Annotated in this window: 103 protein-coding genes, 3 tRNA genes and 1 riboswitch (2 of these 107 running past the window's edge); of the genes, 25 read left to right on the plus strand and 81 right to left on the minus strand. The window is 67.5% G+C overall.

The genetic code is table 11. From position 1 onward, the window contains the following. From pilW to M3149_RS10965, 6 genes are all read right to left on the minus strand, one after another. A protein-coding gene (gene pilW, locus M3149_RS10940) for a type IV pilus biogenesis/stability protein PilW (RefSeq protein ID WP_251709361.1) crosses the window boundary here: on the minus strand, window positions 1-330 show its 5' portion. 513 nt of this gene lie to the left of the window's left edge; only the first 330 of its 843 coding nucleotides appear in the window; it begins with the start codon at window positions 328-330; its stop codon lies off the left edge, out of view. Further along, window positions 327-1,478 (minus strand): 23S rRNA (adenine(2503)-C(2))-methyltransferase RlmN, encoded by a 1,152-nt coding sequence (rlmN, locus tag M3149_RS10945; RefSeq protein ID WP_251709363.1) that lies wholly within the window; start codon window positions 1,476-1,478, stop codon window positions 327-329. Before rlmN ends, pilW begins: the two co-directional genes overlap by 4 nt. 7 nt (window positions 1,479-1,485) lie before the next feature. Next, window positions 1,486-1,911, minus strand: coding sequence for a nucleoside-diphosphate kinase (gene ndk / locus M3149_RS10950; protein WP_251709365.1), 426 nt, complete (start codon window positions 1,909-1,911; stop codon window positions 1,486-1,488). 78 nt (window positions 1,912-1,989) lie between these two features. Further along, window positions 1,990-3,225 (minus strand): 23S rRNA pseudouridine(2605) synthase RluB, encoded by a 1,236-nt coding sequence (rluB, locus tag M3149_RS10955; RefSeq protein ID WP_251709367.1) that lies wholly within the window; start codon window positions 3,223-3,225, stop codon window positions 1,990-1,992. After that, on the minus strand, window positions 3,191-3,913 hold the full coding sequence (scpB, locus tag M3149_RS10960; RefSeq protein WP_251709369.1) for an SMC-Scp complex subunit ScpB: 723 nt from the start codon (window positions 3,911-3,913) through the stop codon (window positions 3,191-3,193). Before scpB ends, rluB begins: the two co-directional genes overlap by 35 nt. A gap of 107 nt (window positions 3,914-4,020) precedes the next feature. Next, complete coding sequence (locus tag M3149_RS10965; protein WP_435370741.1) at window positions 4,021-5,019, minus strand: RluA family pseudouridine synthase; 999 nt, start codon at window positions 5,017-5,019, stop codon at window positions 4,021-4,023. 43 nt (window positions 5,020-5,062) lie between these two features. On the opposite strand from M3149_RS10965, the gene M3149_RS10970 reads away from it, so the two are divergent. Next, window positions 5,063-5,869 (plus strand): outer membrane protein assembly factor BamD, encoded by an 807-nt coding sequence (locus tag M3149_RS10970; RefSeq protein WP_435370739.1) that lies wholly within the window; start codon window positions 5,063-5,065, stop codon window positions 5,867-5,869. On the opposite strand, the gene M3149_RS10975 is transcribed toward M3149_RS10970, so the two are convergent. Next, complete coding sequence (locus tag M3149_RS10975) at window positions 5,832-7,826, minus strand: ATP-dependent DNA helicase (protein ID WP_251709370.1); 1,995 nt, start codon at window positions 7,824-7,826, stop codon at window positions 5,832-5,834. The two genes, M3149_RS10970 and M3149_RS10975, sit on opposite strands and share 38 nt — an antisense overlap. An 84-nt stretch (window positions 7,827-7,910) precedes the next feature. On the opposite strand from M3149_RS10975, the gene M3149_RS10980 reads away from it, so the two are divergent. Next, the gene (locus M3149_RS10980) at window positions 7,911-8,669 is read left to right on the plus strand and encodes a PP2C family protein-serine/threonine phosphatase (protein ID WP_251709372.1); all 759 of its coding nucleotides are present in this window, start codon (window positions 7,911-7,913) and stop codon (window positions 8,667-8,669) included. A gap of 12 nt (window positions 8,670-8,681) precedes the next feature. Here M3149_RS10980 and zapE read toward each other — a convergent pair whose 3' ends face one another. The 8 genes from zapE to M3149_RS11020 form a co-directional block, all read right to left on the minus strand. Beyond that, entirely contained in the window at window positions 8,682-9,779 is a 1,098-nt protein-coding gene (gene zapE, locus M3149_RS10985; RefSeq protein WP_251709374.1) for a cell division protein ZapE, read from the minus strand. Between the two features lie 2 nt (window positions 9,780-9,781). Further along, on the minus strand, window positions 9,782-11,209 hold the full coding sequence (gene lpdA / locus M3149_RS10990; RefSeq protein ID WP_251709375.1) for a dihydrolipoyl dehydrogenase: 1,428 nt from the start codon (window positions 11,207-11,209) through the stop codon (window positions 9,782-9,784). A gap of 10 nt (window positions 11,210-11,219) precedes the next feature. Next, window positions 11,220-12,476 carry a 2-oxoglutarate dehydrogenase complex dihydrolipoyllysine-residue succinyltransferase gene (gene odhB, locus M3149_RS10995; protein WP_251709377.1) on the minus strand — a complete coding sequence of 419 codons (1,257 nt, stop codon included), beginning with the start codon at window positions 12,474-12,476 and terminating at the stop codon, window positions 11,220-11,222. 91 nt (window positions 12,477-12,567) lie between these two features. Then, the gene (locus tag M3149_RS11000; RefSeq protein ID WP_251709379.1) at window positions 12,568-15,459 is read right to left on the minus strand and encodes a 2-oxoglutarate dehydrogenase E1 component; all 2,892 of its coding nucleotides are present in this window, start codon (window positions 15,457-15,459) and stop codon (window positions 12,568-12,570) included. A gap of 203 nt (window positions 15,460-15,662) precedes the next feature. Further along, window positions 15,663-16,037 carry an ArsR/SmtB family transcription factor gene (locus tag M3149_RS11005; RefSeq protein ID WP_251709381.1) on the minus strand — a complete coding sequence of 125 codons (375 nt, stop codon included), beginning with the start codon at window positions 16,035-16,037 and terminating at the stop codon, window positions 15,663-15,665. 87 nt (window positions 16,038-16,124) lie between these two features. Further along, window positions 16,125-18,014, minus strand: a complete 1,890-nt coding sequence (locus M3149_RS11010; RefSeq protein WP_251709383.1) for a propionate--CoA ligase — start codon at window positions 18,012-18,014, stop codon at window positions 16,125-16,127. A gap of 168 nt (window positions 18,015-18,182) precedes the next feature. Beyond that, entirely contained in the window at window positions 18,183-18,788 is a 606-nt protein-coding gene (locus tag M3149_RS11015; protein WP_251709385.1) for an isochorismatase family protein, read from the minus strand. Window positions 18,789-18,834: 46 nt separating this feature from the next. Further along, window positions 18,835-19,563 carry a TetR/AcrR family transcriptional regulator gene (locus M3149_RS11020; protein WP_251709387.1) on the minus strand — a complete coding sequence of 243 codons (729 nt, stop codon included), beginning with the start codon at window positions 19,561-19,563 and terminating at the stop codon, window positions 18,835-18,837. 134 nt (window positions 19,564-19,697) lie between these two features. Between M3149_RS11020 and M3149_RS11025 the strand changes: the two genes are divergently transcribed. Further along, window positions 19,698-21,305, plus strand: a complete 1,608-nt coding sequence (locus tag M3149_RS11025; RefSeq protein ID WP_251709388.1) for a 4-hydroxyphenylacetate 3-hydroxylase family protein — start codon at window positions 19,698-19,700, stop codon at window positions 21,303-21,305. 64 nt (window positions 21,306-21,369) lie between these two features. Next, on the plus strand, window positions 21,370-21,912 hold the full coding sequence (locus tag M3149_RS11030; protein WP_251709390.1) for a C40 family peptidase: 543 nt from the start codon (window positions 21,370-21,372) through the stop codon (window positions 21,910-21,912). 62 nt (window positions 21,913-21,974) lie between these two features. Here the strand turns inward: M3149_RS11030 and lpdA (M3149_RS11035) are convergent, their stop codons facing one another. From lpdA (M3149_RS11035) to aceE, 3 genes are read right to left on the minus strand one after another with little or no spacing between them, the layout of a single operon-like run. Next, window positions 21,975-23,795, minus strand: a complete 1,821-nt coding sequence (lpdA, locus tag M3149_RS11035; RefSeq protein WP_285886924.1) for a dihydrolipoyl dehydrogenase — start codon at window positions 23,793-23,795, stop codon at window positions 21,975-21,977. 10 nt (window positions 23,796-23,805) lie between these two features. After that, a complete protein-coding gene (gene aceF / locus M3149_RS11050; RefSeq protein WP_251709392.1) occupies window positions 23,806-25,503 on the minus strand; it encodes a dihydrolipoyllysine-residue acetyltransferase in 1,698 nt (565 codons plus the stop codon). 15 nt (window positions 25,504-25,518) lie between these two features. Further along, window positions 25,519-28,233, minus strand: a complete 2,715-nt coding sequence (aceE, locus tag M3149_RS11055; protein ID WP_251709394.1) for a pyruvate dehydrogenase (acetyl-transferring), homodimeric type — start codon at window positions 28,231-28,233, stop codon at window positions 25,519-25,521. 172 nt (window positions 28,234-28,405) lie between these two features. Between aceE and M3149_RS11060 the strand changes: the two genes are divergently transcribed. The 4 genes from M3149_RS11060 (at window position 28,406) to M3149_RS11075 (ending at window position 33,497) form a co-directional block, all read left to right on the plus strand. Then, on the plus strand, window positions 28,406-30,955 hold the full coding sequence (locus M3149_RS11060) for a PAS domain-containing sensor histidine kinase (protein WP_251709396.1): 2,550 nt from the start codon (window positions 28,406-28,408) through the stop codon (window positions 30,953-30,955). Continuing rightward, a complete protein-coding gene (locus M3149_RS11065; protein ID WP_251709398.1) occupies window positions 30,952-31,578 on the plus strand; it encodes a response regulator transcription factor in 627 nt (208 codons plus the stop codon). The genes M3149_RS11060 and M3149_RS11065 overlap by 4 nt, the downstream gene beginning before the upstream one ends. Before the next feature lie 61 nt (window positions 31,579-31,639). Next, window positions 31,640-32,494, plus strand: coding sequence for a bifunctional methylenetetrahydrofolate dehydrogenase/methenyltetrahydrofolate cyclohydrolase FolD (gene folD, locus M3149_RS11070; protein ID WP_251709400.1), 855 nt, complete (start codon window positions 31,640-31,642; stop codon window positions 32,492-32,494). Window positions 32,495-33,272: 778 nt separating this feature from the next. Further along, the gene (locus M3149_RS11075) at window positions 33,273-33,497 is read left to right on the plus strand and encodes a hypothetical protein (protein WP_251709401.1); all 225 of its coding nucleotides are present in this window, start codon (window positions 33,273-33,275) and stop codon (window positions 33,495-33,497) included. Between the two features lie 107 nt (window positions 33,498-33,604). On the opposite strand, the gene M3149_RS11080 is transcribed toward M3149_RS11075, so the two are convergent. The 21 genes from M3149_RS11080 to rpsB form a co-directional block, all read right to left on the minus strand. Beyond that, window positions 33,605-34,060, minus strand: a complete 456-nt coding sequence (locus M3149_RS11080; RefSeq protein ID WP_251709403.1) for a DUF4149 domain-containing protein — start codon at window positions 34,058-34,060, stop codon at window positions 33,605-33,607. A gap of 20 nt (window positions 34,061-34,080) precedes the next feature. Next, window positions 34,081-34,557: a transcription elongation factor GreA gene (gene greA, locus M3149_RS11085; RefSeq protein WP_251709405.1), complete on the minus strand. Its 477-nt coding sequence runs from the start codon at window positions 34,555-34,557 to the stop codon at window positions 34,081-34,083. A gap of 102 nt (window positions 34,558-34,659) precedes the next feature. Continuing rightward, window positions 34,660-37,932, minus strand: a complete 3,273-nt coding sequence (gene carB, locus M3149_RS11090) for a carbamoyl-phosphate synthase large subunit (RefSeq protein ID WP_251709406.1) — start codon at window positions 37,930-37,932, stop codon at window positions 34,660-34,662. A 19-nt stretch (window positions 37,933-37,951) separates the two neighbouring features. Then, entirely contained in the window at window positions 37,952-38,311 is a 360-nt protein-coding gene (locus tag M3149_RS11095) for a hypothetical protein (protein ID WP_251709408.1), read from the minus strand. Window positions 38,312-38,322: 11 nt separating this feature from the next. Next, complete coding sequence (gene carA, locus M3149_RS11100; protein WP_251709410.1) at window positions 38,323-39,489, minus strand: glutamine-hydrolyzing carbamoyl-phosphate synthase small subunit; 1,167 nt, start codon at window positions 39,487-39,489, stop codon at window positions 38,323-38,325. A 162-nt stretch (window positions 39,490-39,651) separates the two neighbouring features. After that, window positions 39,652-40,419 carry a TrmH family RNA methyltransferase gene (locus M3149_RS11105; protein WP_251709412.1) on the minus strand — a complete coding sequence of 256 codons (768 nt, stop codon included), beginning with the start codon at window positions 40,417-40,419 and terminating at the stop codon, window positions 39,652-39,654. Continuing rightward, window positions 40,416-41,042, minus strand: a complete 627-nt coding sequence (rnhB, locus tag M3149_RS11110; RefSeq protein ID WP_251709414.1) for a ribonuclease HII — start codon at window positions 41,040-41,042, stop codon at window positions 40,416-40,418. Before rnhB ends, M3149_RS11105 begins: the two co-directional genes overlap by 4 nt. Next, entirely contained in the window at window positions 41,014-42,159 is a 1,146-nt protein-coding gene (gene lpxB / locus M3149_RS11115; RefSeq protein WP_251709416.1) for a lipid-A-disaccharide synthase, read from the minus strand. Before lpxB ends, rnhB begins: the two co-directional genes overlap by 29 nt. An 8-nt stretch (window positions 42,160-42,167) precedes the next feature. Further along, complete coding sequence (gene lpxA, locus M3149_RS11120; RefSeq protein ID WP_251709418.1) at window positions 42,168-42,962, minus strand: acyl-ACP--UDP-N-acetylglucosamine O-acyltransferase; 795 nt, start codon at window positions 42,960-42,962, stop codon at window positions 42,168-42,170. Between the two features lie 17 nt (window positions 42,963-42,979). Next, window positions 42,980-43,420 (minus strand): 3-hydroxyacyl-ACP dehydratase FabZ, encoded by a 441-nt coding sequence (gene fabZ / locus M3149_RS11125; RefSeq protein WP_251709573.1) that lies wholly within the window; start codon window positions 43,418-43,420, stop codon window positions 42,980-42,982. After that, on the minus strand, window positions 43,417-44,469 hold the full coding sequence (gene lpxD / locus M3149_RS11130) for a UDP-3-O-(3-hydroxymyristoyl)glucosamine N-acyltransferase (protein ID WP_251709420.1): 1,053 nt from the start codon (window positions 44,467-44,469) through the stop codon (window positions 43,417-43,419). Before lpxD ends, fabZ begins: the two co-directional genes overlap by 4 nt. Before the next feature lie 8 nt (window positions 44,470-44,477). Continuing rightward, on the minus strand, window positions 44,478-44,996 hold the full coding sequence (locus M3149_RS11135) for an OmpH family outer membrane protein (protein WP_251709422.1): 519 nt from the start codon (window positions 44,994-44,996) through the stop codon (window positions 44,478-44,480). Beyond that, window positions 44,996-47,320 carry an outer membrane protein assembly factor BamA gene (gene bamA, locus M3149_RS11140; protein ID WP_435370740.1) on the minus strand — a complete coding sequence of 775 codons (2,325 nt, stop codon included), beginning with the start codon at window positions 47,318-47,320 and terminating at the stop codon, window positions 44,996-44,998. The genes M3149_RS11135 and bamA overlap by 1 nt, the downstream gene beginning before the upstream one ends. A gap of 13 nt (window positions 47,321-47,333) precedes the next feature. Next, window positions 47,334-48,716 carry an RIP metalloprotease RseP gene (rseP, locus tag M3149_RS11145; protein ID WP_251709424.1) on the minus strand — a complete coding sequence of 461 codons (1,383 nt, stop codon included), beginning with the start codon at window positions 48,714-48,716 and terminating at the stop codon, window positions 47,334-47,336. Window positions 48,717-48,754: 38 nt separating this feature from the next. Then, entirely contained in the window at window positions 48,755-49,942 is a 1,188-nt protein-coding gene (gene ispC / locus M3149_RS11150; RefSeq protein WP_251709426.1) for a 1-deoxy-D-xylulose-5-phosphate reductoisomerase, read from the minus strand. 3 nt (window positions 49,943-49,945) lie between these two features. Further along, a complete protein-coding gene (locus M3149_RS11155; protein ID WP_251709577.1) occupies window positions 49,946-50,779 on the minus strand; it encodes a phosphatidate cytidylyltransferase in 834 nt (277 codons plus the stop codon). Beyond that, window positions 50,772-51,524: a polyprenyl diphosphate synthase gene (uppS, locus tag M3149_RS11160; RefSeq protein WP_251709428.1), complete on the minus strand. Its 753-nt coding sequence runs from the start codon at window positions 51,522-51,524 to the stop codon at window positions 50,772-50,774. Before uppS ends, M3149_RS11155 begins: the two co-directional genes overlap by 8 nt. A 30-nt stretch (window positions 51,525-51,554) precedes the next feature. Continuing rightward, window positions 51,555-52,115 carry a ribosome recycling factor gene (gene frr / locus M3149_RS11165; protein ID WP_251709429.1) on the minus strand — a complete coding sequence of 187 codons (561 nt, stop codon included), beginning with the start codon at window positions 52,113-52,115 and terminating at the stop codon, window positions 51,555-51,557. A 24-nt stretch (window positions 52,116-52,139) separates the two neighbouring features. Then, window positions 52,140-52,850, minus strand: coding sequence for a UMP kinase (pyrH, locus tag M3149_RS11170; RefSeq protein WP_251709431.1), 711 nt, complete (start codon window positions 52,848-52,850; stop codon window positions 52,140-52,142). Window positions 52,851-52,997: 147 nt separating this feature from the next. Next, a complete protein-coding gene (gene tsf, locus M3149_RS11175; protein ID WP_251709433.1) occupies window positions 52,998-53,918 on the minus strand; it encodes a translation elongation factor Ts in 921 nt (306 codons plus the stop codon). Between the two features lie 108 nt (window positions 53,919-54,026). Further along, complete coding sequence (gene rpsB / locus M3149_RS11180; protein WP_251709435.1) at window positions 54,027-54,779, minus strand: 30S ribosomal protein S2; 753 nt, start codon at window positions 54,777-54,779, stop codon at window positions 54,027-54,029. Window positions 54,780-54,974: 195 nt separating this feature from the next. Here rpsB and M3149_RS11185 point away from each other — a divergent pair, with 195 nt between their 5' ends. Then, a complete protein-coding gene (locus M3149_RS11185) occupies window positions 54,975-56,225 on the plus strand; it encodes an NAD(P)/FAD-dependent oxidoreductase (protein WP_251709437.1) in 1,251 nt (416 codons plus the stop codon). A gap of 25 nt (window positions 56,226-56,250) precedes the next feature. Next, window positions 56,251-57,774 (plus strand): NAD(P)H-hydrate dehydratase, encoded by a 1,524-nt coding sequence (locus M3149_RS11190; protein ID WP_251709439.1) that lies wholly within the window; start codon window positions 56,251-56,253, stop codon window positions 57,772-57,774. Between the two features lie 30 nt (window positions 57,775-57,804). On the opposite strand, the gene M3149_RS11195 is transcribed toward M3149_RS11190, so the two are convergent. From M3149_RS11195 to rnr, 3 genes are read right to left on the minus strand one after another with little or no spacing between them, the layout of a single operon-like run. Beyond that, on the minus strand, window positions 57,805-58,335 hold the full coding sequence (locus M3149_RS11195; protein ID WP_251709441.1) for a YggT family protein: 531 nt from the start codon (window positions 58,333-58,335) through the stop codon (window positions 57,805-57,807). A gap of 11 nt (window positions 58,336-58,346) precedes the next feature. Continuing rightward, complete coding sequence (locus M3149_RS11200; protein ID WP_251709443.1) at window positions 58,347-59,240, minus strand: gamma-glutamyl-gamma-aminobutyrate hydrolase family protein; 894 nt, start codon at window positions 59,238-59,240, stop codon at window positions 58,347-58,349. Further along, a complete protein-coding gene (rnr, locus tag M3149_RS11205) occupies window positions 59,237-61,501 on the minus strand; it encodes a ribonuclease R (protein WP_251709444.1) in 2,265 nt (754 codons plus the stop codon). The genes M3149_RS11200 and rnr overlap by 4 nt, the downstream gene beginning before the upstream one ends. 33 nt (window positions 61,502-61,534) lie before the next feature. Between rnr and M3149_RS11210 the strand changes: the two genes are divergently transcribed. Beyond that, window positions 61,535-61,619: transfer RNA gene (locus M3149_RS11210), tRNA-Leu, on the plus strand. A gap of 83 nt (window positions 61,620-61,702) precedes the next feature. On the opposite strand, the gene rimO is transcribed toward M3149_RS11210, so the two are convergent. The 5 genes from rimO to M3149_RS11235 all read right to left on the minus strand — a co-directional run bounded on the left by rimO (window position 61,703) and on the right by M3149_RS11235 (window position 67,313). Next, the gene (gene rimO, locus M3149_RS11215; protein ID WP_251709446.1) at window positions 61,703-63,097 is read right to left on the minus strand and encodes a 30S ribosomal protein S12 methylthiotransferase RimO; all 1,395 of its coding nucleotides are present in this window, start codon (window positions 63,095-63,097) and stop codon (window positions 61,703-61,705) included. 43 nt (window positions 63,098-63,140) lie between these two features. Next, window positions 63,141-63,683 (minus strand): polyhydroxyalkanoate synthesis repressor PhaR, encoded by a 543-nt coding sequence (gene phaR / locus M3149_RS11220; RefSeq protein ID WP_251709448.1) that lies wholly within the window; start codon window positions 63,681-63,683, stop codon window positions 63,141-63,143. 301 nt (window positions 63,684-63,984) lie between these two features. Further along, window positions 63,985-64,061, minus strand: a tRNA-Val gene (locus tag M3149_RS11225). Between the two features lie 43 nt (window positions 64,062-64,104). Beyond that, window positions 64,105-66,396 carry a RelA/SpoT family protein gene (locus tag M3149_RS11230; RefSeq protein WP_251709449.1) on the minus strand — a complete coding sequence of 764 codons (2,292 nt, stop codon included), beginning with the start codon at window positions 66,394-66,396 and terminating at the stop codon, window positions 64,105-64,107. Next, window positions 66,393-67,313 carry an alpha/beta fold hydrolase gene (locus tag M3149_RS11235; protein WP_251709451.1) on the minus strand — a complete coding sequence of 307 codons (921 nt, stop codon included), beginning with the start codon at window positions 67,311-67,313 and terminating at the stop codon, window positions 66,393-66,395. Before M3149_RS11235 ends, M3149_RS11230 begins: the two co-directional genes overlap by 4 nt. Before the next feature lie 77 nt (window positions 67,314-67,390). Between M3149_RS11235 and M3149_RS11240 the strand changes: the two genes are divergently transcribed. Then, complete coding sequence (locus M3149_RS11240) at window positions 67,391-68,161, plus strand: 3-hydroxybutyrate dehydrogenase (RefSeq protein WP_251709453.1); 771 nt, start codon at window positions 67,391-67,393, stop codon at window positions 68,159-68,161. A gap of 24 nt (window positions 68,162-68,185) precedes the next feature. On the opposite strand, the gene M3149_RS11245 is transcribed toward M3149_RS11240, so the two are convergent. Next, a complete protein-coding gene (locus M3149_RS11245; protein WP_251709455.1) occupies window positions 68,186-68,923 on the minus strand; it encodes an SIMPL domain-containing protein in 738 nt (245 codons plus the stop codon). 17 nt (window positions 68,924-68,940) lie between these two features. Next, on the minus strand, window positions 68,941-69,240 hold the full coding sequence (locus M3149_RS11250; protein ID WP_251709457.1) for a hypothetical protein: 300 nt from the start codon (window positions 69,238-69,240) through the stop codon (window positions 68,941-68,943). Window positions 69,241-69,410: 170 nt separating this feature from the next. Between M3149_RS11250 and ompR the strand changes: the two genes are divergently transcribed. Both ompR and M3149_RS11260 read left to right on the plus strand, forming a co-directional pair. After that, a complete protein-coding gene (gene ompR / locus M3149_RS11255) occupies window positions 69,411-70,142 on the plus strand; it encodes an osmolarity response regulator transcription factor OmpR (protein WP_251709458.1) in 732 nt (243 codons plus the stop codon). A 15-nt stretch (window positions 70,143-70,157) separates the two neighbouring features. Next, window positions 70,158-71,558: a sensor histidine kinase gene (locus M3149_RS11260; protein WP_251709579.1), complete on the plus strand. Its 1,401-nt coding sequence runs from the start codon at window positions 70,158-70,160 to the stop codon at window positions 71,556-71,558. Window positions 71,559-71,588: 30 nt separating this feature from the next. Here the strand turns inward: M3149_RS11260 and ispF are convergent, their stop codons facing one another. Both ispF and ispD read right to left on the minus strand, forming a co-directional pair. Continuing rightward, window positions 71,589-72,071 carry a 2-C-methyl-D-erythritol 2,4-cyclodiphosphate synthase gene (ispF, locus tag M3149_RS11265; RefSeq protein WP_251709460.1) on the minus strand — a complete coding sequence of 161 codons (483 nt, stop codon included), beginning with the start codon at window positions 72,069-72,071 and terminating at the stop codon, window positions 71,589-71,591. Continuing rightward, entirely contained in the window at window positions 72,068-72,763 is a 696-nt protein-coding gene (gene ispD / locus M3149_RS11270) for a 2-C-methyl-D-erythritol 4-phosphate cytidylyltransferase (protein ID WP_251709462.1), read from the minus strand. The genes ispF and ispD overlap by 4 nt, the downstream gene beginning before the upstream one ends. 132 nt (window positions 72,764-72,895) lie before the next feature. Between ispD and mfd the strand changes: the two genes are divergently transcribed. Beyond that, window positions 72,896-76,384, plus strand: coding sequence for a transcription-repair coupling factor (gene mfd, locus M3149_RS11275; protein ID WP_251709464.1), 3,489 nt, complete (start codon window positions 72,896-72,898; stop codon window positions 76,382-76,384). Then, on the plus strand, window positions 76,381-77,118 hold the full coding sequence (serB, locus tag M3149_RS11280) for a phosphoserine phosphatase SerB (protein WP_251709466.1): 738 nt from the start codon (window positions 76,381-76,383) through the stop codon (window positions 77,116-77,118). Before mfd ends, serB begins: the two co-directional genes overlap by 4 nt. 55 nt (window positions 77,119-77,173) lie before the next feature. Here serB and M3149_RS11285 read toward each other — a convergent pair. From M3149_RS11285 to uvrB, 10 genes are all read right to left on the minus strand, one after another. Then, a tRNA-Val gene (locus M3149_RS11285) sits at window positions 77,174-77,248 on the minus strand. A 50-nt stretch (window positions 77,249-77,298) separates the two neighbouring features. After that, on the minus strand, window positions 77,299-78,009 hold the full coding sequence (gene dnaQ, locus M3149_RS11290) for a DNA polymerase III subunit epsilon (protein ID WP_251709468.1): 711 nt from the start codon (window positions 78,007-78,009) through the stop codon (window positions 77,299-77,301). Beyond that, window positions 78,009-78,347, minus strand: a complete 339-nt coding sequence (fdx, locus tag M3149_RS11295) for an ISC system 2Fe-2S type ferredoxin (RefSeq protein WP_251709470.1) — start codon at window positions 78,345-78,347, stop codon at window positions 78,009-78,011. The genes dnaQ and fdx overlap by 1 nt, the downstream gene beginning before the upstream one ends. Window positions 78,348-78,352: 5 nt before the next feature. Next, complete coding sequence (hscA, locus tag M3149_RS11300) at window positions 78,353-80,224, minus strand: Fe-S protein assembly chaperone HscA (RefSeq protein ID WP_251709471.1); 1,872 nt, start codon at window positions 80,222-80,224, stop codon at window positions 78,353-78,355. Between the two features lie 36 nt (window positions 80,225-80,260). Further along, the gene (gene hscB / locus M3149_RS11305) at window positions 80,261-80,779 is read right to left on the minus strand and encodes a Fe-S protein assembly co-chaperone HscB (RefSeq protein WP_251709473.1); all 519 of its coding nucleotides are present in this window, start codon (window positions 80,777-80,779) and stop codon (window positions 80,261-80,263) included. 57 nt (window positions 80,780-80,836) lie between these two features. After that, entirely contained in the window at window positions 80,837-81,160 is a 324-nt protein-coding gene (gene iscA / locus M3149_RS11310; protein WP_251709475.1) for an iron-sulfur cluster assembly protein IscA, read from the minus strand. A 4-nt stretch (window positions 81,161-81,164) separates the two neighbouring features. Then, on the minus strand, window positions 81,165-81,551 hold the full coding sequence (iscU, locus tag M3149_RS11315; protein WP_251709477.1) for a Fe-S cluster assembly scaffold IscU: 387 nt from the start codon (window positions 81,549-81,551) through the stop codon (window positions 81,165-81,167). A gap of 17 nt (window positions 81,552-81,568) precedes the next feature. Continuing rightward, window positions 81,569-82,786, minus strand: coding sequence for an IscS subfamily cysteine desulfurase (locus M3149_RS11320; RefSeq protein ID WP_251709478.1), 1,218 nt, complete (start codon window positions 82,784-82,786; stop codon window positions 81,569-81,571). A gap of 112 nt (window positions 82,787-82,898) precedes the next feature. After that, the gene (iscR, locus tag M3149_RS11325; RefSeq protein ID WP_251709480.1) at window positions 82,899-83,432 is read right to left on the minus strand and encodes a Fe-S cluster assembly transcriptional regulator IscR; all 534 of its coding nucleotides are present in this window, start codon (window positions 83,430-83,432) and stop codon (window positions 82,899-82,901) included. Window positions 83,433-83,682: 250 nt separating this feature from the next. After that, complete coding sequence (gene uvrB, locus M3149_RS11330; RefSeq protein WP_251709482.1) at window positions 83,683-85,779, minus strand: excinuclease ABC subunit UvrB; 2,097 nt, start codon at window positions 85,777-85,779, stop codon at window positions 83,683-83,685. Between the two features lie 51 nt (window positions 85,780-85,830). On the opposite strand from uvrB, the gene M3149_RS11335 reads away from it, so the two are divergent. Beyond that, a complete protein-coding gene (locus tag M3149_RS11335) occupies window positions 85,831-86,433 on the plus strand; it encodes a 3'-5' exonuclease (protein ID WP_251709484.1) in 603 nt (200 codons plus the stop codon). Here the strand turns inward: M3149_RS11335 and M3149_RS11340 are convergent. After that, window positions 86,412-87,296 carry an alpha/beta fold hydrolase gene (locus tag M3149_RS11340; RefSeq protein WP_251709486.1) on the minus strand — a complete coding sequence of 295 codons (885 nt, stop codon included), beginning with the start codon at window positions 87,294-87,296 and terminating at the stop codon, window positions 86,412-86,414. The two genes, M3149_RS11335 and M3149_RS11340, sit on opposite strands and share 22 nt — an antisense overlap. Next, window positions 87,293-88,495, minus strand: coding sequence for a PLP-dependent aminotransferase family protein (locus M3149_RS11345; RefSeq protein WP_251709488.1), 1,203 nt, complete (start codon window positions 88,493-88,495; stop codon window positions 87,293-87,295). Before M3149_RS11345 ends, M3149_RS11340 begins: the two co-directional genes overlap by 4 nt. 116 nt (window positions 88,496-88,611) lie before the next feature. Between M3149_RS11345 and nth the strand changes: the two genes are divergently transcribed. Further along, the gene (nth, locus tag M3149_RS11350; RefSeq protein ID WP_251709490.1) at window positions 88,612-89,247 is read left to right on the plus strand and encodes an endonuclease III; all 636 of its coding nucleotides are present in this window, start codon (window positions 88,612-88,614) and stop codon (window positions 89,245-89,247) included. A 12-nt stretch (window positions 89,248-89,259) separates the two neighbouring features. Here nth and M3149_RS11355 read toward each other — a convergent pair whose 3' ends face one another. The 15 genes from M3149_RS11355 to M3149_RS11425 are packed head-to-tail and all read right to left on the minus strand — an operon-like array spanning window position 89,260 to window position 103,288. Next, window positions 89,260-89,814, minus strand: coding sequence for a histidine phosphatase family protein (locus tag M3149_RS11355; protein WP_251709491.1), 555 nt, complete (start codon window positions 89,812-89,814; stop codon window positions 89,260-89,262). Window positions 89,815-89,832: 18 nt separating this feature from the next. Further along, window positions 89,833-90,465, minus strand: a complete 633-nt coding sequence (gene yfcF / locus M3149_RS11360; protein ID WP_251709493.1) for a glutathione transferase — start codon at window positions 90,463-90,465, stop codon at window positions 89,833-89,835. Between the two features lie 31 nt (window positions 90,466-90,496). Then, entirely contained in the window at window positions 90,497-91,306 is an 810-nt protein-coding gene (locus M3149_RS11365) for an adenosylcobinamide-GDP ribazoletransferase (protein WP_251709494.1), read from the minus strand. After that, window positions 91,303-92,355, minus strand: coding sequence for a nicotinate-nucleotide--dimethylbenzimidazole phosphoribosyltransferase (gene cobT / locus M3149_RS11370; RefSeq protein ID WP_251709496.1), 1,053 nt, complete (start codon window positions 92,353-92,355; stop codon window positions 91,303-91,305). Before cobT ends, M3149_RS11365 begins: the two co-directional genes overlap by 4 nt. Next, window positions 92,352-93,800 (minus strand): cobyric acid synthase, encoded by a 1,449-nt coding sequence (locus tag M3149_RS11375; protein WP_251709498.1) that lies wholly within the window; start codon window positions 93,798-93,800, stop codon window positions 92,352-92,354. Before M3149_RS11375 ends, cobT begins: the two co-directional genes overlap by 4 nt. Window positions 93,801-93,805: 5 nt before the next feature. Next, entirely contained in the window at window positions 93,806-94,831 is a 1,026-nt protein-coding gene (gene bioB, locus M3149_RS11380) for a biotin synthase BioB (protein WP_251709499.1), read from the minus strand. Window positions 94,832-94,838: 7 nt separating this feature from the next. Beyond that, window positions 94,839-95,897 (minus strand): aminotransferase class I/II-fold pyridoxal phosphate-dependent enzyme, encoded by a 1,059-nt coding sequence (locus M3149_RS11385; RefSeq protein ID WP_251709501.1) that lies wholly within the window; start codon window positions 95,895-95,897, stop codon window positions 94,839-94,841. Then, window positions 95,894-96,856, minus strand: a complete 963-nt coding sequence (gene cbiB, locus M3149_RS11390; RefSeq protein WP_251709503.1) for an adenosylcobinamide-phosphate synthase CbiB — start codon at window positions 96,854-96,856, stop codon at window positions 95,894-95,896. Before cbiB ends, M3149_RS11385 begins: the two co-directional genes overlap by 4 nt. Then, complete coding sequence (gene cobO / locus M3149_RS11395; RefSeq protein ID WP_251709505.1) at window positions 96,856-97,425, minus strand: cob(I)yrinic acid a,c-diamide adenosyltransferase; 570 nt, start codon at window positions 97,423-97,425, stop codon at window positions 96,856-96,858. Before cobO ends, cbiB begins: the two co-directional genes overlap by 1 nt. 15 nt (window positions 97,426-97,440) lie before the next feature. Next, complete coding sequence (locus tag M3149_RS11400; protein ID WP_251709506.1) at window positions 97,441-98,202, minus strand: ABC transporter ATP-binding protein; 762 nt, start codon at window positions 98,200-98,202, stop codon at window positions 97,441-97,443. Next, window positions 98,199-99,203 carry a FecCD family ABC transporter permease gene (locus tag M3149_RS11405; protein ID WP_251709508.1) on the minus strand — a complete coding sequence of 335 codons (1,005 nt, stop codon included), beginning with the start codon at window positions 99,201-99,203 and terminating at the stop codon, window positions 98,199-98,201. Before M3149_RS11405 ends, M3149_RS11400 begins: the two co-directional genes overlap by 4 nt. Then, the gene (locus M3149_RS11410) at window positions 99,200-100,084 is read right to left on the minus strand and encodes an ABC transporter substrate-binding protein (RefSeq protein WP_251709510.1); all 885 of its coding nucleotides are present in this window, start codon (window positions 100,082-100,084) and stop codon (window positions 99,200-99,202) included. Before M3149_RS11410 ends, M3149_RS11405 begins: the two co-directional genes overlap by 4 nt. Beyond that, window positions 100,081-100,647, minus strand: a complete 567-nt coding sequence (gene cobU / locus M3149_RS11415; protein ID WP_251709511.1) for a bifunctional adenosylcobinamide kinase/adenosylcobinamide-phosphate guanylyltransferase — start codon at window positions 100,645-100,647, stop codon at window positions 100,081-100,083. Before cobU ends, M3149_RS11410 begins: the two co-directional genes overlap by 4 nt. After that, a complete protein-coding gene (locus M3149_RS11420; RefSeq protein ID WP_251709513.1) occupies window positions 100,640-101,434 on the minus strand; it encodes an ABC transporter substrate-binding protein in 795 nt (264 codons plus the stop codon). The genes cobU and M3149_RS11420 overlap by 8 nt, the downstream gene beginning before the upstream one ends. A 36-nt stretch (window positions 101,435-101,470) precedes the next feature. Beyond that, window positions 101,471-103,288, minus strand: coding sequence for a TonB-dependent receptor domain-containing protein (locus M3149_RS11425; protein ID WP_251709515.1), 1,818 nt, complete (start codon window positions 103,286-103,288; stop codon window positions 101,471-101,473). 74 nt (window positions 103,289-103,362) lie between these two features. Then, window positions 103,363-103,632: riboswitch (cobalamin riboswitch) on the minus strand. Window positions 103,633-103,687: 55 nt separating this feature from the next. On the opposite strand from M3149_RS11425, the gene M3149_RS11430 reads away from it, so the two are divergent. The 7 genes from M3149_RS11430 (at window position 103,688) to M3149_RS11460 (ending at window position 111,197) form a co-directional block, all read left to right on the plus strand. Next, a complete protein-coding gene (locus M3149_RS11430) occupies window positions 103,688-103,909 on the plus strand; it encodes a DUF904 domain-containing protein (protein WP_251709517.1) in 222 nt (73 codons plus the stop codon). Window positions 103,910-103,967: 58 nt separating this feature from the next. Further along, a complete protein-coding gene (locus M3149_RS11435; protein WP_251709519.1) occupies window positions 103,968-104,375 on the plus strand; it encodes a cell division protein ZapA in 408 nt (135 codons plus the stop codon). 263 nt (window positions 104,376-104,638) lie between these two features. Next, window positions 104,639-105,454: a sulfite exporter TauE/SafE family protein gene (locus tag M3149_RS11440; protein WP_251709521.1), complete on the plus strand. Its 816-nt coding sequence runs from the start codon at window positions 104,639-104,641 to the stop codon at window positions 105,452-105,454. A gap of 242 nt (window positions 105,455-105,696) precedes the next feature. Further along, window positions 105,697-106,149, plus strand: coding sequence for an SWIB/MDM2 domain-containing protein (locus M3149_RS11445; protein WP_070397840.1), 453 nt, complete (start codon window positions 105,697-105,699; stop codon window positions 106,147-106,149). Between the two features lie 142 nt (window positions 106,150-106,291). Further along, complete coding sequence (locus M3149_RS11450) at window positions 106,292-108,115, plus strand: adenylate/guanylate cyclase domain-containing protein (protein WP_251709523.1); 1,824 nt, start codon at window positions 106,292-106,294, stop codon at window positions 108,113-108,115. Window positions 108,116-108,138: 23 nt separating this feature from the next. Next, window positions 108,139-109,245: a phosphatase PAP2 family protein gene (locus M3149_RS11455; protein WP_251709525.1), complete on the plus strand. Its 1,107-nt coding sequence runs from the start codon at window positions 108,139-108,141 to the stop codon at window positions 109,243-109,245. Next, window positions 109,242-111,197: a hypothetical protein gene (locus tag M3149_RS11460; protein ID WP_251709527.1), complete on the plus strand. Its 1,956-nt coding sequence runs from the start codon at window positions 109,242-109,244 to the stop codon at window positions 111,195-111,197. Before M3149_RS11455 ends, M3149_RS11460 begins: the two co-directional genes overlap by 4 nt. A gap of 21 nt (window positions 111,198-111,218) precedes the next feature. Here the strand turns inward: M3149_RS11460 and M3149_RS11465 are convergent, their stop codons facing one another. The 3 genes from M3149_RS11465 to M3149_RS11475 form a co-directional block, all read right to left on the minus strand. Then, window positions 111,219-111,869, minus strand: a complete 651-nt coding sequence (locus M3149_RS11465) for a Crp/Fnr family transcriptional regulator (RefSeq protein WP_251709529.1) — start codon at window positions 111,867-111,869, stop codon at window positions 111,219-111,221. Window positions 111,870-111,878: 9 nt separating this feature from the next. Beyond that, window positions 111,879-112,565 carry a helix-turn-helix transcriptional regulator gene (locus M3149_RS11470; RefSeq protein WP_251709531.1) on the minus strand — a complete coding sequence of 229 codons (687 nt, stop codon included), beginning with the start codon at window positions 112,563-112,565 and terminating at the stop codon, window positions 111,879-111,881. A gap of 123 nt (window positions 112,566-112,688) precedes the next feature. Then, window positions 112,689-113,289, minus strand: partial view of a thiamine pyrophosphate-binding protein gene (locus M3149_RS11475; RefSeq protein WP_251709533.1) — the 3' portion only. It continues 1,103 nt past the right edge of the window; only the last 601 of its 1,704 coding nucleotides appear in the window; its start codon lies beyond the right edge, outside the window; the stop codon is at window positions 112,689-112,691.

Raw genomic sequence — 113,289 nt, forward strand, 5'->3', positions numbered from 1 at the left:
GTTCAGGCGCATGTAGACCAGACCGCGCAGGATGTAGGCCGGTCCGTAGTTGGGATCAGCCGCCAGGGCGAGCTTGATCTCGTCGAGCGCGACGGTCGTCTGGCCCTGGTCGAAATAGTTGGCGGCCAGCTCGTAGCGCAGGCGCGCGCGGCGCACCGAGGCCGGCTCATCGGAAGCCGTGAGCGGCTCGACACCCGGCGTGGGTGTGGACGACACGCGCGGGGCCTGCGACGCACAACCGGCCAGCAGCACCATCGCCATGGCCGCGGACAGCAGCCACAACGTGGGGCGGGATGAGGACGGGAGTGGTCGGGTCTCGGGCTGTGTCATGCCTGCCTTTCGGGATGGGGGGTCACGAAACGGATGGGTTGCTCGATCGCGCGGCGTTGCGCCAGGCGGCGCGCGGCATCGGTGCGATCAAGCACGTCGCCTGCGAGCTGGCCGCAGGCAGCGTCGATGTCGTCACCCCGGGTTTTGCGGATGGTGGTGACGATGCCCCCTTCGTTGAGGATCTGGCCGAAGCGCTGCACCACGGCGCGCGGCGAGCACCGCAGGCCGGAGTCGGGGAAGGGGTTGAAGGGAATCAGGTTGACCTTGCAGGGCACGCCGCGGCCACCGTGTTCGCGCAACAACTTGAGCAGCTCACGCGCGTGCTCGGGCGTGTCGTTCACGCCGTCGAGCATGCAGTACTCGAAGGTGATGAAGTCGCGCGGCGCGGCCGGCAGGTAGCGCAGGCAGGCGTCGAGCAGTTCGGCGATCGGGTACTTGCGGTTGAGCGGCACGAGGTCGTCGCGCAAGGCGTCGTTCGGCGCGTGCAGCGAGACGGCCAGCGCCACCGGGCACTCCTCGGCCAGGCGGTCGATCATCGGCACCACGCCCGAGGTGGAGACGGTCACGCGCCGGCGCGACAGGCCGTAGGCGTGGTCGTCCAACATGACCTTGAGCGCGGGAATCAGCGCATGGATGTTCTGCAGCGGCTCGCCCATGCCCATCATGACCACGTTGGTGATCACGCGTTCCCCGGGCCGGTTCAGGTGCTGGCGCAGGAAGAACTCGGCTTGCCAGAGCTGGGCCAGGATCTCACCCGTGGTGAGGTTGCGCGAAAAGCCCTGGTGCCCGGTCGAGCAAAAGCGGCAACCCACGGCACAACCAGCCTGGGAGGACACGCACAGCGTGCCGCGGTCGTCCTCGGGAATGAACACGGTTTCGACGGCGTTGCCGTCACCGACGTCGAACAGCCACTTGATGGTGCCGTCGGCCGAGTCTTGCCGCGAGAGCACGGGCAGACCGGTGATGCGTGCCGCCGCAGGCAGCTTCTCGCGCAGGCTGCGCGCGAGGTCGGTCATCTGGGCGAAATCGGATGCACCCTTGTGGTGGATCCAGCGGAACAGCTGGGTGGCGCGGAAACGCTTTTCGCCCAGCTGTTCGCAGAAGGCGGCCAGCCCCTCGAGATCGAAGTCGAGCAGGTTGACCGTCATGACATGATCAACGCGAATAGACGTTCATGCCCGGGAAGAAGAAAGCCACTTCCACGGCAGCCGTCTCGGGGGCGTCGGAGCCGTGCACCGCGTTGGCGTCGATGCTGTCGGCAAAGTCGGCGCGGATGGTGCCGGGGGCGGCCTTCTTCGGGTCGGTGGCGCCCATCAGGTCGCGGTTCTTGAGGATCGCGCCCTCGCCTTCCAGCACCTGGATCATCACCGGGCCGCTGATCATGAACTCGACCAGGTCCTCGAAGAAGGGGCGCGCGGCGTGCACGGCGTAGAACTGCTCGGCTTCGCGGCGCGAGAGGTGGGCCATCTTCGCTGCCACGACCTTCAGGCCGGCGGCCTCGAAACGGGCGTAGATCTGGCCGATGACGTTCTTGGCAACGGCGTCGGGTTTGATGATCGAGAGGGTGCGTTCGATGGCCATGGGAGTCCTGAAGTTATGAGGGAAATCGGGGCGTTGCGCAAGCAATCGCAAAGCCCACGATTCTACATGGCGGGAGCGTCAGCCCCGTGGCCCGCTGCGCCCACGGCCCTTGGGTGCGCCGGGGCCTGCACTGCCCTGGCGGCGCTTGCGCTGGCGCTCCAGCGCGTCGCCGCCGATGGGGCCCTGTGCGGCGGGCCGGCTGGCCTTGGCCGGGTCGACCAGGCCGCGCGGGGCGCTGGGCCGGCGCGTGCGCGAGGGCGACGGCGGCGGCGTGCTGGGGCCGGGGCCGTACTTGCGGCGCGCGGTGGCGGGCGGACCCGCCGGTGCGCGGCGCACCGGGCGCGGGGTTTCCACGCCGGCGGCCAGGCCCAGGCGTTGCACGTCATGCGCGTCGAGTTCGACCCAGTCGCCGCGGCGCAGGCCGCGCGGCAGCATCACCGCGCCGTAGCGGATGCGGATGAGGCGGCTGACCGCGTGGCCCACCGCTTCGAACATGCGGCGCACCTCGCGGTTGCGGCCTTCACCAATGGTGACGCGGTACCAGCAGTTGGCGCCTTCGCCGCCGCCGTCGTCGATGGTCTGGAACTGCGCCATACCGTCCTCGAGCTGCACGCCATCGAGCAGGCGCTGCTTCTCCTCGTTCGACAGCGCCCCGAGCACGCGCACCGCGTACTCGCGCTGCAGACCGAAGCGCGGATGCATGAGTTTGTTGGCGAGTTCACCAGCGTTGGTGAACAGCAGCAGGCCTTCGGTGTTGAGGTCGAGCCGCCCCACCGATTGCCACTTGCCGTCGTGCAGGCGTGGCAGACGCCGGAACACGGTTGGGCGGTTCTGGGGGTCGTCGTGCGTGACTACCTCGCCCGCAGGCTTGTGGTACGCCAGCACGCGAGGCGGTGGCGCCTGCAGGCGCAGGCGCACCGGCTTGCCGTTGACCTTGATCACATCGCTCTGGCGGATGCGCTGGCCCACGTGGGCGGGCTCGCCGTTGACGGACACGCGGCCCTGCTCGATCAGTGCCTCCATCTCGAGGCGCGAGCCCATGCCGGCTTGCGCCAGCACCTTGTGCAGCTTGGGAGAATCGGCCTCGGGCTGGAGCACGCGGCGCGACGGCGCCGCAGCCTCGGACGCGGGCTCGGTGGCCAGCGCTTCGTCAAAGGCCCCGCTGACAACCTCGTCGAAACTCAGCGCGTGCGCAGCGTCCTCGCTGGCGCCGGTATCGGCATCGACGGCAGCCTCGGCACGGGGCTGCGCCCGGGGCTTGGCGTCGGGTTCGCGGCGGTCACGCCGGGGCTTGGGTGGTGCCGCCTTGGTCATGCGTGTCCTCCGTGGGGGTGTTGGTGTCCGGTGCCGTGATGACGGCAGCCGGGGTGTCAGCCGAGACTTCAGCCGAGGGGTCGCCAGCGGACTCCTCCACCGCCGCATCGGCCGGTGGCGGCAGCTGGGCGGCCAGTTGCTCGAAATCGAACGAACCCAGCGAGGACTCCTGGACCTCGCTGGCTTCCAGGGGGGGAAGCTGGTCGAGCGAACTCAAGCCGAGATCGTCCAGAAACTGGCGGGTGGTGGCGAACAGCGCAGGCCGGCCCACCGTCTCGCGGTGGCCGATGACCTCGATCCAGCCGCGGTCCTCGAGCTGCTTGAGGATCAGCGAGTTGATGGTGACGCCCCGGATGTCTTCCATGTCGCCACGGGTGACGGGCTGCCGGTAGGCGATGATGGCCAATGTTTCGAGCGTCGCACGCGAGTACTTCGGCGGCTTCTCGGGGTGCAGCCGGTCGAGGTAGTGCCGCATTTCGGGCCGGCTCTGGAAGCGCCAGCCGGTGGCCACCTGCACCAGCTCCACGCCGCGGCCCGTCCACTCGAGCTGCAGGTCGGCCAGCAAGGTCTTGATCGTGTCGGCCGTGAGCTCGCCATCGAACAGCACCGCCAGCTCACGCAGCGTCATGGGCTGCGTGGCGCATATCAGGGCCGTTTCGAGGACGCGCCGGGCATCCGTGGTGTTCATGGTCGCTGTTTGCGCGGCGGGGCCGCTCGGGTGGGCTGGGGGTGAGGGGCGCGGGGCCCGCAGGGCGTCGGCGGGAGAGCCCGCCGGGGGCGCCACGCAGGGGATCGTCAGGCGATCAGACCCCTGCCGGCAGGGGGAGGATTGTACCGGAGCCCCCCTTGTGCAAGGGCATGCTGCATGTCGGCCGGGGGGTCGCTCCAGAAGCTCAGGGCAACGCCCGAGACGGGGTGCGTGAACTGCAGGAAGCTGGCGTGCAAGCCCTGGCGCTGCAAGCCCCAGGCGGCGCGACCGCCGTAGATCACATCCCCCACCAGCGGGTGGCCGATGGAGGCCAGATGCACCCGGATCTGGTGCGTGCGCCCGGTGTGCAGCTTGCAGGCCACGAGCGTGGCGAGGTCGTGTCCGTCCAGGCGCAGCAGATCGGTTTGCGCCGGCTTTCCACTGCCCTCGCCCACCAGCGCCATGCGCAGGCGGTTGTGCGGGTCGCGGCCGATGAAACCCTGCAGGTTGCGCGTGTCGGCGCCGCGCCAGGCGCCGTGGGCCAGGGCGAGGTACTGGCGGTTCACCTCGCGCGCGGCGATGGCCCGCACCAGGGCATCCATGGCCGTGCGCGATTTGGCCACCACCATCAGGCCCGAGGTGTCCTTGTCGAGCCGGTGCACGATGCCCGCGCGGGGCAGCAGCCCCGCGCCCTCATGATGCGCGAGCAGGCCGTTGAGCAAGGTACCGGACCAATGCCCGGCAGCCGGGTGCACCACCAGGCCGGCGGGCTTGTCGAGGACCAGCAGGTGGGCGTCTTCGAACACCACCGCCAGCGCCATGGGTTGTGGCACGAAGGCACGGGCTTGTGCCGTGGGTCGCAGGACGACATCGATCAGGTCGCCCACCGCCACCTTGACCGAGGCCTTGTGGCAGGGTTGGCCGCGCCAGCGCACGCCGCCTTCGGCCAGCACCTGCTGCAGGTACGAGCGCGAGAATTCGGGAACCAGTTGCGCGAGCGCGCGGTCGATGCGCCAGCCGTGCAGCGGCGCCGGCACGCTGCAGTGCCGCTGCTCGGCCTGTTCGTCCAGGACATCGGCCTCGGTCGGCTCGACCCCCGCCGATATACTGTCCGCTTCCGAAAACGAGTCCTGTTCCAGAGGTGTGCCCTTGAAGTTGAGCCGTCGATTATCGGCCCCTGCCCTCGCCACCCTGGTGTTGGTGGCCGCGCTGCAAGGCTGCAGCACCACGCCGGTGGACGAAACCGCGAACTGGAGCCCGAACCGCCTCTACAGCGAGGCCATCGACGAGCGCGATGCCGGCAACTTCGAACGTGCCTTCACGCTGTTCGAACGGCTGGAAGGCCGGGCCGCCGGCACGCCACTGGCGCAACAGGCTCAGCTCGACAAGGCGTTCACCCATTACCGGGCCGACGAACCTGCCAAGGCCCAGGCTGCGCTGGAGCGCTTCATGCGCCTGCACCCAGCCAGCCCCGCGCTCGATTACGCGCTGTACCTCAAGGGTCTCGTCAACTTCAACGACGAACTCGGTCTCTTCGGCTCGCTCGCGCAGCAGGACCTCTCCGAACGCGACCAGAAGGCGGCCAAGGAATCGTTCGAGGCCTTCCGCGAGCTGGTGACGCGCTTTCCCGATTCGCGCTATGCCCCCGATGCGCGCGCACGCATGACCTACGTGGTCAACTCGCTCGCCCAGTACGAAGTGCACGTGGCACGCTACTACCACAGCCGGGGCGCGCACCTCGCTGCCATCGGCCGCGCGCAAACCGCGCTGAAGGATTACGTGGACGCGCCGGCGCTCGAAGAAGCGCTGTACATCATGGTCCAGTCGTACGACGCGCTGGGCCTGACCCAGTTGCGCGACGACACGATGCGCGTGATGCGCGCAAGCTACCCGAACAGCGAATTCATCGCCCAGGGCTTCAAGCGCAAGAGCGGCCCGTGGTGGAAGCTGTGGTGAGCGCCTGAGCGCTCAGCCATTCGTTCACCGCGACCTCGTCCTCCAGCCATCGCCACTGGGCCAAGGCGGCTGCCAGGCGCGGTCCGTAGGCGCGTGATCGCAGGCGCACGTCGCCCACCACAAACAAACCCCGACCCTGCGGCCCACGGATCAGCCGGCCCGCGGCCTGGCGCAAGGCCATGGCAGCGTCCACCAACTGCACCGAGGCGAACGGGTCTTGCCCCTGTGCGCGCGCATGCTCCAGCCGACGCTGCAGCCAGGGGTCGTCCGGCGGCGCAAAAGGCAGCTTGTCCACCACCACCAGGCGAAGCGCGTTGTCGGGCACGTCCAGCCCGCGCCAGAAGGCGCCGCTGGCCACCACCACCGTGGGTGAACGCCGCGGGTCTTCGCTGCGAAGCGCGGCCCAGGCGCGGCGATGTCCCTCCTCGCTGGCGTGCAGCACGCGCCATTGGGTCGGCATGGTCTGCGCAAGCACCAGTGCCATGCGCTGCGCAGCGCGCCGGGTGGTGGTGAGCACCAGGGCGTGGCCGTCCAGCTGCGGCGCCCAGGCCGCGATGCACCGTGCCAGCGCCTCGCCGTGCCCGGGCTCGGCAGGTTCGGGCAACCCGCGCGGCACGTGCCAGGCCGCACCAGGCCATGGCGCGGCCTCCTCGGCCGCCAGCACGCGCACGGGCGCTGCGGCGTGCAGGCCAAGCGCATCGCGATGCCAGCGCAACCCGGGCTCATCACCCAAGGTGGCCGAGGTATGCACCACGCTGCGTGCGCCCCAGGCGGCACCGGTGGCAAGTTCGTGGGCGGCGGCCGGGCCCGCGTCGGCGCCTGGCCGCACCAGGGCCCAGTGAGCTGCGTCGCGCCAGTCCAGCCATGCGCTGTCATCGCCTGCGGGTGCCAGCACGCCTTGCAGCACACTGGCGAAGCGGACGGCACGCTCACCCAGCGCGGCCACTCGCACATCGCTGCCTTGCGCTGCGCGCAATGCCTGGTGAACCCCTTGCAAGGCAAACCCCAGGTCGCGGGCCAACGCCGCGTTCATGGGTGGCCAGGGCTGCAGTCCCTCGCGCGCGAGGTCTGTCTGCAGCGCCAGGGCCAAAGACCGCAGCGCACGCCGGCCCTGCAGCGCCAGAGCGGCCCAGGGCGCGGCACCACGCGCCGGCCCCTGGGCAAGTTCTTCCACATCGCGCCAGAAGCGCGCCAGCGCCGGCGCTTCCGCGCGCGTGGTGTGCCATTGCTGCACCTGATCGCGCAGGGCATGGGCCTCGTCGAACACCACAGCCGAAGCGCCAGGTACCCCGGCCGAGCGACCTTGGCGCTTCGCCCGCAGCTCACCGAGCCACAGTGCGTGGTTGATGACCACCACGTCGGCCTCGCCGGCGCGGCGCCTGGCACGTTCAACGTGGCAATCGCTCCAGCGCGGGCAGGCCTGGCGCAGGCAGCTTTCGCTGGTTGACACCACCACGGCACGCAGGGCCGGATCATCGGCCACGGCGGGGAGCTCATCCAGATCGCCTTCGCGCGAACGTTGCGCCCATTCAAGCAGCTCGCGCAGGCGGGCATGCTGCGCCAACGCCCCCGGCCGCGGGCCACGCTGCACTGCTTCTTGCACGCGATGCAGGCAGACATAGCGGCCGCGTCCCTTCAGGACGGCCGCGCGCACCGGCAACCCGAGTGCCTGGGCCAGCCGCGGGATCTCGCCGGCTGCCAGCTGGTGCTGCAGCACGTGTGTGCTCGTGGCCACGATCGCGCGCACCCCGGACAGCAACACGGGCAACAGGTAGGCGATCGTCTTGCCGCTCCCCGTGGCCTGCTGCGCCAGCAGCACGCCGCCTTCCTCGAGCGTGGCGGCCACGGCCAGCGCCATGCGCCGTTGCGGCTCGCGCGCGTGCCAACCGGGCCAGGCGCGCGCCAGCGGCCCGTCACCGGCCAGGGCATGCTGCAAGCGCGTGATCAGCTCGGACAAAGCAAAGATTCCTCACAGGGCAGGCGACGAGAAAGGGATACCATTGCGCCCACCGCTGCCAGCCCTTTCAACGAACGCCATCCCATGACCAAAGGCTATCGCATCCAGGCATCGACCGGCATCCACAAGGGCGACCGCGATTACCAGCAGGATCAGGTCAATCTGCTGCAGCACATGCGCGTGGCCAACTGCCTGCTGGCGGTGCTGGCCGACGGCATGGGTGGCCGAAGCGGTGGGCGCAAGGCTTCCGACCAGGTCATGCTCACGGCCAAGCAGCTGTTCGACCGATTCGATCCCGAAACCGACGACCCGCGCGCGCTGCTCAAGCAGATCGTCAACGAATCGCACATGGTGATCAAGCTCACCGCGGTGTCGGCCGAGCAGGAGCCGCACAGCACGATCGCGGCGTTCATGCTGCTGCCCAATGGCGAGAGCCACTGGATCCACGCCGGCGATTCACGCGTTTACCACTTTCGTCAGGGCAAGCTGCTGCACCGTACGCTGGACCATTCGTACGTGCAGACGCTGGTGAACCAGGGCGAGATCTCCGAGCAGGAGGCGCTCGACCATCCGCACGCCAACATCCTGATGGGCTGTCTGGGCACCGAGAACGAGCCGCCGCTGGACCTGCACGCCGTCAACAAGCTCAACGCGGGCGATGCGCTGATGGCCTGCAGCGACGGCATCTGGCACTACTTCTCGCCCGAGGAACTGGCCAGCACCATCGCCATGCTCTCGCCCCGCGAGGCCTGCGAGTTCCTGATCCAGAAGGCGCGTACGCGCGCCCGCGGCACGGGCGACAACATGTCGCTCGTGATCGTGAAGCTCGATCCGTTGATCTGAGCCGGCGCGGGATCAGGTGAGCGCCGTGTCCACGACACGGTGCGGCAGCGCCAGGTATTCCTGCGACTGCATCTCCGTCAACCGCGACACCGTGCGCGGAAACTCGTGCGAGAGCGGGCCTTCCTGGTAAAGCTGCTCGGGCGGCACGGCCGCCGACATCACGAGCTTGCAGCCGCGGTCGTAGAGCACGTCCACCAGCCAGGTGAATCGCCGCGCCTCGGACGCCATGCGCACCGACATCTGCGGCACGTTGGACAGCAGCACAGTGTGGAACTGGGTCGCGATCTCGAGGTAGTCGTTCTGCGAGCGTGGGCCACCGCACAGGGTGCGGAAATCGAACCAGATCACGCCCCCGGCGCGGCGCACCGCGCGGATCTGGCGCGATTCGATGCCCATCACCGGGTCCAGATCGCCGGCCTCGGCCAGCTCGTTGAAGGTCGCCTCCATCGCGGCGTCGGCCTCGGGCCCGAGCGGCGTGTGGTACAGGGCAATGTGCGTCAGCGTGCGCTGGCGGTAGTCGGTGCCGTTGTCCACGTTCACCACCTCGAGGTGCTGCTTGAGCAGCGCGATCGCGGGCAGGATGCGGTCGCGGTGCAGGCCGTCGGGGTAGAGCTGGTCGGGGTGGAAATTGGACGTGGTGACAAAGCCCACGCCGTTGCGGAACAGCGCGTCCAGCAACCGATGCAGGATCATCGCGTCCGTCACGTCGGCCACGTGGAACTCGTCGAAGCAGATCAGCTTGTAGCGCTTGGCGATGCGCTCACCGAGCACGTCCAGCGGGTTGACCGTGCCCTGCAGGTCGCGCAATTCGCGGTGCACCTCGCGCATGAACTCGTGAAAGTGCAGCCGGGTCTTGCGCTTGAGCGGCACGGCGTTGAAGAAGCATTCCATCAGGAAGCTCTTGCCGCGCCCCACGCCCCCGTACATGTACACGCCGCGCGGGATGTCGGGCCGGTTGATGAGCTTCTTGAGCGCGTTGGAGCGCTTCTGCTTGTAGTGCGCCCACTCACCGGCGCACCGCTCCAGCGCGGCCACGGCACGCTGCTGGGCGGGGTCGGTCTTGTAGTCGCGCTCGGCGAGCGCGGCCTCGTAGGCACTGCGGACGCTCAAGATCAGAAGTTCAGCGTGCGCTTATCCACCGCGAGCGCGGCTTCCTTGGTCGCCTCGGACAGCGAGGGATGCGCGTGGCAGATGCGCGCGATGTCCTCGGCGCTGGCTTTGAACTCCATGGCCACCACCGCCTCGGCGATCAGCTCGCTGGCCATCGGGCCCACGATGTGCACGCCCAGGATCTCGTCGGTGGCGGCGTCGGCCAGGAACTTGACCATGCCGGTGGTGTCGCCCAGCGCCCGCGCGCGGCCGTTGGCCAGGAACGGGAAGGTGCCGGCCTTGTAGGCCGCGCCACGCGCCTTGAGCTGTTGCTCTGTCTCGCCCACCCAGGCGATCTCGGGGCTGGTGTAGATCACCCAGGGGATGGTGTTGAAGTTGACGTGCCCGTGCTGGCCCGCGATGCGCTCGGCCACCGCCACGCCCTCTTCCTCGGCCTTGTGCGCGAGCATGGGGCCGCGCACCACGTCGCCCACGGCCCACACGCCGGGCAGGTTGGTGCGGCAGTCGCCGTCGACCACGATGGCGCCACGCTCGTCCAGTTGCAGACCCACGCCCTCGGCGTTGAGGCCGATCGTGTTCGGCACCCGGCCAATCGAGACGATGAGCTTGTCGGCGTCCAGCGTCTGGGCTTCGCCCTTGGCGTTGGTGTAGGCCACGCTGACACCCTTCTTGGCGTTCTTGATCTCGCCGACCTTCACGCCGAGCTCGATCTTCAGGCCCTGCTTGTCGAAAGCCTTCTTCGCTTCCTTGGCGATCTGCTCGTCCACCGCGCCCAGGAAGGTGGGCAGCGCTTCCAGCACCGTCACCTCGGCGCCGAGGCGGCGCCACACCGAACCCATCTCGAGGCCGATCACGCCGGAACCGATCAGCACCAGCTTCTTCGGCACGGCGCCCAGGCGCAGCGCGCCATCGTTCGAGAGGATGTTCTCCTCGTCGAAGGCCACGCCCGGCAGCGCGCGCGCGTTCGAGCCCGTGGCGACAATGACCTGCTTGCCGGTCAAGGTGTCGTCTTTGGCGCCCTTGACGGCGATCTCATAGCCGCCATCGACGGCCTTCACGAACGAACCACGGCCATGGAAAAAGCTGACCTTGTTCTTCTTGAACAGGTACAGGATGCCGTCGTTGTTCTGCTTCACCACGGCGTCCTTGCGGGCAATCATCTTCGCGGTGTCAAGCTTGACGCTGCCCACGTTGATGCCGTGGTCGGCGAAATGCAGGTTGGCGTGCTCGAAATGCTCGCTGGACTGCAGCAGTGCCTTGGAAGGAATGCAGCCCACGTTGGTGCAGGTGCCGCCGGGCGCGGGGCCACCGGCGGCGTTCTTCCACTCGTCGATGCAGGCGACCTTGAAGCCCAGTTGCGCGGCGCGGATGGCCGCGATGTAGCCCCCGGGGCCGCCGCCGATGACGATGACGTCGAATTGCTGGCTCATCGTGGCGTCCTCAGATGTCGAACAGCAGGCGCGCCGGGTCTTCCAGCGCTTCCTTCATGGCCACCAGGCCCAGCACGGCCTCGCGGCCGTCGATGATGCGGTGGTCGTACGACATCGCGAGGTAGTTGATCGGGCGGATCACGATCTGGCCGTTTTCCACCACAGGGCGGTCCTTGGTGGCGTGCACGCCCAGGATGGCCGATTGCGGCGGGTTGATGATGGGGGTGGACAGCATGGAGCCGAACACGCCGCCGTTGCTGATGGAGAAGGTGCCACCGGTCATCTCTTCGATGCCCAGCTTGCCGTCCTTGGCCTTCTGGCCGAATTCGGCGATCTTCTTCTCGACGTCGGCGAAGCTCATCTGGTCGGCGTTGCGCAGGATGGGCACCACCAGGCCGCGCGGCGACCCCACTGCGATGCCGATGTCGAAATAGCCGTGGTAGACGATGTCGTTGCCGTCGACCGAGGCGTTGAGGATCGGGTACTTCTTGAGCGCGTGCACCGCGGCTTTCACAAAGAAGCTCATGAAGCCGAGCTTGACGCCGTGCTCCTTCTCGAACTTCTCCTGGAACTTCTTGCGCATCTCCATCACCGGGGCCATGTTGACCTCGTTGAAGGTGGTGAGGATGGCGTTGGTGGATTGCGATTGCAGCAGGCGCTCGGCGACGCGCGCACGCAGACGCGTCATCGGCACGCGCTCTTCAGGGCGCTGGCCGAGGTTGGGGCCGGCCACCTGCACCTGCGGCAGGGCCTTGGTGGGTGCGCCGGTGGGAATGGCCACGGGGGCAGCCACCGCCTTGGGCGAAGCGACGGCGGCGAGCACGTCGCCTTTGGTGACGCGGCCGTCCTTGCCGGTGCCGGGCACGGAGCCGGCGGCGAGGTTGTTGTCGGCCATGAGCTTGGCGGCGGCGGGCATCGCCACGCCGGCCTTGCTGGTGGATGCTGCGGCAGCGGCAGGCGCTGCAGCGGGCGCGGCCGCGGGTGCGGCGGCAGGCGCTGCTGCCGGGGCTGCGGCACCGGCCACGGCCGCGGTGTCGATGCGCGCGATCAGCTGGTCGGCGGTCACGGTTGCACCGTCGCCCTGCAGGATTTCGACCAGCACGCCAGCGGCGGGCGCCGGGCATTCCAGCACGACCTTGTCGGTCTCGATCTCGATCAGGATTTCATCGACGGCGACGGCCTCGCCGGCCTTCTTCTTCCACTGCAGCAGCGTGGCTTCGGCCACGGACTCCGACAGCTGGGGGACTTTCACTTCAACGATTGCCATGTTCTTTTCCAATGGTGCGTTCGGGGTCGGGCCTCGAGCGGAGCCGGGCGCAGCGCACAACGCACTGCGGGGCACTCAAGGCCGAACGGGATTACTTGGTGAGGATGAAGCCCTTGAGCTTGGCGAAAGCAGCCTCGATGAGGTGCTTCTGCTGTTCCTGGTGCAGGTGCGCGTAGCCCACCGCCGGCGAGGCAGAGGCTGCACGCCCGGCGTAACCGAGCTTCTGGCCGTCGAGCATGTTTTCGTGGATGTAGTGCTGCACGAAGAACCAGGCGCCCTGGTTCTGCGGCTCGTCCTGACACCACACGACGTCCACCGCGTTCGGGAAACGCTTGAGCTCGGCGCCGAAGGCCTTGTGCGGGAACGGGTACAGCTGCTCGACGCGGATGATGGCCACGTCGTCCTGGCCCTTTTCCTCGCGCTTCTTCACCAGGTCGTAGTAGACCTTGCCCGAACACGCGATGACGCGCTTGACCTTCTCGGCGCGCTTCACCACATCGGGGTTGTTCTCGGGGATCACGGTCTGGAAACCGCCCTTGGTGAACTCCGACAGCGGCGAGGTGGCGTCCTTGTTGCGCAGCAGGCTCTTGGGCGTGAACAGCACCAAAGGCTTGCGCAGCGGGCGCACCATCTGGCGGCGCAGCACGTGGAAGATCTGGCTGGCCGTGGTGGGCTGCACGATCTGCATGTTGGTGTCGGCCGCAAGCTGCATGAAGCGCTCCAGGCGGGCCGAGCTGTGTTCCGGGCCCTGGCCTTCGTAGCCGTGCGGCAGCATCAGCGTGATGCCGTTGACACGGCCCCACTTCACCTCGCCGGAGGCGATGAACTGGTCGATCACCACCTGCGCACCGTTGGCGAAGTCACCGAACTGCGCTTCCCAGATCACCAGGGTGTTCGGGTCGTTCGAGGCGTAGCCGTACTCGAAGCCCAGCACCGCCTCTTCAGACAGGATGGAGTCGATCACCACGAACGGGGCCTGGTTGTCGGCCACGTTCTGCAGCGGCACGTAGGTGCCCTCGTCGAACTTCTCGCGGTTCTGGTCGTGGATGACGGCGTGGCGGTGCGTGAAGGTGCCGCGGCCGCAATCCTCGCCGGACAAGCGCACCGGGAAGCCGCTGGCCACCAGCGAGGCAAAGGCCATGTGCTCGCCCATGCCCCAGTCCACCGGGATTTCGCCGCGGCCCATGGCGGCGCGATCGGCGTACACCTTCTTCACCAGCTGGTGGGGCGTGACGCTGTCGGGAATGGTGGTGAGCCGCTCGGACAGGCGCTTCCACTCGGTCAGCGGAATCGCGGTGTCGGCGCTGTCGCTCCACTTCTTGCCCAGGTAGGGGCTCCAGTCGACCGCATACTTGCTCTTGAAGTTGGTCAGCACCGGGTCCACGGTGTGACGGCCTTCGTCCAGCGCGGCGCGGTAGGCCTTGACCATGTCGTCGCCCAGCGTTTCGCCCAGGCCCTGTGCCGCCAGCTTGTCGGCGTACAGCTTGCGCGTGCCGGGGTGCGCCGCGATCTTCTTGTACATCAGCGGCTGGGTGAGCGAGGGCGTGTCCTGCTCGTTGTGGCCCAGCTTGCGGAAGCACACGATGTCGAGCACCACGTCCTTCTGGAAGGCGAGGCGGAACTCCAGCGCAAGCTGGGTGGCGAACACCACCGCTTCCGGATCGTCCCCGTTCACGTGCAGCACCGGCGACTCGATCATCTTCACCACGTCCGAGCAATACAGCGTGGAGCGGCTGTCGCGCGGATCAGAGGTGGTGAAACCGATCTGGTTGTTGATGACCACATGCACCGTGCCACCGGTGGTGTAGCCACGGGTTTCGGCCAGTGCCAGGGTCTCCATCACCACGCCCTGGCCGGCAAAGGCCGCATCGCCGTGCACCAGAACCGGCAGCACCTGCCGGCCTTCGGGGTCCCCTCGGCGGTCCATGCGCGCGCGCACCGAGCCCTCGACCACCGGGTTCACGATCTCCAGGTGCGACGGGTTGAAGGCCAGCGAGAGGTGAACCGGGCCACCGATGGTGGACACGTCGGAGCTGAAGCCCTGGTGGTACTTCACGTCACCAGCGGGCAGGTCTTCTGGGGCGGTGTGTTCGAACTCGGCAAACAGGTCCTTGGGCATCTTGCCCAGGGTGTTGACCAGCACGTTCAGGCGACCGCGGTGGGCCATGCCGATGACGATTTCCTGAATGCCGGCCTTGCCGGCCTGCTGGATGAGTTCGTCCATGGCAGCGATGAAGCTCTCGCCACCTTCGAGCGAGAAACGCTTCTGGCCGACGTACTTGGTGTGCAGGAAGCGCTCCAGGCCTTCGGCGGCGGTCAGGCGCTCGAGGATGTGCTTCTTTTTCTCGGCGTTGTAGGCCGGCTTGGCGCGGGTGGACTCAAGGCGCTCCTGCCACCAGCGCTTCTGGTTCTGATCGGTGATGTAGTTGTACTCGGCACCGATGGAGCCGCAATACGTTTCGCGCAACGCGTTGATCAGCTCGCGCAGGGACATCGTCTCGCGGCCGAAGAAGGTGTTGCTGGTGTTGAACACGGTCTCGTGGTCGGCGTCGGTGAAGCCGTAGAACGAGGGCTCGAGTTCGGGAATGTTGGGGCGGCCGGCGCGCTTGAGCGGGTCGAGGTCGGCCCAGCGGGCACCGACGTTGCGGTACGCGGCGATGAGCTGCTGCACGGCCACGCGTTTGCGGCCGAGGTCGGAATCGGCCCCCGAGGCCACGACGACGGTGGTGCCACCCTGCTTGGCGCGCTCGGCGAAGGCGTTGATCACCGGCAGGTGCGGCACGTCCTTGGCGTTGCTGCCGTCGACGGCGGGCACGTTCTGCAGCGCGTCGAAGTACTCGCGCCAGTTGTCGGGCACGCTGGTGGGGTTGGCGAGGTAGTTCTCGTACATCTCTTCCACATACGGCGCGTTGCCGCCGAAGAGATACGAGTTGCCCTGGTAAGCAACGTAGACGTTGCCCGAGCCCGATGAAGAATCGCTCATGGATCCGCTGACCTCCGCTTCCCTGAGGGAAACATTAGCTGGTTGAAAAACCTTCCGCGACACGGCTTGACCGGTTGGCGGATGCGACAGTGGCTTTGGAAGGAACTGACTGCAAGGTCGGATTGTGCCACCGCAGGGCGTTCAACGGGGGCGCAATGGTCACCAGGCCATGTTTGCGCCGCGACCGGCGGCGCGCAGCGTCGTCAGGGTGCGACGCGCGGGGACAACCGCTGGGAGGCCGGCACGGCCGAAGGCTCGTCCATCTCGATCGCGATCTGCGTGCACACCGTCCGGCACAAGGTCACGGCCTGCTCGCTCTGCACGCGGTAGAAGACCTGGGTGCCGTCCTTGCGTTTGGCCAGCACACCGGCCCGGTAGAGCAGGTTCAGGTGTTGCGAGAGGTTGGGCTGAGTGGTGTCGATTTCCTTGAGCAGCTGCGAAACCGACTTCTCCTGGTCGCACAGCGCGCTCAGGATGCGCAGGCGCATGGGCGTGGCGAGCACGCCGAAGAGTTCGGCGGCCAGTTCGAAGACGCGCCCTTTTTCGACCTGGGCTTCGCTGTCGATGATGTCGGCCATGTGTGGCACCCACGCTGCTTGGAAATATAAGCATGGATCATAGACCGACCACCCCCGATGGCGCATCGGGGGCCGCCGGGCGGGCCTTCAGCCCACGAGGTCGCGGATCTGCTGCAGCGCGCCCGGGTCGTCCATGGTGGTCAGGTCGCCGGGGTCGCGCCCCTCGCAGACGGCCTGAATGGCACGGCGCAGCAGTTTGCCGCTGCGCGTCTTGGGCAGCAGGCTCACGAAACGCACGCGCGCCGGGCGCGCCACGGCACCCAGCTGGCTGTCCACCAGCTTCATGATCTCGCCCTCCAGCTTGAGCTGGGCGTTGGCGTCGCCCAGCGCCGAGGCGTCCTTGGCCACCACGAAGGCCATGGCCACCTGGCCCTTGAGGTTGTCGGCCACGCCCACCACGGCCACCTCGGCCACGTTGGGGTGGCTGGCGATGCTCTCCTCGATCTCGCGCGTGCCCAGGCGGTGCCCGGCGACGTTGATCACGTCGTCGGTGCGACCCAGGATGTAGTAGTAGCCGTCCTCGTCGCGGATGCCCCAATCGAAGGTGCTGTAGACCAGCTTGCCCGGAATGCTCTTCCAGTAGGTGTTGACAAAGCGCGCATCGTCGCGCCAGACGGTCTGCATGAAGCCAGGTGGCGTCGGGCCCTCGATGACCACGACGCCCTTTTCGTTGGCGCCGGTCAGCTCCTCGCCGGTGCTTTCGTGCAGCAGCTTGACGCTGTAGCCGTACATGGGAATGCCGGGGCTGCCGAACTTGCTGGCCTTTTTCTCGACCCCGTTGGCGATCGTGAGGATGGGCCAGCCCGATTCGGTCTGCCAGTAGTTGTCGATGATGGGCACGCCCAGGCCATCGGCGATCCAGCGCGCGGTGGGCTCGTCGAGCGGCTCGCCGGCCAGGAACAGCGCCTTCAGGCTGGAGAGGTCGTACTGCTTGAGGTAGGCCGGGTCCTGCTTCTTGAGCACGCGCACCGCGGTGGGTGCGCTGAACATGGCCGCGACCTTGTACTTCTCGACCAGCTTCCACCAGATGCCGCCATCGGGGCGGATCGGCAAACCTTCGTACATGATGGTCGCCATGCCGGCGATCAGCGGCCCGTAGACGATGTAACTGTGGCCCACGACCCAGCCGATGTCGCTGGTGGAGAAGTAGGTTTCACCGGGCTCGCACAGGAAGATGTGCTTCATGCTGGCGGCCAGGGCCACCGCGTAGCCCCCCACGTCGCGCTGCACGCCCTTGGGCTTGCCGGTGGTACCGCTGGTGTAGATGGTGTAGCTGATGTCGGTGGCGTCGAGCCAGGTGCAGGGCACCTGCGCGCTCAAGTGCTGTTCGCGCAGCGCCGCATAGTCGTGGTCGCGCCCGGGCACCAGGCTCATGGGCGCCAGACCGCGGTTGACCAGCACCACAGACCTGGGCTTGTGCGCCGCAAGCGAGATGGCCTCGTCCAGCAGTGGCTTGTAGGCCACCACCTTGCCACCGCGCGAGCCGGCATCGGCGCTGACGATGGCGACCGGCTCGGCGTCATCGATGCGGCTGGCCAACGAGTGGCTGGCAAAGCCGCCGAACACCACCGAGTGGACGGCACCGATGCGCGCGCAGGCCAGCATGGCGAACGCGGCCTCGGGGATCATGGGCATGTAGATGAGCACCCGGTCGCCTCGCTTGACGCCCCGGGCCAGCAGCACCGCGGCCATGCGCTGCACTTCGGCGTGCAGTTCGGCAAAGCTGTAGACGCGCTCCTGATCGGTCTCGGTCGAGACGAAGATCAGCGCGTTCTGTTGCGCGCGGTCCTTCAGGTGCCGATCGACCGCGTTGTGGCACAGGTTGGTCTGCCCGCCCTCGAACCAGCGCGTGAACGGCGGGTTGTCGTGGTTGCAGACGCGCGAGTACGGGCGGTGCCAGTCGATCAGCTTCGCTTGTTCGGCCCAGAAACCGTCGCGGTCTTCGAGCGAGCGGCGGTGGAAGTCGGCATAGCCCATGCGGCGGTCTCCTCGGGTGGGGCTGGGGACAGGATGCTCGGCGTTTCTGAATTCTTAATTATGGAAAGCGGGCTTGCGTGGGCCTGACAGGGCTTACCCGGGGCTGCGCCCTTCGTCGGAGGGCGGCGCGCGACGCCCCGCCGGACAGGCTGCGCCCGCGCGCCGCGCTTATTTGATGAGCGCCTGTACCGGCTTGAAGGCCGGGTGCTCGGCCGTGCGCAGCCACTCAAAGGCCACCATCTCGGTGGTCACCAGTTCGGCGCCCGCGCCGGCCAGGCGGTCGAAGGCGGCGTCGCGGTTGCGTTCGCTGCGCGAGCCACAGGCGTCCGTCACCACCCACACCTCCAGCTCCTGCTCCAGCAGTTCGAGCGCCGTCTGCAGCAGGCACACGTGGGCCTCACAACCGGCGATCACGATGCTCGGTCGCTCCGGCTCGCGCGCGGCGGGCGGTTTCTGCAAGTGCTTGGGCAGGCTGCGCACGTTGCCGCCCTGCGGCCTGGCGGGCGGGCGCAACCAGTCCGCCAGGCCATCGGCCACGGCGCTGAAGTGCATCTTGGCCAGCGTCTTGCGGCACAGGGCGCGCAACTCGGGCGGGTTGGGCCCGAGCTTGTCGGGGTTCTGTTCGGTGCCCCAGGTGGGCACGTCGAGCGCCTGCGCCATCTGCGCCAGGCGCAGCGCATTGGCGAGCACCCGCGGGCCCTCGTGGATCGCGGGCATCAGGCGGGCCTGGTAGTCCACCAGCACCAGTTGGGATTCGTCGGCATCGAGCAGCATGGCGGTCCTGCGTGCAAAGGGGTCGGATTGTGTCAGGCCACGGGGCTCATTCGGCAAACAGGTCGCGCTGCTTCGTCGAGCCCGCGGCGGTGGCGGGGTCGAAGCGCTCGACCAGGCGTTCCACGTACTGCACGAACAGCGCCTCCGCCCCCTGGCCGAAGAGCTTGATGCGCCCGGTGTGCTGCAACAGCAGCAGGCCCATGCCGTGCGCGAACAGCGCGGCGTTCTCGCGCGCGGCTGCATCCGGTGGCAGGCCCATCTCCTCCAGCGCCACTTCACAAGGGCGCAGGGCGTCCATCAGGCGCTCGTTGAGCGCGCGGTCGAGCGCGTGTGTGAGCCCCCGAGGCGCCAGGCCATTGACGAGATAGAAGCCGAGATCGAGATCGCGCGGGTTGCGGGCGTAGAAGCCGAACCAGGCCTGCGCCTTGGCAGCCAGCGCACGCGCGGCCTGGCCCCTGGGCGCGCGGGCGGCCGCCACGTCGGCCTGCAGGCGGTCCAGCGACTCGGCAAGCAGTGCCGCGTAGATCGCCTCCTTGCTGTCGAAGTAGCTGTACAGCGCACCGGCCGTGTAGCCCGCCGCGCGCGCAATTTCGCGAATGCTCGCGCCCTCCACCCCACGCTCGGCGAACACCCGTCGCGCGGCATCCAGCACGTGGGCGCGCCGCGTGTCCGACATGGCGAGCTGGCGTTGCTGGCGCAGTTCGAGCTGGCGCTGTGCTTCGGCCTGTTCCGCTGCGCTGGGCACGGGCCGCAGTTCGTCGAGCTGTACGTTCATGTGGGCAGTGTACCGATGGAATCAACGCAGTTCGTGTAAATGAACTACTAGCAATTTATTGAACAGCGTTTAATATTTTGATGTCGCGATGACTTGATAAGCATCATTCAAAACCACGAACTGGAGACAAGAACATGAACTCCCTGAGCACGCCCGCCAGCCTGATGACCGGCGACGACTACCGCGAGTCACTGCGACGCTACCGACCCCGGGTGTTCGTGGACGGGCAGGCGGTGGCCAGCGTGGTCGATGAACCCGCGCTGCGACCGGGCATCAACGCCGTCGCCCTGACTTACGACTTCGCCCACCGGCCCGAGTACGCCCCGCTGATGCGGGCCGTGCAGCACACCAGCGGGCGCGAGGTGAACCGCATGACCCACCTCTCCACCAGCGCGGGCGACCTGCTCAACAAGCTCGAGGCGGTGCGCCTGATCTGCCAGGAGACCGGCTGCGCCCAGCGCTATCTCACGCATGACGCGCTCAACGCGATCGCCCAGTTGGCCGCACGGCTGGACGACGCGCAGGGCAAGACCGAGCACACCGCGCGCTTCCAGGCCTACCTGCACCGCGTGCAGGATCAGGACCTCACCCTGGGCGTGGCCATGACGGACGCCAAGGGCGACCGCAGCCGCCGCCCGCACCAGCAGGCCAACCCCGACAGCTACCTGCATATCGTGGAGCGCAACGCGCGCGGCATCGTGATCAGCGGCACCAAGGCCATCGTCACGGGCGCACCCTACATGCATGAGCTGCTGGTCATGCCCTGCCGCAACATGGGCCAGGCCGACGCCGACTTTGCCGTGTGCTGCGCGGTGCCGGTCGATGCCGAGGGCCTGACCATCGTGGCCCGCCCGGCGGGCCGTCCGGGCGAGAAGCTCGAGCACGGCGATGCACTCTTCTCGCGCAAGTACGGGCAGAGCACGGGGGTGTGCCTGTTCGATCGCGTGTTCGTTCCCTGGGAACACGTCTTCCTGGCCGGCGAGTGGGAACACGCCGGCCACCTCACCTACAGCTACGCCACCCACCACCGGCAGACCTGTATCGGCGCACGCGCCGGCTTCGGCGACCTGCTGATCGGCGCCGCCGCGCTGATGTGCGAGGCCAACGGCTTCGACCCCGGTGCCGAGAGCCAGCTGCGCGAGCAGATGGTCGAGCTCATCACCATCGTGGAAGGCTTCTACGCCTGCGGCGTGGCGGCCAGCGTGTACGGGCGCCGGGATGAACACACCGACGTGTTCATGCCCGATCCGGTGTTCGCCAACATCGGCAAGCTGCTGCTGGCCACGAAGATCTACGACATGCACCGCATCGCCCACACCGTGAGCGGCGGGCTCATCGTCACCCTGCCGGGCCCCGACGAAGACCACAACCCCGAGACCGCCGCCCGCCTGTCGGACGTGCTGCGCGCCAACCCCGACGTGCCCTACGAGCAGCGCATCCAGGCCGCGCGCTTCGTCGAAGATCTGACCGCTGGCTACCAGGGCGGCTGGTACAGCGTGATCAGCCTTCACGGTGGCGGCTCGCCCGCCGCCATGAAGCAGGAAATCTGGCGCCACTACCCGGTGGGCAACAAGGTCGATCTGGTCGAGCGGTTGCTGGAGCGTGGCGTGAGCAACGACCCGGATCGCGCCATCACCCGCAACCGCCAGCCCGGGCGCTGCTGCGACAGCGGCTGCAGCACACCGGGCCAGCCTGTGATGGTGGACCTGCCGGTGAGCACCAAAGCAACAAATTCCCGTTGAATCAAGTGCTTACACTGAATTTCTCGCTTGACTTGGCGGATTGCGCCCCCTACCCTCGCGCTCCATGAAGCGTTGCCTGTCCCTCCTCCTGCTGGCCGGTGCGGCCGCGGCCCACGCCGCGCCCGGCAACAGCTGGGAGGACATGGACAGCCTGCTCAACGACAAGGGCCTCATGACGCGGCTGGGCGAACAGGTGCAACAGGCCGGCGCCACCGCTGGCGACCAGGCCTCCAGCCTCGTCATCAACGCCCTGGCCTTCCTGGGCGTGCCTTACAAGTGGGGCGGCAACAGCCACGAGACAGGGTTCGACTGCAGCGGCTTCGTGCGCGCCGTCTACGAGCAGTCCGTCGGCAAGCTGTTGCCGCGCCGATCCGACGAGCAGGCCGCGGCCACACAGCCCATCGAACGCAGCGAGCTCAAGCCCGGTGATCTGGTGTTCTTCAACACCATGCGCCGCGCCTTCAGCCACGTCGGCATTTACGTGGGCGACGGCAAGTTCGTCCACTCGCCGCGCGCAGGCGCCGAGGTGCGCGTCGAGGACATGCGCGTGGCTTACTGGAACAAGCGCTTCAACGGCGCACGCCGCGTGATCGCGCAGGCCGAATAGCCTTGCCCGAACGACCATGAAAAAACCCGGCCGAGGCCGGGTTTCGTTCTTCCGGGCGCCTCTCAGCGCCGCTGCGGTGGCACGTCGGTGCAGCTGCCGTGCGCCACCTCGGCCGCCATGCCGATGCTCTCGCCCAGCGTGGGGTGCGGGTGGATGGTCTTGCCGATGTCCACCGCGTCGGCGCCCATCTCGATGGCCAGACCGATCTCGCCGATCATGTCGCCCGCGTGCGTGCCCACCATGCCGCCGCCCAGGATGCGGCCGTGGCCGTGAGCCTCGGGCGAATCGTCGAACAGCAGCTTGGTGACGCCTTCGTCGCGACCATTGGCAATGGCGCGGCCGGAGGCGCTCCAGGGGAACAGGCCCTTCTTCACCTTGATGCCCTGGGCCTTGGCCTGGTCCTCGGTGAGGCCCACCCAGGCCACCTCGGGATCGGTGTAGGCCACGCTGGGGATCACGCGTGCGTTGAAGGCGGCGGCCGCGAGATCGGGCTTGCCCTGCAGTTCGCCCGCGATGACCTCGGCCGCCACGTGGCCCTCATGCACCGCCTTGTGGGCCAGCATGGGCTGGCCCACGATGTCACCGATGGCGAAGATGTGCGGCACGTTGGTGCGCATCTGGATGTCGACCTCGATGAAGCCGCGCTCGGTGACGGCCACCCCGGCAGCGGGCGCGCCGATCTTCTTGCCGTTGGGGCTGCGGCCCACGGCCTGCAGCACCAGGTCGTAGGTTTGTGGCGGTGGTGCGTTTTCGCCCTCGAACGTCACCTCGATGCCCGCGCCCGTGGCCTTGGCCGCCACGGTCTTGGTCTTGAGCATGATGTTGTCGAAGCGCGGCGCATTCATCTTCTGCCAGATCTTCACCAGATCGCGGTCGGCGCCCTGCATCAGGCCATCCAGCATCTCCACGACGTCCAGGCGCGCGCCAAGGCTGCTGTAGACGGTCCCCATCTCCAGGCCGATGATGCCGCCACCCAGGATGAGCATGCGCTTGGGCACGCTGGCCAGGCCCAGCGCGCCGGTGCTGTCCACCACGCGCGGGTCCTCGGGCATGAAGGGCAGGCGCACCGCCTGCGAGCCAGCGGCGATGATGGCTTTCTTGAACGCCACCACCTGCTTGCTGCCAGTCTTCTCCTGCCCGCTGCCCTGCGTGAGCTCCACGCCCAGGTGGTTGGGGCCGACGAAGCTGCCGTAGCCGCGCACGATGGTGACCTTGCGCATCTTGGCCATGGCCGCCAGGCCACCGGTGAGCTTGCCGATCACCTTTTCCTTGTGGCCGCGCAGTTTCTCGATGTTGACGACCGGGCGGCCGAACTCCACACCGAGATCGGCCATGTGGCTCACCTCGTCCATCACCGCGGCCACGTGCAGCAGCGCCTTCGATGGGATGCAGCCGACGTTGAGGCAAACGCCACCGAGCGTGGCGTAGCGCTCCACCAGCACCACCTTGAGGCCGAGGTCGGCCGCGCGGAAGGCGGCCGAATAGCCGCCGGGGCCGCCGCCGAGCACCAGCACGTCGCAGTCGAGATCGGCTGCGCCAGCGTATGCGGTGGCTGCGGGCGCGGTGGCTGCGCGCGGTGCCGCCGGGGCTGGTGCAGCGGCCGCCGGGGCTGGTGTCGGCGCAGGAGCCGGTGCACCGGCTGCGCCGGTGGCGTCGAGCACCAGCACCACCGAACCTTGCTTCACCTTGTCGCCCAGTTTGACCTTGAGTTCTTTCACCACGCCAGCGGCCGAGGAAGGTATCTCCATCGAAGCCTTGTCGGATTCGACCGTGATGAGCGACTGCTCGGCTTTCACCGTGTCGCCGGGCTTGACCAGCAGTTCAATGACGGCGACCTCGTCGAAGTCGCCGATGTCCGGAACCAGGATGTCCATGAGTGCCATCGGGGTCCCCTTACAGCAAGACGCGACGGAAGTCGCTCAGCACCTGGCCCAGGTACGCATTGAAACGCGCGGCGGCAGCGCCATCGATCACCCGGTGATCCCAGGTGAGCGAGAGCGGCAGCATCAGGCGCGGCACGAAAGCCTTGCCGTCCCACACCGGCTCCATCTGGCTCTTGCACACGCCCAGGATCGCCACCTCGGGCGCGTTGATGATGGGCGTGAAGTAACGCCCGCCGATACCGCCCAGGCTGGAGATGGTGAAGGTGGCGCCGCTCATGTCGGCCGGCGAGAGCTTGCCTTCGCGCGCCTTGGCCGCGAGCTCACCCATCTCCTTGCTGATCTGCAGGATGCCTTTCTTGTCTGCGTCTTTCAGCACCGGCACCACCAGGCCGTTGGGTGTGTCGGCCGCAAAGCCGATGTGCCAGTACTGCTTGAGCACCAGCGCATCGCCGTCAAGCGAGCTGTTGAACTCGGGGAACTTCTTGAGCGCAGCCACGCAGGCCTTGATCAGGAAGGCCAGCATGGTGACCTTGATGCCGCTCTTCTCGTTTTCCTTGTTGGTGGCCACCCGGAAGGCTTCGAGCTCGGTGATGTCGGCGTCGTCATAATTGGTGACGGCCGGGATCACCACCGCATTGCGCGTGAGGTTCGCACCGCTGATCTTCTTGATGCGGCTGAGCTCCTTGCGCTCGATGGGGCCGAACTTGCTGAAGTCGATCTTCGGCCAGGGCAGCAGGTCCAGGCCGACACCCGAGCCGCCGCCGGCCGGGGCCTTGGCGGCCTGGGCCTGGGTCTGCACCGCACCGGCCATGACGGCCTTGGTGAAGTTCTGCACGTCGTCGAGCGTGATGCGGCCCTTGGGCCCGCTGCCTTTGACTTCCGCGAGCGGCACGCCGAGTTCGCGCGCGAACTTGCGCACCGAGGGCGAGGCATGCGGCAGGCCGAGCGGGGCCGCGGTGGGGTTGTGCGGCGCCGGGGCCGGCGCGCTGGAGGTGGCAGCCACCGGGGCTGCAGCGGCCGCGGCTGGGGCGGGTGCCGCTGCAGCGGGTGCGGCGGCTGCGGCGGCTGCGGCGGGTGCGGCGGCTGCGGCGGGTGCGGCTGCGGCGGGTGCGGCTGCGGCGCTGCCTTCCAGGATGGCCAGCAGGTCACCGATGTTGACCTTGTCACCCACCTTGACCTTGAGTTCCTTGAGCACGCCCGCGGCCGACGACGGGATCTCCATCGACGCCTTGTCGCTTTCCACGGTGATGAGCGATTGCTCGAGCTTGATGCTGTCGCCGGGCTTGACGAAGACCTCGATCACCGCGACGTCCTTGAAGTCGCCGATGTCGGGCACGCGCACCTCGACCGGGCCGCTGGCAGCGGGCGCAACCGACGGCGCAACCGACGGCGCGGAAACCGGCACCGGGGCCGCCGCAGCGGCAGGTGCCGGGCTGGGTGCCGCAGCAGACGCGGGTGCCGCTGCGGCGCCTTCGGCCTCCAGCACCACCACCACCGAGCCCTGCTTCACCTTGTCGCCGAGCTTGACCTTGAGCTCTTTCACCACGCCGGCGTGCGACGAGGGAATCTCCATCGAGGCCTTGTCGCTCTCGACCGTGATCAGGCTTTGTTCGGCCTTGACCGCGTCACCCGGCTTCACGAGCAACTCGATCACCGCCACTTCGTCGAAATCCCCGATGTCCGGGACTTGAACTTCAATGCTTGCCATGTCTGTCTCCGGCGCTCAGGCGTACAGCGGGTTGATCTTGTCGGTCTTGATGCCGTATTTCTTGATGGCCTCGGCCACCTTGGCCACCGGCACCGCCCCCTCCTCGCTGAGCGCCTTGAGCGCGGCGACCACGATGTAGTGGCGGTTGATCTCGAAGTGCTCGCGCAGCTTGCTGCGGAAGTCGCTGCGGCCAAAGCCGTCGGTGCCGAGCACCTTGTACGTGCGACCCTTCGGAAGGAACGGGCGGATCTGCTCCGCGTAGTTCTTCATGTAGTCGGTGCTGGCGACAACGGGGCCGGCGTGTTTTTCGAGTTGCTGCGCCACGAAGGGAACGCGCGGCGTCTCGGTGGGGTGCAGCAGGTTCCAGCGCTCGCACTCCTGGCCGTCGCGCGTGAGTTCGTTGAAGCTCGGGCAGCTGAACACGTTGGCGGCAACGCCCCAGTCCTTTTCGAGCAGTTCTTGCGCGAACAGGCTCTCGCGCAGGATGGTGCCGCTGCCCAGCAGGTTCACGCGCGGCGTCTTCTTGGCGCCTTCCTTGAGCAGGTACATGCCCTTGATGATCTGCTCTTCGGTGCCGGGCACGAGGCCGGGCATGGCGTAGTTCTCGTTGAGCAGCGTGATGTAGAAGAACACGTTCTCCTGCTTCTCCACCATGCGCTTCAAGCCGTGGTGCAGGATCACGCCGACCTCGTGTGCGAAGGTCGGGTCGTAGCTCACGCAGTTGGGGATGGTGCCTGCCAGGATGTGGCTGTGGCCGTCCTCGTGCTGCAGGCCTTCGCCGTTGAGCGTGGTGCGCCCACTGGTGCCGCCGAGCAGGAAGCCGCGCGCCTGCATGTCGCCTGCCGCCCAGGCCAGGTCGCCGATGCGCTGGAAGCCGAACATCGAGTAGTACACGTAGAACGGCACCATGATGCGGTTGTTCGTCGAGTACGACGTGGCCGCGGCGATCCAGCTGGCCATGCCGCCGGCCTCGTTAATGCCTTCTTGCAGGATCTGGCCGGCCTTGTCTTCCTTGTAGTACATCACCTGGTCTTTATCGACCGGCGTGTAGAGCTGCCCCAGCGGGTTGTAGATGCCGATCTGGCGGAACAGGCCTTCCATGCCGAACGTACGCGCCTCGTCCACCAGGATGGGCACGACGCGCGGACCCATGGCCTGGTCGCGCAGCAACTGGGTGAGGAAACGCACGTAGGCCTGGGTGGTGCTGATCTCGCGGCCTTCGGCCGTGGGGTCGAGCACGGCCTTGAAGGTCTCGAGCGAGGGCACGGTGAAGCTCTCGGTGCTCTTGGCGCGGCGCTTGGGCAGGTAGCCGCCCAGGGCCTTGCGGCGCTCGTGCAGGTACTTCATCTCCGGCGTGTCGTCGGCCGGCTTGTAGAACGGGATCTTCGGCAGTTCGCTGTCGGGGATCGGCACGTTGAAGCGATCGCGCATGTAGCGGATGTCGTCGTCCGAGAGCTTCTTGGTCTGGTGGGCGGTGTTCTTGCCCTCGCCGGCCTTGCCCATGCCGTAGCCCTTGACCGTCTTGACCAGCAGCACCGTGGGCTGGCCCTCGTGGTGGTAAGCGCGGTGGAACGCGGCGTAGACCTTCTGCGCGTCGTGACCGCCGCGGCGCAGTGCCCAGATGTCGTCATCGCTCATCTTGGCCACCAGCTCCAGCGTGCGCGGATCGCGGCCGAAGAAGTTCTTGCGCACAAAGGCGCCGTCGTTGGCCTTCATGGCCTGATAGTCGCCATCGAGCGTGTCCATCATGACCTTGCGCAGCGCGCCGTCCTTGTCGCGCGCCAGCAGAGCGTCCCACTCGCGGCCCCACAGGAGCTTGATGACGTTCCAGCCCGAGCCGCGGAACTCGCCTTCGAGCTCCTGGATGATCTTGCCGTTGCCGCGCACCGGGCCGTCCAGGCGCTGCAGGTTGCAGTTGACGACGAAGACCAGGTTGTCGAGCTTCTCGCGCGCCGCCAGGCCGATGGCACCCAGGCTCTCGGGCTCGTCCATCTCGCCGTCACCGCAGAACACCCACACCTTGCGCTGGCTGGTGTCGGCAATGCCGCGCGCGTGCAGGTATTTCAGGAAGCGCGCCTGGTAGATCGCCATCAGCGGGCCCAGACCCATGGACACGGTGGGAAACTGCCAGAACTCGGGCATCAGCTTGGGGTGCGGGTAGCTGGAGATGCCTTTGCCGTCGACCTCCTGGCGGAAGTTGAGCAACTGCTCTTCGCTCAGACGGCCTTCCATGAAGGCGCGGGCGTAGATGCCTGGCGCGCTGTGGCCCTGGATGTAGAGCAGGTCGCCCCCGTGGGTGCCACCGGCGTCGGTGTTGTCGGCGTGCCAGAAATGGTTGAAGCCGACCGCGAACATGTGCGCGAGCGACTGGAAGGAGCTGATGTGGCCGCCAAGGTCGCCGCCGTCGGCCGGGTCGAGGCGGTTGGCCTTGACCACCATGGCCATGGCGTTCCAGCGCATGTAGGCGCGCAGGCGGCCTTCGATTTCGAGGTTGCCGGGGTTGTGCGCCTCTTCCGACGGCTCGATGGTGTTCACGTAGCCGGTGTTTGCCGAGAACGGCATGTCCACGCTGTGCTGGCGGGCTTCTTCGAGGAGTTGTTCCAGCAGGAAGTGCGCGCGCTCGGGGCCTTCCTTTTCGATGACGGCGGCCAGCGCCTCCATCCACTCACGCGTTTCCTGGGCGTCCATGTCCCCGACCGCGCGGCCGTTGTTCGTGTCGTTTGCTGACATCGCTGTCTCCTGTGTTCGTGAATGCCGAGCTTACGAAGGCTGCCCGGTGCTGTCGCGGATTCTTTCACAGAGCGTCGGCGATTTCAATATGCGCTTCTACGTTTCATATCGTGAACTACAAGAGGGGCGCGACCGGCACCAGAGACCGCCGTCACGTAGACTCCTCCCCCTCATGGTTGCGCCGTCCACCCCGCCCCGCCCCGCCGCTGCCGCCCCCTGGTGGAAGCGCTGGTGGCGCCGGCTGCCGCCGTCGCGCCAGGACCGCTTTGCCACCCTGGGCCCACTGCTCGCGGTGCTGCTGTTCCTCTCCGCCATCGTGGTGGCCATCGCCTATCTGCGCTTTGAGGAGATCGACCGCGAGCGCGAGGCGGTAACGCGCGATGTGGAGTACGCCCAGCAGCGCCTGCGCCTTCGCCTGCTGGAGCGCCAGGAGCAGCTCATGCGCCTGGCGCGCGAGATCGACAACCAGGCCATCGACACCGAGGAGTTCGCGTTCCAGGCCGAGACGCTGGTCAGCCAGTTCCCCGAGCTGATGGCGATCACCTGGGTCGACGCCCGCCGCCGCGTGCTGGCCACCTACGCCTCGCCGAGCGCGCCGGTTGCCCTCATGCGCGGCATTGGCAGCGCCTTGTCGCCGGCAGAGACCGATGGCAGCTTCGACCTCGCGCGCGATCTGCGCCAGCCCATCTATTCGCGCCCGCTGAACAACGAGAACGCGCGCAGCGCCACGCTGATGCTGCAGGTGCCGCTGACCGAGCAGGGGCGCTTCGCCGGCACCGTGATGGGCGAATACTCGGTCGACGGGCTCATGCGCTTCGGCATGCCGCCGGAGATCATGGCGCGCTACGCGGTGGCGCTGCTGGACGACGGCGGCAACGTGCTCGCCGGCAGCCTGCAAAGCGCCGAACCGGTGCTGTCCTTCCTGCCCTGGTCCAACCCGTCGCTGGAGCACGAGGTACCGGTCTCGCCGGTTGGCAACGGCCTGATCCTCAAGGCGCAGGGTTACCGTACCTCGCAGGACATCGTGGGCTCGGGCTTCTTCTGGGTCATTGGCGCGCTGTCGGCGCTCACGGTGTGGATGCTGATCGGCACCTGGCGCCACACGCGCCGCCGGGTGCAGGCGCAGCAGGCGCTGATGGCCGAGACCAACTTCCGCCGCGCCATGGAGAACTCCATGCTCACCGGCATGCGTGCGCTGGACATGCAAGGCCGCATCACCTACGTGAACCCGGCGTTCTGCTCCATGACGGGCTGGACCGAGGCCGAGCTGGTGGGCCGCACCGCGCCCTTCCCCTACTGGCCCGAGGAAGACCACGAGCAGCTCCATGCGCGGCTCGAGGACGAACTGCAGGGCCGCTCCACGCCGGGCGGCTTCGAGGTGCGCGTGCGCCGACGCAACGGTACCATCTTCGACGCCCGCATGTACGTCTCGCCGCTGATCGACCCACGTGGACACCAGACCGGCTGGATGACCTCGATGACCGACATCACCGAGCCCAAGCGCATCCGCGAGGAACTCTCGGCCTCCTACGAGCGCTTCACCACCGTGCTCGAATCACTCGACTCGGCGGTGTCCGTGGCGCCGTTGGGCAGCGACGAACTGCTGTTCGCCAACAAGATGTACCGGCTGTGGTTCGGCACCCGTGGGCAGGGTCACCGCCACCTGGTCGACCTTGCGGGCAACCAGCCGCAACCGAGCCCGGACGACGGCGACGCCGTGGACGCTTTTGCCGGCATGCCGACAGGCACCCTGCCCGACGCCGGGGTGGAGAACGCCGAGGTGTTCGTGGAGGAACTCGACCGCTGGCTCGAGGTGCGCACGCGCTACCTCACCTGGGTGGACGGGCGCCTGGCCCAGATGGTGATCGCCAGCGACATCACACCGCGGCGCAACGCCGAGGAGCAGGCTGCCCGCCAGACCGAGCGCGCCCAGACCGCCAGCCGCCTGATCACCATGGGCGAGATGGCTTCCAGCGTGGCGCACGAGCTCAATCAGCCGCTTACCGCCATCAGCAACTATTGCAACGGCATGATCTCGCGCCTGAACGAGCAGCGCATCTCGCCCGAGGAGCTGCTCGCCGCGCTCGACAAGACCGCGCGCCAGGCCCAACGCGCCGGCCAGATCATCCAGCGCATCCGCGCCTTCGTGAAGCGCAGCGAGCCCAACCCCACCCTGTCCGACGTGCCGCAGATGGTGAACAACGCCATCGAGCTGGCCGACATCGAGCTGCGCCGCCAGCAGGTGCGCTTGACGCCCTACGTGGCGGCGCGCATGCCCATGCTGATGGTCGACCCGATCCTCATCGAGCAGGTGCTCATCAACCTGCTCAAGAACGCTGGCGAGGCCATCGCCCAGGCCAACCGGCCGCTGGGCGAGCGCAACGTGGAACTGCGCGTGGCGCCCCGCCGCATCGACGACCAGGACGTGGTCGAGTTCGAGGTTCGCGACTCGGGCAATGGCGTGCCTGATGAGCTGATCGAGCGCATCTACGAGGCCTTCTACAGCACCAAGAGCGAAGGCATGGGCATCGGTCTGAAGCTGTGCCGCAGCATCGTCGAGTCGCACCACGGCCGGATGCGGGTTGAGAATCTCTACAATGGCGCTGATGTGACCGGGTGCTGCTTCAGCTTCTGGATCCCCGTCACGTCGCGTCTGCAACCCCAGGGCTCGCCGGACATTGCCGCCAACGAGCCACTGAAGGACACCGAGAGAGCGAGATGAGCCTGATTCCCAAGAAGGGCACCGTGTACGTCGTCGACGACGACGAGGCCGTGCGAGATTCCCTCCAGTGGCTGCTCGAGGGCAAGGACTTTCGGGTCCGCTGCTTCGAATCGGCAGAAGCCTTCCTCTCACGCTATGACGCGCGCGAAGTGGCCTGCCTGATTGCCGATATCCGCATGGGCGGCATGACCGGCATGGAACTGCAGGACCGGCTGATCGAGCGCCAGTCGCCACTGCCCATCGTCTTCATCACCGGCCACGGTGACGTGCCCATGGCGGTGGACTCCATGAAAAAGGGCGCGCTGGACTTCATTCAGAAGCCCTTCAAGGAAGACCAGCTGCTGGCCCTGGTGGAGCGCATGCTGGAGCACGCGCGCGAGGCCTTTGCCACCCACCAGCAGGCAGCCAGCCGCGACGCGCTGCTGGCCAAGCTAACCGGGCGCGAATCGCAGGTGCTCGAACGCATCGTCGCCGGCAGGCTTAACAAGCAGATCGCCGACGACCTGGGCATCAGCATCAAGACCGTCGAGGCGCACCGCGCAAACATCATGGAAAAGCTCGGCGCCAACACCGTCGCCGACCTGCTCAAGATCGCACTGGGCCAGTCGCCCGCCAAGGTCTGACCCACCCACCCCACCCAGCGCCCGCCACTTCGGCGGGCGTTTCGTTTTCCGAGACCCCGACATGACCGCACAACTCATCGACGGCAATGCCCTCTCCCGCCAACTCCGCGCCGACGTTGCCGCGCGCGTGCAGGCCCTCAAGGCGCGCGGCGTCACGCCCGGGCTGGCGGTCATCCTGGTGGGCGACAACCAGGCCTCGCAGGTCTACGTGCGAAACAAGGTCAAGGCCTGCGAAGACACCGGCATGCACTCGGTGCTGGAGACCTGGCCGGCCAGCATGAGCGAGCCCGAGTTGCTGGCCCGCGTGGACGCCCTCAACAACGACCCCACCATCCACGGCATCCTCGTGCAGTTGCCACTGCCCGCGCACATCGACGCGCAAAAAGTCATCGAAGCCATCTCCCCCGCCAAGGACGTGGACGGCTTCCACGTGGCCAGCGCCGGCGCCCTCATGACCGGCCTGCCCGGCTTCTGGCCCTGCACGCCACACGGCTGCATGAAGATGCTGGAGCACATCGGCTACGACCTTCGCGGCAAACACGCCGTCGTCATCGGCCGCAGCAACATCGTGGGCAAACCCATGGCCCTCATGCTGCTGCAGGCCAACGCCACCGTCACCATCTGCCACAGCGGCACGAAGGATCTCGCCGCCCACACACGCCAGGCTGACGTTATCGTGGCCGCCGTGGGCAAGCGCAACGTGCTCACCGCCGACATGGTCAAACCCGGTGCCGTGGTCATCGACGTCGGCATGAACCGCAACGAAGCCGGCAAGCTCTGCGGCGATGTGGACTTCGACGGTGTGAAGGAAGTGGCCAGCTGGATCACGCCCGTGCCCGGCGGCGTCGGGCCCATGACCATCACGATGCTGATGGCGAATACGCTGGAATCGGCGGAGCGCGGCGCAGGCGCATGACTTTGCTCACGATCTGTCGAGCCGCCCGTTTATTGCGGGAGGATCAGGCAGATTTGAGAGCCGAGGAATCAAGCGCAAGGTTGGATGAAACCCGCCAATCCGGGTGTGGAACAGCGCTGACCTGGTATGGCACTTTTCTCGGCGACGAACTCCCATGACAATGCCTTCGCGCATTTGCGCGTACGCCTATGGCCGCGACCTTCCCCCTCGAGGCAGGTCACCAGCCCACTCTCGGTAACGGAAATACTTCCTCGTCAACACGGCCTCTACGAAATCCGGACAGGTTCATCTTGTGAGAACGACCAGGGATCAAGACGCCGAGAATCGGCTCGTATCCAAGCTCAATATGCTTTCGGCTGAGCAGTTGACCGAAGTAATTGACTTTGTGGACTTCTTGGCAAACAAGGCCCGCAAGCGCGATGCGATCGATCGCTTGCTGGCACCAGCACCTCCTTTGAAGCCTGACCGTGGCACGCCTCAAATGAAGAGAAAGCCAAAACCGAGGCAAGAGTCGCGATAGCAGAAAGCGACGCGCACCCACGACGAGAAGCAGGAGCACTGTTCGTAGCAGCCCATTCGTGGCGGATGAGGTGTTTCCAAACCAACCAAATCGAAGCACGACACCCGGCGTTTTTGCAGGTGCTAGAGGCTAAGCCCGTAGCATGCTTATCAAGCCTTACAACACGCGGCGCCAGCGTGTGTCCATGAGATCACAATCTGTGATCTCATGCGCAATCTGCTGCGTGGGTAGGTCTACAGTTACCGAGTGCCGACACGCATGGAGCACGTGATTCAACTGCAAATCGAGAAACTTCCTGGTGACCTGTACCTGGCGACAAGCAGGGACGTACAGGGGCTGTTAGCTATGGGCCACTCTGTTCTAGAGACATTGGAAATCGCGCGGGATGTGGCCAGAAAATTGCTGGAAGTGCAATCGATCGATGCCACCGAGCTACAGCCCATACCCGAGAGGTTCGACTACCCCTTGATCGTGGCAATTTGAGGTTGACACCCATCGGGCTTTCAAACTTCAACCCCATCCAACAGGTCAACCCGTTAAGACCGAAGATCCATGACCGCCAACCCGGAGACAGAATTGGCAGTTCCCACCTAGTGAGCGGTGGTACTGCCCCCCGTCGGGGCGGAGACAGCCGCGGGTCTGCTCAACCACCACAGCAGAGCCCCGCTGCAAAGCCACTGCCCCAACACCAGCGCGCTGCCCACGCCGTGCCAGAGCTTCAGGTTGCCGCCACTGGCGCGGGCGGTGACGATCTTCTGCGCGACGGCGAATTCCTGCAGCAGCGCCATGGCCATGGCGGCGCAGATGAGGCCGATCAAAGGGTAGGACGAAGGGCTCGGCCCGCCCTGGCGCACCAGCGCCAGCAGCACAACGCCGATCACAAGGCCGGCCTGGCACTGCAGGGAAAACAGCTTGGCGGCCACGGGGCCGGCAACGGCGGGGTTGCCCAGCGTGGCGAACAGCGTGGGCACGGCCAGGAAGCTCAGGGCCGTGATGCCGCCCCACCACAGGGCGGCGAGCAGCAGGGCCTGGCGCTGGAACCGCATGGTGCTACGCCAAGGGTTCGTCAGGCGTAGCGCACGGCCACGATCTCGTAGCGGCGCGTGCCGCCCGGGGCCTGCACCTCGGCAGTGTCGCCCTCTTCCTTGCCGATGAGCGCTCGCGCAATCGGGCTGCTGATGTTGATGAGGCCCTGCTTCAGATCGGCCTCGTCTTCGCCGACGATCTGGTAGGTCACAGCGGCGCCGCTGTCTTCGTCCTCCAGCTCCACGGTGGCGCCGAACACCACCTTGCCACCCGCGTCCAGCACCGACGGGTCGATGATCTGGGCGGCCGAGAGCTTGCCTTCGATCTCGGCGATGCGGCCCTCGATGAAGCCCTGCCGGTCCTTGGCGGCGTCGTACTCGGCGTTCTCGCTCAGGTCGCCCTGCGCACGCGCTTCGGCAATGGCGTTGATCACCGCCGGGCGGTCCACGGTCTTCAAGCGGTGCAGCTCTTCCTTGAGCTTTTCGGCACCGCGCTTGGTGATGGGAATGGTGGCCATGGCTTGACTCCTTGATTGCCGCACCGCTGGCGGCAGCACAAAAGCAAACCGCCGGGCGTTGCCGCGCGGCGGTGTCTGGGGGCATTATGCCCCGATCGGGTTTCAGGCGGCGAGCTGGGCGTGCATCTCCTGCACCGAGATCACGTCCAGGGTGTTGACGTGCTTCATGCCCTCCACAGCCGCTTCCGCGCCCGCGATGGTGGTGAAGGTGGTCACGCGCGCGAGCAGGGCCGAGGTGCGGATGGCGCGCGAGTCGGCGATGGCGTTGCGGCGCTCTTCCACCGTGTTGATGACCAGGGAGATGTCGCCGTTCTTGATCATGTCCACGATGTGGGGGCGGCCTTCGGTGACCTTGTTGACCTGCTGCACCGCCAGGCCTGCGGCCTCGATGGCCGCTGCCGTGCCGCGCGTGGCGATGAGCTCGAAGCCCTGCGCGATGAGTTGGCGCGCCACCTCGACGGCACGCGGCTTGTCGCTGTTCTTCACCGTGAGGAACACCTTGCCGGCGCTGGGCAGTTTGGTCCCGGCGCCGATCTGGCTCTTCACGAAGGCCTCGCCGAAGGTCTTGCCCACGCCCATCACCTCGCCGGTGGATTTCATCTCGGGGCCGAGGATGGTATCCACACCGGGGAACTTGACGAACGGGAACACGGCTTCCTTGACGCTGAAGTAAGGCGGCTCCACCTCGGCGCCGATGCCTTGCGCGTCCAGCGAGCGCCCGGCCATGCAGCGCGCGGCCACCTTGGCCAGCTGGATGCCCGTGGCCTTGGACACGAAGGGCACCGTGCGCGAGGCGCGCGGGTTCACTTCGAGCACGTAGATCACGTCCTGGCCATCGACCTCCTGGATCGCGAACTGCACGTTCATGAGACCAACGACGTTCAGGCCCTGGGCCATGGCGGCGGTCTGGCGCTTGAGTTCATCGACCGTGGCCTTGCTCAGGTAGTACGGCGGCAGCGAGCAGGCCGAATCGCCGCTGTGCACGCCCGCTTGTTCGATGTGCTCCATCACGCCGCCGATGAACACGCGGCCGGTGGCGTCGCGCACGGCGTCGACGTCGCACTCGATGGCGTCGTTGAGGAAGCGGTCGAGCAGCACGGGCGAATCGTTGCTGACCTTCACAGCCTCGCGCATGTAGCGCTCCAGGTCGCGCTGCTCGTGCACGATCTCCATGGCGCGGCCGCCCAGCACGTAGCTCGGGCGCACCACCAGCGGGTAGCCCAGGGCGGCGGCTTTCTCCAGCGCCTCGGTCTCGGTGCGCGCGGTGGCGTTGGGCGGCTGGCGCAGATTCAGATCGTTCAGCAGCTTCTGGAAGCGCTCGCGGTCTTCCGCGGCGTCGATCATGTCGGGGCTGGTGCCGATGATGGGCACGCCCGCGGCCTCCAGGCCCAGTGCGAGCTTGAGCGGCGTCTGGCCGCCGTACTGCACGATCACGCCCTCGGGTTTTTCCTTGTCGACGATCTCGAGCACGTCTTCCAGCGTGAGCGGCTCGAAGTACAGGCGGTCGCTGGTGTCGTAGTCGGTCGAGACGGTCTCGGGGTTGCAGTTGACCATGATGGTCTCGTACCCGTCCTCGCGCATGGCGAGTGCCGCGTGCACGCAGCAGTAGTCGAACTCGATGCCCTGTCCGATGCGGTTGGGGCCGCCACCCAGCACCATGATCTTGCGCTTGCCGCTGGGCTCAGCCTCGCATTCGGCGCTGCCGTGCCCTTCGTACGTGGAGTACATGTAGGCCGTGTTGGTGGCGAACTCGGCGGCGCAGGTGTCCACGCGTTTGTAGACCGGGCGCACGCCGAGCTCCTTGCGACGCGCGCGCACGGTGAGCTCGTTGGTCTTGAGCAGCTTGGCCAGGCGACGGTCGGAGAAGCCCTTCTTCTTCAGGCCACGCAGCGTGGTGGCGTCCAGCGAGGCGAGAGCGCCGTCGCCCTTTTGCGCGGTCAGCGCGTCCATCGCGAGTTCGAGCTTCACGATCTCTTCGATCTGCACCAGGAACCACTTGTCGATCTTGGTGAATTGGTGCACCTCGTCGAGCGTCCAGCCGGCCGCGAACGCGTCGCCCACGTACCAGATGCGCTCGGGGCCGGGCTCGCCGAGTTCCTTCTCGAGCGTTTCGCGGTCCTGCGTCTTCTCGTTCATGCCATCAACACCGACCTCCAGGCCGCGCAAGGCCTTCTGGAAGCTTTCCTGGAAGGTGCGGCCCATGGCCATCACCTCGCCCACGCTCTTCATCTGCGTGGTCAGGCGGTCGTTGGCGTCCTTGAACTTCTCGAACGCGAAGCGCGGAATCTTGGTGACCACGTAGTCGATCGAGGGCTCGAAGCTCGCGGGCGTGGCGCCGCCCGTGATCTCGTTGCGCAGTTCGTCGAGCGTGTAGCCCACGGCCAGCTTGGCTGCGACCTTGGCGATCGGGAAACCCGTGGCCTTGGAGGCCAGCGCCGAGGAACGCGACACGCGCGGGTTCATCTCGATGACGATCATGCGACCGTCTTTCGGGTTGATGGAGAACTGCACGTTGGAGCCGCCGGTGTCGACGCCGATCTCGCGCAGCACGGCCAGCGAGGCGTTGCGCAGGATCTGGTATTCCTTGTCGGTCAGCGTCTGCGCGGGGGCCACGGTGATCGAATCGCCGGTGTGCACGCCCATGGGGTCGAGGTTCTCGATGGAGCAGACAATGATGCAGTTGTCGGCTTTGTCGCGCACGACCTCCATCTCGTATTCCTTCCAGCCGAGCAGCGATTCTTCGATCAACAGCTCGTTGGTGGGCGAGGCCTCGATGCCGCGCTTGCAGATGGTTTCGAACTCCTCGGGGTTGTAGGCGATGCCGCCCCCGGTGCCGCCCAGCGTGAAGCTCGGGCGGATCACGACCGGAAAGCCGACGGTCTTCTGCACCGCCCAGGCTTCCTCCAGCGTGTGGGCGATGCCCGAGCGCGCCGAGCCCAGGCCGATGCGGGTCATCGCGTCCTTGAACTTCAGTCGGTCCTCGGCCTTGTCGATGGCCTCGGGCGTGGCGCCGATGAGTTCGACGCCGTACTTGGCCAGCACGCCGTGGCGCCAGAGATCCAGCGCGCAGTTGAGCGCCGTCTGGCCGCCCATGGTGGGCAGGATGGCGAAGCCGCCGGCCGTCTTGGGGCGTTCCTTGGCGATGATCTTCTCGACCGTCTGCCAGGTGATGGGCTCGATGTAGGTGACGTCGGCGGTGGCCGGGTCGGTCATGATCGTCGCGGGGTTGCTGTTGATCAGCACCACGCGGTAGCCCTCTTCGCGCAGGGCCTTGCAGGCCTGCACGCCGGAGTAATCGAACTCGCAGGCCTGGCCGATGATGATGGGGCCCGCGCCGATGATCAGCACGGTCTGGATGTCTGTTCTCTTGGGCATCTTGTGTCGCTCGCCGGGTTCAGTCGGCGCGTTGATTCAATTTGTTGAGCAGTGCTTCGGCGCGCTCGGGGGGAATGGCCTTCTGCACCAGTTGCAGCAGCCCGTCTCCCTGGATCAGGGGGCGCAGCACCTCAGCCTCGGTTTCGTGAAAACGCGCGTCCCACGCGGCCAGCTCGGTGTTGAAGGTTTCTTCGTCCCAGGTCTTGCACTTGGCCAGCAGCGTTACCAGCGGCACGGCCTTCTGGTCGAGAAAGGCCTTGCGGTAGGGCTTTTGCGTCCAGCGCTGCGCAAACCATTCCTTGTGCGGCGAGGCCAGCGTGAGCTGGCGCTTGGCTATCGCCTTCTCGATGGCTGCGACCGGGAAACTGAAGAGCTTCATGCGTGCGCCTTTCAGGCCGCGACGGCGTTGCGCGCTTTCATGAGCGCAACGAAGCGGTCGAACAGGTAGCCGATGTCGTGCGGGCCAGGCGAGGCCTCCGGGTGGCCCTGGAAGCAGAACGCGGGCTTGTCGGTGCGGGCCAGGCCCTGCAGCGTGCCGTCGAACAGGCTCACGTGCGTGGCGCGCAAGTTCGCCGGCAGGTTCTTTTCGTCCACCGCGAAGCCATGGTTCTGGCTGGTGATGGACACGCGGCCGTTGTCGAGATCCTTCACCGGGTGGTTGGCGCCGTGGTGGCCAAACTTCATCTTGAAGGTCTTCGCACCGCTGGCCAGCGCCATGATCTGGTGGCCCAGGCAGATGCCGAACGTGGGCAGGCCCGATTCGATGAGTTCGCGCGTGGCGGCGATGGCGTAGTCGCAGGGCTCCGGGTCACCGGGGCCGTTGGAGAGGAAAACGCCGTCGGGCTGCAGCTTGAACACCTCGGCCGCGGGCGTCTGCGCCGGCACCACGGTGATGCGGCAACCGCGCGAGGCCAACATGCGCAGGATGTTGCGCTTGACGCCGAAGTCGTAGGCCACCACGTGGAACTGCGGCGATTCCTGGCGGCCATAGCCATGCCCCAGCACCCATTCGGTCTCGGACCATTCGTACGGCTGATCGACCGACACCACCTTGGCCAGATCAAGCCCGGCCATGCTGGGCGCGGCCTTGGCGGCGGCCAGCGCCTGCTGGCGGTGGGCGTCGGTGATGCCCTGGCCGGCGGGCAGCGCCACGATGCAGCCGTTCTGTGCGCCGTGGGTGCGCAGGCGGCGCGTGAGCGCGCGGGTGTCGAGATCGGCGATGGCAACGGTGTTCTCGCGCTGCAGGTTCTGCGAAAGCGTTTCCTCGCTGCGGAAATTGGACGCCAGCAGGGGCAGGTCCTTGATGACGAGACCGGCGGCGTGGATGCGCGTGGCTTCCACGTCTTCGCGGTTGGCGCCGGTGTTGCCGATGTGCGGATACGTCAGCGTGACGATCTGGCGGCAGTAGCTCGGGTCGGTGAGGATTTCCTGGTAGCCGGTGAGGGAGGTGTTGAACACCACCTCGCCAGTGGTCTGGCCCACGGCTCCAATGGAGACACCTTCAAACACCGTACCGTCAGCGAGCGCGAGAAGGGCTTTCGGGTGGACGGGCAGCACGGGGATCTCCAGAAATGGGGGCGGCTGGCCTTCGCGCGCCGGCGGCGGGTGCCGCGCAGGCTTGCCGTGCACTCCGCCGTGAAGGGGCCTGAGTGCGGGGAAAACCTGGGGTGTGGAGCCGGGGCGCGCGGGGCTTGCGCCGATTGCAGATAAACCGCGGAATTATAGCCGCGAGATGGCGCTTGCATGCAGGCAGATCGCCGCGGCGGCCGCCACGTTGAGCGACTCCTCGCCACCGGGCTGCGCAATGCGCACGAAGGTGCTTGCGCGCTGCATCAGTTCCTCGCTCGCGCCCTGCCCTTCGTGCCCCATCACCCAGGCACAGGGCCAGGGGAGCACCGCCCTATGCAGCCACTCGCCCTGGTGCGAGCTGGTCACCAGCAGCGGCATCTGCAGGGCCTGCAGCGCGGACACGTCCAGACCCTCCACGAGATGCAGACCGAAGTGCGCCCCCATGCCGGCCCGCAGCACCTTGGGCGACCACAGTGCGGCCGTGCCCCTGAGGGCCAGCACCTGCGCAAAACCCAGCGCCGCAGCGCTGCGCAGGATGGAGCCGACATTGCCGGCATCCTGCAGCCGGTCGAGGATCACTGTGGCCGTCTCGGTCTGCAGCGCCGGTGCGGCGGGCAAGGCCCACACGAAGCCCATGCGCGGCGGCGATTCAAGCGCGCTGATGCCCGCCATGATCGCGTCAGGCACGCGCACGTTGCGCTCGGCTGCGCCTTGCAATGCATCGTCGGCCTCTGCCCACCCCCGGTGCGTGAACACACCGAGCGCGGGGCGGCCACCGCGTGCCAGCAGCGCTCGCACCAGGTGGTCGCCATCGAGCCAGACCCTGCCCTGTTCGCGATAGGCCGTGTTGCCGTGTGCCAGCGCGCGGAGTTGCTTGACCAGCGGGTTGTCGCGCGAGGCGATGTCCTGCGGCGTCATGCGTGCTCCCGCACCGCCTCGGCCACGGGCGCGAAGGAGCGCCGGTGTACTGGCAGCGGGCCGTGCTCGCGCAGCGCGGCCAGGTGCTGCGCGGTGCCGTAGCCCTTGTGGCGGTCGAAGCCGTATTGCGGGTGCTGCGCATGCAGGGCCTCGAGCATGCGATCACGCGTGACCTTGGCAAGGATCGACGCGGCGGAGATCGCCTGCACCTTGGCGTCGCCTTGCACGATGGCCTCGGCCAGCACATCCAGCGGCGGCAGGCGATTGCCATCCACCAGCACCTTGGTCGGCTTGAGCCGCAGGCCCTGCACCGCACGGCGCATGGCCAGCATCGTGGCCTGCAGGATGTTGAGCGTGTCGATCTCCTGCACGCTCGCCTCGGCCACGCTGCAGCACAACGCCTTGGCGCGGATTTCGTCGTACAGCGCGGCACGGCGGGCAGCGCTCAGTTGCTTGGAATCGGCCAGCCCCTTGATCGGGTTGAGCTCGTCGAGGATGACCGCCGCCGCCACCACCGGCCCGGCCAACGGACCACGGCCAGCCTCGTCCACGCCAGCCACCAGGCCGGGCGCGTCCCACACCAGCGTGGCCTGCTCAGCGCGCAAGAAGCGTTTCGATCGCATCGGTGGCCAGCTGCGCGGTGTCGCGCCGCAAGGTGTGGTGCAGTTGTGTGAAGCGCTCCTGCAGGGCCTGCACCCGCGCGGGTGCGTCCAGCCATTCCAGCACGGCACGCGCCAGTGCCTGGGGGTTGGCCTCGCCCTGCAGCAACTCGGGGACCACGAACTCGCCACACAGGATGTTGGGCAAGCCCACCCAGGGCTGCAGGCGTTTGCGCCGCATGATCTGCCAGGAGATCCAGTTCATGTTGTAGGCAATCACCATCGGGCGCTTGAACAGCGCCGCCTCCAGCGTGGCGGTGCCACTGGCGATGAGGGTGACGTCGCAGGCCGCCAGCACGGTATGCGACTGGCCGTGCACGATCTGCACGGCGTCGGCCACACCGGCCTCTCGGGCAAGCGCCTCGATGCGCTCGCGCAGGGCGGGCACCGCAGGCAATACAAACCGGAGGGAAGGACGCTCACGGTGCAGCACGGCCACGGCGTCGAGGAATCGCCGCCCGAGGTACTGCACCTCGGACGCGCGGCTGCCGGGCAGCACGGCCACCACCGTGGCGCTGTCGTCCAGGCCCAGCGCGCGGCGTGCGGCCGCGCGATCCGGCGCCAGGGGGATGACATTGGCCAGCGGATGCCCGACGTAGGTGGCGGCGATGCCGTGTTCGGCCAGCATGGCTGGCTCGAAGGGGAAGATGCACAGCACGTGATCGGCACTGGCGCGGATCTTGTCGATGCGCTCGGGCCGCCAGGCCCAGATGGAGGGACAGACGAAGTGCACGGTGCGCACGCCCGCGGCCTTGAGCGCAGCCTCCAGGTCGAGGTTGAAGTCGGGTGCATCCACGCCGATGAAAGCCGCCGGACGCTCGCCATGCAGCAAGCGCTGCTGCAACTGCGTGCGAATGCCCACGATCTCGCGGTAGTGGCGCAGCACCTCGATGTAGCCACGCACGGCCAGCTTGTCGCTGGGCCACCAGGCCTCAAAGCCCTGTGCCGCCATGTGCGAGCCACCGATGCCGACCGATTGAAGGTCGGGCCAGCGCTGGCGCAGGCCGCCGAGCAGCAGGCCCGCGAGCAGATCGCCCGACGCTTCACCCGCCACCAGGCCCAGGCGCAACGGCTGTGCCATGCGCGGCCTCAGCGAACGATGCCGCGCTGCGCCGACACGCCGCGCAGGAAACCAAGCATCATGTCCACGTCCTCGGCGGCCTCGGGCTTGTCCAGCCGGAGCCGGTCGATGCGGCCCATGGCTTGCTCGAGCGTGAGGTCTTCGCGGTACAGCGACTTGTGCATGGCCTTCACGGCCGAGATGCGCTCGGGCGAATAGCCACGGCGGCGCAGGCCTTCGAAGTTCATGGAGCGTGCTGCGGCCGGCTGACCCTGCGTCATCACGAAGGGCGGCACGTCGGCAAACAGCAGCGAGCACATGGCTGTCATGGCGTGTGCGCCGATGCGCACGAACTGGTGCACCACGGTGAATCCACCGAGGATGACCCAGTCACCCACTTCGACGTGGCCCGCGAGTTGCGAGTTGTTCGCGAAGATGGTCTTGTTGCCCACCTGCACGTCGTGCGCGAGGTGCACGTAGGCCATGATCCAGTTGTCGTCACCGACCTTCGTGACACCCTTGTCACCGGGCGAGCCGATGTTGAAGGTGCAGAACTCGCGGATGGTATTGCGATCGCCAATGACCAGCTCGCAGGGTTCGCCCGCGTACTTCTTGTCCTGGGGAATGGCGCCCAGCGAGTTGAACTGGAAGATGCGGTTGTCACGCCCGATGGTGGTGTGGCCCTCGATCACGCAGTGCGCACCGATGGTCGTGCCGGCACCGATCTTCACGTGCGGGCCGATCACCGAATACGGACCCACCTCGACCGTGCTGTCGAGCTGGGCCGCGGGATCGACGATCGCGGTGGGGTGGATACGCGTCATGCCCGCACCCCCGGGCATCAAGCGATGGTGCGCATGGTGCACATGAGCTCGGCCTCGCAGGCCACCTCATCGCCCACGCGCGTGGTGCCCTTGAACTTGTAGATGCCGGCCTTGGCGCGCTCCAGCGTCACGTCCATCACGAGCTGGTCGCCCGGCTCCACCGGTCGCTTGAAGCGCGCCCCGTCGATGCCTGCAAAGTAGTAGACCGTCTTGTCGTCGGGTGCGACGCCCAGCGTGTCGAAGGTGAGCAGTGCCGCGGCCTGGGCCATGGCTTCGAGCATCAGCACACCCGGCATCACCGGGCGGTGCGGGAAGTGGCCGGTGAAGAACGGCTCGTTGATGGTGACGTTCTTGAGCGCCTGGATGCGCTTGCCCTTCTCGATCGACAGCACGCGGTCGACCAGCAGGATAGGGTAGCGGTGGGGCAGAAGTTTGAGGATCTGGTGGATGTCCATCAGGCGTCGTCCGGTTTCGGCTGGGCCTGCGCGAGGGCTTGTTCCACGGCCTTGAGCCGTTCACGCAGGCGGTTGAGCTGCTTGAGCGAGGCAGCATTCTTTTCCCAGCTCGCATTGTCGTCGATGGGAAACATGCCGGTGTAGTGGCCAGGCTGCAGGATGGAACGCGTGACCACCGACGCCGCCGAGACATGCACGCCATCGGCCAGCTTCAAGTGCCCCAGCACCACCGCACCACCGCCGATGGTGCAGTGCGCGCCGATGTCGGCACTGCCGGCCACACCCACGCAGCCGGCCATGGCCGTGTGCGCGCCCACGCGCACGTTGTGGCCGATCTGGATCAGGTTGTCGAGCTTGACGCCATCCTCGATGACGGTGTCGTCCAGCGCGCCGCGGTCGACGCAGGTGTTGGCGCCGATCTCCACATCGTTGCCGATGCGCACCGCGCCAAGTTGTTCGATCTTGGTCCACTGCCCCTGGTGGGGCGCAAAGCCGAAGCCGTCCGCACCGATCACCACGCCGCTGTGCAGGATGCAGCGAGCCCCCACGTGGCAAGCGGCGCCGAGCGTGACACGCGGGTACAGGCGGCTGCCCTCTCCCACCGTGGCGCCTTGCGCCACCACGCTGTGCGCGCCGATGCGCGCGCCGTTGCCAATGCGCGCACCAGCCTCGATCACCGCGAACGGCGCGATGTCCACGCCCTCGCCGATGACGGCCGTTGGATCGACCACGGCAGCGGGATGGATGCGTGCCGGCGGCAGGGGGTCGTGTCGTGCGCGCCACCACTGTGTGAGGCGCGCGAAATAGAGGTAGGGATCGTCGGTGACGATGCAGGCACCCCGCGCTGCGGCCTGCGCCTGCAAGGCGGGGGGCACGATGAGCGCGCCAGCCTGCGTGCTGGCGATCTGCGCCGCGTAACGCGCCTGGGCCACGAATGCGACGTCCCGAGGCCCGGCGGTGGCCAGGGGTGCGGGTCGTTCGATGGAAAGCGCGGCGTCGCCGATCAGTTGGCCGCCGAGGGCCTCGACGATGACGCCCAGCGCAGTGGCCACGGCAAGGCTTACTTGCTGCTGTCGAGCTGGCTCATCACGCGCTCGGTGATGTCCACCCGGGGGCTGACGTAATAGGCCTCTTGCACGATCAGGTCGAACTTCTCGGCTTCGGCGATCGTGCGGATCACGCGGTTGAGCTTCTCGATGACCTGCTGCAGCGCCTCGTTGCGGCGCAGGTTCAGCTCTTCCTGGAAATCCCGCTGACGCCGTTGCAGGTCACGCTCCTGCTCGACGAGCTGGCGCTGACGGGCGGTGCGCTGGGCTTCCGGCAAGGTGGGGCTTTCGCGCTCGAAGCGCTCGAAGGCCTGACGCAGTTGATCGGCCGAGCCGCGCAGATCGCGTTCACGTTTGGAAAACTCCTGCTCCAGCTTGGTGGAAACCGCCTTGGCGGTGTTGGAGTCGCGCAGGATGCGTTCGACGTTGACAGCGCCGATCTTGGTGTCCTGGGCGATGGCGCCCACCATGGTGAACGCCAGGGCTGCCGCGACGGCAAAGCGGCGCACGAACAGGTGGCTCGAGATCTTCATCAAAACGAGGTTCCGATCTGAAACTGGAATTTCTGGATTCTATCCCCCGGGAATTCCCGAATGGGGTTGGCAAAGGCGATGCGCAAAGGGCCGATCGGCGAGAGCCAACTCACGCCGATGCCGACCGAGGCACGCATGTCTTTGGCGTTGGGGCGCGTGTCGTTCTCGCCGAAGACGTTGCCGACGTCGAGAAAGCCAAACATGCGAAGCGAACGGTCGTTGCCGGCACCCGGAAACGGTGTGATGAACTCGGCATTGAGCGCGATCGAACGGTTGCCCCCGATGTTGATGACCGCGTTGTTGCTGGCATTGAGCACCGGGGATGTAGGCCCGAGGGTTCCGCCCTCGAAGCCGCGCACGGAGCCCAGGCCGCCACCGAAGAAGTTCTTGAACACCGGGTACGGCTTCCCGTTGAGCCCTTTGCCGTAGCCGAGTTCCGCGTTGAAGGCCAGCGTGTACTGGTGCGTCAGCGGCAGGTACTGCTGGAACTGCAGGTTCGTCTTGGCGTAGCGCGCATCTCCCGAAAGGCTGACCTCGCCGTTGGCGCGCATCAGCCGCCCACGCGTGGGGACAAGGGCGCTGTCGCGGCTGTCGCGGGTCCAGCCGATGGTCAGCGGCAGCGTGTTGCTGCTTTCGCCAAACGTGTTGCGGTAGTCCTCGTACACCTTGGGCAGGTTGGCGCCGGGTTCGATCGTGGTCTGCTCGACACCCACCCCGAAAAACACCGTGTCCAGTTCGGTGAACGGCACGCCGAAACGGATGCCAACGCCCTTGGTGATGAGGCGGTAGTCGCCCTCGAACTGGTTGTCGTACGGGCGCCGTGTGCGGTAGTAAGCGTCGAAACTGCGCGAAACACCGTCGGGCGTGAAGTACGGGTCGGTCGTGCTGAGCACGATCTGGCGGTTGAATTTGCTGGTGTTGATGTCCAGGCCCAGGTAGTTGCCCGAGCCGAACACGTTCTCCTGGCGGATGCCGGCGATGATCGACAGCTTCTCGTCCTGCGAATAGCCGGCACCCAGCGTGAGGTTGCCGGTGGGCTTCTCGGTGACGCGAACCACGAGGTCGACCTGATCGGGGGAGCCCGGCACGGGCTCGGTCTGCAGGTTGACTTCGGTGAAGAAGCCAAGCCGGTCCACCCGGTCGCGCGAGAGGCTGATGCGGTCGCTGTCGTACCACGACGATTCGAACTGGCGGAACTCGCGCCGGATCACTTCGTCGCGCGTGCGGTTGTTGCCCTCGATCTGGATACGGCGCACATACACCCGGCGTTGAGGCACCGCACGCAGCGTGAAGGCCACACGCTTGGTGCTGCGGTCGATGTTGGGTACCGCTTCCACCTGCGCGAAGGCGTAGCCGAAGGCGCCGAAGTACTCGGTGAACGCCTTGACCGTGTTGTTGACGTCCTCGACGTTGTAGGCCTCGCCCGGCACAAGCGTGACCAGGGTCTTGAACTCGCTCTCGCGGCCCAGGTAGTCGCCCTGCAGCGCCACCGACGACACCACGTAGCGGTCGCCTTCGGTGATGTTGATCGTGACCGACATGCTCTGCTTGTCGGGCGAGATCGCCACTTGCGTGGAGTCGACACGAAAATCGATGAAGCCGCGCGTCAGGTAGTACGAGCGCAGGGTCTCGATGTCGGCGTTGAGTTTCGCGCGCGAATAGCGATCGCTCTTGGTGTACCAGCTCAGCCAGCCGCCGGTGTCCAGCTCGAAGAGGTCGCGCAGCGTGGATTCGGAGAAGGCCTGATTGCCGACGATGCGGATTTCGGTGATCTTGGCGATTTCGCCCTCGGTCACGCTGAAGTTCAGGTTGACCCGGTTGCGCTCGCTGGGTGTGACGGTGGTCACCACCTCGGCCGCGTAGTAGCTGCGGTTGATGTACTGGCGCTTGAGTTCCTGTTCGGCGCGATCGGCCAGCGCCTTGTCGAAGGGGCGACCCTCGGTCAGCCCGATGTCGCGCAGCACATTGCGCAGCACGTCCTCGCTGAACTCCTGGATGCCCGAGAAGCTCACGCCGGCCACATTGGGTCGCTCCTCGACGATGACCACCAGCACGTCGCCGTTGATCTGGAGGCGCACGTCGCTGAACAGACCAAGACCGAACAGCGAGCGGATGGCCGCACTGCCCTTGTCGTCGTCGTAGCGGTCGCCGATGCGAAACGGCAGCGAGGCGAAAACCGTACCGGGTTCGACGCGCTGCAAACCCTCGACACGGATGTCGCGCAAGGTGAAGGGATCGACCGCCCATGCCGGCAGGGCGGCAAGCAGGGCCATCGCGAGCGCGGACACACCGAGGCCGCGAAGACCTTGTTTCTGTTTTTTCATGCGAAGGATTTGATCAGCCGGCGAGGCGGGCGATATCGTTGAACAGGGCGACGGACATCAGCGCCATGAGCACCACGACACCACCACGCTGCAGGCGCTCCAACCAGACCTCAGACACGCTGCGTCCGGTGAGTGCCTCCCAAAGATAATACATCAGGTGCCCCCCATCGAGGACGGGCAGCGGCAGCAGGTTGAGCACACCCAGGCTCACGCTGATGAGGGCCAGAAACAGCAGGTAGGACGTGATGCCCAGGCTGGCCGACTTGCCGGCGTAGTCCGCGATCGTGAGCGGGCCGCTGAGGTTGCTCAGGGATGCTTCGCCGATCAGCATGCGCCCCATCATCTTGAGGGTGAGCCACGACACCTCCCAGGTCTTCACCACACCGCGCCACATGCCATCGATCGGGCCGTGGCGAACCGTGGTCATGGCCGGCGCATCGCCCACATAGGCCTCCACGCGCGCAATCCACTGCCCATCGCGCTGCTCCGCGCGTGGGGTGACCTCGACCGAGAGGGAACGTCCCTCCCGCTCGATCTCCCAACGCTGGGTGACGGCCTGCCCCGCCGGCCCGACGGCGGCCCGGATGCGCTCGCGAAGCGCCTGGCCATCGCGCACGTCGAGACCGTCGATGCGCTGCACGAGGTCACCCTCGCGCAGGCCGGCAGCCTGCGCCGCACCGCCGTCGAGCACCTGCCCCACGCGCGGCGCCGTGTACGGCGAGGTGATGCCGATGCGGCGAAACAGGCTGGCGTCGGCTTCACGCACGTCCAGCGTCGACAGCGGGAGCAGGCGCGGCTGGGCCACACCGTCGGGCTGGGCGGCGACCCAGAGCACCAGATCGCGCCCGTCGAGTGCCGATTGCGTGAGGCGCCAGCGCAAGTCTTCGAAGGAGACCACGGGCTCGCCCTCGTCGCCTGGCCCGGCTTCTGCACCCGCCTGCGAAGTCCGCAGCACCCGGTCACCCGCGCGCAGCCCGGCGCGCTCGGCCAGCGACGAAGCCACCGGGGTCGACAGCACAGGCTGAGGCTCCTCCACGCCTGTCCAGTTCAGCCCGGCGTAGATCAGCACCGCCAGCAACAGGTTGGCCGCGGGCCCGGCCGCCACGATGGCGGCGCGCGAGCGCAGCGGCTGGGTGTTGAAAGCGAGGTGGCGCTCCGCGGCATCGACCGGCGCCTCGCGCTCATCGAGCATGCGCACATAGCCTCCCAGGGGCAACGCGCCCACCACGAACTCGGTCGGGCTGCCTGGTCGCTGCCAGCGCAGGATCGGCTTGCCAAAGCCCACGGAGAAACGCAACACCTTGACACCGCAGGCCACCGCCACGCGGTAGTGTCCGTATTCGTGGATGGCAATCAGCAGCCCGAGCGCGACGATGAAGGCAAAGACGGTGAGCATGCGCAGCCTGTTCCGTGAGAGCCCCGGCCTGAGGGATTTCAGCGCCGCAGGCGTTCGATCTGTTCGCGGGCGGTGGCTCGGGCCTGGGCGTCCAGGGCCAGCAGATCGTCCAGCGAACCCGGTTTGGACGGCCGCACCGCGTCCAAAGTTTCCTCGTTGACCGCGTGGATGCGGTCAAAGCGCAGGCCGCCTGCGAGAAAAGCGGCCACGGCCTCTTCGTTGGCAGCGTTGAGCACCGCGGTGGTGCCGGCGGGGGCCTTCAGCGCAGCCCAGGCCAGCGGCAGGCCGGGAAAGCGCCGCGCGTCCGCCGGCTCGAACGTCAGCGAGGTGAGCGAGGCGAAATCGAGCGGCGCCGCGCCGGAGGCGATGCGCTCAGGCCAGGCCAGGCCGTAGGCGATGGGCACGCGCATGTCGGGCGTGCCCAGTTGCGCCACCACCGAGCCGTCGCGGTACTGCACCATGGAATGGATGACGCTTTGCGGGTGGATCACCACCTCGATGCGTTCGGGCGCAAGGCCGAACAGGTACCGCGCCTCGATCACCTCGAGCGCCTTGTTCATCATGGTCGCAGAGTCCACCGAGATCTTGCGGCCCATCACCCAGTTGGGGTGCGCGCAGGCCTGATCGGGTGTGACATCCGCCAGCGTGGAGGGATCGCGCGTGCGAAAAGGCCCGCCGGAAGCGGTGAGCACGATCTTGTCAACGCGGCGCTCCCAGGTGGCGGGGTCCTCGGGCAGTGACTGGAAAACCGCCGAGTGCTCGCTGTCGATGGGCAGCATCGTGGCGCCGCCGGCGGCCACGGCGTCGATGAAGTATTCGCCACCCACCACCAGCGCCTCCTTGTTGGCCAGCAGCAGCTTCTTGCCCGCGCGCGCAGCGGCCAGACTCGGGGCCAGGCCGGCAGCGCCCACAATGGCCGCCATGACGGCGTCGACCTCGGCCGCCTCGCTCACGGCGCACAGCGCTTGCGAGCCTTCCAGCACCTCCACCGCCAAGCGCGCTTCGCGTACACGCTGGCGCAACGCGGCGGCGCTGTCGCGATCAACCATCACCGCGTAGCGCGGCATGTGGCGGCGGCACTGCTCGAACAGCACGTCGACCTGACGTGCCGCGGTGAGCGCGAACACGCGGTATTGGTCCGGGTGGCGCGCGATCACGTCCAGCGTGTTCTGGCCGATGGAGCCGGTGGCCCCCAGCACGGTGATGTTTTGTGGTGCGTTGGTCATGGTTCAGAGGGTGACCAGCATCATGGCCAGCGGCAGCACGGGCAGCAGCGCATCGACACGGTCGAGCATACCCCCGTGGCCGGGCAGCAGCTGGCTTGAATCCTTGACGCCGGCGGCCCGCTTCACCAGGGATTCGACCAGATCGCCGGCCACGCTCATGGCCACGAGGCCCAGCAGCGCCGGCACGGCATACCAGAGGCCCTGGTGCCACAGATAGGCGTAGAGGTGATCGGGCGCGCTCCAGCCCTGGCGCGTGGCCCAGATCCAGGCCAGCGCCAGCAGGAAGACACCCAGCAGGCCGCTGAAGGCGCCTTCCCAGCTCTTGCCCGGGCTCACCGACGGCGCCAGCTTGCGCCGTCCGAAGCGCTTGCCACCGAAATAGGCGGCGATGTCAGCCACCCAGACCAGCAACAGCACCGACAGCAGAAAACCCAGCCCGAGCAAACGCGCTTGAACGAGCGCAAGCCATGCGCAGGCGATGAGGAACAGCCCCAGCCACAGGCGCAGCATCTGTGGCCAGCGCGCATACGCATCCACACCGCGGTAGAGCAGCGCCGCGGCCATGATCATCCACAGCACGCCAACGACAAGCCAGAGCTCACGCCAGGAGCGCTCAACCCCGCCCGACAGCCAGAACGCCAGCAGGCCCACAGCCAGTGCCAGCCCGGCGGCCAGTGCACGCTGCGGGCCGCAACCATTGAGACGCGCCCATTCCCAGCCGGCAGCGGCAATCAGCACCAACGTGAACAGCGCAAACGGCTCGATGGAGGGCAGGATCAGCGTGGGCAGAAACACCGCGAGCAGCAGCACCGCGGTGATGATCCGCTGCTTAAGCATGCGGAGCATCGGCGCCGAGCGCCGATACGGTGGCTTGCGCGCGCTGCTCGCTGGTCTGCCCGAAGCGGCGCTCGCGGCGCGCGAACTCGTTCAACGCCTTGTCGAGTTCGGCGGCATCGAAGTCGGGCCACAGGCAATCGGTGAACACGAGCTCGCTGTAGGCGGCCTGCCACAGCAGGAAGTTGCTGATGCGCTGCTCGCCGCCCGTGCGGATCAGGAGATCCGGATCGGGTACATGGGCCAGCGCCATGGCGCCCGAGAGGCTTTCTTCGGTGATCGGTTCGCCGCGTTCGGCCAGGCGGCGCGCGGCTTGCGCCATGTCCCAGCGCCCACCGTAGTTGAAGCACACGTTGAGCACCAGGCGGTCCTGCGCGGCGGTGGCCTGCTCGGCGGCCGCGAGGCTTTGCGCGAGCTTGCTCGACAGCCGCGACCGGTCGCCCGGGAAGTGCAGACGCACGCCGTTGTCGAGCAGACGGGGCACCTCGCGCGACAAGGCCAGCGCCAGCAGGTCCATCAGACCGGAAACCTCTTCGACCGGACGGTTCCAGTTCTCGGAGGAGAACGCGAACACCGTGAGCACGCGGATGCCACGCTCGACGCAGGCCTGCACCACACCGCGCAGCGCGTCCACCCCCTGCTTGTGGCCCGCCACGCGGGGCAGCCAACGCTTTTGCGCCCAGCGGCCGTTGCCATCCATCACGATGGCAACGTGGTGCGGGAGCAAGGAGATGGGCGGGTTGTGCATGCGCGGGGCGCTGACGGGGCCGTGGCCCGCTCAGACGGCCATGATGTCTTGTTCCTTGGCGGCCACGAGTCGGTCCACCTCGGAGATCATGCGGTCGGTGAGTTTCTGGATGTCGTCCTGTGCGCGGCGTTCGTCGTCCTCGGACGCGATCTTGTCTTTCACCAGCTTCTTGACCGCCTCGTTGGCATCGCGACGCAGGTTGCGGATCGCGATCTTGGCCTGCTCACCCTCGCCCTTGACCACCTTGGTCAGTTCCTTGCGGCGCTCTTCCGTCATCGGCGGCATGGGCACGCGGATCAGGTCACCCTGGGAGGCGGGGTTGAGCCCGAGATCGGACTCGCGGATGGCCTTCTCGATCTTGGCACCCATGCCCTTTTCCCAGGGCGCCACGCCGATGGTGCGGGCATCGAGCAGCGACAGGTTGGCCACCTGCGACAGCGGCAGCATCGAGCCGTAGTACTCCACCTGCACCGTGTCGAGCAGCGCCGGGTTGGCGCGCCCGGTGCGCACCTTGGTCAGGCTGTTCTTGAACGCGTCGATCGACTGCTGCATCTTGTGTTCGGCGTTCTTGCGGATGTCGGCAATGGTCATGCGTGCTCCTGTGACGGCGGGCGATCAGACGTGAACCAGGGTGCCCTCATCGGCCCCCATGACCACGTTGCGCAACGCGCCGGACTTGAAGATGGAAAACACCCTGACGGGCAGCCTCTGGTCGCGGCAGAGCGCGAACGCGGTGGCGTCCATCACCTGCAGGTTCTTGACCATGGCCTCGTCGAAGGAAATCGTGCTGTAGCGCGTGGCGTCGGGATCCTTGTTCGGATCGGCGGTGTACACGCCATCGACCTTGGTGGCCTTGAGCACCACCTCGGCCCCGATCTCGGCGCCACGCAGCGCGGCGGCTGTGTCGGTGGTGAAGAAGGGGTTGCCGGTGCCGGCCGCAAAGACCACCACCTTGCCCTCCTCGAGGTACTGCAACGCCTTGGGGCGCACGTAGGGCTCGACCACCTGCTCGATGGCGATGGCGGACATCACGCGTGCCACCAGACCGGCCTTGTTCATGGTGTCGGCCAGTGCCAGCGAGTTCATCACCGTGGCCAGCATGCCCATGTAGTCGGCGGTGGCACGGTCCATGCCGACCGAGCCGCCCGCCACGCCGCGGAAGATGTTGCCGCCACCGATGACGATGGCCACCTGCACGCCGAGGCGGGTGACGTCGGCGATTTCATCGACGATGCGCACGATCGTCGCGCGGTTGATGCCGAAGGCATCGTCGCCCATCAGGGCTTCACCGGAGAGCTTGAGCAGGATCCGTTGGTAGGCGGGCATGGATAGGCTTTCTGGACGGTTCGCGGTGCGCGCTCAGCAGGCAAGTGTAGCGGGGCGCGGCCGGGTGTCTGACGTGACGGACCGGGCTGCAGGGCACCCATAAGACAACGGGCCTTGCGGCCCGTTGTCTGCAGATGCCGGGAGCGCTCAGCCCCCCTTGGCGGCAGCGACCTGCGCGGCCACCTCGGCGGCGAAGTCGTCGACCTTTTTCTCGATGCCCTCGCCCACCACGAACAGGGTGAAGGACTTCACCGTGGTGCTGGCGGCCTTGAGCATTTGCTCGACGGTCTGCTTGTCGTTCTTCACGAACGGCTGATTGAACAGCGAGACTTCCTTGAGGTACTTCTGCACCGCACCATCGATGCGCTTGGCCACGATCTCGGCGCTCTGCGCCGGCTTGCCGGCGGCCAGCAGTTCCTTGTTGGCTTCGTCGGCCTTGGCGGTGGCCACCGAGCGCTCGCGCTCGATGAACTCGGCAGGCACGTCGGCGCTGGTCAGCGACACGGGCTTCATGGCGGCCACGTGCATGGCGACATCCTTGGCGGCCACCTCGTCACCCTCGAACTCCACGATCACGCCGATGCGCGTGCCGTGCAGGTAGCTCGCCAGCTTGGCCGCGCCGCTGTAGCGCTTGAAGCGGCGGAACGACATGTTCTCGCCGATCTTGCCGATCAGGCCCTTGCGCACGTCTTCCAGCGTGGGGCCGAAGCCGTCCTGGCTGTAGGCGAGCGCGCCCAGGGCGGCGACGTCGGCCGGGTTGTGCTCGGCCACGAGCCGGGCTGCCGCATTGGCCAGCGCCAGGAAGCTGTCGTTCTTGGTGACGAAGTCGGTTTCGCAGTTGACTTCGATCAGGGCGCCGGTGGTGCCCTGGATCGACGCGGCCACGACGCCTTCGGCCGTGACGCGGCTGGCGGCCTTGCCGGCCTTGGTGCCGAGCTTGACGCGCAGCAGTTCCTCGGCCTTGGCCATGTCGCCGTCGGCTTCGGTCAGGGCCTTCTTGCACTCCATCATGGGTGCGTCGGTCTTGGCGCGCAGTTCGGCGACCATGCTTGCGGTGATTGCAGCCATCTCTGTACTCCTGTGATCGGGCGCGCTGTGCGGCGCCTTCGATGAATGGTGAAACCTGGGTGTGAAAAGGGGGCTACACGAGCCCCCGATTCCGCGCGCGGGTGGCGATCAGGCCTGGTCTTCCGGCACTTCGACGAATTCGTCGGCGCCTTCGGCGGCGGCCACCTTGGCCACGTCGGCCACGGCATTGGCGCGGCCTTCCAGCACGGCGTCAGCGATGCCGCGGGCGTACAGCGCCACGGCGCGGGCCGAGTCGTCGTTGCCGGGGATGACGTAGTCGATGCCCTCGGGCGAGTGGTTGGTGTCGACCACACCCACGAGCGGGATGCCCAGTTTCTGGGCTTCAAGCACGGCGATCTTGTGGAAGCCCACGTCGATCACGAAGATGGCATCGGGCAATGCGGTCATGTCCTGGATGCCGCCGATGTCCTTCTCGAGCTTCTCCATCTCGCGGCTGAACATGAGCTGCTCTTTCTTGCTCATGCTGTCCAGGCCGGCTTCCTTCTGGGCCTGCATGTCCTTCAGCCGCTTGATCGAGGTCTTGACGGTCTTGAAGTTGGTCAGCATGCCGCCGAGCCAGCGCTGGTCGACGAAGGGCATGCCGGCGCGGCGGGCTTCCTGGGCCACGATGTCGCGCGACTGGCGCTTGGTGCCCACGAAGAGCAGCGTGCCACGGTTGGACGCGAGTTGACGCACGAACTTCTGCGCATTCTGAAACAGGGGCAGCGTCTTCTCGAGGTTGACGATGTGGATCTTGTTGCGGTGCCCGAAGATGTACGGTGCCATCTTGGGGTTCCAGAAGCGGGTCTGGTGACCGAAATGGACACCGGCTTCCAGCATTTCGCGCATGGAAATGGACATGGGATTACTTTCCAGAGGTTAGGTCTAAAATCCAGCCCCGATTGCCTCCCCCGGTCAGCCGGAGAACACAACACCCGGACGGGCTGGTTTGCGATTTGCCTTGCGATCCAGCCTGAAACGCCCTCGGCGTGACAGGTGCAAAGCCTGTCGAGTATACATCGCCGGCAGCCCCCTCCCCACCAACAGCTTGCATACATGAAGATTGCCATCGTGGGCGCCGGCGTCAACGGCCTTGCCAGCGCGTACGAGTTGATGCTGTGCGGCCATGCCGTGACCGTGTTCGAGCGCCGGGCCACCGCCGCCGAGGCCGGCAGCTTTGCGCCTGCCGGCTTGCTGCACCCAGCCTGGGCACTGGCCTGGGCTGACCCCATGCCTCGGCTTCGGCTGCCCTGGTCCGCGCCGGGCCCGGGTGTGCGCTGGCGCAGCGGACTGCAATGGCCCGCATTCGCCTGGTGGGGCCAATGGCGATCGGCCAGGCGCCGCCGCACGGCAGACGCCCGCGCCGCGCTGATCGACCTGCTCACGCTCGGGCAGGAACGCCACGCCGCGCTGCAAGCCGAGCTGGAGCTCGACCACGACCGTTCGGATGGCTTTTTGGTGCTGGGGCCGGACCAACGCAGCTTCGACCGAGCTGCGGGCCTGGCGGTCACGCTGCGTGAACTCGGGCTGGGCGTGCGCCCCGTTTCGGCTGCTGAGGCCCGCGCGATCGAACCGGCACTGGATGCCGCAGCCCCGCTCGCAGGCGCCATTCACCTCACGGGGCCGGCGGTGGCCAATTGCCGCGAATGGACCCTGCTCATGCGCCAGGTGTTGCTGCGCAACGGTGGCCGCTTCCAGGCGCAGCAGGCAGTACGAGGGCTGCGGCCCCATGCCGACGGGGTCGAACTGACCACCGACCGCACCGCCGAATCATTCGATGCAGCGGTGCTGTGCACGGGCTCCGATGCCCCGGACCTGCTTCGATCGCTCGGGCTTCGCACGCCGTTCCAGCCCTGGTGGTCGCACTCGCTCAGCGCGCCGGTGCGCGAGCCCATGGATGCCCCCCAATCGGGCGTGATGGACCTCCAGACGGGCGTGACGATCACGCGGCTCGGGCAGCGCGTTCGCGCCAGCGGAGGCTGGGACCTGGGTGGCGAAGCCGGTGGGGCCGAGCGTCCCGCCATTGCACACCTGGCGCGCACGATGTCGCACTGGTTTCCCGCGGCGGCCCGGTTGGGCGGTGCGCAGTCGGCGCTCCAGACGTGGCGCGGCGCCGCGCTGGTGTCGGCCGACGGCCTGCCCTTGATCGGCGCAAGCCGCGTACCCGGGGTCTGGCTCAACCTCGCTCACGGCACGATGGGCTGGGCGCTGGCCTGCGGCGCTGCACGCCACCTCGCCGACACCATGGCTGGTGGAGCGGTCGATGGGCGACTGGATGCATTGAGCCCTTCACGCCTGGGTTTGTGACCGCTGGCGTGGTGAAATCCGCCGCATGAGACGGCTCGATCCCACGCGACTGGAGGCCCTGCACGACGTCGGCGCAACGCGCGCCATCGAGCAGGCGATGGCCGCCCCGCTGCCGCCCCACACCCTGATGGCGCACGCCGGAGAGTCCGTCGCGCGCCTGGCAAGGGCACTCCACCCGCACGCGCGATGCATCTGGGTGGCTTGCGGTCCCGGCAACAACGGCGGCGACGGCCTGGTGGCGGCTGTTCATCTGCGCGAATGGATGCTCGCCCGCGGCGGCACGCTGGTGGTTACGCTGGATGCCGAACCCTCACGCATGCCCGCCGATGCGGCCTGGGCGCTGGCGCTCGCTCAAGCGGCCGGCGTGCCAGTGGCGCCCGAGCCACCGCCCGATGCGGACCTGGTGGTCGACGCGCTGCTCGGCCTGGGTGCACGCGCCGACCCCGATGGCCCGCTGACGCCACGGCTGCGGGCGGTGTTGAACCACCCCGCCCCGGTGCTCGCCGTCGACTTGCCCAGTGGCCTCGACGCCGACAGTGGCCAGCATGCACTGGCCGATGCTCGCTCCGCGGCGCCCCGCGGGCCGCGCCACACCCTGAGTCTGCTCACGCTCAAGCCGGGCTTGTTCACGGCCCACGGACGCGACATGGCCGGCGAGGTGTGGTTCGATGACCTGCGGGCAGGTGACACGTCGGCCAGTGCCACCGCAACCTGGGGCGGCTTCGGGGCGCAACCTGACGTGAAACGGCTCGACCCGCACGCCGGCCACAAGGGGTGCTACGGCGACGTGGGCGTCCTCGGCGGACAGCTACCCGGCACGCAGGGCATTGCCATGGCTGGCGCCGCGGTGCTGGCTGCCCGCGCTGCGCTGCACGCCGGTGCGGGGCGCGTGTTTGTGGCCCTGGTGGGCGACGACCCGGTTCCCCCCCTGGATCCGATGCAACCCGAGCTGATGTTTCGCTCGCCCGCGCGGCTGCAACAAGCCCTGTCGGATCAGCCGCTCACCGTGGTGGCGGGCTGCGGCGGTGGCGATGCGGTGCGAACCTGGTTGCCGCGCTGCCTGGACCACGCACAACGCCTGGTGCTCGATGCGGATGCGCTCAACGCCGTGGCGCAGGACACCGGGCTGCAATCCCTGCTCGACGCCCGCGCCGCGCGCGGGTCCATCACGGTGCTCACGCCACACCCGCTGGAGGCGGCCCGTCTGCTGGGTTCCAGCACCGCCGACGTGATGGCCGACCGCCTGGGCCAGGCGCAAGCGCTGGCGCAGCGCCATCGCGCCATCGTGGTGCTCAAGGGTTCGGGCACCGTGGTGGCAGCCCCGGGCCGGCTGCCCTGGATCAACGCCAGCGGCAATGCGCGACTGGCCTCGGCCGGCACCGGTGACGTGCTGGCGGGCCTGATCGGCGCGGCATTGGCCCGCGGCGAGCGTGACCCCTGGACCGCCACGTGCGCTGCCGTTGCCCATCATGGCTGCCTGGCGGACGCCTGGCCTGCCAACCAGGCACTCACCGCAGACGCGCTGGCGCGTGCGGCACGGCCGTTCTGAACGGCCGGCTGGCCCGGCTTGCGACCGGCCTCAGCCCAGCAGCATCAGGCCGATCTGCAGCAGCACGATCACGATCAGGACCGACAGGTCGATCCCACCCACCAGCGGCACCACGCGGCGCACCGGCGCCACGATCGGTCCGCACAAGCGGTCCACCAGCCCCATGGCCGGCGCCCGCGGGTTCACCCATGACAGCACCGCGTAGACGATCAACAGCAGCATCAGGCCCTGCAGCAGCGTGCGCAGCAGAAAGCGCAAGGCCAACGGCACCCAAGCCGCTCCCGACCACTCGCCGCCAGTGGCAATCAGCAACCACACCGCGGCGTGCAGGGCCGCCAGCAACACCGCGGCCACCAGGCTGGCGCCGTCGATTCGCCCCTTGCCGATGGCGGCGGGCAGCACGCGACGCAAGGGCTGCACCAGCCAGTCCGTCACCGCCATCGCGAAGTAACCCGGCTGCGGCTGCATGGGCACGCGCAAGTGGTTCATCCAGGCACGCAGCAGCGCCGCGCCGACGAGGATGAAGAACAGGATATCGAGCAGGAAGAGCAGGATGCGCATGGCCGCGGAGTTTAGGCCGAGAGCAGCAGCGGCGCACTCGGGGCGCGCGGGTCGAGCTCCAGACCGGCATCGAAGCGGCGCATGGCCTCGGTGCGCGAGGCGCGCAGGAAGTCCAGCATGATGGGCGAGCTGTCCGCCAGGGCCTGTCGGCCGTGGTGGAACTCCGGGTGCCATTGCACGCCACGCGCGTAGGCCTCGCCCGGGCAGCGAAAGGCTTCCACAAGGCCGTCGAGCGTGGACACGGCCTCCACCTCGATACCCTTGCCGAGTTCGGCCACCGCCTGGTGGTGGATGCTGGTCACGCGCAGCTGCGTGGCCTTGGGATAGAGCTCGGCCAGCGGCGTGCCCTGGATGAAGGTCACATCGTGCTCGAACTGGTCGTAGAGCTCGACGTCGATGTGCTCGTGCGCGTTCGGACACTGCGTGGCAATGTCCTGGTACAGCGAACCGCCGAAGGCCACGTTGAGGAGCTGAGCGCCGCGGCACACGCCCAGCACCGGCTTCTTCTGTGCCAGAAAACTGCGCAGCAGCGCCAGCTCGTAGCGATCACGCACGACGTCACCGCGCCATTCGTCTTTCAGCGGCTTCTGGCCGTAGGTCTCCGGCGCCACATCGGCCCCGCCCTGCAGCACCAGGGCGTCGAGCTCCTGCACCACGTGTTCCACCTTCAGGTGGCGGGCAGCATGGCGGCTGTCGTGTGTCACCGCGGGCACCATGAAGGCCACCGCGCCGTGCGCCATGATCCAGTGCGCCAGCGACGACTCGATGTACTGCAGGTTCTTGTTGCGAAAGCCCAGTTCGGGTGGCACGTGATGCATCAGGCGTGCGGACACGCCAATGCGCAGCGGCCGCTCACGGGCCACCGGTTTGGCGCGGGGCTTGGCGGGCGCTTTGGTGGCCGTCATCCGCGACGGCCTCCCCGCTTGTTGGGCTTGGGACCTGCAGCGCGCGGCTTGCCCGAGCCTTTCTTGCCCGCCGCCTTGCGCACCGCCGATTTCAGATCGGGGATGCTGGCGGCCACGCCGCTGGTGGCGTGTGTGGGCCGCTTGCCCTTGCGCGCCGCAGGTGCCTCGTCGCGAGTGGTGGTACCGGTCTTGTCGCGCATGGCGCGCAGCACCACGTCATCGTTGCCGGTGACGAGCCGGAAATCGATGCGCCTGCCGTCGAGATCGACCCGGCTCACCTGCACCTGTACCCGCGAACCCAGGGCGTAGCGGATCCCGGTGCGCTCCCCACGCAACTCCTGACGCGCTTCGTCGAAGCGGAAGTACTCGCCGCCGAGCTCGGTGATGTGCACCAGGCCTTCGACGTACATCGCATCCAGCGTGACGAAGATGCCGAAACTCGTGACCGCCGTGACGATGCCGCTGAACTCCTCGCCCAGGTGTTCGCGCATGTACTTGCACTTGAGCCAGGCCTCGACATCGCGGCTGGCCTCGTCGGCACGGCGTTCGTTGGCGCTGCAGTGCAGCCCTGCCGCCTGCCAGGCCAGGGTGTCCGCCGTGGGCTTGCGCACCGGCTGGGTCGGCGCCTTCACGCGTGAAGCGAGCCGCTTGCTCAGCTTGGCATGGGCCTCGCCCGGCGTGGGTAGCGTCGGCAACTGGTACTTCTGCTTGTGCAGGATGGCCTTGATCACGCGGTGCACCAGCAGATCCGGGTAGCGACGGATCGGGCTGGTGAAGTGCGTGTAAGCCTCGAAAGCGAGACCGAAGTGCCCGCTGTTGATCGGCGTGTAGATGGCCTGCTGCATCGAGCGCAGCAGCATGGTGTGGATCTGCTGCGAATCGGGCCGGTCTTTCGTGGCATCGGCGATCTGCTGGAACTCCGACGGCTTGGGGTCGTCGCTGATCGACAGGCCGACCCCCACCGCCTTGAGGTAGTTGCGCAGCAACTCCTGCTTCTCGGGCGTCGGGCCTTCGTGCACACGAAACAGGCCCGGGTGCTTGCTCATTGCAATGAATTCAGCCGAGCACACGTTGGCGGCCAGCATGGCCTCCTCAATCAGCTTGTGCGCATCGTTGCGCGTGCGCGGAACGATCTTCTCGATGCGACCGGATTCGTCGCAGACGATCTGCGTCTCCACGGTCTCGAAATCGACCGCACCGCGCTGGTTGCGCGCGGCCAGCAGCGCGCGGTACACGTCATGCAGATTGAGCAGGTACGGCACCAGTGCCTTGCGGTTCTGCGCCTCGGGCCCGCGGGTGTTCTGCAGGATGGCCGCCACCTCGTTGTAGGTGAATCGCGCGTGGCTGAACATCACGCCGGGGTAGAACTGATAGGCGTGGATCTCGCCCTTGGCGGTGATGAGCATGTCGCAGACCATGCACAGCCGCTCCACACCCGGGTTGAGGGAGCACAGACCATTGGAGAGTTTCTCCGGCAGCATGGGGATCACGCGGCGCGGGAAGTACACCGACGTTGCGCGGTCGTAAGCGTCCACGTCGATGGCGGTGCCGGTCTGCACGTAGTGGCTCACGTCGGCGATCGCCACCAGCAACCGCCAGCCTTTGGCCTTGCCCACGCGGGCAGGTTCGCAATACACGGCGTCGTCGAAATCGCGCGCATCCTCCCCGTCGATGGTGACCAGGGGAACATCGCGCAGATCGACACGGTGCCGCAGATCGCTCGCACGCACGTGATCGGGCAGCGCACGCGCCTGGGCCAGGGCAGCCTCGGAGAACTCGTGCGGCACGCCGTACTTGCGCACCGCGATCTCGATTTCCATGCCGGGGTCGTCGATCTCACCCAGCACTTCCTTCACCCGACCCACGGGTTGCCCGTAGAGCGCGGGCGGCTCGGTCAATTCGACCACCACCACCTGACCCGGCTTGGCCGAGCCGGTGGCCCCTTTGGGGATCAGCACATCCTGGCCGTAGCGCTTGTCTTCGGGCGCGACGAGCCACACACCGCTTTCCTGCAGCAGGCGCCCGATGATGGGCGCGTCCGAGCGCTCGATGATTTCGGTGACACGGCCTTCGGGGCGGCCCTTGCGGTCCAGGCGCACGATGCGCGCTTTCACCCGGTCCTTGTGCAGCACCGCGCGCATTTCGTTGGACGGGAGGTAGATGTCGGGCTGTCCGTCGTCGCGGACCACGAATCCATGGCCATCGCGATGGCCCGAGACCACACCTTCGAATTCGGCCAACAGGCTGTTTTTATCGTTCACTGTTTCTCTGCTATACTGCTGGTTTCCTGAGATGCCCAGGTGGCGGAATTGGTAGACGCACTAGTTTCAGGTACTAGCGCCGAGAGGCGTGGAGGTTCGAGTCCTCTCTTGGGCACCAATCATATAAGGGCTTGCACGCTGAACAGCTGCAAGCCCTTTTCATTTGCGCGCGTGGCAAGCGCACGCTCGAACTGACGACGCTCAGACCGGCACCGCCACGAGGTCGTGGCCATCGGTGTCGACGATGCGGGCGCGCGTGAACTCCCCCACCTTGAGCGTCTTGCTGATTTTCTCGGGCGGCAACAAGCGCACCACACCATCGATCTCTGGCGCATCGGCATAGCTGCGGCCCACACCGCCTTTCTTGCCCATGCCCGGGGCGCTGTCCACGAGCACCTGCATGTTGGCACCGATGCGTGAGCGCAGCTTTTCTGCCGAGACCTGTTCGGCCACCGCCATGAAGCGGGCCCGGCGCTCCTCGCGCAGCGCATCGGGCACGGGATCGGCCAACGCATTGGCCGCCGCACCGTCCACCGGCGAATAGGCAAAGCAACCTGCACGGTCGATACGCGCCTCGCGCACGAAATCGATCAGGTGCTCGAACTCGGCCTCGGTCTCGCCAGGGAAACCGGCGATGAAGGTGCTGCGCACAACGATCTGCGGGCAGATCTCGCGCCAGCGCGCAATGCGCTCGAGGTTGCGCTCGCCACTGGCCGGGCGTTTCATGCGCTTGAGCACGTCCGGGTGGCTGTGTTGCAGCGGCACATCCAGGTACGGCAGCACCAGGCCCTCGGCCATGAGCGGCACGATCTCATCCACATGTGGGTAGGGATAGACGTAATGCAAGCGTACCCAGGCACCGAAAGGCTGCGCCAGCTCGCCCAGGCTGCGCACGAGGTCGAACAAGCGCGTCTTGACGGGCTTGCCGTCCCAGAAGCCGGTGCGGTACTTCACGTCCACGCCGTAGGCCGAGGTGTCCTGGCTCACGACCAGCAACTCCTTCACACCAGCCTCGAAAAGCTTGCGGGCTTCGGTCAGCACGTCACCGATCGGGCGGCTCACCAGATCGCCGCGCATGGAGGGGATGATGCAGAAGGTGCAGCGATGGTTGCAGCCTTCGCTGATCTTGAGGTACGCGTAGTGCCGCGGGGTGAGCTTGATGCCCTGCGGCGGCACCAGATCCACGAAGGGATCGTGGGGTTTGGGCAGGTGCTGGTGCACCGCTTCCATGACCTCGTGCGTGGCGTGCGGGCCGGTGACGGCCAGCACGCTGGGGTGCATTTCGCGCACCAGGTTGCCACCGCCCTCGCCTTCTCGCGCACCCAGGCAACCTGTGACGATGACCTTGCCGTTCTCGGCCAGCGCCTCGCCAATCGCATCGAGGCTCTCCTTGACGGCGTCATCGATGAAGCCACAGGTGTTGACGATCACCAGATCGGCGCCCGCAAACGACTTGGATGTCTCGTAGCCCTCGGCGCTGAGTTGCGTGAGGATGAGTTCGGAATCCGTCAGGGCCTTGGGGCAGCCCAGGCTGACGAAGCCCACCCTCGGCGCGGCAGCGCTCGGGGTGGCGGGATGGACGGTGGTGTCTGACATGTGGGCCCGATTGTCTCAGACCCGGCCCGACGGGGCGAAAGCGTCAGCGCTTGAGGCCGAGCGCCGCCAGCATCTGCTCGCTGTTCTTCTGCATCTGCTCCTGCATCTGCGTGAACGCGGTGCGGGACTGCTCCAGGTACGTGCCCATCATTCCCTGCATCATGGGCGACTGCATGTTCATGAACTGCTGCCAGGCCTCCGGGTTGATGGCACCGCCGCTTTGTTCGGCCATCTTGTGCTGCAGGTCCATGAAGATCTGGATGTTCTTCTCCAGGTAGGCACCCATGAAGCCCTGCATCGAGTGCCCGTAGAAGCGGATGATGTTGGCCAGCACCTGCTCGGTGAAGATGGGCGCTCCGGCAGACTCTTCCTCGAGGATGATCTGCAGCAGGATGCTGCGGGTGAGGTCCTCGTTGGTCTTGGCATCGCGCACCACGAAGGGCTCGCTGTCCATCACGAGCGCCTTCACCTCGGCCAGCGTGATGTACGAGGACGTGTCGGTGTCGTAGAGCCTGCGGTTGGGGTACTTCTTGATCACGCGCACGCCGCGCGCTCCCCCCGGTTCGGTCTTGGTTTTGGTGGCCATCCGCGCATTCTAGGAACGCACCGCGAACCCGCCGGGCATGGTTTTCCCTGTGCGGTGCAACAAACAAAAACCCCCGCAGGCCGGGGCTAGCCGTTCCATAAAGGAGTTGCTAAGCGAACAGACTAGGCGGAAATCTTCAGCTGATTCAAGCACTTAGCGCCGGACTTGTCCGGCGCTTTTTCTTGGTCAGCAGTGGGCTCTCTAAGTCGTTGTCCTGCAATGAAAAACGACCACCGAAGTGGTCGTTATCAACCCCTTAACCGAACGGCTAGCAGGCCGGGGACCTGCGGGGGTTTGCATCTGGTAGGCGCGATTGGACTCGAACCAACGACCCCCACCATGTCAAGGTGGTGCTCTAACCAGCTGAGCTACGCGCCTTCGATCGATTCGAAGCCTCGCAGTATAGCAGCAGTCAAGGCCCTCACTTGCGGCGCACCGTTCGCACGCCGTTGACGTCGCCCACCACCGACATGGCGCGCGCCACCTGGCGCGCGTCGGCCACTTCGATGGTGAATGTCATCCAGGCCACCCCCTTGACCGACTGGGTCTGCACACCGATCACGTTCATCTTCTCTCGCGCAAACACATCCGAAATGTCGCGCAGCAACCCCTGTCGATCGAGGGCTTCGATCGCCACGTCCACCGGGTACAGGGCGGACTTGCCGTCGCGGGCGTCGCCGGCCCGGCCGCTCCAATCGACCTCGATGACGCGATCCGGGCTCTTGCGCCTGAGGTGGGCGAAGTCGGTGCAGTCGGCCCGGTGGATGCTCACGCCCTTGCCGCGCGTGACGAAACCGCAGATCTCGTCAGGCGGCGCCGGCTTGCAGCACTTGGCCAACTGCGTCATGAGCGAGCCGACCCCCACCACCAGCACGTCACCCGAGCGCCCCTCGGCGCCACGGCGTGGCTTGCGCACCCAACTGGTCGGCTCGGGGGCCGCTTCGGGCTCGGGCGGTCGAAGGTGGGTCTCGATCGCACGCAACGACAGTTCGTCCTTGCCGACCAGTTCAAACAACTCGTCGGCGCTGCCCAGGTCCATCTCGAGCGCCAGGTCCTCGAACTTCAACGCGGTGCGGCCTTCGCGCTGCAGCAGTTTTTCCACCGCTTCGCGTCCACGCGCAATCGTTTCTGCAAGCGCCTGCGCGTTGAACCACGCCCGCACCTTGCTCTTGGCACGGTGACCCACCAGGTAGCCCAGGTCGGCGTTGAGCCAGTCACGCGAGGGGCCGCCTTCCTTGGCCGCCGTGATCTCCACGGTCTGCCCGTTCTGCAGCGGCGTGTTCAACGGCACCATGGCGCCATCGACCTTGGCGCCGCGGCAGCGGTGGCCCAGGTCGGTGTGCACGGTGTAGGCGAAATCCACCGGTGTGGCGCCTTGCGGCAATTCCACGATGGCTGCGTTGGGCGTGAGCACGTAGATGCGGTCGTCGAACAGCCCCTGCGCCATGCCGCTCAGGTCGCGCTCCCATGCCAGCAGCTGACGCAGCACCGCGATCTTGGCGTCGTACTCCGAGTTGGCCGACACGCCGGCGTAGCCCTTGGCCCCTGCCTCCTTGTACGCCCAGTGCGCGGCGACGCCGTGCTCGGCGTGGTCGTGCATGGCCTGGGTGCGGATCTGGATTTCGAACGCCCTCCCCTGCGCATCGCGCACCACGGTGTGCAGGGATTGATAGCCGTTCGGCTTGGGCTTGGCGATGTAGTCGTCGAACTCCTCGGGCACGGGCGTGAACTGCGCGTGCACGTGCGCCAGCACGGCGTAACAGTCCGCGGTCTCGGGCACCACCACCCGCAGCGCGCGGATGTCAAACACCTGCTCGAAATCGAGCGACTTGCCGCGCATCTTCCTGACGATGCTGTAGATGTGCTTGGGCCGCCCCTGCACCACAGCCTCGATGCCTTGCGCACGCAGCGCGCTTTGCAACTGCTCGCGCACCTGCTCCACGTGCGCCTCGCGCTCGGCACGCTTCTCGTCGAGCAGACGCGCCACTTCCTTGTAGGTCTGCGGCTCCAGGAAGCGAAACGCCAGGTCCTCCATCTCCCACTTGATCTGCCAGATGCCGAGCCGGTTGGCCAGCGGCGCGAACACGTGCAGCGATTCGCTGGCCAGCGCTTCGCCAGGCTCGCCCTTGCAGGCCGCGAAGTAGCGCAAGGTCTGCAGGCGCGAGGCCAGGCGCAGCATCACGACCCGCAGGTCGCGCGAAAAAGCCAGCAACATCTTGCGCACGTTCTCGGTCTGGCTCGCCGCCAGCTCCGACACCGGCGCCTTGGACAGCCCGGGCGCGGGTTGCCCTGCGTCCTGCGCGGCCTGGCGTTCCTCGAGCTTTTTCGCCTGCGCTTGTGCCGCCTTGGTGCGCGTCTGGCGCTGCAACTGCACCAGCTTGGTGGTCTCCAGTGCCAGCGCAGCATGCTGCTCACCGAAGGCTTTGGCGATGACCTCCTGCGGTCGGTTCAGGTGCTGGCAGGCGTACACCAGATACGTCACGGCCTGCATCGCTTCCGAGCCGCCGATGTCGGCAAGGATGCGGGCCACCGCATCGGCATGCGCAAGCGTGTTCTCCCCGGTGTCGAGTTGCTCGCTGGCCAGCAGCGGCTCGGCGAAGGCGCGCGCACGCGCCAGCGCGTTGGCCTGGTGCGGCAGGCCCGCCGCCGTGGCCGCCACGATGGCCGAGGTCGGCGCATCGGCGAGTTCGCCAGCAGACAGGGCGCGCTTCATGGCGACCACAGGAAATCGCGCACCGCGGCCACCTGGTCAGAGGCCATCAGCGTGGGCGCGTGGCCCACGCCAGCGAAGGTGATGCAGCGCGGGCGCGGGCCGCGCTGGCCCATGGCCTGTGCGGTCGTTGCGCTCAGCAGGTCGGACTGCTCGCCGCGCAACAGCAGCGTGGGGCAGGCGATCGCGTCGTACAGATCCCAGAGCGCTGCCTCGCCTTCGCGCACCGCCTGCTGCATGGCTTGCTGGTCCAGCTTGTCGAGCATGGCTTTCACGGGCACCGCGATCGACGGGTCGTAGTGCAGCCGATAGCGGCCGTCGCGCACCCGCAGCATGGGCAGGTTCAATGCGCGCCATTGAACCGGCGTGTGTGGGCCGAAGCCCTGCGAGATGCTGGCCAGGTAGTCGATGGCCGCTTGCTCGGTGTCGAACGCCGGGTCCTTGCCAAGGTAGTTGCCGATGCGCAGCAGCGCTTCCCACTGCACCACCGGGCCGACGTCGTTGAGCACCAGCCGCGCGGGGGCCAGCGTGGGTTGTGCCGCCACACCCATGCCGATCAACCCCCCCATGCTGGTGCCAACCCAGTCGATGCGAACCGCAGGGTCATCCTGGCGCAGGCGGGCGAGCAGCACGGCCAGATCGCCCACATAGGTGGGCACCTGATAGTGCATGGGATCGGCCAGCCAGTCGCTGTGGCCACGCCCGGCAACATCCACCGCGATCACACGGCAGCGCGGTTGCAGCGCGCGGGCCAGGGTGTCGAAATCGCGCCCCTGGCGCGACAAGCCGTGCACGCACAAGACCACGTGGTGGCTGGTGGGATCGGCACTGGGCCAGTCCCAGAACGCCATGCGCCGCGCCGTCCCGTCACGCGCGGCCGCTCCACTCACGGTGATGTGCTGGAGGACGGGTTCGTTCATGGCGTATCGGGGCTGGTCCGGTCCACCATAATCGGAAGGACCTTGTTCAAACAATCGTAATGGAACTGGAGAGACCCATGCTTGCCGGAAAAACCGCCCTCGTCACAGGATCCACCAGCGGCATCGGCCTTGGCATTGCCAAAGCCCTGGCGCGCCAGGGAGCCAACGTGGTGCTCAATGGCTTCGGCGATGCCGAAGGCCCGAAGGCGCAGGTTGCTGCACTGGGCGTGAAGGTGGGCTACCACGGCGCGGACATGAGCAAGCCGGCGGAGATCGAGGCCATGATGGCCTACGCCCAGCAGAGCTTCGGCCGCGTGGACATTCTGGTGAACAACGCCGGCATCCAGCACGTGGCGAAGGTCGAGGACTTTCCGGTGGAACGCTGGGATGCGGTGATCGCCATCAACCTCACGAGCGCGTTTCACACCAGCCGCCTGGCGCTGCCGGCCATGCGCGCGGCCAACTGGGGGCGCATCATCAATGTGGCATCGGTGCATGGTCTGGTGGGGTCGGCGGAGAAGTCGGCCTACGTGGCCGCCAAGCACGGCATCGTGGGTCTCACCAAGGTGACGGCGCTGGAGACCGCCACCACCGGCGTGACCTGCAACGCCATCTGCCCCGGTTGGGTGCTTACGCCGCTGGTGCAGAAACAGGTGGACGCCAAGGCCGCAGCACTGGGCCTGAGCAACGAGGAAGCCATCAAGCGCCTGTTGGGCGAGAAGGAACCGTCGATGCAGTTCACCACCGCCGAGGAACTGGGCGAACTGGCCGTGTTCTTCTGCTCGGCCGCCGGCAACAACGTGCGCGGCGTGGCCTGGAACATGGACGGCGGCTGGGCCGCCCAGTGATGCCGCCGCGCTGACGGCGAAGCCTCAACGCAACTGGATGGCGCCGGAGACCGTGACGCTCACCGTCGCGGTGCCGGCAGCGGTGGGAATGGCCATGTCGCTGGCTGCGGCCTTGGCCTCCATCGCCACCATGCGCGGCACTGGTCGCTCGGGCATGTCGGCCGAGCTGACCGACACCTCGCGCAACGTGTAGCCGGCGAACCCGAAACCCTTGGCCACCTCGGTGGCGCGGGCGCGGAAGCGCTCGATGGCTTGGGTCTGCACCTGCGATTCCAGCGCGAGGCGGGCCTCACGCGAGAGCGAGAAACCCATGCTTGAGACCGTCATGGACTGGATGCGCCCGGAGACCTCGCCGATGCGGGCGATATCGCGTCCCTCGATCACAACCTCGGCCTGGCCCTGCCAGCCGCTGATGCGGCCATTGCTGCCATAGCGCGGGAACAGACGCAGGTTGCCGGTGCGCACCTCGAGCTGCTGCGGCCGCGCCTGGCCCTGGGCGGCGGCCAGTGCCGAATCCACCGCCTGCTTGAGCTGGTTCTGCACCGTCACCGGATCGGCACCCTCCTTGGTGGTGCCCAGCACCACGGTCAGCCAGTCCTGCGGCACCTCCATGTGGCCGCTGGCGGACAGGCTCACGATGTTGGCGGGCACCTCGGCGGCCTGGGCCCAGACGGGCGCGGTCGCAGCACACAACAAGGCGGTGGTCGCGAGCGCACGGCGCCACGCGACCGGCACACGGCGGGTCGGCAGTGAAAGGGTCATGGGAAATATTGGGGGGTTCAGTGTTGTTTGCGGCTGGACTCGAAAGGGGGCTGTTCGCGCAACTGCTCGCGAAGGCGCTGACGCTCCTCCACGGACAGGCGAAACGGTTTGGCCCCGTCGTCCATGTCGTCAAACGGCTGGCGCAAGGCATCGCGCAAACGCGTGGGTGCGCGCGCATCGCCGCCGTCGACCGAAATGGGCATCACCGCCGCTGCATCGTGCGCCGGCACGCGAAACTCGTCGCGCGCACGTTCGGCGTTTGCGAGCGCAAGGCTGGCGCTCAGCATGGCAAGGGATCCCATCCAGATGGACTTCATGGTGCGGTCGAGTATGGCCAGACGGATCATTGTGCGAGTGACCTGCAGGTCAAGTCACTGACAGTGCAGGCAATATCTGTAACCACCTGTCAAGAAAACAAAAAACGAGCATTGACAAGCACTTGCCGCTGCCAGAATCGCGTTTGTTACATTTCACGGAAGTTGCACCCATGCCACAGAACCACTCGCGTCCGAACAAGGTGCTGGTCGTCGATGACGACGTACGCATCCGCGACCTGTTGCGCCGCTACCTCATGCAGGAAGGCTTCGAGGTCATGCTGGCCGAAGACGGCAAGGCCCTCAACCGCGTGCTGCAGCGAGAGGCCGTGGACCTCATCGTGCTCGACCTCATGATGCCGGGCGAGGACGGTCTGTCGATCTGCCGGCGCCTGCGCGCCAACGGTGATCGCACCCCCATCATCATGCTGACGGCCAAGAGCGAGGATGTGGACCGCATTGTCGGCCTCGAGGTGGGCGCCGACGACTATCTGGGCAAGCCCTTCAATCCGCGCGAGCTGTTGGCACGCATTCATGCGGTGCTGCGGCGCCGCCCGCCCGCCGAGGTGCCTGGCGCACCCTCGCAGGATGCCGAGGTCGTGAAGTTCGGACCCTACGAATTCGATCTCAGCCTTCGAACCCTTCGCAAGGATGGCCAGGACCTGCCGCTGACCACCGGCGAGTTCGCGATGCTCAAGGCGCTGGTGCGCCACCCGCGCCAGCCGCTGTCGCGCGAGAAACTGGCCCAGTTGGCACGCGGGCGGGAGTTCGAGCCCTTCGATCGCAGCCTGGATGTTCAGGTCTCGCGCCTGCGCAAGCTGATCGAGGAGGATGCCTCCTCGCCGCGCTACCTGCAGACGGTGTGGGGCGTGGGCTACGTTTTCGTGCCGGATGGCAACTCCTGAAGGCCTTGCATGGCAATGGACAGCGAATCGCGCGTCCCGTTCGAGACCGAACCCACCTCGCTGGAGACCGCGCCGGCGCCGCTGGAGGTGCGGCCCACGCGCGGCGTGAGCCTGTTCTGGCGCACCTTCTTCTTCCTCACGCTGCTGCTCACCGGTTGCATCGTGGCCTGGCTGCAGACCTTTCGCGCACTGGAGTACGAACCCCGGGCGCTGCAGAGTGCGCAGCAGCTGGCCTCCCTGGTCAACCTCAGCCGTGCCGCCCTGGTGCATTCGGACGCGATCGCACGCGTCTCACTGGTCAAGACGCTGGCCGCGGAAGAAGGCCTGCGCATTGCCCCGCGTGAGCCCAACGACACCTTCAAGGTCTACGACGTCGACGCCCTGAGTCGCAACGTGGCCAGCCAGTTGCAGATGCGGCTGGGCGCCGACACGGTGGTTGCGCGCGAGGTCAACGGACAGACAGGTCTGTGGATCGGCTTCACCATCGATGGCGACCAGTACTGGCTGCTGACCGACCCCTCACGCATCGGCCCGGTGGCCGGCACCACCTGGCTCATCTGGCTTGGCACGGCCGCCCTGCTCTCGCTCACGGGTGCCGCGCTGATCGCGCGCCTCATCAACCGCCCGCTCAAGAAACTCTCGTTCGCGGCCAGCCGTGTGCGCGAGGGCGACTTCAACGCCAGCCAGCTCAACGAGACCGTGGCCACCAGCGAAATCCGCGAAGTCAACATCGGCTTCAACCGCATGGCGCAGCGGCTGTCCAAGATCGAGCAGGATCGCGCGCTCATGCTCGCCGGCATTTCGCACGACCTGCGAACACCATTGGCCCGGCTGCGGCTGGAGACCGAGATGAGCGTGGCCGATCCGCAGGCGCGCGAGCACATGTCGGCCGATATCGAGCAGGTCAACGCCATCATCGACAAGTTCCTCGACTACGCGCGCCCGGACAACCTGCAGGCCACCGAGGTCAGCCTCAATGAGGTGATCGATGCCGCCGTGTTCTCGCTCGGCGATGACCCCAACACCATCATCAAGACGCGTATCGAGTCGGACACGCGGGTGATGGGCGATGCGGTGGAGCTCAAGCGCGTGTTCAGCAACCTGCTGGAAAACGCGGTCCGCTATGGCCGCAACCCCGACACCGGCGTGGTGCAGATCGACATCGCCGCCAAACCCAAGGACGATGCGGTGCTGGTGAAGCTGCGCGACCACGGCCAGGGCGTCAGCCCCGAACAGCTCACGCAACTCACACAACCCTTCTTCCGCGGCGACGCGGCGCGCTCGGACGCCACCGGCACGGGTCTCGGCCTGGCCATTGTGGAACGCGCCGTCGCGCGCATGGGCGGGCGCTTCGCGCTGGCCAACAGCAGCACCGGGGGGCTGGCGGCGCACATCAAGCTGCGCCGTGCGGGGTGACACGAACGACCCCGCGTCGCGCCGTCTGCGCTATCCGGCAATCAGCAACACCACCGCGCGCGCCTCGATCGCTTCACCCCGCCCCACCGGGCCCAGCTTCTCGGCCGTCTTGGCCTTCACGTTCACCTGCGAGGGCTGCAGATCGAGCAGCGCTGCGATGCGCTCGACCATGGCCGGGATGTGCGGCGCCAGTTTGGGCGCTTGCGCGATGACGGTGCTGTCGATGTTGCCGATCGCGTAGCCCGCCGCCCGCACACGACGCGCAGCCTCGGCCAGCAGCACGCCCGAATCGGCACCTTTGAAGCGTTCGTCGGTGTCCGGGAAGTGGCGACCGATGTCGCCCAGCGCGGCCGCACCAAGCAGCGCATCGGTGATGGCGTGCAACAGGGCGTCGGCGTCGGAATGGCCAAGCAGGCCATGCGTGTGCGGCACGGTGATGCCGCCCAGCACCAGCGGGCGGTCGGTGACGAGGCGGTGGACGTCCCAGCCTTCGCCGATGCGAAGCGTGCTCATGTACGGCTCCTGAGGATGGCTTCGGCCAATGCGAAGTCGTGCGGATAGGTGACCTTGAGATTGCTGGCGCGGCCTTCCACCAACCGGGGCTGCGCACCGCTGCGCTCGATGGCGCTGGCTTCGTCGGTGATGCCCGCAAAGCCGCTGGCGCGCGCAACCGCCAATGCGGCGTGCAGGTCACCCAGGCGGAACATCTGCGGCGTCTGCGCCAGCCACTTGTGCTCGCGGGGTACGGTCTGCTGCACGCGCCCACCGGCTTCGGCCTTGAGGGTATCGGGCAGGGGCAAGGCCAGCAGGCCGCCCACCGGGTCGTCGCGACAGGCATCGATCAGTGCGCCGATTTCCTGTGGGGTAACGAGGCAGCGCGCGGCGTCGTGCACCAGCACCCAGTCGTTGTCGGGCACACCCGACTCGCGCAATGCCTGCAGCCCGTTGAACACGCTCTCGGCACGCGTGGCGCCGCCGCGGCGAACCGCTTCGATGCCCGCCAGCTCGGTCCAGTGGGCGTCATCGGGTGCGATCACCACCAGCACGCGCTCGATGGCAGACACGGCACGCAGTGCCGCCAGGGTGTGTGCCAGCAGCGGGCGGCCCAGCAAGGCCTGGTATTGCTTGGGCAGCACCGTGCCTGCACGCGAGCCACTGCCCGCCGCGGGCAACAAGGCATGGCAGCGGGCAACGGTGGAGGTCATGGCGGGAATTGGGGCGTTGGCAAGGCTCATAGGCGCTCGCCATTCTAGAATTCGCCCATCACACCCCCGGCTTCAAGCGCCCGGGGGTGTTTGCCATTGGTGCCCCTCAGGTGCCTCATCGGTGCTTTTTCAATGCCCTTTCCCCTGCCTTCTTTGAGCCCCGGCAAGCGCCACACCCTGCCCCAGCCCGTGGGTTCGGCCGATGCACTGTGGCTGGCCCGCCTGGCCGAACGCGAGCTGACCCAGGGCCGCCTGACCGCCATTTTCACGGCCGACGCCAACGACGCGCAGCGCCTCATCGACGAGCTCGCGTTCTTCGCACCGGCCCTGCGCGTGACGTTGTTCCCCGATTGGGAAACGCTGCCCTACGACACCTTCTCGCCGCACCAGGACCTCATCAGCGAGCGGCTGGCCACGCTCTGGCGCATCTCGCAGCGCCAGCACGACGGCGGCGCCGACGTGGTGCTGGTGCCCGCCACCACGGCGCTGTACCGGCTGGCGCCGCCAGCCTTCCTGGCCGGCTACACCTTCCAGTTCAAGGTGAAGCAAAAGCTGGACGAAGCGCGCCTGAAAAGCCAGCTCACGCTCGCGGGCTACAACCACGTGACGCAGGTGGTGAGCCCCGGCGAGTACGCGGTGCGTGGCGGGCTGATCGACCTCTTTCCCATGGGCAGCCCCGTGCCTTACCGCGTGGACCTGTTCGACGACGAGATCGACAGCATCCGCACCTTCGACCCGGACAGCCAGCGCAGCCTCTACCCGGTGAACGAGGTGCGCTTGCTGCCGGGCCGCGAGTTCCCGATGGACGAAGCCGCGCGCGCCAAATTCCGGGCCCGCTGGCGCGAACTGCTCGAAGGCGACCCGACCAAGAGCCGCATCTACAAGGACATGGGCAACGGCGTCGCCACCGCCGGCATCGAGTACTACCTGCCGCTGTTCTTCGACGACACGGCGACGGTCTTCGACTACCTGGGGGGAGCGGCCACCCTGGTGCTGCACGGTGAACTCGAGCCCGCGTTCCAGCGGTTCTGGCAGGACACGCGCGAGCGCCACCGCCTGCTGCAGGGCGACCCGGAACGGCCCGTGCTGCCGCCAGAGGCCTTGTTCCTCAACGCCGAACAGTTCTTCACCGCCGCCAAGGCGCATGTGCAAGTGGTGATGCGCCCGGGCGCCAACGACGTCACCGACAGCGCCTTCGCGCAAAAACTGCCCGATCTGTCCGTCGTGCGCGGCGCCGAAGACCCGCTGGCTCGGCTGCAGGCACACATCCGCGTCACACCCGACCGCGTGCTGCTGCTGGCCGAGAGCGACGGTCGCCGCGAGAGCCTGCTCGATTTCCTGCGCGCCAGCGGCCTGAACCCACCCGCGTTCGACGGCCTGGCCGAGTTCGAACGCAGCGACGAGAAGACCGGCATCGCAACCGCCGCGCTCAACACCGGCTTCGCCTGGGTCGACGGCGGCATCCACTTCGTCACCGAGACCGAACTCTTCGCCGCCGGCCCCACCGCGCGGCGGCGCAAGAAGCAGGAGCAGGTCAGCGACGTCGAAGCGCTCATCAAGGATCTGTCGGAACTCAACGTGGGCGACCCAGTGGTGCACACGCAGCACGGCATCGGCCGCTACCGGGGTCTGGTCAATCTCGACATGGGCGAGAAGAACGCCGACGGCACGCCCGCGCTGCAGGAGTTCCTGCACCTGGAGTACGCCGACAAGGCCGTGCTGTACGTGCCGGTGAGTCAGCTTCAACTGATCGGCCGCTACACCGGCGTGAGTGCCGACGAAGCGCCACTGCACAAGCTGGGCAGCGGCCAGTGGGAAAAGGCCAAACGCAAGGCCGCCGAGCAGGTGCGCGACGCCGCGGCCGAGCTGCTCAACATCTATGCGCGCCGCGCGGCGCGCCAGGGCCACCCGTTCCGCTACTCACCGCAGGACTACGAGGCCTTCGCCAACGATTTCGGCTTCGAGGAAACGGCGGACCAGCGCGCCGCCATCCACGCGGTCATCCAGGACATGATCAGCCCGCGCCCGATGGACCGGCTGGTCTGCGGCGATGTCGGCTTCGGCAAGACCGAGGTGGCCCTGCGCGCGGCCTTCGTGGCCGTCACCGGTGGCAAGCAGGTGGCCTTCCTCGCGCCCACCACGTTGCTGGCCGAGCAGCACTACCAGACGCTGGTCGACCGCTTCGGCAAATGGCCGGTGAAGATCGCCGAGATGAGCCGCTTCCGATCGCAGAAAGAGATCACGGCCGCGTTGAAGGGCATCAGCGACGGCTCGGTGGACATCGTGGTGGGCACGCACAAGCTGCTGAGCGAGAAGACGCAGTTCAAGAACCTGGGGTTGCTCATCATCGACGAGGAACACCGCTTCGGCGTGCGCCACAAGGAGGCTATGAAGGCCTTGCGTGCGGAGGTCGATGTACTCACCCTCACCGCCACGCCGATCCCGCGCACGCTGGGCATGGCGCGCGAAGGCCTGCGCGATCTCTCGGTGATCGCCACCGCGCCGCAGCGGCGCCTCGCCATCAAGACCTTCGTGCGCAACGAAGGCCAGGGCGTGATCCGCGAAGCCGTGTTGCGCGAGTTGAAGCGCGGCGGGCAGGTCTACTTCCTGCACAACGAGGTCGAGACGATCGAGAACCGCAGGAAAAAACTCGAGGAGATCCTGCCCGAGGCGCGCATCGCCATCGCGCACGGCCAGATGCCCGAGCGCGATCTGGAGCGCGTGATGCGCGACTTCGTGGCGCAACGCTTCAACGTGCTGCTGTGCTCCACCATCATCGAGACCGGCATCGACGTGCCGACGGCCAACACCATCGTCATCAGCCGGGCCGACAAGTTCGGGCTGGCGCAGCTGCACCAGCTGCGCGGCCGCGTGGGCCGCAGCCACCACCAGGCCTATGCCTACCTGCTGGTGCCCGAGATCGACGGCCTGACCAAACAGGCCGCACAGCGCCTGGACGCGATCCAGCAGATGGAGGAACTCGGCAGCGGCTTCTACCTGGCCATGCACGACCTGGAGATCCGCGGCGCTGGCGAGGTGCTGGGGGAGAACCAGAGCGGCAACATGCTGGAGGTGGGCTTCCAGCTCTACAACGAGATGCTGTCGGAGGCGGTGAGATCGCTCAAGGCCGGGCGCGAGCCCGACCTGCTGGCGCCCCTCTCCGTGACCACCGACATCAACCTGCGCGCCCCTGCCCTGCTGCCCAACGACTACTGCGGCGACGTGCACCTGCGCCTCTCGTTCTACAAGAAACTCGCCACCGCCAGATCCACCGACCAGGTGGATGCGCTGCTCGAGGAAATCGTGGACCGCTTCGGCAAACTGCCGCCGCAGGCGCAGACGCTGGTCGACGTGCACCGCCTGCGCGTGCTCTCGCAACCCTATGGCGTGGTCAAGGTCGACGCCGCGCCCGGCGTCACCACCATCACCTTCAAGCCGAACCCGCCCATCGAGCCGATGCGCATCATCGAGCTGATCCAGAAGCACAAGCACATCAAGCTCGCGGGCAACGAGAAGCTGCGCATCGAACGCGCGCTGCCCGAGGTGAAAGACCGCGTACAGCTCGTGCGCGACGTGCTGCGCTCGCTCGGCCAACCGATCAAACCCACCGAAACCGCATGACCACCGCCCAGAACACCGCCCGGACCATCGCCCCCGGCCTCACCACGCGCGGCTTCACGCCGCCCCTCAAGCTGCGCGACTTCAAGCTCATCGCCTTCGACATGGACTCCACGCTGATCAGCATCGAGTGCGTGGACGAGATCGCCGACGCCGTCGGCAAGAAGGAAGAGGTGGCTGCCATCACCGAAGCCGCCATGCGCGGTGAGATCGCCGACTACAAGGAAAGCCTGCGTCAGCGCGTGGCCCTGCTCAAAGGCGTGACCGTGGCCGACATGGAGCGCGTCTACGTCGAGCGCCTGCGTATCAACCCCGGCGCGGCGGAACTCATCAACGCCTGCAAGGCCGCCGGGTTGAAGGTGCTTCTGGTTTCGGGCGGTTTCACCTTCTTCGCCCACCGCGTGCGCGACACCCTCGGCATCGACTTCGTGCGCGCCAACGTGCTTGAAGTGGCCAGCGGCCCGAACTGCGGCGAACTCACCGGTCGCCTGGTGAACCAGCCCTGGGGCGACATCTGTGACGGCGTGGAAAAGCGCCGGACCTTGCTCGAAGTGGCTTCGCTGCTGGGCGCCGAACCGCACGAGTGCATTGCCATGGGCGACGGTGCCAACGACCTGCCCATGATGCGCGAGGCCGGCCTGTCGGTGGCCTACCACGCCAAGCCGGCGGTGCGCGAGCAGGCCATGGTGTCGATCGAGACCGGCGGGCTGGACCGCTTGTTGGAGGTGCTGCGCTGAATCGGGCGCCGCGCAATGAAAAAGGCCTGCACCGGGGTGCAGGCCTTTCAGGTTCTGGTGGGCGGTGCAGGGTTCGAACCTGCGACCCCTGCCGTGTGAAGGCAGTGCTCTACCACTGAGCTAACCGCCCGAACGGCGCTGGGTCAGCGCCGTCGGAAGCCTCGCATTATAGCCAGGTTTTCAGGCGTTTTCGACCAGGCGCCACACCGTCTTGCCCTTGCTCGATTTGTCGAGTTCGGCGAGCACGGTCTCGTGGGCCTGCGCCTCTTGTTCGTTGGCGCGCAGCACAGGCAGCTCGAAGCGGCGCAGGTCAACCACCTCCAGCGCCCCGCCCTCGCCGCCCGCCATGTCGGCGATGTCGATGAGCAGCGCGTCCTGCCCGCGCGTCATGTTGATGTAGACGTCGGCCAGCAGCTCGGCATCAAGGAGCGCGCCGTGCAGCGTGCGGCCCGAGTTGTCCACGCCCAGACGGTCGCACAGCGCGTCCAGGCCGTTGCGCTTGCCGGGGTACATCTCCTTGGCCATCACCAGCGTGTCGAGCACGTTGGCCACGATCTGCGTCACCGGCGGCAGGCCGAGGCGGCGGAACTCCATGTTCAGGAAGGCCACGTCGAACGGCGCGTTGTGGATGATGACCTCGGCGTCGCGCAGGTATTCGACGAGTTCCTCGGCGATGGCCGCGAACTTCGGCTTGTCGCGCAGGAACTCGTTGCTGATGCCGTGCACCTTGAGCGCGTCCTCGTGGCTGTCGCGCTCGGGGTTGATGTAGTGGTGCAGGTTGTTGCCGGTGAACTTGCGGTTGAGCAGTTCCACGCAGCCGATCTCGATGATGCGGTCGCCGTTCTCGGCGGAAAGACCGGTGGTTTCAGTGTCGAGAATGATCTGGCGCATCAGTGGTTCTCTTTGGCGTGGTTGATCGTGTACTTGGGAATCTCGATCGTCACGTCCTGCTGCGCGAGGATGGCCTGGCAACTCAGGCGCGACTGCGGCTCCAGGCCCCAGGCGCGGTCGAGCAGGTCCTCTTCTTCTTCCTCGGGCGCATTCAGGCTGTTGTAGCCCTCGCGCACGATCACGTGGCAGGTGGTGCAGGCGCAACTCATGTCGCAGGCGTGCTCGATGTTGACCTGGTTCTCGAGCAGGGCCTCGCAGATGGAGGTGCCGGCGGGCGCCGTGATGGTCTTGCCTTCGGGGGCGTACTCGGCGTGCGGCAGGATCTTGATGATGGGCATGGGGTTCAGACTTCTTCGAGTTTCTTGCCGGCCAGGGCCTGCTGGATACCGCGGTTCATGCGCTCTGCGGCAAAGTTCTCGGTGCCCTTGGCCAGGGCTTCGCTGGCAGCTTCGATGGCCGCCGCGTCGTCGCCGGTGGCGGCCGTGCGCAGCGCGGCCATGAGGGTATCGATCGTGGCGCGCTCGTCGGCGGTCAGCAGGTCGCCGTCGGCCGCCAGCGCTGAGTTCGTGGCGAGCAGCAACCGGTCGGCATCGACGCGCGCCTCCACCAGCGCACGCGCCTGCATGTCCTGCTGGGCGGTGGCGAAGCTGTCCTTCAGCATGGCGGCGATCTGCTCGTCGCTCAGGCCGTAGGCGGGTTTCACATCAATGCTGGCCTCGACGCCCGAGGTGAGCTCCTTCGCGCCCACGGACAGCAGGCCGTCGGCGTCGACGGTAAAGGTGACGCGGATGCGCGCCGCACCCGCCGCCATGGGCGGGATGCCGCGCAGCGTGAAGCGCGCCAGGCTGCGGCAATCGGCCACCAGGTCACGCTCGCCCTGCACCACGTGAAGGGCGAGCGCGGTCTGGCCGTCCTGGTAGGTGGTGAAGTCCTGCCCGCGCGCGGTGGGAATGCTGCTGTTGCGCGGCACGATGCGCTCGACCAGGCCGCCCATGGTCTCGATGCCGAGCGAGAGCGGAATCACGTCGAGCAGCAGCAACTCGCCGTCGCGGTTGTTGCCCGCCAGCGCGTTGGCCTGGATGGCCGCACCCAGCGCCACCACCTCGTCGGGGTTGAGGTTGATCAGCGGTTCGGTACCGAAGAAATCGCCGGCGGCGCGGCGGATCACGGGCATACGCGTGGAGCCGCCCACCATCACCACGCCCTTCACTTCATCCTTGGTGACGCCAGCGTCGCGCAGCACCTTGCGCACCGCCGTCATCGTCCGCGCGGTGAGCGCAGCGGTGCAGGCCTCGAAGTCGGCGCGCGACAGCGTGAGTTCGATGGCATGGCCGGCCACCCGGGCGGCAAAGACGGCACGGTCCGCGTCGGTCAAGGCCTCCTTCACCCGGCGCGCTTCCTTGTGCAGGCGCGCGCGGTCGCTGGCGTCCAGCGGTTGTTGCAGGCCGCGCTGCTGCAGCACCCACGCGGCCAGCGCCTGGTCGTAGTCGTCACCGCCCAGGGCGGAATCGCCGCCCGTGGCCAGCACCTCGAACACGCCCTGCGTGAGGCGCAGGATGGAGATGTCGAAGGTCCCACCGCCAAGGTCGTACACCGCATAGACGCCTTCGCTGCCGTTGTCCAGGCCATAGGCGATGGCGGCGGCGGTGGGCTCGTTGATCAGGCGCAGCACGTTGATGCCGGCCAGCTGTGCGGCGTCCTTGGTGGCCTGGCGCTGCGCGTCGTCGAAGTAGGCCGGTACGGTGATGACGGCGCCGAAGAGCTCGTCGTCGAAGCTGTCCTCGGCGCGAAAGCGCAGCGTCGCCAGGATTTCGGCGCTCACCTCCATCGGCGTCTTGCGGCCGGCCACGGTGTCGACCACCGCCATGCCGTTGTCGTCCACCACGCTGTAGCTGAGCTTGTCGACATCGGCGACCTGATCGCGTCGGCGCCCCATGAGGCGCTTGACCGAGCTCACGGTGTTGGCCGGGTCGTCCACCTGGGCCGTGAGCGCGTCCCAGCCGATCTGGCGGCCACTGCCGCCCTGGGCAGCATCGAGATAGCGCACCACGCTGGGCAGGATCACGCGGCCTTGCTCGTCGGGCAGGCACTCGGCCACGCCATGGCGCACCGCGGCCACCAGCGAGTGCGTGGTGCCCAGGTCGATGCCCACCGCCACGCGGCGCTGGTGCGGGTCAAGGGACTGGCCGGGTTCGGAAATCTGCAGGAGCGCCATCGGATCGTTCTTCTGTCGTGCGGAAGCGGAAAACGCCTATTGTCCCAGTTGATCGAGGCGCCCCTCCACATCGCGCGCAAAGCGCTCAATGAACATGAGGGCTCTGACCTGGCGCGCCGCCGCGGCCGCATCGCCCTGCTCGTCCAGCGCGGCCTGCAGCGCGGCGATGCGCTCACGCCGGGCCTGCAACACTTCGTCGGCCATGCGCTCCAGGGCTTCGGCCCCTTCGGCCTCGTCCAGGTCCTCGCGCCACTGCATCTGCTGCATCAGGAAATCGGAGGGCATGGCCGTGTTGTTCTCGGCCTCGATGGGCGCGCCACGCAACTCGCACAGGTAGGCCGCGCGCTTGATCGGGTCCTTCAGGCGCTGGTAGGCCTCGTTGATGCGCACCGACCATTGCATGGCCAGCCGCTGCGACGCCGCGTCGGCGCTGGCAAAACGGTCCGGGTGGGCCTGGCGCTGCAGGTCCTTCCAGCGCGCATCCAGCTCAACGCGTTCCAGCGAAAAGCGCTCGGGCAGGCCGAAGATCTGGAAGTCGTTCGATTGCAGGTTCATGGAAAAAGAAAAACCGCCGAGGCGGTACGCCGGGCGGTTGTCGGGGTGAGATGGCGCTCAGATGCGAAAGCTCTCGCCACAGCCACAGCGATCGCGCTCGTTGGGGTTGTTGAACCTGAAGCCCTCGTTGAGGCCCTCGCGCACAAAGTCGAGCTGTGTGCCGTCGATGTAGGCCAGGCTCTTGGGGTCGACCAGCACCTTCACGCCGTTGTCCTCGAACACCACGTCCTCGGGCGCAATCTCGTCGGCGTACTCGAGCTTGTAGGCCAGGCCCGAGCAACCGGTGGTCTTGACGCCCAGGCGAACGCCCACGCCCTTGCCGCGCTTGGCGATGTAGCGCGTGACGTGACGGGCTGCGGCCTCCGAAATCGTGACAGCCATGGGGTCAGTTCGCGTGCTTTTTGCGGTAGTCATCCACCGCGGCCTTGATGGCATCCTCGGCGAGGATCGAGCAATGGATCTTTACCGGCGGCAGTGCCAGCTCTTCGGCGATCTGGCTGTTCTTGAGCGAGGCCGCCTCGTCAAGCGTCTTGCCCTTGACCCACTCGGTCACGAGCGAGCTCGACGCGATGGCCGAGCCGCAGCCGTAGGTCTTGAAGCGCGCGTCTTCGATCACACCGGTGCTGGGGTTCACCTTGATCTGCAGCTTCATCACGTCGCCGCAAGCGGGCGCGCCCACCATGCCGGTACCCACCGTGTCATCCCCCTTGTCGAAGGAGCCGACGTTGCGGGGGTTCTCGTAGTGGTCAACGACTTTTTCGGAATAGGCCATGGTTGTTCTCCTTCAGATCAGTGGGCTGCCCACTGGATGGTCGACAGGTCGATGCCATCCTTGAACATTTCCCACAGGGGTGAAAGTTCACGCAGCTTGGCGACGTTTTCCTTGATCGTCGCGATCGCGTAGTCGATTTCTTCTTCGGTCGTCCAGCGGCCGATGGTCATGCGCAGGCTGCTGTGGGCCAGTTCGTCGCTGCGGCCCAGGGCACGCAGCACATAGCTGGGCTCCAGGCTGGCCGAGGTGCAGGCCGAACCCGAGGACACCGCGATGCCCTTGATGCCCATGATCAGCGACTCGCCCTCGACGTAGTTGAAGCTCATGTTCAGGTTGTGCGGCACGCGCTGCGTCTCGTGGCCGTTGATGAACACCTCCTCGATGTCCTTCAGGCCGTTGAGCAGGCGATCGTGCAGGGCCCGGATGCGCAGGTTCTCCTCGTGCATCTCGGCCTTGGCGATGCGATAGGCCTCGCCCATGCCCACGATCTGGTGCGTGGGCAAGGTGCCCGAGCGCATGCCGCGCTCGTGGCCGCCACCGTGCATCTGCGCCTCGATGCGCACGCGCGGCTTGCGGCGCACGAACAGCGCGCCGATGCCTTTGGGCCCGTAGGTCTTGTGGCTGGTCAGGCTCATGAGGTCGACCGGCAGCGTCTGCAGGTCGATGTCGACACGGCCGGTGGCCTGCGCCGCGTCGACGTGGAAGATCACGCCCTTTTCGCGGCAGATGGCGCCCAGGGCCGCGATGTCCTGGATGACGCCGATCTCGTTGTTGACGAACATGACCGAGGCCAGGATGGTGTCGGGGCGGATCGCGGCCTTGAACACATCCAGGTCGACCAGACCATCGGCCTGCACGTCAAGGTAGGTGACTTCGAACCCCTGGCGCTCGAGTTCGCGCATGGTGTCGAGCACGGCCTTGTGTTCCGTCTTGACGGTGATGAGGTGCTTGCCCTTGCCCTTGTAGAAGTGCGCCGCGCCCTTGAGCGCGAGGTTGTTCGACTCGGTGGCACCGCTGGTCCAGACGATCTCGCGCGGATCGGCGTTGATGAGCGCTGCCACCTGTTCGCGCGCGGTCTCCACGGCCTTCTCGGCCTCCCAGCCCCAGGCATGGCTGCGCGACGCGGGGTTGCCGAAGTGCTCGCGCAGCCAGGGAACCATGGCATCCACCACCCGCGGATCGCACGGGTTGGTGGCGCTGTAGTCCATGTAGATGGGGAAGTGGGGAGTGCTCATGGGGTCGTTCTTTTGTGAATTCACTCGATGATGGGGGCGCCATTTGACGCGAGCGTCGAAGTCCCTGGCGGTGCCATGGGCGGCAGGCACGTGGCCTGGCGCGCCCGGCGGCTTACTTGGACAGCGCGCCTCCCAGGGCAAAGACCGAGTTCGGCGCGTTCACGCGGATCGGCTTGACCACCGGCTGGCTGGAGATCGCCCGCTTGATCAGCGGCGCGTTTTCCACCACCACGCCCTTGGCAAGCTGCTGGTCCACCAGCGATTGCAGGGTCACGGAGTCGAGAAAATCGACCATCCTGGCGTTGAGCTGGGCCCACAGCTCGTGGGTCATGCAGCGTTGGCCGTCGCCCATGCAGTTTTCCTTGCCGCCACATTGGGTGGCGTCGATGGGCTCGTCCACCGAGACGATGATGTCGGCCACGGTGATCTCGGCCGCCTTGCGGCCCAGCGTGTAGCCGCCGCCGGGGCCACGGGTGGACTCCACCAGCTCGTGCCGGCGCAGCTTGCCGAACAGCTGCTCCAGGTAGGACAGAGAAATCTGTTGCCGCTGGCTGATGGCCGCCAGGGTGACGGGACCGTTGTTCTGGCGCAGGGCCAGGTCGATCATGGCGGTGACCGCAAAGCGGCCTTTGGTCGTGAGGCGCATCGCAAGCTCCTGAAAAGTTGGCTTGACCGTCGTGGTTCGGCTCGCCGGCCCCTGCCGTTCGAACCCCTTGTCCACCCGCCCCAACCCCTGAGAGGGGTCTCCTTCTTCGCAGGTTCCCGACTGTTTTCGTCGAGTATATCTCAAAAGCTGACTGTTTCGGTCGGCATTGTACTGCCCCGGGGGGTATCCATCCGGCGAAACGCTTTGAGCTTGGCTATCGCATCGATAGATGCCGGCGCCGACCGAAGGTTCAGGCGACCTGGTCGTGGCCGTCGGCGCCGAACACGCGGGCCTTGAGCCTGGCCAGTTGGTCGCGCATGTGGGCCGCCTTCTCGAACTCGAGGTTGCGCGCGTGCTCCAGCATCTGCTTTTCCAGCCGCTTGATCTCGCGCGCCACGTCTTTCTCGCTCATCTCGTCGAGTTCGGCCCGGGCGGCGCTCTCGGCGGCCAGGCGATCGGCCTCCTTGCCCGCCTTTTCGCTGTACACGCCGTCGATCAGGTCCTTGATGCGCTTGTTCACGCTGCGAGGCTCGATGCCGTGCGCCGCGTTGTGCGCGATCTGCTTGGCGCGGCGCCGCTCGGTCTCGCCGATCGATGCCTTCATCGAGTCGGTGATCTGGTCCGCGTACAGGATGGCCTTGCCGTTGAGGTTGCGGGCCGCTCGGCCGATGGTCTGGATCAGGCTGCGCTCGGAGCGCAGGAAGCCCTCCTTGTCGGCGTCCAGAATGGCCACCAGCGACACCTCGGGGATGTCCAGCCCCTCGCGCAGCAGGTTGATGCCGACCAGCACGTCGAAGGTGCCCAGGCGCAGGTCGCGCAGGATCTCCACCCGCTCGACGGTGTCGATGTCGCTGTGCAGGTAGCGCACCTTCACGCCGTTCTCGTTCAGATAGTCGGTGAGCTGCTCGGCCATGCGTTTGGTCAGCGTGGTGATGAGCACGCGCTCGTTCTTCTCGACGCGCGCACGGATCTCCTGCAGCACGTCGTCGACCTGGTGCGTGGCGGGGCGAACTTCCAGCTCGGGGTCGACCAGCCCGGTGGGCCGCACGAGCTGTTCCACCACCTTGCCCGCGTGCCGCTTCTCGTAGTCGGCCGGGGTGGCCGAAACGAACACCACCTGGCGCATGCGCTGCTCGAACTCCTCGAACTTGAGCGGGCGGTTGTCCAGCGCGCTGGGCAGGCGAAAGCCGTATTCCACCAGGGTGGTCTTGCGGGCGCGGTCGCCGTTGTACATGCCTCCCAGCTGGCCGATCAGCACGTGGCTTTCGTCCAGGAACATCAGCGCGTCACGCGGCAGGTAGTCCGTCAGCGTGGACGGCGGGTCGCCCGGGCGCGCCTGCGACAGGTGGCGGGTGTAGTTCTCGATGCCCTTGCAGTGCCCGACCTCGCTGAGCATTTCCAGGTCGAAGCGGGTGCGCTGCTCCAGCCGCTGCGCCTCCACCAGCTTGCCCATGCCCACGAGCTCCTTCAGGCGCTGGTCGAGTTCGAGCTTGATCGACTCCACCGCCTGCAGCACCTGCTCGCGCGGTGTGACGTAGTGGCTGCTGGGGAACACGGTGAAGCGCGGAATCTTCTGGCGCACCTTGCCGGTGAGCGGGTCGAAGAGTTGCAGGCTCTCGATCTCGTCGTCGAACAGCTCGATGCGGATCGCCATCTCCGAGTGCTCGGCTGGAAACACGTCGATGGTGTCGCCGCGCACGCGGAACTTGCCGCGGCCGAAGTCCATTTCGTTGCGCGTGTATTGCATGCGCACCAGCTGCGCGATGACATCGCGCTGGCCGACCTTGTCGCCCACTCGCAGCGTCATCACCATCTGGTGGTAACTCTCGGGCTTGCCGATGCCGTAGATGGCCGAGACGGTGGCCACGATCAGCACGTCGCGCCGCTCCAGGATGCTCTTGGTGCACGACAGCCGCATCTGCTCGATGTGCTCGTTGATCGCGCTGTCCTTCTCGATGAACAGGTCGCGCTGCGGCACATAGGCCTCGGGCTGGTAGTAGTCGTAGTAGCTGACGAAGTACTCGACCGCGTTCTTGGGGAAGAACTCGCGAAACTCGCTGTAAAGCTGGGCCGCCAGCGTCTTGTTGGGCGCGAACACGATGGCCGGGCGCCCCACGCGCGCGATCACGTTGGCCATGGTGAAGGTCTTGCCCGAGCCGGTCACGCCCAGCAGGGTCTGGAACACCTCGCCGTCGTTCAGGCCCTCGACCAGTTGCGCGATGGCCTCGGGCTGGTCGCCGGCGGGCGGGTACGGCAGGAAAAGCTCGAAGGGCGAGCCGGGAAACCGCACGAACTCCCCTTCGGCGGGTTTCTCGGGCGTGACGTCTTGCAGCAAGGGCGTGGGCATCGCCGGATTGTGCCGGTTGCGCCCTGCCCCTGGCGGGTATGCTGCCAACCCATGACGCCGCGCGAGACCCAGCCCACCCCCAGCAAGGAGGCCATCGACGCCCTGCCGCCCTTCCCCCTGCTCGGGCTGGACCGCATCACCCTGGTGCACACCGGGCCGCAAGCCGTGGAGGCCGCGGCGCAGCTGCAGGACCACGCCGTCTGGGGCTTCGACACCGAGTCGCGCCCCACCTTCCTGAAAGAGCAGGTGTCCGACGGCCCGCACGTCGTGCAACTGGCCACCGAATCCCGTGCCTGGGTGTTCCTGCTGCACGAAGCGGGCTGCCGCACGCGCGTGGCCGAGCTGCTGGCCCAACCCGCCCACCGCAAGGCCGGCTTCGGCCTGCGCGACGACACGCTGCGCATCCGCGCCAAGCTGGGCGTCGAGCCCGAGGCCGTGCTGGAACTCAACACCGTGTTTCGCGAGCGCGGCTACCGCAAGGACATGGGCGTGAAGGCCGCTGTGGCGGTGCTGTTCGGGCAGCGCTTTGCCAAAAGCAAAAAGGCCGCCACCAGCAACTGGTCGGCCCGCACGCTGAGCGAGTCGCAGATCCTCTACGCGGCCAACGACGCCTGGGCCGCGCGCCGGGTGGCTCAGGCCTTGGGCCTGGGCTGAGCGGGCCCCAGCAGCCAGTCCTTCAGGATGGCGTTGAACTCGGCCGGCTTCTGGCGCATGACCCAGTGGCCGGTGTCCAGCGAGTGCGCCGCGCAGCCCGTGGTGCGGTTGAGCTGGCGCACCCAGCGGCTGGTGTGGAACATGAAGGGCTTGCGTCGGCCATAGACGTACAGACCGGGCAGTTTCTCGCCGATGAGCTTGTCCACCGACGCCATTCGGCCGAGGCCACCGAACACCCCGAACCAGCCCATGGCGTAGGGGTAGTTCATCTCCCAGCCGATGAGTTGCGGGTCATTGCGGCAGCCGATCTGGCGCGCCATCCAGCGCGTCATGCGGTTGGCCAGGCCGGGCAGGTGTTCCCCCAACTGCCAGGCGACGGCGAGCCAGAGCTGGTAGCCGGCGATCATGAGCTTCTCGCGCCAACCCAGGCCCTGGCGGTACTCGGTGGCGTTGTGGTCGCCGATGTCGACCGCCACGATGCGCTCGATGCGCTCGCGGTTTCGCGCCGCGAACTCGTAGCCGAAGACGCAACCCCAGTCGTGCAGCACCAGCGTCACGGGCGCGTCCGGGCTCACGGCATCGACGACGCGTCGCAACAGCGCGCAGAGGTCGTCCACCGACATCGGCCGCGGGCCCTTGGCAAGGTCGAAGCCCGGCAGGTGAAATCGCACGCAGCGAAAGTGCTCGGCCAGCGAGGCCACCGTGGCGTCCCACAGGGCCGGCGTGTCGGGCCAGCCATGCACCATCACCAGGGTCTGGGCGCCGTGCCCGTCGATGAAGACGTCGACGTCGTCGATCACCAGCTCGGGCGCCGGCCCGGGCACGGTGTCTTCGTCGCCGTCGGCCGGCGCCTGCGAGCTCACAATGCGCGCCCCAACCGGGCAATGCCCTCTTCGATCTTGTCGATCGGCGCGGTGGCAAAGCTCAGCCGCAGCGTGGCGTGCACCGGGTTCGTGGCGAAGAACGGCGCGCCGGGCACGAACGCCACGCCCTGCTCGATGGCCTTCTTCGCGAAGGCGGCGCCGTCGGCCAACTTGCCGTCGGCGCCGGTGAGGCGTGCCCAGACGAACAGGCCGCCTTGCGGCTCCACGAAATCAATCGCATCGCCGAGTTCGCGGCGCAGCGCGGTCGTCATGGCGCTGGCCCGCTCGGCGTACACCTTGCGCACGCGCGCCAGCGTTGCCGGCATGCGCCCGGCCTTGAGGTACTGGGCCGCCGTGGCCTGGGCAAAGGTGCTGGTGTGCGCATCGCTGAACTGCTTGCACATGGTGGCCTTGGCCAGCAGCTCGGCCGGCGCCACCATCCAGCCCACGCGCAGGCCCGGGCTGAGCACCTTGCTCAGCGAGCCGCAGTGCACAAGCCGATCGCGCGCGCCCGCCACGGTGTCGGCCAACGCCAGCAGGCTGGGCGGCGGCGCGTCACCGAAATACAGGTCGCCGTACGGATCGTCCTCGACGATCAGCGTGTCGTGCTTGACCGCCATCTGAAGGATGGCCTGGCGCCGCGCCAGCGAGGTGAGCGCGCCGCTGGGGTTGCCGAAGGTGGGGATGAGGTAGACGAACTTCGGCTTGTGCTGGGCAATGAGCTTCTCGAGCTCGTCGGTCTTCGCGCCCTGCCCGTCCACCGGCACGGTGATGAGCTCGGCGCCATAGAGGCGGAAGCACTGGATGGTGGCGAGGAAGGTCGGGCCTTCGACGATCACCTTGTCGCCCGGGGAGATCAGCGTCTTGCCCAGCAGGTCCAGCGCCTGCTGGCTGCCGGTGGTGACGATGAGGTCCTGCGCGCCCACGCCGCGCACGCCCTTGCTGGCCATGAAGCCGGCGAGTTGCTCGCGCAAGGGCCCGTGGCCCTCGGTGGCGCCGTATTGCAGCGTGGCACCGGGCTCCTCGGTGAGGGCGGCATTCACTGCCTCGCGGATGCCATCGACATCGAACAGCGCGCTGTCCGGGAAACCACCGGCAAAGCTGATGATGCCGGGCTTGCCCAGCAGCTTGAAGAGCTCGCGGATGGCGGAGGTTTCGACGTTGTTCAGGCGGTCGGCGAAAGGCGTGGTGAAAGGCATGAGGCGTTCGGGGCAGATGCAGGGAAAAGCCGCATTGTCACCAAAGCCGATGCCACTTGCGCAGCCCGTGGCGCCGGGCCGACAGCGCCTGCCGCACCCCGCTAGACTGCGCGCCCATGAAGCGCGAGTACATCGAACCCTTCTTCGCCACCCTGGCTGCGGCCAACCCGCACCCGCAAAGCGAGCTCGAATACACCACCGTGTTCGAACTGCTGGCCGCCGTACTGCTTTCTGCACAGGCCACCGACGTGGGCGTGAACAAGGCGACGCGCAAGCTGTTTCCCGTGGCCAACACCCCGCAGGCCATCCTCGCCCTGGGCCTTGAGGGCCTGGAGGCGCACATCAAGACCATCGGCCTGTTCCGCAGCAAGGCCAAGCATCTGATGGAGACCTGCCGAATCCTCGTGGAACGCCACGGCGGCGAGGTGCCGCGCTCGCGCGAAGCCCTCGAAGCCCTGCCCGGCGTGGGCCGCAAGACGGCCAACGTGGTGCTCAACGTGGCCTTTGGCGAGCCCACGATGGCGGTCGACACGCACATCTTTCGCGTCGGCAACCGAACCGGGCTGGCGCCGGGCAAGACGCCGCTGGCGGTGGAACTGCAGCTCATGAAGCGCGTGCCAGCGGCTTACGCGGTGGACTCGCACCATTGGCTGATCCTGCTCGGGCGCTATGTGTGCCTGGCGCGCAAGCCCCAATGCCACCGCTGCAGCGTGGCCGCGTACTGCGATTTCAAGCCCAAGACGACGGGCTGAAGCCACGCAGCGTCAGAACACCAGCTCCATCCAGTCGCCCTGGGCCGGCGCCTCGCGCGGCCATTCGCTCGCCGACGCGATCTCGCGCGGGCCGTGAGCCTTGAGGTACTGTGCCGCGCGAATCACACCCGCATGGGTGACCCAGGCCGCCTCGCGCACCCCCGCGCCATGCAGCTCGACGATGAGCGAGGCCACGCGTTCGATGACCTGCTGGGTGCTTTCTTCGCCACCGAAGCGGTGCTGCGCGAAATCGGCCATCCAGGCATCGAAGGCAGAACGCGGCACAGCCGCCCAGGGCTGCATCTCCCAGCGGCCGAAATCCATCTCGTTGAGCCGGGTGTCCACGCGCGCTGCCCCCAGCTCGGGTCGCTCGCGTTGCAGGGCCGCAGCGAGCTGTTGCGCGCGCGTGAGGCCCGAGACCCACAGCGGCACGTGTCGCGGCAGCGCGCTGGCCACGCCGCGCGCGGCGCTCAGCGTGGCCTCGGCGTGTGCGGGTGCGTCGGTGATGCCGTAGCACAGGCCATCAGGCAAGGCCACGGCGGCGTGGCGGATCAACCAGAGCTTCATCTCAAAACGTCCTCGCCATCACAGCGGCGGGCGCTGCTGGCCCACCCATTGCTGCACGCTTGGCCGGTGCCAGTGATGCTCCGCATAGGCTGCGAGTCTTGGCGGCAATGCGTCACCGTGCAGCACCAGGCGATTGAGCATGAGCGCGAGGTCGACATCCGCGATGGACCACGGGCCGCACAAGTTCTGTGCGCCATCGGGCAGCAAGCCCATTGCTGCGTCGCACAGCTTTTGCGCAGCGGCCTGCGCGGCCGCTGACAGCGCAGGCATCTTCGCGCCGTAGAAGATGACTTCGGTCGGCCTCTCCACGCGAATGGCCAGCAGATCGCTGCGAAGCCAGGCCTGCACCTGACGCGCCCGTGCCTTGGCGCGCGCATCCGTGGGGTACAGCGCCACGCCCGGAAAAGCCTCATCGACGTATTCGGTGATCGCCGACGACTCCGACAAGGCGAAATCGCCATGAACCAACATGGGAACACGCTGGGTGATGGAGCGGGCTGCGAAGGCCGCTGTGCGGTTGTGTGCGGCCGCAAGGTCCACCGTCTGCAAATCGAATGGCACGCCCTTTTCGGTCAATGCAACGAAGACCGACATGGCATATGGGCTGGCGAACTGGGCGTCCACATGGAGGCAGAGTTCAGGGGCTTTCACATCAGGGTCCTCGAGAAAACTTCAGCGGCGCTCACTGGACGCCAAGCGCCAGAACAAAACCGAAGTAGAACAGCACTTCGCTCACCTGCTGTGTCGCGCCCAGGCCATCGCCCGTGAAGCCTTGCAGCCGGCGCATCAGCCAGCCGCGCATCCACAACGCGCCGAGCAAGGCGCCCAACACCGCGCCCCACCATGGGGCCCCCGGATAGAGCCACACCACGAGCAACATGGCCAAGCCAGCCCACAGCCCGCCCGCCAACAGCGCCGCGGTCGAGAGTTGATCGGCCAGCGGTTTGCTCTTCGAGCCATTCGCATCGCCCACATGGGCCATGGTGTAGATCAGCAGCAAGGGGGTGGCGCGCGAGATCACCTGCGCAGCAAACAGCACGAACACTGCACGCAGCGCGCCCGTCTGGGCCAGCAGCGCCAGCAGCCCTACCTTGCACAGCAGCGCCAGCACCAGCGCGATGGCGCCGAAGCTGCCGATGCGCGAGTCTTTCATGATCGTCAGCGCACGATCGCGATCCGCGCTGCCGCCGAGACCGTCGCACAAGTCGGCCAGGCCGTCCTCATGGAACGCCCCGGTGAGCAGCACGCCTGCGATGGTGGCGCCCATGGCCGCCACCCAAGGGCGCGCCGACACCGGCGGCAAGCACCACAGCAGCGCGAAGAACACGCCACTCATCAGGGCACCCACCAGCCAGCCCACGCCGGGGAAATGGGCGGCACTGGCGCGCAACATGGCCGGGCTGTAGCCCACCCAGTCGGCCAATCGACCGGTCACCGGCAAGCGCGTGAAGAACTGCACCGCGAGCAGGTAGTGGCGAACGAACTGGCTCATGGCCGCGCAGGCACCTCGCTGCCGGCGGTGGCCACGCCCGCACTCTCGAAGCTGGCCATTTCGTTGAGCACGGCGCAGGCGCTCACCAGCAGCGGCCAGGCGATCGCTGCGCCCGAGCCTTCGCCCAGGCGCAAGCCCAGGTCGAGCAGCGGCTCGGCCCGCAGGTGCGCCAGCATGAGCGCGTGGCCGCGTTCGCCGGAGCGATGTGCGAACACGCAGCGCTGCAGCACATGCGGCGCCAGCTTGCTGGCCACCAGCACGGCGCTGCTGGCGATGAAGCCGTCGACCACGATCACGCGCCGCTCGGCCGCGGCCTGCAGCACCGCACCCACCAGCGTGGCGATCTCGAACCCGCCGAAGGCCGCCAGTGCAGTCAGCGGATCGCGGGCATCCGCGTGGCGTTGCAGCACGGCCCGCAACACGCCGATCTTGCGCAACACCGCCTCGGCGTCGAGCCCGGTGCCGGCGCCCGTGACGTCGGCGACGTCGAAACCGCCCAGGCGGGCGAGCAGCAGCGACGCGGCCGAGGTGTTGCCGATCCCCATTTCGCCCAGCAGCAATGTATTGCCGGGCAGTTCGCGCACCACGGCCATGCCGTTGCCCATGGCCTGGTCGCGTTGGGCCGCGCTCATCGCTGGCCCGTCAAGGGCGTCGGCCGTGCCAGGTGCCACCTTGCACACGCGCAGGCCGGGGCGCGGCGCGAAGTCGTGGCGCACGCCGCAATCCACCACCGTGAGCGCCAGATCGTGCTGGCGAGCGAGCACGCTCACGGCCGCACCGCCGGCCAGGAAGTTCTCCACCATCTGCCAGGTGACGTCACTCGGATAGGCCGAGACACCCCGTGCGGCCAGGCCGTGGTCGGCGGCGCAGACCAGCATCTGGGGCTGCTGCAGGCGCGGCACAGGGGTGCCGAGGATGAGACCGATGCGCTGCGCCAGCCCCTCGATGCGACCGAGGGCACCCAACGGCTTGGTCTTGGCGTCGAGCAGGCCTTGCAGCGTGGTCGCCAGGACCGGATCGTGCAGGTCGCTGATGAGGGGTAGGTTCATGGGGCGATGAGCGCGTCCAGCGCGCCGGTGTCGAAGTGGGTGTGAATGGTGTCGGCAAGGCCGTCGAACACCGTCTCCAGCGTGGGCACCGTGGCGCCGAACAGCGCCTGCAGCACGCGCGGATCCTCGAACAGGCCGTGCAGGTACAGGCCGAGCACATTGCCCGCGTCGTTCTGCCAGGCCAGGCCCGGCATCGCCTCGCGTGCAACGGCCCCCGCAGCGAGCATCGCGGGGTGCGGCGCCGTCTGACCATGGTGGATCTCGTAGCCGCGTACCGACACGTTCGACAGCGCGGCCCAGGCGCCCGCGAGCGCACCGAAGCGCGCCTCGGTGCTGCGCACGGTCTTGTTGCGCGCGAAGGTGGTCACCAGCGGCAGCAGGCCCAGGCCGGGCGCGTTGCCGTCGATGCCTTCGGTGTCGATCAACGCCTCACCCAGCACCTGCAAGCCACCGCACACGCCGAGCACGCGGCCACCGCGCGCGGTGTGATCGGCCACCCAGGCATCCAGGCCCTGCTCGCGCAGCCAGGCCAGGTCGGCCGCAGTGGCCTTGCTGCCGGGCAGCACGATCACGTCCGGGTTGGCGGCGTCGGCCGGCGAGCGAACCCACTGCAGGCGCACGCCGGGCACGTTCTTGAGCGGCTGAAACTCGTCGAGGTTGCTGATGCGCGGCCACGCGACCACGGCGATCGTGGTGTGCACCGCGCCAGCGGCGTGGCTGCGGTCGTCGAAGACGCCGTCCTCCTCCGGCAGGCCATGGCGCCATTGCATCGGGATCACCCCGACCGTGGGCACGCCCGTGAGTTCCTGCAACTGTTGCGGCCCGGGCGCAAGCAAGGCCGCATCGCCGCGGAACTTGTTGAGCACGAAGCCGCGCAGGCGCGCACGGTCGACCTCCGGCAACAGCGCCCAGGTGCCATAGAGGTGGGCGAACGCGCCGCCGCGGTCGATGTCGGTGACCAGCAGGCAGCGCGCATTCGCCTCGCGCGCCACACGCAGGTTCACGATGTCGTTGGTCATGAGGTTGATCTCGGCCGGCGAGCCTGCACCCTCGATCACCACCACATCGTTCTCGGCGATCAGTTCGCGCAACGCCTGACGCACCACGGGCCAGGCGCGCTCGCCGCGCTCGCGCCAGGGCAAGGCGGTCAGCTCAGGGTCGACTTGCCCCATCAGCACGTACTGGCTGTGCGTGTCGGCCTCGGGTTTGAGCAGCACCGGGTTCATGCGCACCTCGGGCTGCGCGCGCGCGGCGAGTGCCTGGAAGTACTGCGCCGAACCGATCTCGCCGCCCTGCACCACCCGGGCGTTGTTGCTCATGTTCTGCGCCTTGAACGGCGCTACCTTGCGGCCCTGCCGCGCGTAGTGGCGGCACAGCGCGGTGGCCAGCCAGCTCTTGCCGGCGCCACTGCTCGTGCCGAGCACCATCACGCAGACCGCGGCCATGGTGATCAGCCCTGCCGTGGGCGCAGGCCGAGCTTGTGCAGCAGCGCCTGGTCGGCCGCCACGTCGGGGTTGCCGGTGGTGAGCAGCTTGTCGCCGTAGAAGATGCTGTTGGCCCCGGCCTGGAAGCACAGGGCCTGCACCGCTTCGCCCATCTGTTGGCGCCCGGCCGACAGGCGCACCTTCGCGCGCGGCATGGTGATGCGGGCCACCGCGATGGTGCGCACGAATTCGAAAGGATCGAGGTCGGGCTCATCGGCCAACGGCGTGCCCGCCACCTTCACCAGGTGGTTGATCGGCACCGACTCGGGGTAGTCGGGTTCGAGGTTGGCGAGCTGGGCGATCAACCCGGCGCGCTGGCGACGCGATTCGCCCATGCCCACGATGCCACCGCAGCAGACCTTCACGCCCGCGCCGCGCACGCGCTGCAGTGTGTCCAGTCGGTCCTGGTAGTCGCGGGTGGAGATGATGTCGCCGTAGAAGCCGGGGTCGCTGTCGAGGTTGTGGTTGTAGTAGTCCAGGCCGGCGTCGCGCAGTTGTTCGGCGTGGCCTTCGGCCAGCATGCCCAGCGTGGCGCAGGCTTCCAGCCCTTCGGCCTTCACGGCGCGTACCAGCTCGGCCACGGCCTCGACATCGCGGTCCTTGGGCGCGCGCCAGGCAGCACCCATGCAAAAACGCGTGGCGCCGGCCGCCTTGGCACGTTGCGCGGCCTCGCGCACCGCGTCCACGGCCATCAGCTTGCCGGCCTGAACGCCAGTGTCGAAGTGCACCGACTGCGGACAGTACGCGCAGTCCTCGGGGCAGCCGCCGGTCTTCACCGACAAGAGTGTCGCGAGTTCGATCTCACGCGGATCGTGGTGCTCGCGGTGCACCGCATGGGCGCGGTGCAGGAGCTCCGCAAAGGGCAGCTCGAACAAGGCCTCGATGGCTTCCATGGACCAACGCTCCTGGAGGCTGGTTGCGTTGGCGCGCGGCACCAGGCGCACGGGCTGTTCGAGCGGGATGTCGGGGTTGGGGGATGTGGTGATCGTCATGCGAAAATCAACTCCGTGGTGTGGCAATGTTGTTGTCATGGGCGGCCAAGGTTGTGACGCGCGCGGTGGCATTGTCGCCGCGCGCGACGTGCGTCCAGGCGGCATGAAGCGCGGCCTGGTCCGCGGGTGGACGCACACCCAGCCGCACATGCCCAGGCAGGCCGAACGAGGTGGTATCGCGCAGCTTCACGCCGTGTTCTAGGCGCAACCGCGGCAGGTGGGCAAGGTCTTGCGGCGCCACGCGCGCAACCAGGTAACTGGCGTCGCCGGGCAGCACCGTCCAGCCGAGTGACTGGCACAGTTCGATCTGCAGCGCTTTCCAATCGCGCAGGGTGCGCAGGCTGTCGCTTAGCCAGTGCTGCACGGGCGGCGTGGGCCAGGTCTTCAGCAGCGCCACGCCATGCGCTCCGATGGGCCAGGACGCAGCGAGCGCATCGAGCGCAGACACCGCGTCCATGGCGTCCACGGGGGCAATCGCGTAGGCGGCGCGCACCCCCGTCAGGCCGAGGGCCTTGTTGGGCGTCCACAGCTGCCACGCCCGCTCGCACACCTGCGCGCCGAAGCTGCTCCGTCCGCTCAGCCGCAGCGGTTCGTAGGCGAGGTCGAGCACGACATGGTTGGTGCCACTTGCCATCACCGCCTGCGCTGCGGGTTCGGCCGCACCCAGCGGGCTGCTGGGTTCACACAGCCAGGCGAGGTCAGCCCGCGACGGCTCGGCCACCCGCGCGAGGCGCCAGGCGGCAGCGCTGCGTGCGTAGTCGCCGTAGGCGTGACGGGGCAACCACACGCGCTGGCCGCCTTCGCGCGCCACCCAGGCGGTGAACCGCGCGATGAATTCGCTGGCGCTGGCGGCGAGCGCAATGCGCGAAGCGTCCACCGCATGAAATGCCGCGAGCGTCTGGCGCAGTGCGTCGTACGTGGGGTCGGGGTAGTGGCTGGCGTCAGCCGCGGTCACTGCGGCAAGTGCGGCCGGACACGGGCCGCAGGCGTTCGCGTTGGTGGAGAAGTCGTGCGCGGGTACCCCGAGCGCGTCCGCTCCGCCGTGCCATTGCGCGCTTTGGCTCATGGGAACAAATGCCCGTTCCATCGCGACCACAATGCCCAAAGTCCCGTCAGGCCAGCCAGACCGGCAAGCGTGAACACGCTGCGGGCGGCGACACGCAGCGCGCGGGCAGTGTCTGCGGCCACGGGGGCCCGGCCACCGCGATTGAGGCTGTAGACACCAGGCTTGTTCAAGCGCACGCCCAGCGTCAGCGCCATCGCCGCCATGGGCCAACCGCTGTTGGGTGAAGGCGTGAGTCGCGCCTCGCCAGCCAGCGTGGGCCAACGCCTGAGCGCACCAAGCAGCACAGCGGTGAGTCGGGCCGGCACCCACGACAAAACGTCGTCTGCGCGCGCGGCCCATTTGCCCGCCCAGGTCCAGTCGCGGCCGAGGCGCTCGCCACGGTAGCCCCACATGGCATCGGCGGTGTTGGCAAAACGGTAAAGCGCGGCGCCAGGCAGGCCGGCAACCACAAACCAGAACAGCGGCGCCACCACCGAGTCGTTGAGATTCTCGGCCAGTGACTCGATCGCGCTCTCCCGCACCTGCGTTGCGTCGAGGGCTGCCACGTCGCGGCTCACCAGCCAGCGCAGCCGCTCGCGCCCGGCCTCGAGCGATTCGCCCAGCGCGGCCTCCACAGCGGCCACTTCGCTGCGCAGCATCTGCCACGAGAGCATGGGCTTGAGCAGCACACCCAGCACCAGGGCCTGTGCCCACCAGGCCCACGTGGCCATGGCCCGGACCAGCAGCAGCGCCAAGCCAACGACCAGCATTGCGCCCAGACACCAGGCCAGCGCGCCCGCGATGAAAGCGCGCGCCGGCTGGAGCCTGCCAGCGCCAAAGCGCGGCGCAACGTGCGGGGCCATGGCATTCAGGTATCGCCCCATGGCCACCACCGGATGCCAACGCGCCGGCGGCTCGCCCAGCGCAGCATCGAGCGCGAGCGCAAGCAGCACGGCCAGTGCGGACACCGGTGCGTCCATCAATCCTCGATACCTCGCTGTGCCGGCACGCCCGCTTTGAAGTGGTGCTTGACCAACGCCATCTCCGTCACGGTGTCGGCGAGCTCGATCAACTCGTCGGGTGCGCCGCGTCCGGTGAGCGCCACGTGCACGTGCGACGGCCGCTCGCGCAGGCAGGTCAACACCGCGTCCAGCGGCACCCAGCCGTAGCGCAAGGGGTACATGATTTCGTCGAGCACCACGAGGAAGTGTTCACCGGCACGCAGCGTGGCCTCGGCCTTTGCCCAGCCCTCGCGCGCGAGCTGCGCCGAGTGATCCAGGTCACGGCTCTTCCAGCTGAAGCCATCGCCCAGGCCCTCGATCGCAATGCCGAGTTGCTCGAACACCCGGTGCTCGCCGAAGCGCGCCGAGGGCACCTTCATGAACTGGTAAATCTTCACCGGCTTGCCGCGGCCGTGTGCGCGCAGGGCCAGGCCGAAGGCCGCCGTGCTCTTGCCTTTGCCGTGGCCGGTGTGCACCAGCACCAAACCGCGGCGCTCGCCTTGCGGCTTGGGCGTATCGCGCGACACGGGCGGGGTCTCGATCTGCATGCGGTTCTCCTGTCTTCAGCGCGGCAATGCCACCCACTGGTCGCCCAGCGCGTGGATGGCGATGCGGTGGTCAAACACCGCTTCGAGCGCGCGGTGGGTGTCGGCGGCGTTGCACAGGCCCTGGTGCTGCACCCGGCCGTGGTTGACGATGAGCATTTCGTCGGCGTGCAACGCCACGCCGATCTCGTGCAGCACGCTCACCACCGTCTTGCCACGGGCCACGAGTTCGCGCACCAGCTGCATCCAATCGGCCTGGTGCGGCGGGTCGAGGTTGGCCAGCGGCTCGTCCATCAGCAGCACATCGGCATCCACCGCCAGCAGACGGGCCAACAGCACGCGCTGGCGTTCGCCGCCGGACAGTGCACCGAGCGCGCGCTCGCGCCAGTCCCAGGCCTGGGTGGCGCGCAGTGCCTGCTCCACCGCCGCGCGGTCGGCGGGTGATGGAGAGGCAAGCCAGGCCTGGTGTGGCAGACGGCCGAGCATGGCCACCTCCCACACACTGAGATCGTCGGCGCCGGACTCGCCCTGCCCGAGCCAGGCCAGGGTACGCGCGCGTTCGCGGCCGCGCCATTGCGCCAGCGGACGACCCAGCAGATTCACGGTGCCGCTGTGCGGCAGCAGACCGGCGAGTGTCTTGAGCAGCGTGGACTTGCCCGCGCCGTTGGGGCCGACGACGCTGGTCCAGCGCGCAGCGGGAAGTTGCAGATCAACGCCGTGCAGCACGGCGGTGCCGCCGAGCGACACGCCGATGGCATGGGCCTGCAGCGCGGCGCTCATCGGCCAGCCCCCGGTGCCCGGCGGCGGTGCATCAGCCACAGCAGGTAGCTGCCGCCCAGCACTGCGGTGAGTACGCCCACCGGCAACTCCTGCGGCGCGATCATCCAGCGCGCCAGCACGTCGGCCGCCATCAGCAACAGGCCGCCCATCATGGCGCTGAGCACCACCAGGCGGCCGTGTGTGGTCTTGACGATGGAACGCACCAGGTGCGGCGCGGCCAGGCCGACAAAGGCGATCAGGCCGGTTTGCGCCACCGCCGTACCGGTGGCCAGTGCCAGCACCGCCACCAGCACCGCACGCACCGCCTCCAGCGGCAGGCCCAGACTGAGCGCGGTGGCCTCGCCCAGGGCCAGGCCATCGAGCACGCGGCCCAGCGCAGCGGCCAGCAGCACGGCGAGCAGCAGCATCGCGGCCATCACGCCGCAGGCCGCCCACCCCACGAAACCGGTGCTGCCCAGCATGAAGCCCTGCATGGCCTGCAGCGTGTCGGGCTCGGCGATGGTGACCAGGTCGCGCGCGGCGCTGAGCACCACGCCGACGATCACACCCGCAAGCAGCAGGCGCAAGGTCTGCTGCACGCCGCGCGCCAGCGCGAGGGTGAGCACCACGCCCAGCACCGCCCCCAGAAAGGCCGCGCCCGTGAGGCCCAGGCGCACCAGCCATGTCGTGGCCAACGTGCTGGTGCCCAACAGCGCCAGCGCCAACGCCACCCCCAGCGCCGCGCCGGAGGCGCTGCCCAGCAGGTAGGGATCGGCCAGCGGATTGCGGAACAGTCCCTGCGCCACCGCGCCGGCCAACCCGAGCAAGCCACCCGCAAGCCAGGCACCCAGCGTGCGCGGCAGGCGGATCTCCCACAGGATCTGCCAGGCCACAGCGTCGTGCAGTGCGCCGAATACGCTGTCGAAGCCGGTGCTGCCGACACCCGCGCCGAGCAGCAACACCAGCGCAGCGGCCACCAGCAGCGCGGTGCCGAGCCAGAGGCTGCGTGTGCGGCCGTTCATGGCCCGGGCCCCTTCTCTTGAATGCAGCGCACCAACAAGCGAGCGGCCTCGGCCATGCGCGGGCCGGGGCGCACCAGCACATCGGACTCGTCGGCAGTGAACACGCAAACACGCTGCTCTCGCAGGGCGCGCATGCCTGCCCAGCCGGGGCGCTGCGCCATGCCCTGCACATTGCGCGCGCCGATCAGGATGAGATCGGGGTCGGCGCGCACCACATACTCGGGGTTGATGCGCGGAAACGGACCGAGTTCGGGCCCGACGATGTTCTGCACACCCAGGCGCGCCATGAGCTCGCCAATGAAGGACTGGGGCCCGGCCGCGTAGCCGCCATTGCTGACCTCGTAGTAAACGCGCAGCGGCCGGGCGCGCGTGGGCAGCGATTGCGCCGCCGCCGACACCCCGGTCTCGATGGCGCGCCAGAGACGATCGGCGTCGGGCACCTCAAGCACGGTGCCCAGCGTGGCCATCACGCGCCGCGCGCCAGCGCTGTTGCGCGGCTCCATGGCCATGACCTTGAGCCCGAAGCCCTCCAGCCGCTCCACGCCGCGTGAGGAGGTGGCCGCCAGCACCAGGTCGGGCTTGAGCGCAACGATGGCTTCCAGGTTGGGATCGATGCCGCCGCCGACCTTGGGCAGTGCCCGCACGCTTGCCGGGAAATTGGAGTAACGGTCCACACCCACCAGGCGGTGGCACTGGCCGAGTTCGCACACCGTCTCGGTGAGCGATGGCAGCAGCGAGACGATGCGCTGTGGCGAGGCCGGCAGCGTGACGGTGATGCCGCGGTCATCGGTGGCTCGGATCTCGCCCGCCTGGGCGGCCAACGAAACCAGCAGCCAGGCAGCCGTGCACAACCTTGGCAACAACCGGTGAAAGCGCTTCATGCCGGGGCCTTCACGCTCAGGGGCAGGCCCGCGGTCATCCACGTCACGCGCTCACATGCCGCGGCAACGGTCTGGTTCAGGCCGCCGAGTGCGTCCACAAAGGCGCGCGTCTCGCGGCCGAGGGGAATCACGCCCAGGCCGATCTCGTTGCTGACCAGCACCACCGGGCCGGCGGCCCGTTCGATGGCGCGGCGCAGGCCTGCCACGGGTTCAACGGAATCCCTCGGCGCACCGTCGGCGGGCATGAGCAGGTTGGTGAGCCACAGGGTGAGGCAATCGATCACCACCAGCGTGTTGGCAGCCGCGTGTGCGTGCACGGCGTCGGCCAGTGCGCGCGGTTCTTCGACGGTGCGCAGGCCGGGCACACGCCGGGCGCGCTCGCGCTGGTGGCGTGCGATGCGCTCGCGCATTTCCTCGTCCAGGGCCTGGCCGGTGGCGATCAGCACCGCGCGGTGCGTGGTGTCGGCCTCAAGCCACTGGCCCGCCAGCGCTTCGGCACGGCGCGACTTGCCGCTGCGCTGGCCGCCGAGGATGAGTTCGCTGCGGGCGATGCGCTCAGCCATGGCGCGCACTCCAGTTCATCACGATCCGGTGCAACTGCTCCACCCCATCGGTGAGCGCCGCCGGGCCGGGTTGCAGGATGTCGGCCGACTTGATTTCGTGCAGCTCGCCGTCGCGCACCGCGGGAACGCCCTGCCAGCCTTCACGCCCTGCCACACGCTCGGGTCGGAACTTCTTGCCGCACCACGAGCCGATCACGATGTCGGGCGCGCGCTCGACGATGCGCTGGGGCTCCCCGATGATGCGGTCCTTGCCCATCGGCATGGCGGCCAGTTCGGGAAAGCAGTCGTCGCCGCCGGCAATGCCGATCAACTCGGACACCCAGCGGATGCCGCTGATGCAGGGGTCGTCCCACTCCTCGAAGTACACGCGCGGGCGGCGCGGCAGCGTGCGCGCTGCCTGTTCGATTTCGGCAAGCCGCGCGCGGGTGCGGGCGATCCAGGCCAGCCCCGGCTCGGCCTGACCCACCATCGCCGCCACCTGGAACAGCATGTCGAAGATCTGCGCCACGCTGCGCTGGTTGAACACCGTGACCTGCACGCCGGCACGGATCAACGCCGCTGCGATGTCGGCCTGCAGGTCGGAGAAGCCGAACACGCAGTCGGGCTCGAGCGCCAGGATCTTGTCGATCTTCGCGCTCAGGAAGGCACTCACCTTCGGCTTCTCCTCGCGCGCACGGCGCGGGCGCACCGTGTAGCCGGAGATGCCGACGATGCGCGCCTCCTGCCCGAGCAAGTACAGCCACTCGGTGGTCTCTTCCGTGAGGCAGATGATGCGTTGCGGTCCCATGGGTGCGCGAGGTGGTTCAGCGGCCATCGTGCCGCACTAGCGAGGCGCCCAGCGCAAGGTGACGAACACGCCACGCCCGGGCTGGTTGTAGCCGCGAACCGTCTCGTACGCCTCGTCGGTCACGTTGCGCAATTGCGCCTGCACGGTCCAGTCTTTCGCGAGTTCGTGGTCGGCGTGCAGGTCGAGCGTGGTGTAGGCCTTCAGGGCAAACGCATTGGCGCTGTCGTCGAAGCGTTTGCCCACGTGCAACAGCGTGCCTCCGAACTTCCAGGCACCGACGGCGTAGTCGGCCCCGAGCATGCCCTGCACCTTGCTGCGGCGCGCCAGCTGCCGGCCGGTGAGCTCGTTGCGCGGGTCCATGGCTTCCCAGGATGCACGCAACAGCAGCTTGCCGATTCCGCCTTCATAGCCCAGCGTCCAGCCCTCGATGCGCGCGCGCGGCACGTTGGCTGGCAGTGGGCCCGAGGGGATGAAGCCGCGGATCTTGTTGTCGAACGCCACCAGCTTGAGGGTGTGGCCGGCCTGGCTCCAGCTCAGGCCGACGTCGGTGTTGCGGCCTTCCTCGGGTTGCAGCGTGGGCGTGCCGAAGCCGGGGAAATACAGCTGATTGAACGAGGGCGCGACGAAGCTCGTGCCGTGCGAGACGTGCACCCGCAGCGTGGGCGTCAGGCGGTGGCCGTAACCCGCAAAGCCGGTGCTGCTGTTGCCGAACTGCGAGTTGCGGTCGTTGCGCAGATTGAGCTGCCAGCTGTGCGGCCCCGCCTCGCCGTTGAGGCCGACGAAGGCGGAGTTGATGCTGCGCTGGCGCACGGCATAGGCCGTGGTGCCATCCACCTTCTGCTCCAGGCGCTCCAGCCCTGCCAGCACCACACCCAGCGGTGTGTCGATGTCGTTCTGCCACAGGAACTGGTCCTGTGTGGTGCGAAAGCGGCTGGGCAGGAAGGACGCGACGATGGAGCGGGAGTCGTCCAGGCTTTGCGCCACTTGCAACTGCGCCTTCCACCCCTCCCGCACCTTGCCATTGATGCCCGCGCGAGCGACCTGCGAGCGGAAGTCGTCGCGCGTGTCGCGACCGGGGCCGTCGTCGTAGTGGCTGGTGCCTTCGGAATACAGCAGGCCCAGGTCGAGCTTCCAGTCGCGCGCCAGCGCCACGCCGATCGAGCCATTGAGCGAGCGCTGCCGCAACGGGTCGCGGTCGGCGTTGAAGTTGCCGAACGGTACCGTCGGGTTGGTGGCCGAAAAGCCACGGTCATTGAGCGACGACACGTCCAGCGAATAGTTCACGCCTGCGTGGCCGCCGGCCAGGCCGGCGCCCGCTTGCGAAAAGCTTTCGCTGCCCAGCGTGACGAAGGCGCTCGGGTGAAAGCCCTCGCGGCCCTTGCGCGTGAAGATCTGCACCACACCGCCCACGCCGTCGCTGCCGTACAGCGATGAGCCCGGCCCCTTGAGGACCTCGATGCGCTCGATCGCGTCCAGCGGCAAGCTGCTCCACACCGGCGTGCCGGCCGTGGCAGAGCCATAGCGCACGCCGTCGATCAACAGGATGGTGTGGCGCGATTCGGTGCCGCGAATGAAGATGTTGCCGCTCTTGCCACGGCCGCCGTTGGTGGCCATCTGCACGCCCGCGGCGCGCACCAGCACTTCGGTCAGCGTCTGGCCAGCCATCTTTTCGATGTCGGTGCGCTCGATGACGGTGACGTCGCTCACCAGGCTATCCACCCGCGTGGGCGCGCGGCTGGCGGTGACGACGGTATCGGCGAGCGTGGGAACGGCACCCTGCGCAAAGGCGGGCGCTGTGGCAGACAGGCTCAGCAGGAGAGCGGCCTGGCGCCACGACGGGATACGGGTTTTCATGGACGAAACAAAGGACGAGAGCCCTCACCGCCTTCCCCGACGGTGCATGGGCGTCACGGCGGCGCCGCTTGCGCGGTGCCGCCACCTCGTTGGCCGGTATCCGGGCTGGCAGAGCGACCTCCATCGCCTTCCCGGTGCCGGACCCCTCGAGAGGTCGTTTGCACCAGTGGCGGTGTGATGGAAGCGGAGCATCCGGCGGCTGTGGGCCGCCGGCCGTCTCGTCTGCTTACCGTTGCGGGGGCAGCGCAGGTTAGGTTCGCCGCCATGAGCGGCTCGCCCTCCTGCTTCCCGTTGAACTGCGGCGCGTGAACCACGCCGCGAGCACCAACGGCAAGCATTCTATGCGCGCACCCCGCCTACAATGACCGACGCACATCGGATCGCAGGAAACCCAGCACCATGGCCGCTCCCAAGCAACTCGACCAGATCACCGAGAAGGTGGAGCGGCTGCTGCTGCGCCACGAGGAACTGCAGCGCACCAACGCGTTGCTGGTCGAGCAGGTGCACGCCCTGCAGGCCGAGCGCGACTCGCTCAAGTCGCGTCTGCTGGCCGCTCGGGCCCGCATCGACGCCCTGCTCGAGCGCCTGCCTGTCACCGAAGAACGCAAGGAACGCTCATGAGCGCCGCACGGCCGCCCGAAGGCGCTCGCACCGCAGTGCAATGCACGGAGGTTTTCCAATGAACAAGCCTGGCCACAAGCAGATCGAGGTGCAGATCATGGGCCAGAGCTACCTGCTCTCCTGCCCGGTCGGCGGCGAGTCGCTGCTGCTCGAAGCGGTGGAACGCGTGGACACTGCGATGTGCCGCATCCGCGACGCGGGCAAGGTCAAGGCGCGCGACCGCATCGCCGTGCTGGCCTCGCTCAACCTCGCGTACGAGCTCTCGCAACTGGAGCGCAAGGAGGCCGAACGAGAGGCCGAGGCGCAGCAGTTCCAGGCGTCGTCCTTCGCGGGTGCCGACGCCAGCGCCTTTGCCGAAGCGGGCGGTTTCGACACCGAACCGCTCGATGCACAGACGCAATCGCGCGTGGACGAGCTCATGCGCCGACTCGACCAGACGCTCGACAAGGACGGCCGCCTGCTCTGAGGGCATGCCGCCCGTCATGGCGCGGGGGCATACCGACCGATGGTCCGCAACACCACGGCACAGCTTCTAGAATTCGATCCGTCTGCGGTGTGCGCCGGGCTTCAATGTCCTTGAACCAATGCTCATAGAGCCCGGGCTTGGTACATTGCGCGGCTGGTGCGAGCGTCTCGCGTCAGACGAACCCGAAGCCGCGTTGCCCTCGCCCACCTGAACCCCGGTTCAGGCTTTCGGCCCGGCGCCCACTTGCAGACACCTTATTCCCCATGCCCCTCGAACCCTTGCTGATCGCCGAACTGGCGCTTCTCGGCATCGGCACCGGTTTCCTCGCTGGCCTGCTCGGCATCGGCGGCGGAATGCTGATGGTGCCCTTCATCACCCTCATCCTCACGGGCCGTGGCGTCGCACCCGATCTCGCCGTCAAGATGGCGATCGCCACCTCGATGGCCACCATCATCTTCACCAGCGTCTCCAGCGTGCGCGCGCACCACAAGCGTGGCGCCGTGCGCTGGGACATCGTCAAGCGCCTGGCGCCCGGCATCGTGCTCGGCGCGGCCGTGGCCAGCCTGGGCGTCTTCGCGGTGCTCAAGGGCAGCTGGCTGGCGCTGTTCTTCGCGGCATTCGTGAGCTTCTCGGCCACGCAGATGCTGTTCGACAAGAAGCCCAAGGCCTCGCGCACGCTGCCCGGCACCGCTGGGCAACTCGGCGCCGGTGGCGTCATCGGCTTCCTGTCGGGGCTGGTGGGCGCGGGCGGCGGCTTCGTCTCGGTGCCCTTCATGACCTGGTGCAACGTGGCCATCCACAACGCGGTGGCCACCAGCGCGGCGCTCGGGTTTCCGATCGCGCTGGCCAACGCGGCCGGCTACATCGTGGCGGGCCAGTCTGTGCAGGGCTTGCCCGCGGGCTCGATCGGCTACATCTACCTGCCGGCGCTGGTGGTCATCGCCAGCGCCAGCGTGCTGATGGCACCGCTGGGCGTGAAGGCCGCGCACGCGCTGCCGGTCAAGACGCTCAAGCGCGTGTTCGCCGCCATCCTGTACATGCTCGCGGCCTACATGCTCTGGAAGGGGCTCACCGCCTGATGGCGGCGCGGCGCGCCCCGTGCGCGCCGCTGCAGTGGGCCCCAGCGCACGCGCTCGAGAGCGCGCGCAGAGGGGGAAGTGTTGTTTTCCCCTCTACAAAGCCACGTTTCCCCCGGGCGTTGGGCCTCGCGGAGCCGTTTTCCTCCTTGGAAGCTGTTGACAACTCCATTAGCATCAACACGCTTGTGAGAGAGCGCGTTTTCCACAGGCGAACACGTCAACTTCTAGAAGGAAACTCAACCATGGCAACTGCGAAGAAAGCCGCCGCGAAAAAAGCGCCGGCGAAGAAGGCCGCCCCGGCCAAGAAAGCCGCTCCGGCGAAGAAGGCCGCTCCGGCCAAGAAAGCCGCCCCGGCGAAGAAAGCCGCTCCGGCCAAGAAAGCCGCCCCGGCGAAGAAGGCCGCTCCGGCCAAGAAGGCCCCGGCCAAGAAGGCGCCCGCCAAGAAGCGCACCCCCAACGCCGCCTTCATGAAGGCGCTCACCCCCAGCGCCGCCCTGGCCGCCATCGTGGGCGCGAACCCGCTGCCCCGCACCGAAGTGACCAAGAAGGTCTGGGACTACATCAAGAAGAACAAGCTGCAGGACTCGGTCAACAAGCGCATGATCAATGCCGACGCCAAGCTGAAGGAAATCTTCAAGAAGGCCCAGGCTTCCATGTTCGAAATGACCAAGCTGGTCAACGACCACCTGAAGTGATCCGGGCGCGCCTTCGGGCGCGTTCCTTGCCTCACAAAGCCGACGTTCCGTCGGCTTTGTCGTTTCCGCACGCTCAGCACCGGTCTTGGCCCGAAGCCCTGGACTCCTGTGCGAAACTGCGTCGCCCCTTGATCACCCGCGCATGACCACCACGCCCCCGACCCCGCCCCAAGAGCCCGCCGAGGGAACGCCGGCGGCGATCACGCTGCCGCCGATGCAGCACAAGACGGTGCTGGTGATCGATCTGGTGGAGTCGGTACGTTTGATGGCCGCCAACGAGGCGCAGGTGGTGGCGCTGTGGCGCGGCTTCGTGCAGTTCGCCACCACCGAAGTGCTGCCCGCGCGCGGCGGGCGTCTCGTCAAGAGCCTCGGCGATGGCCTGCTGGCCGAGTTCGAGCATCCCGCGCAGGCGGTTCGCGCGGCACTCGAACTGCACCGCCATTTCGACACTGCCAACCGCAGCCTGCCTGCCGCGCAGCAGCTCTACCTGCGCGCCGGCGTCAATGCCACCCAGCTCTACGTGGACGACGTGGACGTGTACGGCCACGGCGTGAACCTGGCCGCGCGCGTGGCCGACCTGGCCGCCCCGGGCGAGACCGTGGTCACCGCCAGCGTGTACGACGCCATCGTGGTGGGCGTGGACGCCGATGTGATGGACCGCGGCGAGAGCTACCTCAAGCACTGGCCCGAGCCGGTGCGCACCTGGGCGGTAAGCCCGGTGAACGAACGCACGCCGGTGGTGCGCCTGCCCACCCCGGCCGAATCGGCAAGCGACTTCCGCCCCGGCGTGGCGGTGGTGCCCTTCGAGACACGCAGCCACGCGGCCGAGCAGTTCGTCATCGGCGAGCTGATTGCCGATGGCGTGATCACCCAGCTCTCGCGCAGCCAGGATTTGCGCGTGATCTCGCGCCTGTCCACCAGTGCCTTCCGGGGCCGCGGCAACACGCCGGCCGAAATCGGCCAGCGCCTGGAAGCGTCTTACACACTGAGCGGCAGCTACGTCAACTTCGGCGACAAAGTCGTCATCACCGCGGAGCTGAGCGACAACCGCCGCGACGAGGTGGTGTGGGCCGAGCGCCTCTCGGGCGACACGCTCGATCTGCTGCAGATGCAGAGCGAACTGATCACCCGCCTGAGCGAGGCCACTGCCAACGCCGTGCTGCACCATCTGGTGCAGCGCACGCTGGTGCAGCCGGTGCCGCAACTGGAGAGCAATGCCCTCATGCTCGGGGGCATCACGCTCATGCACCGCTCCACCCCGCGCGATCTGCAGCGCAGCCACGAGCTGCTGGAGGCCGTGGTGGACCGCCACAAACGCGTGGCCACGCCTTGGGCCTGGCTGGCCAAGTGGCACATCATGCAGGTGGTGCAGGGCCTGGCGCCCGAGCCAGCACGGGCCTTCCGGGAGGCGATCGGTGTCGCCGACCGCGCACTGGATCTGGAGCCCAACAGCACGCTGGCGATGGCCATCAAAGGGCATGCGCTGTGCCACTTGGGCGAAGACGTCGAAGGTTCTCGTCGCTTGCTGATCGAATCCACCGACACCAATCCGAACGATCCCATGGCCTGGCTGTATCGCAGCGTGTGGTCGACGCTCTGGGGAGTGGCAGACGAATCCGTCGTGGAAGCCGAGCGCGCACTCAGCCTATCCCCACTGGATCCGCAAAAGTACTATTTCGAGATGATGCTGGCGAACTGCTATCTCGCCTCACACCGCCTGTACGACGCCATCGAACTCGGCAAGGCTTCGGTCCGCAAGAACCGATACCACGCACCGACGATCCGGGCGCTGCTCATCGCGCAATTCGAGTCTGGGGATCACGCTGGCGCTCGCGAAACCTTTGCATTGCTGCGGCAGGTTCAGCCAGACCTCACGATTCAGCGCTACCGTACCGCGGGCAGCCAGAGCCCGATGCGGCAGCGAGCGATACAGGCGCTTAGCGCCCTAGGCCTGCCGGAATCTTGAATCTTCAACTGGGAGAGACCAATATGAGCGCATTGAGCGGTGGTGTCAGTGGCGGCGTGAGCGGAGGCGTCAGCGGAGGCGTCAGCGGTGGCGTCAGTGGCGGTGTCAGTGGCGGTGTCAGTGGCGGTGTCAGCCAGGCAATTGCCTCCACCGATGCTCTGACGCTCTCGCGCGCGGCCATCGTCGGCCCCTTCGAAGGCGCAACGTTGCACGTGAGCTGGCCGGGCTTCGACCGGGCCGACAACCTCAAACGCTGGGCCGACGGCCCGCGCGTGGCCGCGGTGTTGTCCGAAGTGCTCGAAGGCCTGAGCTACGACGTCGACAAGCCGCGCAAGTCCGCGTCGCTGCGTTTTGCAAACGGCAGCAAGAATCATCGGCTGGTGCAGCTTGTCGGTCCCGACGAAAAGCTCATCCAGAGCCAACTGCAACTCGTCGCAGCCTATGCCGACCTGCGCCCCGATCGCGCGGTCGAGGTGGTCGAGCAGATGGGCTTTCCAGTACCTTTCTGGGGCTCCGTCGTGGGCCTGACCGCGCACCGCCACGGCAAAACGCTCGCGCTGCTGGACGTCGCCTTCTCGCTCGCCGTGAGCGTGGAGCAGCGCTTCAAGCAGATCTTCTCGGTGCCACGGCCGGTCGAGTTCTCGCCGCAGATCCAGCCCATGATCCCCACACCCGGCCACGGCGCCTGGCCCAGCGGTCACGCCACCGAGGCCTTCCTCGCGGCCACGTTGCTGCAGGCGCTGCTGGACGCGGCCATGCCCGCGAAGAAAAAGCAATCGGGCAACGGGCAGGCGAGCCACGAGCAATTGCAGCGCCTGGCCGCGCGCATCGCCGTCAACCGCACCGTGGCCGGGCTGCACTACCCGGTGGACAGCGCGGCCGGGCGCCTGCTGGGCACCGCGCTCGCTGAGTACCTGGTGGCGCGCGCCACCGGCAAGGCGGTGCACGAGCGCAGCTTCGATTCGGCGCTGTTCATCGAGAAGGACGGCGCGCCGATGGACTTCAGCCTGCACGCCCCGATGGACCACGCCAGCGGCAGCGCCTACACGCGATCGCCCAAGGCACAGGACGTGCCCAAGGCGGACCTGCTCGCCTGGCTGTGGGAGGAAGCCGTCAAGGAGTGGCAATGAGCTGGGCCCCCCTGCCCCGCGGCGCCTTCACCGGCATCGACTGGTCGGCGCCCGGCGCCATCGATGGCATGGACCCCTATCTGGCCTGGGCCGAGGCCGATGGCTTCGTGGGGTACCACGTGCACGGCGAGGACGACCAACCCAAGTGGCTGCCCATCGTCATCGGCCTGCGCGAGTGCGCCGACGTGCGCCAGCTGGTCGACGCATCGTCGAGCCGCTGGCTGCAGATTCCGCAGGTCTACCTGCTGATACCCGGGCTGCGCCACTGCACAGCTCGCGTGTCGAAGAAGTTCTTCGAGCACTGGCGCAACGGCCACGCGATGCGAGCGCTGATCGACCGCTTCGAGCTTGGCCTCCCAGTGGAGCACCACACGCAGGAACTGCCCCACTGCTGCCACCCGCACGAACACCCTCGGCCACCGAAGGGGCGTCTGCGCGGCCCGGTGCTCGGCCTCATCGACGGCGGCCTCGCGGTGGCCAACGCGGCATTTCGCGACGCGCGCGGTCGCACGCGCGTGAAGCACTTCTGGCGCCAGGACAACCACTACGGCGGCGCGTGGCCCGGCACGCCGGACAACAAGCGCGTGCCACTGGATCCGGCCCGCGCCGGCCCCGAACCGCGCGACCTGGGCTACGGCCACGCGCTCGACGCAGCGGCCATCGACGCCGCCATCGCGCGCTATACGCACCACCGCCGGCTCGACGAAGACGCGCTCTACCGCCACCTGCAACTCTGGGATCTGGCGCGACCGGTGAACCACGGCACCCACGTGATGGGCCTGGCCACCGCGCCTGGCGGCTTGCTGAACCCGCAGGACAACGACTTCGCCAGCCATTGCGAGCTGATTGCCGTGCAGCTGGACTGGGCCAACGTGCTCGACACCTCAGGCGGCGCCATGAACGTGAGCGTGCTCGACGGCCTGCACTACATCGTCTCGCGCTGTGCCGACGACGCGGCCATCGTGGTCAACATCAGTTGGGGCACGTTGGCGGGCCCGCACGACGGCAGCTCGCTGCTGGAGGCGGCCATGGACGAACTGGTGGAGCGATTGGACGGGCGCCTGCAGATCACCGTGCCGGCCGGCAACGGTTACCAGAGCCGCACGCACGCCAATGCAGAACTGCCGGCAGGCACGCGCAAGAAGGACTCCGGGCTCGCCCTGCATTGGCGCGTGCTGCCCGACGATCACACGCAGAGCTTCCTGGAGATCTGGCTGCCCGATGACGCGCAGGATGTGTCGATCACGGTGCAGCCGCCCGAGCGGGCCGCGCAGGTGGTCACGCTGGCGGCGGGGCAATCGGGCATGTGGACCGGCGAGGATGGCCGGCCACAGTGGTCGCTGATCTACCCGCGCACCACCGCACTCGGTGCACGTGGCACCTGCGCCCTGCTCGCCGTCGAGCCCACGGCAAGTCACGACCCTGAACGCGCGCTGGCGCCGTTCGGGCGATGGACGATCACGCTGCGCAATGGCGGCCGCCAGCCCGTGGTGTTCGACGCCTACGTGGAGCGCGACGACGTGGCGCTGGGCATGAACACCGGCGCGAAACAATCGTCGCTGGAGGACGTGCACTACAACACCCAGGGCAATCTGGATGGCTGGGTCGACCAGCCCGGCAACCCCACGCCGATCCGGCGCAGCGGCGTGTTCAACAGCTTGTCCACCGGGCGCCACACCATTGCCGTGGGCGGCACCCGCGCGACCGACAGCGGGCGCGCACCACTGGCGCACTTTGCGCGCTACTCGCCGCAGAAGCCCGAGCCCGACGCCGCGCGAGCGCAGCGCCCCGATGTGCGCAACGTGCCACAAATCCTGGCCTCCTGCGATGACAACACGGCGCTGTGGGGCGTGCGCAGCACGGGCAGCCTGAGCGGGGGCACGGTGCGCCTGGCGGGCACGAGCTCGTCGGCCCCGCGCGAGGCGCGCCGCAGGCTCAACGCCCTTAAGTGAAGAACACGCCCGGCGGTGCGCTCACCAGCGCGCCGGCAGCGGCTTGACGAGCCAGATCCAGCGTTCGCGCACTTCAATGAAGCCGCCGGTTTCCAGGTCCTTGAGCAGGCGGCTCACCATTTCGCGCGAGCAGGCCAGGTGTTGCGCGATCTGCTGGTGCGTGACCTTCTCGCGCAGCGGGCGTTCGCCGGCCTCGTTGGATTCGCGCGCCCAGTCGTTGAGCAGTTTCACCAACCGGCCGTAGACGTCGATCAGTGCGACGCTGCGCGCGCTTTCGGTGGCCAGGCGCGCGCGGCGGATGAGGCGCGCCATGAGTTCCAGTGCGAATTCGGGGTGCTCGGCGATGTAGGCCAGCAGCCGTTCGCGGGTGATCACGGCGCAGGTGGTGGTGTCGGTGGCCTCGACGTTGGCCGAACGCGGCCCGCCGTCGAGCGACATCTCGCCCACGTATTCCAGCGGGCCGTAGACGCCCAGGGTGAGCTCCTTGCCCGTGGCATCGGCCACGTAGGCGCGCAGGCGCCCCTTGAGCACGATGTAGAGCGTGTCGCCGACATCGCCCTCCTGGATCAGCAGGGCCCCACGGCGGTAATGGCGATGCACCCCCTGGGCCGCCAGCGCTTCGATGTGTTCGGTGTTGCGAGGATTCAGCGTCGAAGGGCTGGCAGCGGGCATCCGGGGCGATCAGGGGTGGGTGTAACCGCCCGAATTGTGCGCGACCGGTGTGACGATGCGCAAGGCGGGCACCACCGGGGGCAAGGTGTTGATCCGCTGCAGCAGGCGGCGGATGCTGGGCGCGCCGGCCTTCTCGCGCAGGGTCTTGATCTGGCTGCGCACGGTGGACACGGCCACGCCGTTCTCGGCCGCGATCTCGTGGATATCGAGCCCGCGACACAGGGCCAGCAGCACCACCTCTTCGGTGGGGCTGAGCGCCAACGCGCGCGCGAACATGCGAACCGCGAGGTTGTCGCACACGTTCTGGCGGGAAAGCACCACCAGCACGGTGGGTTTGTCGTCTTCCAGCGGGTGCGACAGCGGCGTGAAGGCCATCGACAGGTCGTGATCGCCCTCACGCATGAGCACCAGGCGGCGCTGGCCGCGCAGCGCGGCGTCCAGCGCCTGCTGGATGCGCTCGCTGTGCTCGGGCGTGCTGCCCATGAGGTTGCCGCTGCACGCGCGCAGCATGCGGCGCTGCGCGAGCTCGTGGCGTGCCAGGTGGTTGGCATGCAGGATGCGGCCCTGCGCGTCCAGCAGCAGCATGCCGTAGTCGATTTCGTCGAACACGCGCAGCAAGTGGGCTTCGCTCAGCGACGAAGTCTCCTGCACGTTGTACGAAACGCTTCCCCAAACCTTGTCCGTTGTCTGCAGCATGATGAACCTCCTGTTGAGACAGAAGTGTTCGTTTTTGCAGCCGCCGGCGCTGTGCCGTGGTGACAGGCTGTTTGTGATGTATTCACCAAACCGCGGCCGCCGGCGCGGTGGGGAATCGACGCCTCAGCGCTGGAGTGCTGCCTGGCGAATGGCGCTGAGCGTGCCGCGCGTGGTGATGACCTCGGGGTCGAGCGGCACCACGATCACCGTGCCACCCGGGTGCGCCAGTGCGCGGCGCAGCGCGGGCTCGAAGTCGGCCGTGGCGGCCACACGCTCGGCCGCATAGCCGTAGGCGCGCGCCAGTGCCACGAAGTCGGGGTTGGCCAACGTCGAGCCGCTCACGCGCGCCGGGTACTCGCGCTCCTGGTGCATGCGGATGGTGCCGTAGCTGCCGTTGTCCAGCAGCAGCACGATGCTCCTGGCGCCGTGCTGAACCGCGGTGGCGAGCTCTTGCCCGTTCATGAGGAAATCGCCGTCGCCCGCGATGGTGAAGGCCAGCCGCCCGGTGGCGATGGCCGCACCGATGCCCGCCGGTACGCCGTAGCCCATGGCGCCGTTGGTGGGGGCGAGTTGCGTCTTGTGCCCGCGCGCCAGCCCCGGGTAGCGGTAGAAGCGGTGCAGCCAACTGGCGAAGTTGCCCGCGCCGTTGGTGAGCACGGCGTCCTCGGGCAGCAGGCGCTGCAGCGTGTGCACGATGGCGGGCATGTCGATCGGACCCGGCAGC

Source organism: Hydrogenophaga intermedia, from assembly GCF_023715105.1.
Classification (GTDB): Bacteria; Pseudomonadota; Gammaproteobacteria; order Burkholderiales; family Burkholderiaceae_C; genus Hydrogenophaga; species Hydrogenophaga intermedia_A.

Coding starts and splice junctions, on each gene's coding strand:
- M3149_RS11195 (WP_251709441.1), bottom strand. CDS start 58,335: ATGCGCATCCTGCTCTTCCTGCTCGATATCCTGTTCTTCATCCTCGTC.
- hscA (WP_251709471.1), bottom strand. CDS start 80,224: ATGGCGCTCCTGCAGATTTCCGAACCCGGCCAGTCCCTTGACCCGCAC.
- iscR (WP_251709480.1), bottom strand. CDS start 83,432: ATGCGCCTCACGACCAAAGGCCGCTTTGCGGTCACCGCCATGATCGAC.
- cobU (WP_251709511.1), bottom strand. CDS start 100,647: ATGGCTGAGCGCATCGCCCGCAGCGAACTCATCCTCGGCGGCCAGCGC.
- M3149_RS11075 (WP_251709401.1), top strand. CDS start 33,273: ATGGAGCACGTGATTCAACTGCAAATCGAGAAACTTCCTGGTGACCTG.
- M3149_RS11240 (WP_251709453.1), top strand. CDS start 67,391: ATGCTTGCCGGAAAAACCGCCCTCGTCACAGGATCCACCAGCGGCATC.
- lpxA (WP_251709418.1), bottom strand. CDS start 42,962: ATGACGCGTATCCACCCCACCGCGATCGTCGATCCCGCGGCCCAGCTC.
- M3149_RS11425 (WP_251709515.1), bottom strand. CDS start 103,288: ATGAAAACCCGTATCCCGTCGTGGCGCCAGGCCGCTCTCCTGCTGAGC.
- ispD (WP_251709462.1), bottom strand. CDS start 72,763: ATGACCTCCACCGTTGCCCGCTGCCATGCCTTGTTGCCCGCGGCGGGC.
- M3149_RS11025 (WP_251709388.1), top strand. CDS start 19,698: ATGAACTCCCTGAGCACGCCCGCCAGCCTGATGACCGGCGACGACTAC.
- M3149_RS11400 (WP_251709506.1), bottom strand. CDS start 98,202: ATGAGCGCCGCGCTGCAGGCCCATGCCATCGGCGTGTCGCTCGGCGGC.
- tsf (WP_251709433.1), bottom strand. CDS start 53,918: ATGGCTGCAATCACCGCAAGCATGGTCGCCGAACTGCGCGCCAAGACC.
- greA (WP_251709405.1), bottom strand. CDS start 34,557: ATGGCCACCATTCCCATCACCAAGCGCGGTGCCGAAAAGCTCAAGGAA.
- M3149_RS11450 (WP_251709523.1), top strand. CDS start 106,292: ATGACCACCACGCCCCCGACCCCGCCCCAAGAGCCCGCCGAGGGAACG.
- mfd (WP_251709464.1), top strand. CDS start 72,896: ATGCCCTTTCCCCTGCCTTCTTTGAGCCCCGGCAAGCGCCACACCCTG.
- ispC (WP_251709426.1), bottom strand. CDS start 49,942: ATGACCAACGCACCACAAAACATCACCGTGCTGGGGGCCACCGGCTCC.
- lpxB (WP_251709416.1), bottom strand. CDS start 42,159: ATGGCACAGCCGTTGCGCCTGGGCCTGGTGGCGGGTGAAGCGTCGGGC.
- folD (WP_251709400.1), top strand. CDS start 31,640: ATGACCGCACAACTCATCGACGGCAATGCCCTCTCCCGCCAACTCCGC.
- M3149_RS11005 (WP_251709381.1), bottom strand. CDS start 16,037: ATGGCCGACATCATCGACAGCGAAGCCCAGGTCGAAAAAGGGCGCGTC.
- iscA (WP_251709475.1), bottom strand. CDS start 81,160: ATGGCTGTCACGATTTCGGAGGCCGCAGCCCGTCACGTCACGCGCTAC.
- ispF (WP_251709460.1), bottom strand. CDS start 72,071: ATGAGCACGCTTCGCATCGGCGAAGGCTGGGACGTCCACCGCCTCGTC.
- M3149_RS11465 (WP_251709529.1), bottom strand. CDS start 111,869: ATGCCCGCTGCCAGCCCTTCGACGCTGAATCCTCGCAACACCGAACAC.
- M3149_RS11080 (WP_251709403.1), bottom strand. CDS start 34,060: ATGCGGTTCCAGCGCCAGGCCCTGCTGCTCGCCGCCCTGTGGTGGGGC.
- uppS (WP_251709428.1), bottom strand. CDS start 51,524: ATGCACAACCCGCCCATCTCCTTGCTCCCGCACCACGTTGCCATCGTG.
- rlmN (WP_251709363.1), bottom strand. CDS start 1,478: ATGACGGTCAACCTGCTCGACTTCGATCTCGAGGGGCTGGCCGCCTTC.
- dnaQ (WP_251709468.1), bottom strand. CDS start 78,009: ATGCGCCAGATCATTCTCGACACTGAAACCACCGGTCTTTCCGCCGAG.
- rnhB (WP_251709414.1), bottom strand. CDS start 41,042: ATGCGATCGAAACGCTTCTTGCGCGCTGAGCAGGCCACGCTGGTGTGG.
- odhB (WP_251709377.1), bottom strand. CDS start 12,476: ATGGCAATCGTTGAAGTGAAAGTCCCCCAGCTGTCGGAGTCCGTGGCC.
- M3149_RS11020 (WP_251709387.1), bottom strand. CDS start 19,563: ATGAACGTACAGCTCGACGAACTGCGGCCCGTGCCCAGCGCAGCGGAA.
- M3149_RS11460 (WP_251709527.1), top strand. CDS start 109,242: ATGAGCTGGGCCCCCCTGCCCCGCGGCGCCTTCACCGGCATCGACTGG.
- cobT (WP_251709496.1), bottom strand. CDS start 92,355: ATGAACCTACCCCTCATCAGCGACCTGCACGATCCGGTCCTGGCGACC.
- fdx (WP_251709470.1), bottom strand. CDS start 78,347: ATGCCCATCATCAAGATCCTGCCGCACGCCGAGTACGCCCCCGAAGGC.
- M3149_RS11015 (WP_251709385.1), bottom strand. CDS start 18,788: ATGCTGCTCGATGCCGACGAATCCCAACTGGTGCTGGTGGACTACCAG.
- M3149_RS11470 (WP_251709531.1), bottom strand. CDS start 112,565: ATGCTGCAGACAACGGACAAGGTTTGGGGAAGCGTTTCGTACAACGTG.
- M3149_RS11250 (WP_251709457.1), bottom strand. CDS start 69,240: ATGAAGTCCATCTGGATGGGATCCCTTGCCATGCTGAGCGCCAGCCTT.
- iscU (WP_251709477.1), bottom strand. CDS start 81,551: ATGGCCTATTCCGAAAAAGTCGTTGACCACTACGAGAACCCCCGCAAC.
- M3149_RS11335 (WP_251709484.1), top strand. CDS start 85,831: ATGACGCCGCGCGAGACCCAGCCCACCCCCAGCAAGGAGGCCATCGAC.
- M3149_RS11430 (WP_251709517.1), top strand. CDS start 103,688: ATGGCCGCTCCCAAGCAACTCGACCAGATCACCGAGAAGGTGGAGCGG.
- carB (WP_251709406.1), bottom strand. CDS start 37,932: ATGCCCAAGAGAACAGACATCCAGACCGTGCTGATCATCGGCGCGGGC.
- nth (WP_251709490.1), top strand. CDS start 88,612: ATGAAGCGCGAGTACATCGAACCCTTCTTCGCCACCCTGGCTGCGGCC.
- M3149_RS11200 (WP_251709443.1), bottom strand. CDS start 59,240: ATGACGGCCACCAAAGCGCCCGCCAAGCCCCGCGCCAAACCGGTGGCC.
- aceF (WP_251709392.1), bottom strand. CDS start 25,503: ATGGCAAGCATTGAAGTTCAAGTCCCGGACATCGGGGATTTCGACGAA.
- serB (WP_251709466.1), top strand. CDS start 76,381: ATGACCACCGCCCAGAACACCGCCCGGACCATCGCCCCCGGCCTCACC.
- M3149_RS11320 (WP_251709478.1), bottom strand. CDS start 82,786: ATGAGCACTCCCCACTTCCCCATCTACATGGACTACAGCGCCACCAAC.
- M3149_RS10980 (WP_251709372.1), top strand. CDS start 7,911: ATGACCAAAGGCTATCGCATCCAGGCATCGACCGGCATCCACAAGGGC.
- M3149_RS11420 (WP_251709513.1), bottom strand. CDS start 101,434: ATGGGACCGCAACGCATCATCTGCCTCACGGAAGAGACCACCGAGTGG.
- M3149_RS11095 (WP_251709408.1), bottom strand. CDS start 38,311: ATGAAGCTCTTCAGTTTCCCGGTCGCAGCCATCGAGAAGGCGATAGCC.
- M3149_RS11235 (WP_251709451.1), bottom strand. CDS start 67,313: ATGAACGAACCCGTCCTCCAGCACATCACCGTGAGTGGAGCGGCCGCG.
- M3149_RS11260 (WP_251709579.1), top strand. CDS start 70,158: ATGGACAGCGAATCGCGCGTCCCGTTCGAGACCGAACCCACCTCGCTG.
- cobO (WP_251709505.1), bottom strand. CDS start 97,425: ATGCAGATCGAGACCCCGCCCGTGTCGCGCGATACGCCCAAGCCGCAA.
- uvrB (WP_251709482.1), bottom strand. CDS start 85,779: ATGCCCACGCCCTTGCTGCAAGACGTCACGCCCGAGAAACCCGCCGAA.
- M3149_RS11065 (WP_251709398.1), top strand. CDS start 30,952: ATGAGCCTGATTCCCAAGAAGGGCACCGTGTACGTCGTCGACGACGAC.
- frr (WP_251709429.1), bottom strand. CDS start 52,115: ATGACCATTGCCGACATCCGCAAGAACGCCGAACACAAGATGCAGCAG.
- ndk (WP_251709365.1), bottom strand. CDS start 1,911: ATGGCCATCGAACGCACCCTCTCGATCATCAAACCCGACGCCGTTGCC.
- M3149_RS11385 (WP_251709501.1), bottom strand. CDS start 95,897: ATGAGCCAAAGCGCGCAATGGCACGGCGGAGCGGACGCGCTCGGGGTA.
- lpdA (WP_285886924.1), bottom strand. CDS start 23,795: ATGGCACTCATGGACATCCTGGTTCCGGACATCGGCGACTTCGACGAG.
- M3149_RS11445 (WP_070397840.1), top strand. CDS start 105,697: ATGGCAACTGCGAAGAAAGCCGCCGCGAAAAAAGCGCCGGCGAAGAAG.
- M3149_RS11000 (WP_251709379.1), bottom strand. CDS start 15,459: ATGAGCGATTCTTCATCGGGCTCGGGCAACGTCTACGTTGCTTACCAG.
- pyrH (WP_251709431.1), bottom strand. CDS start 52,850: ATGCCCGCCTACCAACGGATCCTGCTCAAGCTCTCCGGTGAAGCCCTG.
- M3149_RS11190 (WP_251709439.1), top strand. CDS start 56,251: ATGAGACGGCTCGATCCCACGCGACTGGAGGCCCTGCACGACGTCGGC.
- M3149_RS11355 (WP_251709491.1), bottom strand. CDS start 89,814: ATGAAGCTCTGGTTGATCCGCCACGCCGCCGTGGCCTTGCCTGATGGC.
- M3149_RS11435 (WP_251709519.1), top strand. CDS start 103,968: ATGAACAAGCCTGGCCACAAGCAGATCGAGGTGCAGATCATGGGCCAG.
- scpB (WP_251709369.1), bottom strand. CDS start 3,913: ATGAACACCACGGATGCCCGGCGCGTCCTCGAAACGGCCCTGATATGC.
- M3149_RS11135 (WP_251709422.1), bottom strand. CDS start 44,996: ATGAAGATCTCGAGCCACCTGTTCGTGCGCCGCTTTGCCGTCGCGGCA.
- ompR (WP_251709458.1), top strand. CDS start 69,411: ATGCCACAGAACCACTCGCGTCCGAACAAGGTGCTGGTCGTCGATGAC.
- lpdA (WP_251709375.1), bottom strand. CDS start 11,209: ATGAGCCAGCAATTCGACGTCATCGTCATCGGCGGCGGCCCCGGGGGC.
- M3149_RS11440 (WP_251709521.1), top strand. CDS start 104,639: ATGCCCCTCGAACCCTTGCTGATCGCCGAACTGGCGCTTCTCGGCATC.
- aceE (WP_251709394.1), bottom strand. CDS start 28,233: ATGTCAGCAAACGACACGAACAACGGCCGCGCGGTCGGGGACATGGAC.
- bioB (WP_251709499.1), bottom strand. CDS start 94,831: ATGACGATCACCACATCCCCCAACCCCGACATCCCGCTCGAACAGCCC.
- hscB (WP_251709473.1), bottom strand. CDS start 80,779: ATGAACCTGCAATCGAACGACTTCCAGATCTTCGGCCTGCCCGAGCGC.
- rimO (WP_251709446.1), bottom strand. CDS start 63,097: ATGTCAGACACCACCGTCCATCCCGCCACCCCGAGCGCTGCCGCGCCG.
- M3149_RS11010 (WP_251709383.1), bottom strand. CDS start 18,014: ATGGGCTATGCCGACTTCCACCGCCGCTCGCTCGAAGACCGCGACGGT.
- M3149_RS11375 (WP_251709498.1), bottom strand. CDS start 93,800: ATGGCCGCGGTCTGCGTGATGGTGCTCGGCACGAGCAGTGGCGCCGGC.
- M3149_RS11345 (WP_251709488.1), bottom strand. CDS start 88,495: ATGCCTTTCACCACGCCTTTCGCCGACCGCCTGAACAACGTCGAAACC.
- phaR (WP_251709448.1), bottom strand. CDS start 63,683: ATGGCCACCAAAACCAAGACCGAACCGGGGGGAGCGCGCGGCGTGCGC.
- M3149_RS11245 (WP_251709455.1), bottom strand. CDS start 68,923: ATGACCCTTTCACTGCCGACCCGCCGTGTGCCGGTCGCGTGGCGCCGT.
- M3149_RS11060 (WP_251709396.1), top strand. CDS start 28,406: ATGGTTGCGCCGTCCACCCCGCCCCGCCCCGCCGCTGCCGCCCCCTGG.
- M3149_RS11365 (WP_251709494.1), bottom strand. CDS start 91,306: ATGAGCCAGTTCGTTCGCCACTACCTGCTCGCGGTGCAGTTCTTCACG.
- M3149_RS11410 (WP_251709510.1), bottom strand. CDS start 100,084: ATGAAGCGCTTTCACCGGTTGTTGCCAAGGTTGTGCACGGCTGCCTGG.
- rluB (WP_251709367.1), bottom strand. CDS start 3,225: ATGACCAAGGCGGCACCACCCAAGCCCCGGCGTGACCGCCGCGAACCC.
- rpsB (WP_251709435.1), bottom strand. CDS start 54,779: ATGTCCATTTCCATGCGCGAAATGCTGGAAGCCGGTGTCCATTTCGGT.
- M3149_RS11105 (WP_251709412.1), bottom strand. CDS start 40,419: ATGACGCCGCAGGACATCGCCTCGCGCGACAACCCGCTGGTCAAGCAA.
- M3149_RS11185 (WP_251709437.1), top strand. CDS start 54,975: ATGAAGATTGCCATCGTGGGCGCCGGCGTCAACGGCCTTGCCAGCGCG.
- M3149_RS11405 (WP_251709508.1), bottom strand. CDS start 99,203: ATGAACGGCCGCACACGCAGCCTCTGGCTCGGCACCGCGCTGCTGGTG.
- bamA (WP_435370740.1), bottom strand. CDS start 47,320: ATGAAAAAACAGAAACAAGGTCTTCGCGGCCTCGGTGTGTCCGCGCTC.
- M3149_RS11030 (WP_251709390.1), top strand. CDS start 21,370: ATGAAGCGTTGCCTGTCCCTCCTCCTGCTGGCCGGTGCGGCCGCGGCC.
- cbiB (WP_251709503.1), bottom strand. CDS start 96,856: ATGGACGCACCGGTGTCCGCACTGGCCGTGCTGCTTGCGCTCGCGCTC.
- M3149_RS11155 (WP_251709577.1), bottom strand. CDS start 50,779: ATGCTTAAGCAGCGGATCATCACCGCGGTGCTGCTGCTCGCGGTGTTT.
- rseP (WP_251709424.1), bottom strand. CDS start 48,716: ATGCTCACCGTCTTTGCCTTCATCGTCGCGCTCGGGCTGCTGATTGCC.
- M3149_RS11230 (WP_251709449.1), bottom strand. CDS start 66,396: ATGAAGCGCGCCCTGTCTGCTGGCGAACTCGCCGATGCGCCGACCTCG.
- M3149_RS11455 (WP_251709525.1), top strand. CDS start 108,139: ATGAGCGCATTGAGCGGTGGTGTCAGTGGCGGCGTGAGCGGAGGCGTC.